This is a genomic window from Nocardiopsis sp. MT53, assembly GCF_019598965.1.
In the GTDB taxonomy this organism is placed as follows: domain Bacteria; phylum Actinomycetota; class Actinomycetes; order Streptosporangiales; family Streptosporangiaceae; genus Nocardiopsis; species Nocardiopsis changdeensis.
Genome location: NZ_CP080599.1, coordinates 1949990 through 2062071 on the forward strand (window position 1 = coordinate 1949990; position 112082 = coordinate 2062071).

At 73.6% G+C, this 112082-nt stretch carries 108 protein-coding genes, 3 tRNA genes, 1 other RNA gene and 1 pseudogene (2 of these 113 running past the window's edge); 63 read left to right on the top strand and 50 right to left on the bottom strand.

What is annotated here, in order from left to right; genetic code table 11:
• Nucleotides 1-576: the beginning of a glucose-6-phosphate dehydrogenase gene (gene zwf / locus K1J57_RS08380; protein WP_220563883.1), read on the bottom strand. Its footprint begins 900 nt before the window's first position; only the first 576 of its 1476 coding nucleotides appear in the window; its start codon is at nt 574-576; its stop codon lies off the left edge, out of view.
• Between the two features lie 205 nt (nt 577-781).
• On the opposite strand from zwf, the gene K1J57_RS08385 reads away from it, so the two are divergent.
• The 3 genes from K1J57_RS08385 to K1J57_RS08395 all read left to right on the top strand — a co-directional run bounded on the left by K1J57_RS08385 (nt 782) and on the right by K1J57_RS08395 (nt 5036).
• The gene (locus K1J57_RS08385; protein ID WP_220563884.1) at nt 782-1972 is read left to right on the top strand and encodes an ROK family transcriptional regulator; all 1191 of its coding nucleotides are present in this window, start codon (nt 782-784) and stop codon (nt 1970-1972) included.
• Between the two features lie 188 nt (nt 1973-2160).
• Nucleotides 2161-2835: a hypothetical protein gene (locus K1J57_RS08390; protein ID WP_220563885.1), complete on the top strand. Its 675-nt coding sequence runs from the start codon at nt 2161-2163 to the stop codon at nt 2833-2835.
• Nucleotides 2836-3269: 434 nt separating this feature from the next.
• On the top strand, nt 3270-5036 hold the full coding sequence (locus K1J57_RS08395; protein ID WP_220563886.1) for an LCP family protein: 1767 nt from the start codon (nt 3270-3272) through the stop codon (nt 5034-5036).
• 211 nt (nt 5037-5247) lie between these two features.
• Here K1J57_RS08395 and K1J57_RS08400 read toward each other — a convergent pair whose 3' ends face one another.
• Both K1J57_RS08400 and K1J57_RS08405 read right to left on the bottom strand, forming a co-directional pair.
• Nucleotides 5248-6312, bottom strand: a complete 1065-nt coding sequence (locus tag K1J57_RS08400; protein ID WP_220563887.1) for a hypothetical protein — start codon at nt 6310-6312, stop codon at nt 5248-5250.
• 268 nt (nt 6313-6580) lie between these two features.
• Nucleotides 6581-7384: a hypothetical protein gene (locus K1J57_RS08405; protein ID WP_220563888.1), complete on the bottom strand. Its 804-nt coding sequence runs from the start codon at nt 7382-7384 to the stop codon at nt 6581-6583.
• Between the two features lie 325 nt (nt 7385-7709).
• Here K1J57_RS08405 and K1J57_RS08410 point away from each other — a divergent pair, with 325 nt between their 5' ends.
• Nucleotides 7710-9458, top strand: a complete 1749-nt coding sequence (locus K1J57_RS08410) for a GAF domain-containing sensor histidine kinase (protein ID WP_220563889.1) — start codon at nt 7710-7712, stop codon at nt 9456-9458.
• A gap of 325 nt (nt 9459-9783) precedes the next feature.
• Here the strand turns inward: K1J57_RS08410 and K1J57_RS08415 are convergent, their stop codons facing one another.
• From K1J57_RS08415 to K1J57_RS08425, 3 genes are all read right to left on the bottom strand, one after another.
• The gene (locus K1J57_RS08415; protein ID WP_220565410.1) at nt 9784-10455 is read right to left on the bottom strand and encodes a response regulator transcription factor; all 672 of its coding nucleotides are present in this window, start codon (nt 10453-10455) and stop codon (nt 9784-9786) included.
• Between the two features lie 194 nt (nt 10456-10649).
• Nucleotides 10650-12116: an amidase gene (locus tag K1J57_RS08420; RefSeq protein ID WP_370634623.1), complete on the bottom strand. Its 1467-nt coding sequence runs from the start codon at nt 12114-12116 to the stop codon at nt 10650-10652.
• A gap of 20 nt (nt 12117-12136) precedes the next feature.
• Nucleotides 12137-13162 carry a D-2-hydroxyacid dehydrogenase gene (locus tag K1J57_RS08425; protein WP_220563890.1) on the bottom strand — a complete coding sequence of 342 codons (1026 nt, stop codon included), beginning with the start codon at nt 13160-13162 and terminating at the stop codon, nt 12137-12139.
• 302 nt (nt 13163-13464) lie between these two features.
• On the opposite strand from K1J57_RS08425, the gene K1J57_RS08430 reads away from it, so the two are divergent.
• The 4 genes from K1J57_RS08430 to K1J57_RS08445 are packed head-to-tail and all read left to right on the top strand — an operon-like array spanning nt 13465 to nt 16289.
• Nucleotides 13465-13947, top strand: coding sequence for a DUF3830 family protein (locus K1J57_RS08430; RefSeq protein ID WP_220563891.1), 483 nt, complete (start codon nt 13465-13467; stop codon nt 13945-13947).
• A 52-nt stretch (nt 13948-13999) separates the two neighbouring features.
• Nucleotides 14000-14770 (top strand): Asp/Glu racemase, encoded by a 771-nt coding sequence (locus K1J57_RS08435; protein ID WP_220563892.1) that lies wholly within the window; start codon nt 14000-14002, stop codon nt 14768-14770.
• A 34-nt stretch (nt 14771-14804) separates the two neighbouring features.
• Entirely contained in the window at nt 14805-15557 is a 753-nt protein-coding gene (locus K1J57_RS08440) for a maleate cis-trans isomerase (protein ID WP_220563893.1), read from the top strand.
• Between the two features lie 57 nt (nt 15558-15614).
• Entirely contained in the window at nt 15615-16289 is a 675-nt protein-coding gene (locus K1J57_RS08445; protein WP_220563894.1) for a GntR family transcriptional regulator, read from the top strand.
• On the opposite strand, the gene K1J57_RS08450 is transcribed toward K1J57_RS08445, so the two are convergent.
• Together K1J57_RS08450 and K1J57_RS08455 are read right to left on the bottom strand one after the other, a co-directional pair.
• On the bottom strand, nt 16286-16516 hold the full coding sequence (locus K1J57_RS08450; RefSeq protein WP_220563895.1) for a type II toxin-antitoxin system Phd/YefM family antitoxin: 231 nt from the start codon (nt 16514-16516) through the stop codon (nt 16286-16288). The two genes, K1J57_RS08445 and K1J57_RS08450, sit on opposite strands and share 4 nt — an antisense overlap.
• A 56-nt stretch (nt 16517-16572) precedes the next feature.
• Entirely contained in the window at nt 16573-18036 is a 1464-nt protein-coding gene (locus tag K1J57_RS08455; protein ID WP_220563896.1) for an NAD-dependent succinate-semialdehyde dehydrogenase, read from the bottom strand.
• Between the two features lie 177 nt (nt 18037-18213).
• Here K1J57_RS08455 and K1J57_RS08460 point away from each other — a divergent pair, with 177 nt between their 5' ends.
• Complete coding sequence (locus K1J57_RS08460; protein ID WP_220563897.1) at nt 18214-19464, top strand: aspartate aminotransferase family protein; 1251 nt, start codon at nt 18214-18216, stop codon at nt 19462-19464.
• Nucleotides 19465-19482: 18 nt separating this feature from the next.
• Here the strand turns inward: K1J57_RS08460 and K1J57_RS08465 are convergent, their stop codons facing one another.
• Nucleotides 19483-20142 carry a DUF6518 family protein gene (locus K1J57_RS08465; RefSeq protein WP_220563898.1) on the bottom strand — a complete coding sequence of 220 codons (660 nt, stop codon included), beginning with the start codon at nt 20140-20142 and terminating at the stop codon, nt 19483-19485.
• A 411-nt stretch (nt 20143-20553) separates the two neighbouring features.
• Here K1J57_RS08465 and K1J57_RS08470 point away from each other — a divergent pair, with 411 nt between their 5' ends.
• Nucleotides 20554-20754, top strand: coding sequence for a hypothetical protein (locus K1J57_RS08470; protein WP_220563899.1), 201 nt, complete (start codon nt 20554-20556; stop codon nt 20752-20754).
• Between the two features lie 193 nt (nt 20755-20947).
• Here K1J57_RS08470 and K1J57_RS08475 read toward each other — a convergent pair.
• Both K1J57_RS08475 and K1J57_RS08480 read right to left on the bottom strand, forming a co-directional pair.
• Nucleotides 20948-21023: transfer RNA gene (locus K1J57_RS08475), tRNA-Arg, on the bottom strand.
• A gap of 196 nt (nt 21024-21219) precedes the next feature.
• Nucleotides 21220-21846 (bottom strand): glyoxalase, encoded by a 627-nt coding sequence (locus tag K1J57_RS08480; RefSeq protein WP_220563900.1) that lies wholly within the window; start codon nt 21844-21846, stop codon nt 21220-21222.
• A gap of 191 nt (nt 21847-22037) precedes the next feature.
• Here K1J57_RS08480 and K1J57_RS08485 point away from each other — a divergent pair, with 191 nt between their 5' ends.
• A complete protein-coding gene (locus K1J57_RS08485; protein ID WP_220563901.1) occupies nt 22038-23276 on the top strand; it encodes an amidohydrolase family protein in 1239 nt (412 codons plus the stop codon).
• Here K1J57_RS08485 and K1J57_RS08490 read toward each other — a convergent pair.
• The 12 genes from K1J57_RS08490 to K1J57_RS08545 form a co-directional block, all read right to left on the bottom strand.
• A complete protein-coding gene (locus K1J57_RS08490) occupies nt 23263-23742 on the bottom strand; it encodes a pyridoxamine 5'-phosphate oxidase family protein (RefSeq protein ID WP_220563902.1) in 480 nt (159 codons plus the stop codon). The two genes, K1J57_RS08485 and K1J57_RS08490, sit on opposite strands and share 14 nt — an antisense overlap.
• Nucleotides 23743-23830: 88 nt before the next feature.
• Nucleotides 23831-24295 (bottom strand): helix-turn-helix transcriptional regulator, encoded by a 465-nt coding sequence (locus tag K1J57_RS08495; protein WP_220563903.1) that lies wholly within the window; start codon nt 24293-24295, stop codon nt 23831-23833.
• A 27-nt stretch (nt 24296-24322) separates the two neighbouring features.
• Nucleotides 24323-24733 (bottom strand): VOC family protein, encoded by a 411-nt coding sequence (locus tag K1J57_RS08500; protein WP_220563904.1) that lies wholly within the window; start codon nt 24731-24733, stop codon nt 24323-24325.
• Nucleotides 24734-24977: 244 nt separating this feature from the next.
• On the bottom strand, nt 24978-26633 hold the full coding sequence (locus K1J57_RS08505) for a choice-of-anchor I family protein (protein ID WP_220563905.1): 1656 nt from the start codon (nt 26631-26633) through the stop codon (nt 24978-24980).
• 95 nt (nt 26634-26728) lie between these two features.
• Nucleotides 26729-29512 (bottom strand): DEAD/DEAH box helicase family protein, encoded by a 2784-nt coding sequence (locus K1J57_RS08510; protein ID WP_255646914.1) that lies wholly within the window; start codon nt 29510-29512, stop codon nt 26729-26731.
• Between the two features lie 381 nt (nt 29513-29893).
• Nucleotides 29894-30313: a hypothetical protein gene (locus K1J57_RS08515; protein WP_220563906.1), complete on the bottom strand. Its 420-nt coding sequence runs from the start codon at nt 30311-30313 to the stop codon at nt 29894-29896.
• A 519-nt stretch (nt 30314-30832) separates the two neighbouring features.
• The gene (locus tag K1J57_RS33400) at nt 30833-31843 is read right to left on the bottom strand and encodes a hypothetical protein (RefSeq protein WP_255646915.1); all 1011 of its coding nucleotides are present in this window, start codon (nt 31841-31843) and stop codon (nt 30833-30835) included.
• Nucleotides 31844-32171: 328 nt separating this feature from the next.
• Nucleotides 32172-32888, bottom strand: coding sequence for a L,D-transpeptidase family protein (locus tag K1J57_RS08525; RefSeq protein ID WP_220563907.1), 717 nt, complete (start codon nt 32886-32888; stop codon nt 32172-32174).
• Nucleotides 32889-33001: 113 nt separating this feature from the next.
• Entirely contained in the window at nt 33002-34300 is a 1299-nt protein-coding gene (locus K1J57_RS08530; RefSeq protein WP_220563908.1) for a hypothetical protein, read from the bottom strand.
• 84 nt (nt 34301-34384) lie between these two features.
• Nucleotides 34385-35221, bottom strand: coding sequence for an ACT domain-containing protein (locus K1J57_RS08535; RefSeq protein WP_220563909.1), 837 nt, complete (start codon nt 35219-35221; stop codon nt 34385-34387).
• 125 nt (nt 35222-35346) lie between these two features.
• Entirely contained in the window at nt 35347-35901 is a 555-nt protein-coding gene (locus K1J57_RS08540; RefSeq protein WP_220563910.1) for a hypothetical protein, read from the bottom strand.
• Nucleotides 35892-36476: an RNA polymerase sigma factor gene (locus K1J57_RS08545; protein ID WP_220563911.1), complete on the bottom strand. Its 585-nt coding sequence runs from the start codon at nt 36474-36476 to the stop codon at nt 35892-35894. The genes K1J57_RS08540 and K1J57_RS08545 overlap by 10 nt, the downstream gene beginning before the upstream one ends.
• 447 nt (nt 36477-36923) lie before the next feature.
• On the opposite strand from K1J57_RS08545, the gene K1J57_RS08550 reads away from it, so the two are divergent.
• From K1J57_RS08550 to K1J57_RS08590, 9 genes are all read left to right on the top strand, one after another.
• Nucleotides 36924-37394: an Asp23/Gls24 family envelope stress response protein gene (locus K1J57_RS08550; RefSeq protein ID WP_220563912.1), complete on the top strand. Its 471-nt coding sequence runs from the start codon at nt 36924-36926 to the stop codon at nt 37392-37394.
• 55 nt (nt 37395-37449) lie between these two features.
• Nucleotides 37450-37635, top strand: coding sequence for a DUF2273 domain-containing protein (locus tag K1J57_RS08555; protein WP_220563913.1), 186 nt, complete (start codon nt 37450-37452; stop codon nt 37633-37635).
• Nucleotides 37632-37967 (top strand): Asp23/Gls24 family envelope stress response protein, encoded by a 336-nt coding sequence (locus K1J57_RS08560; RefSeq protein WP_220563914.1) that lies wholly within the window; start codon nt 37632-37634, stop codon nt 37965-37967. The genes K1J57_RS08555 and K1J57_RS08560 overlap by 4 nt, the downstream gene beginning before the upstream one ends.
• A gap of 15 nt (nt 37968-37982) precedes the next feature.
• The gene (locus tag K1J57_RS08565; protein WP_220563915.1) at nt 37983-38585 is read left to right on the top strand and encodes a DUF6286 domain-containing protein; all 603 of its coding nucleotides are present in this window, start codon (nt 37983-37985) and stop codon (nt 38583-38585) included.
• On the top strand, nt 38582-39247 hold the full coding sequence (locus tag K1J57_RS08570; protein ID WP_220563916.1) for a hypothetical protein: 666 nt from the start codon (nt 38582-38584) through the stop codon (nt 39245-39247). Before K1J57_RS08565 ends, K1J57_RS08570 begins: the two co-directional genes overlap by 4 nt.
• A gap of 196 nt (nt 39248-39443) precedes the next feature.
• Nucleotides 39444-39872, top strand: coding sequence for a hypothetical protein (locus K1J57_RS08575; protein WP_220563917.1), 429 nt, complete (start codon nt 39444-39446; stop codon nt 39870-39872).
• A gap of 242 nt (nt 39873-40114) precedes the next feature.
• Nucleotides 40115-40915 carry an ABC-2 family transporter protein gene (locus tag K1J57_RS08580; RefSeq protein ID WP_220563918.1) on the top strand — a complete coding sequence of 267 codons (801 nt, stop codon included), beginning with the start codon at nt 40115-40117 and terminating at the stop codon, nt 40913-40915.
• Nucleotides 40908-41756 (top strand): ABC transporter permease, encoded by an 849-nt coding sequence (locus K1J57_RS08585; protein WP_255646916.1) that lies wholly within the window; start codon nt 40908-40910, stop codon nt 41754-41756. The genes K1J57_RS08580 and K1J57_RS08585 overlap by 8 nt, the downstream gene beginning before the upstream one ends.
• 2 nt (nt 41757-41758) lie before the next feature.
• A complete protein-coding gene (locus K1J57_RS08590) occupies nt 41759-42736 on the top strand; it encodes an ATP-binding cassette domain-containing protein (protein ID WP_220563919.1) in 978 nt (325 codons plus the stop codon).
• 121 nt (nt 42737-42857) lie between these two features.
• Here K1J57_RS08590 and K1J57_RS08595 read toward each other — a convergent pair whose 3' ends face one another.
• Together K1J57_RS08595 and K1J57_RS08600 are read right to left on the bottom strand one after the other, a co-directional pair.
• Nucleotides 42858-44087: a cell wall metabolism sensor histidine kinase WalK gene (locus K1J57_RS08595; RefSeq protein ID WP_220563920.1), complete on the bottom strand. Its 1230-nt coding sequence runs from the start codon at nt 44085-44087 to the stop codon at nt 42858-42860.
• A complete protein-coding gene (locus K1J57_RS08600) occupies nt 44084-44758 on the bottom strand; it encodes a response regulator transcription factor (RefSeq protein ID WP_220563921.1) in 675 nt (224 codons plus the stop codon). Before K1J57_RS08600 ends, K1J57_RS08595 begins: the two co-directional genes overlap by 4 nt.
• Nucleotides 44759-44996: 238 nt before the next feature.
• Here K1J57_RS08600 and K1J57_RS08605 point away from each other — a divergent pair, with 238 nt between their 5' ends.
• The 4 genes from K1J57_RS08605 to K1J57_RS08620 all read left to right on the top strand — a co-directional run bounded on the left by K1J57_RS08605 (nt 44997) and on the right by K1J57_RS08620 (nt 48653).
• Nucleotides 44997-45485 (top strand): hypothetical protein, encoded by a 489-nt coding sequence (locus K1J57_RS08605; RefSeq protein ID WP_220563922.1) that lies wholly within the window; start codon nt 44997-44999, stop codon nt 45483-45485.
• Nucleotides 45482-46624, top strand: a complete 1143-nt coding sequence (locus K1J57_RS08610) for a peptidoglycan-binding protein (RefSeq protein WP_220563923.1) — start codon at nt 45482-45484, stop codon at nt 46622-46624. Before K1J57_RS08605 ends, K1J57_RS08610 begins: the two co-directional genes overlap by 4 nt.
• Nucleotides 46621-47337, top strand: coding sequence for an ABC transporter ATP-binding protein (locus K1J57_RS08615; protein ID WP_220563924.1), 717 nt, complete (start codon nt 46621-46623; stop codon nt 47335-47337). The genes K1J57_RS08610 and K1J57_RS08615 overlap by 4 nt, the downstream gene beginning before the upstream one ends.
• Nucleotides 47338-47477: 140 nt before the next feature.
• Nucleotides 47478-48653, top strand: coding sequence for an ABC transporter permease (locus K1J57_RS08620; RefSeq protein ID WP_220565414.1), 1176 nt, complete (start codon nt 47478-47480; stop codon nt 48651-48653).
• A 23-nt stretch (nt 48654-48676) separates the two neighbouring features.
• Here the strand turns inward: K1J57_RS08620 and K1J57_RS08625 are convergent, their stop codons facing one another.
• Entirely contained in the window at nt 48677-49702 is a 1026-nt protein-coding gene (locus K1J57_RS08625) for an Lrp/AsnC family transcriptional regulator (RefSeq protein WP_220563925.1), read from the bottom strand.
• Nucleotides 49703-49807: 105 nt separating this feature from the next.
• On the opposite strand from K1J57_RS08625, the gene K1J57_RS08630 reads away from it, so the two are divergent.
• The 7 genes from K1J57_RS08630 to K1J57_RS08660 all read left to right on the top strand — a co-directional run bounded on the left by K1J57_RS08630 (nt 49808) and on the right by K1J57_RS08660 (nt 56755).
• The gene (locus K1J57_RS08630; protein WP_220563926.1) at nt 49808-51007 is read left to right on the top strand and encodes a M20 family metallopeptidase; all 1200 of its coding nucleotides are present in this window, start codon (nt 49808-49810) and stop codon (nt 51005-51007) included.
• Nucleotides 51008-51074: 67 nt separating this feature from the next.
• The gene (locus K1J57_RS08635) at nt 51075-52514 is read left to right on the top strand and encodes an MFS transporter (RefSeq protein ID WP_220563927.1); all 1440 of its coding nucleotides are present in this window, start codon (nt 51075-51077) and stop codon (nt 52512-52514) included.
• A gap of 124 nt (nt 52515-52638) precedes the next feature.
• Nucleotides 52639-52983, top strand: coding sequence for a hypothetical protein (locus K1J57_RS08640; RefSeq protein ID WP_220563928.1), 345 nt, complete (start codon nt 52639-52641; stop codon nt 52981-52983).
• Entirely contained in the window at nt 52973-54580 is a 1608-nt protein-coding gene (locus K1J57_RS08645; protein WP_220563929.1) for a HAMP domain-containing sensor histidine kinase, read from the top strand. The genes K1J57_RS08640 and K1J57_RS08645 overlap by 11 nt, the downstream gene beginning before the upstream one ends.
• Nucleotides 54577-55236 (top strand): response regulator transcription factor, encoded by a 660-nt coding sequence (locus K1J57_RS08650; protein WP_220563930.1) that lies wholly within the window; start codon nt 54577-54579, stop codon nt 55234-55236. The genes K1J57_RS08645 and K1J57_RS08650 overlap by 4 nt, the downstream gene beginning before the upstream one ends.
• Before the next feature lie 167 nt (nt 55237-55403).
• Nucleotides 55404-55997 (top strand): DUF4956 domain-containing protein, encoded by a 594-nt coding sequence (locus tag K1J57_RS08655; RefSeq protein WP_220565415.1) that lies wholly within the window; start codon nt 55404-55406, stop codon nt 55995-55997.
• The gene (locus tag K1J57_RS08660; protein WP_220563931.1) at nt 55994-56755 is read left to right on the top strand and encodes a polyphosphate polymerase domain-containing protein; all 762 of its coding nucleotides are present in this window, start codon (nt 55994-55996) and stop codon (nt 56753-56755) included. Before K1J57_RS08655 ends, K1J57_RS08660 begins: the two co-directional genes overlap by 4 nt.
• A 115-nt stretch (nt 56756-56870) precedes the next feature.
• Here the strand turns inward: K1J57_RS08660 and K1J57_RS08665 are convergent, their stop codons facing one another.
• Nucleotides 56871-57479 carry a hypothetical protein gene (locus K1J57_RS08665; RefSeq protein WP_220563932.1) on the bottom strand — a complete coding sequence of 203 codons (609 nt, stop codon included), beginning with the start codon at nt 57477-57479 and terminating at the stop codon, nt 56871-56873.
• A 70-nt stretch (nt 57480-57549) separates the two neighbouring features.
• Between K1J57_RS08665 and K1J57_RS08670 the strand changes: the two genes are divergently transcribed.
• Nucleotides 57550-58161 (top strand): TetR/AcrR family transcriptional regulator, encoded by a 612-nt coding sequence (locus K1J57_RS08670; RefSeq protein ID WP_220563933.1) that lies wholly within the window; start codon nt 57550-57552, stop codon nt 58159-58161.
• Between the two features lies 1 nt (nt 58162).
• Nucleotides 58163-58519, top strand: a complete 357-nt coding sequence (locus K1J57_RS08675) for a hypothetical protein (protein WP_220563934.1) — start codon at nt 58163-58165, stop codon at nt 58517-58519.
• A gap of 154 nt (nt 58520-58673) precedes the next feature.
• Here K1J57_RS08675 and K1J57_RS08680 read toward each other — a convergent pair whose 3' ends face one another.
• Nucleotides 58674-60620, bottom strand: a complete 1947-nt coding sequence (locus tag K1J57_RS08680) for a heavy metal translocating P-type ATPase (protein ID WP_370634626.1) — start codon at nt 60618-60620, stop codon at nt 58674-58676.
• A 6-nt stretch (nt 60621-60626) separates the two neighbouring features.
• Here K1J57_RS08680 and K1J57_RS08685 point away from each other — a divergent pair, with 6 nt between their 5' ends.
• A complete protein-coding gene (locus K1J57_RS08685) occupies nt 60627-60998 on the top strand; it encodes a hypothetical protein (RefSeq protein ID WP_220565941.1) in 372 nt (123 codons plus the stop codon).
• A 356-nt stretch (nt 60999-61354) separates the two neighbouring features.
• Here K1J57_RS08685 and K1J57_RS08690 read toward each other — a convergent pair whose 3' ends face one another.
• Entirely contained in the window at nt 61355-62116 is a 762-nt protein-coding gene (locus K1J57_RS08690; protein ID WP_370634674.1) for a phosphatase PAP2 family protein, read from the bottom strand.
• A gap of 740 nt (nt 62117-62856) precedes the next feature.
• Here K1J57_RS08690 and K1J57_RS08695 point away from each other — a divergent pair.
• From K1J57_RS08695 to K1J57_RS08735, 9 genes are all read left to right on the top strand, one after another.
• Nucleotides 62857-63534, top strand: a complete 678-nt coding sequence (locus K1J57_RS08695) for a GntR family transcriptional regulator (protein WP_220563937.1) — start codon at nt 62857-62859, stop codon at nt 63532-63534.
• A gap of 520 nt (nt 63535-64054) precedes the next feature.
• Nucleotides 64055-65164, top strand: coding sequence for a pyruvate dehydrogenase (acetyl-transferring) E1 component subunit alpha (gene pdhA / locus K1J57_RS08700; RefSeq protein ID WP_220563938.1), 1110 nt, complete (start codon nt 64055-64057; stop codon nt 65162-65164).
• A 16-nt stretch (nt 65165-65180) separates the two neighbouring features.
• Entirely contained in the window at nt 65181-66194 is a 1014-nt protein-coding gene (locus K1J57_RS08705; RefSeq protein WP_220563939.1) for an alpha-ketoacid dehydrogenase subunit beta, read from the top strand.
• Between the two features lie 15 nt (nt 66195-66209).
• Nucleotides 66210-67517, top strand: coding sequence for a dihydrolipoamide acetyltransferase family protein (locus K1J57_RS08710; protein WP_220563940.1), 1308 nt, complete (start codon nt 66210-66212; stop codon nt 67515-67517).
• A gap of 66 nt (nt 67518-67583) precedes the next feature.
• Nucleotides 67584-68756: a sensor histidine kinase gene (locus tag K1J57_RS08715; RefSeq protein ID WP_220563941.1), complete on the top strand. Its 1173-nt coding sequence runs from the start codon at nt 67584-67586 to the stop codon at nt 68754-68756.
• Nucleotides 68753-69430, top strand: coding sequence for a response regulator transcription factor (locus K1J57_RS08720; protein WP_220563942.1), 678 nt, complete (start codon nt 68753-68755; stop codon nt 69428-69430). Before K1J57_RS08715 ends, K1J57_RS08720 begins: the two co-directional genes overlap by 4 nt.
• Before the next feature lie 128 nt (nt 69431-69558).
• A complete protein-coding gene (locus tag K1J57_RS08725) occupies nt 69559-70419 on the top strand; it encodes a CPBP family intramembrane glutamic endopeptidase (RefSeq protein WP_255646917.1) in 861 nt (286 codons plus the stop codon).
• Between the two features lie 57 nt (nt 70420-70476).
• Nucleotides 70477-70893 (top strand): DUF952 domain-containing protein, encoded by a 417-nt coding sequence (locus K1J57_RS08730; protein ID WP_220563943.1) that lies wholly within the window; start codon nt 70477-70479, stop codon nt 70891-70893.
• 149 nt (nt 70894-71042) lie between these two features.
• Entirely contained in the window at nt 71043-71603 is a 561-nt protein-coding gene (locus tag K1J57_RS08735) for an HXXEE domain-containing protein (protein WP_220563944.1), read from the top strand.
• 192 nt (nt 71604-71795) lie between these two features.
• Here the strand turns inward: K1J57_RS08735 and K1J57_RS33405 are convergent.
• A pseudogene (locus K1J57_RS33405) lies at nt 71796-72065 on the bottom strand (PLD nuclease N-terminal domain-containing protein); the annotation flags it as partial.
• A 328-nt stretch (nt 72066-72393) separates the two neighbouring features.
• Here K1J57_RS33405 and K1J57_RS08745 point away from each other — a divergent pair.
• Nucleotides 72394-73131, top strand: coding sequence for a GntR family transcriptional regulator (locus tag K1J57_RS08745; protein ID WP_220563945.1), 738 nt, complete (start codon nt 72394-72396; stop codon nt 73129-73131).
• A gap of 67 nt (nt 73132-73198) precedes the next feature.
• Here the strand turns inward: K1J57_RS08745 and K1J57_RS08750 are convergent, their stop codons facing one another.
• The 5 genes from K1J57_RS08750 to K1J57_RS08770 all read right to left on the bottom strand — a co-directional run bounded on the left by K1J57_RS08750 (nt 73199) and on the right by K1J57_RS08770 (nt 77369).
• Entirely contained in the window at nt 73199-74257 is a 1059-nt protein-coding gene (locus tag K1J57_RS08750) for an aspartate-semialdehyde dehydrogenase (protein ID WP_220563946.1), read from the bottom strand.
• Entirely contained in the window at nt 74254-75525 is a 1272-nt protein-coding gene (locus K1J57_RS08755) for an aspartate kinase (RefSeq protein ID WP_220563947.1), read from the bottom strand. Before K1J57_RS08755 ends, K1J57_RS08750 begins: the two co-directional genes overlap by 4 nt.
• A gap of 179 nt (nt 75526-75704) precedes the next feature.
• Nucleotides 75705-76304: a recombination mediator RecR gene (gene recR, locus K1J57_RS08760; protein WP_220563948.1), complete on the bottom strand. Its 600-nt coding sequence runs from the start codon at nt 76302-76304 to the stop codon at nt 75705-75707.
• Between the two features lie 259 nt (nt 76305-76563).
• Nucleotides 76564-76896 carry a YbaB/EbfC family nucleoid-associated protein gene (locus K1J57_RS08765; RefSeq protein WP_220565418.1) on the bottom strand — a complete coding sequence of 111 codons (333 nt, stop codon included), beginning with the start codon at nt 76894-76896 and terminating at the stop codon, nt 76564-76566.
• 11 nt (nt 76897-76907) lie between these two features.
• A complete protein-coding gene (locus K1J57_RS08770) occupies nt 76908-77369 on the bottom strand; it encodes a MerR family transcriptional regulator (protein WP_220563949.1) in 462 nt (153 codons plus the stop codon).
• A gap of 71 nt (nt 77370-77440) precedes the next feature.
• Here K1J57_RS08770 and K1J57_RS08775 point away from each other — a divergent pair, with 71 nt between their 5' ends.
• Nucleotides 77441-78604, top strand: a complete 1164-nt coding sequence (locus K1J57_RS08775; RefSeq protein WP_220563950.1) for an alkene reductase — start codon at nt 77441-77443, stop codon at nt 78602-78604.
• Between the two features lie 107 nt (nt 78605-78711).
• Complete coding sequence (locus K1J57_RS08780; protein ID WP_220563951.1) at nt 78712-79902, top strand: rRNA adenine N-6-methyltransferase family protein; 1191 nt, start codon at nt 78712-78714, stop codon at nt 79900-79902.
• Between the two features lie 147 nt (nt 79903-80049).
• Here the strand turns inward: K1J57_RS08780 and K1J57_RS08785 are convergent, their stop codons facing one another.
• On the bottom strand, nt 80050-80262 hold the full coding sequence (locus tag K1J57_RS08785) for a DUF6243 family protein (RefSeq protein ID WP_220563952.1): 213 nt from the start codon (nt 80260-80262) through the stop codon (nt 80050-80052).
• 111 nt (nt 80263-80373) lie between these two features.
• Here K1J57_RS08785 and K1J57_RS08790 point away from each other — a divergent pair, with 111 nt between their 5' ends.
• On the top strand, nt 80374-80997 hold the full coding sequence (locus tag K1J57_RS08790) for a TetR/AcrR family transcriptional regulator (protein WP_220563953.1): 624 nt from the start codon (nt 80374-80376) through the stop codon (nt 80995-80997).
• A 51-nt stretch (nt 80998-81048) separates the two neighbouring features.
• Here K1J57_RS08790 and K1J57_RS08795 read toward each other — a convergent pair whose 3' ends face one another.
• Together K1J57_RS08795 and ffs are read right to left on the bottom strand one after the other, a co-directional pair.
• Nucleotides 81049-83244: a DNA polymerase III subunit gamma and tau gene (locus K1J57_RS08795; protein WP_220563954.1), complete on the bottom strand. Its 2196-nt coding sequence runs from the start codon at nt 83242-83244 to the stop codon at nt 81049-81051.
• Nucleotides 83245-83352: 108 nt separating this feature from the next.
• Nucleotides 83353-83448: signal recognition particle sRNA small type (gene ffs, locus K1J57_RS08800), an RNA gene on the bottom strand.
• Between the two features lie 93 nt (nt 83449-83541).
• Here ffs and K1J57_RS08805 point away from each other — a divergent pair.
• Nucleotides 83542-84882 carry a DUF2252 domain-containing protein gene (locus K1J57_RS08805; protein ID WP_220563955.1) on the top strand — a complete coding sequence of 447 codons (1341 nt, stop codon included), beginning with the start codon at nt 83542-83544 and terminating at the stop codon, nt 84880-84882.
• A gap of 55 nt (nt 84883-84937) precedes the next feature.
• Nucleotides 84938-85025 (top strand) — tRNA-Ser (locus tag K1J57_RS08810).
• Nucleotides 85026-85385: 360 nt separating this feature from the next.
• On the opposite strand, the gene K1J57_RS08815 is transcribed toward K1J57_RS08810, so the two are convergent.
• On the bottom strand, nt 85386-87125 hold the full coding sequence (locus tag K1J57_RS08815) for a pyruvate dehydrogenase (RefSeq protein WP_220563956.1): 1740 nt from the start codon (nt 87123-87125) through the stop codon (nt 85386-85388).
• A 250-nt stretch (nt 87126-87375) separates the two neighbouring features.
• Here K1J57_RS08815 and K1J57_RS08820 point away from each other — a divergent pair, with 250 nt between their 5' ends.
• The 3 genes from K1J57_RS08820 (at nt 87376) to K1J57_RS08830 (ending at nt 90920) form a co-directional block, all read left to right on the top strand.
• Nucleotides 87376-88155 (top strand): SGNH/GDSL hydrolase family protein, encoded by a 780-nt coding sequence (locus K1J57_RS08820; protein WP_220563957.1) that lies wholly within the window; start codon nt 87376-87378, stop codon nt 88153-88155.
• A 117-nt stretch (nt 88156-88272) separates the two neighbouring features.
• A complete protein-coding gene (locus K1J57_RS08825) occupies nt 88273-90288 on the top strand; it encodes an NADPH-dependent 2,4-dienoyl-CoA reductase (protein ID WP_220563958.1) in 2016 nt (671 codons plus the stop codon).
• 56 nt (nt 90289-90344) lie between these two features.
• A complete protein-coding gene (locus K1J57_RS08830; RefSeq protein ID WP_220563959.1) occupies nt 90345-90920 on the top strand; it encodes a PadR family transcriptional regulator in 576 nt (191 codons plus the stop codon).
• On the opposite strand, the gene K1J57_RS08835 is transcribed toward K1J57_RS08830, so the two are convergent.
• Nucleotides 90897-92093 (bottom strand): ROK family transcriptional regulator, encoded by a 1197-nt coding sequence (locus tag K1J57_RS08835; protein WP_220563960.1) that lies wholly within the window; start codon nt 92091-92093, stop codon nt 90897-90899. The genes K1J57_RS08830 and K1J57_RS08835 overlap by 24 nt on opposite strands.
• 120 nt (nt 92094-92213) lie before the next feature.
• Between K1J57_RS08835 and K1J57_RS08840 the strand changes: the two genes are divergently transcribed.
• Both K1J57_RS08840 and K1J57_RS08845 read left to right on the top strand, forming a co-directional pair.
• Complete coding sequence (locus tag K1J57_RS08840) at nt 92214-94679, top strand: glycoside hydrolase family 2 protein (protein ID WP_220563961.1); 2466 nt, start codon at nt 92214-92216, stop codon at nt 94677-94679.
• Entirely contained in the window at nt 94676-95527 is an 852-nt protein-coding gene (locus tag K1J57_RS08845) for a LacI family DNA-binding transcriptional regulator (protein ID WP_220563962.1), read from the top strand. The genes K1J57_RS08840 and K1J57_RS08845 overlap by 4 nt, the downstream gene beginning before the upstream one ends.
• 262 nt (nt 95528-95789) lie before the next feature.
• Here the strand turns inward: K1J57_RS08845 and K1J57_RS08850 are convergent, their stop codons facing one another.
• From K1J57_RS08850 to K1J57_RS08870, 5 genes are all read right to left on the bottom strand, one after another.
• Nucleotides 95790-95996 (bottom strand): hypothetical protein, encoded by a 207-nt coding sequence (locus tag K1J57_RS08850; RefSeq protein WP_220563963.1) that lies wholly within the window; start codon nt 95994-95996, stop codon nt 95790-95792.
• Between the two features lie 249 nt (nt 95997-96245).
• Nucleotides 96246-96330, bottom strand: a tRNA-Ser gene (locus K1J57_RS08855).
• 41 nt (nt 96331-96371) lie between these two features.
• Nucleotides 96372-96845, bottom strand: a complete 474-nt coding sequence (locus K1J57_RS08860) for a nucleoside deaminase (RefSeq protein WP_255646920.1) — start codon at nt 96843-96845, stop codon at nt 96372-96374.
• Nucleotides 96842-97318: a tRNA adenosine deaminase-associated protein gene (locus tag K1J57_RS08865; RefSeq protein WP_220563964.1), complete on the bottom strand. Its 477-nt coding sequence runs from the start codon at nt 97316-97318 to the stop codon at nt 96842-96844. Before K1J57_RS08865 ends, K1J57_RS08860 begins: the two co-directional genes overlap by 4 nt.
• A 43-nt stretch (nt 97319-97361) precedes the next feature.
• Nucleotides 97362-97859, bottom strand: a complete 498-nt coding sequence (locus K1J57_RS08870) for a tRNA adenosine deaminase-associated protein (protein ID WP_220563965.1) — start codon at nt 97857-97859, stop codon at nt 97362-97364.
• Between the two features lie 280 nt (nt 97860-98139).
• Here K1J57_RS08870 and upp point away from each other — a divergent pair, with 280 nt between their 5' ends.
• The 8 genes from upp (at nt 98140) to K1J57_RS08910 (ending at nt 105643) form a co-directional block, all read left to right on the top strand.
• Complete coding sequence (gene upp, locus K1J57_RS08875) at nt 98140-98793, top strand: uracil phosphoribosyltransferase (RefSeq protein ID WP_220563966.1); 654 nt, start codon at nt 98140-98142, stop codon at nt 98791-98793.
• A 402-nt stretch (nt 98794-99195) separates the two neighbouring features.
• The gene (locus K1J57_RS08880; RefSeq protein ID WP_220563967.1) at nt 99196-99429 is read left to right on the top strand and encodes a hypothetical protein; all 234 of its coding nucleotides are present in this window, start codon (nt 99196-99198) and stop codon (nt 99427-99429) included.
• A gap of 331 nt (nt 99430-99760) precedes the next feature.
• On the top strand, nt 99761-99925 hold the full coding sequence (locus tag K1J57_RS08885) for a hypothetical protein (RefSeq protein ID WP_211715575.1): 165 nt from the start codon (nt 99761-99763) through the stop codon (nt 99923-99925).
• Between the two features lie 18 nt (nt 99926-99943).
• A complete protein-coding gene (locus K1J57_RS08890) occupies nt 99944-100453 on the top strand; it encodes a PH domain-containing protein (RefSeq protein ID WP_220563968.1) in 510 nt (169 codons plus the stop codon).
• Between the two features lie 323 nt (nt 100454-100776).
• Nucleotides 100777-101007, top strand: coding sequence for a hypothetical protein (locus K1J57_RS08895; RefSeq protein ID WP_220563969.1), 231 nt, complete (start codon nt 100777-100779; stop codon nt 101005-101007).
• A 733-nt stretch (nt 101008-101740) separates the two neighbouring features.
• The gene (abc-f, locus tag K1J57_RS08900) at nt 101741-103390 is read left to right on the top strand and encodes a ribosomal protection-like ABC-F family protein (protein WP_220563970.1); all 1650 of its coding nucleotides are present in this window, start codon (nt 101741-101743) and stop codon (nt 103388-103390) included.
• Between the two features lie 142 nt (nt 103391-103532).
• Complete coding sequence (locus K1J57_RS08905) at nt 103533-104591, top strand: AraC family transcriptional regulator (RefSeq protein WP_220563971.1); 1059 nt, start codon at nt 103533-103535, stop codon at nt 104589-104591.
• A 50-nt stretch (nt 104592-104641) separates the two neighbouring features.
• On the top strand, nt 104642-105643 hold the full coding sequence (locus tag K1J57_RS08910) for an NADP-dependent oxidoreductase (protein ID WP_220563972.1): 1002 nt from the start codon (nt 104642-104644) through the stop codon (nt 105641-105643).
• 28 nt (nt 105644-105671) lie between these two features.
• Here K1J57_RS08910 and K1J57_RS08915 read toward each other — a convergent pair whose 3' ends face one another.
• Nucleotides 105672-108302, bottom strand: coding sequence for a replicative DNA helicase (locus K1J57_RS08915; RefSeq protein WP_220563973.1), 2631 nt, complete (start codon nt 108300-108302; stop codon nt 105672-105674).
• Nucleotides 108303-108649: 347 nt separating this feature from the next.
• Here K1J57_RS08915 and K1J57_RS08920 point away from each other — a divergent pair, with 347 nt between their 5' ends.
• A complete protein-coding gene (locus tag K1J57_RS08920) occupies nt 108650-109999 on the top strand; it encodes an MATE family efflux transporter (RefSeq protein ID WP_220563974.1) in 1350 nt (449 codons plus the stop codon).
• 51 nt (nt 110000-110050) lie between these two features.
• On the opposite strand, the gene K1J57_RS08925 is transcribed toward K1J57_RS08920, so the two are convergent.
• The 4 genes from K1J57_RS08925 to K1J57_RS08940 form a co-directional block, all read right to left on the bottom strand.
• Nucleotides 110051-110866 carry a peptidoglycan recognition family protein gene (locus K1J57_RS08925; protein WP_220563975.1) on the bottom strand — a complete coding sequence of 272 codons (816 nt, stop codon included), beginning with the start codon at nt 110864-110866 and terminating at the stop codon, nt 110051-110053.
• Nucleotides 110867-111046: 180 nt separating this feature from the next.
• Nucleotides 111047-111493, bottom strand: coding sequence for a 50S ribosomal protein L9 (rplI, locus tag K1J57_RS08930; RefSeq protein WP_220563976.1), 447 nt, complete (start codon nt 111491-111493; stop codon nt 111047-111049).
• A gap of 28 nt (nt 111494-111521) precedes the next feature.
• The gene (gene rpsR, locus K1J57_RS08935; protein WP_073381321.1) at nt 111522-111758 is read right to left on the bottom strand and encodes a 30S ribosomal protein S18; all 237 of its coding nucleotides are present in this window, start codon (nt 111756-111758) and stop codon (nt 111522-111524) included.
• A gap of 134 nt (nt 111759-111892) precedes the next feature.
• On the bottom strand, nt 111893-112082 hold the final stretch of the coding sequence (locus K1J57_RS08940; protein WP_220563977.1) for a single-stranded DNA-binding protein. The gene runs 404 nt beyond the window's last position; the window shows 190 of its 594 coding nt (coding positions 405-594); its start codon lies off the right edge, out of view; it ends in the stop codon at nt 111893-111895.

Consider the following 112082-nt stretch of genomic DNA (forward strand, 5'->3'; position numbering starts at 1 on the left):
GCGCAGCACCAGGAGGTTCTGCACCGTCTCCTTCCCGAGGTAGTGGTCGATCCGGTAGGTCTGCTCCTCGGTGAAGATCTCCCCGACCTCGGCGTTGACGGCCCGCGCCGAGGCGAGGTCGCGGCCCAGGGGCTTCTCCATCACGACCCGGGAGTCCGGGGTGACCAGCCCGGCGTCGGCCAGTCCGCGGCAGATGGCGCCGGAGATCATCGGCGGGACGGCGAGGTAGAAGACGCGGTCGCGCCCGGGGTCCAGTGCTGCGGCCAGGTCCGCCCAGCCGGCGGGGTCGCCGCCGACGTCCACGGTGATGTGGGAGAGGCGGTCGAGGAAGCGGCGCAGCACACCGGGTTCGGGGACCCGGACGGCGTGGTGGCCCTGGACCGCGGCTTCGGCCTTGCCGCGCAGGTCGGCGTCGGTGAGGCCGTCGCGGGAGACGGCGATGACGCGGGTACGCGGGTCGAGGTGTCCGTCGCGGTCCAGCAGGTAGAGGGAGGGCAGGAGTTTGCGCATGGACAGGTCGCCGGTGCCCCCGAAGACCACCAGGTCGGTGGGGCGGGGCGCGGACTGCTGCGGCATGTCGGAGTGCTCCAGCGTGCGAGGAATGACGGAAGGGACTGAGGAAGGTGCGGGGTACGCCGGGTTCGGGGGTGTCCCATGAGGCGTGGTCCGTTCGTCCCTTTCGACCTTAAGGCCAGATATGGTAAAAAACCAAGCACACTTCAGAACACTTCTTTACATAAGATCCCATATTCGGAAACCTGACCGAGTGGTTGAATGAGATATGGCCAGAACCCCGGGACGCCTGTCCTCCGCTGCCACCACGAGCGGCCACATCCTGGAGCTCATCCGCACCGGTGCGGCGACCAACCGGTCCGAACTCTCCCGCGCGACCGGGCTCTCCCGCCCCTCCGTGGCCCTGCGCCTGACCGAGCTCATCGACAGCGGCCTGGTCGTCGAGGGCAGCGGCACCGCCTCCACCGGCGGACGCCCCCCGTCGCTGCTGGAGTTCAACGCCGACAGCGGGCTCCTGCTCACCGCCGCGCTGGGCATGGCGCGCAGCCAGGCCGCCGTCTGCGACCTGGCCGGTGAGATCCTCGTGCGCACCCCCGGCTCCCCCGACATCGCCTCCGGCCCCGAGACCACCGTCCCCTGGCTGCTCGAGACCTGGGCCGACCAGCTCACCTCCCTGGGCCGCGACCCCCGCGAGGTACGCGGCGCGGGCATCGGCCTGCCCGGCACCGTCGAGTTCCACGCCGGCCGCGCCGACGACCGCCCCCTGCTCGGGAAGTGGGCGGGCGTACCGCTGGCCCCGCTGATCTCCGAGCGCTTCCCCGTCCCCGTCATGGTCGACAACGACGTGAACGTGATGGCCCTGGGCGAGCACCTGGCGGGCGGGCACGGGCACCCCTCCGACATGGTGTTCGTCAAGGTGTCCACCGGCATCGGGGCCGGGCTGATCTCCGGCGGCAGGCTGCTGCGCGGGTCCCTCGGGGCGGCCGGGGAGATCGGCCACATCCCCGTGCGCGACGGGCAGGGGCTGCCCTGCCGGTGCGGCAACACCGACTGCCTGGAGGCCGTCGCGGGCGGGCCCCGGCTGCTCGAACTCGCCGCGGAGGAGGGCCGGGAGGTCTCCGGGCTCAAGGAGCTGGTGGCCCTGGCGGCCGCCGGGGACCCCGTCGCCGTCACCCTCGTCCGCGGGGCCGGGCGGCGGCTGGGCGAGGCCCTGGCCGGTGCCGTCAACCTGCTCAACCCCGAGGTCGTCGTGCTCGGCGGCGACCTGTCCGAGGCCTACGACCACCTGGTCGCGGGCGTGCGCGAGATGGTGTTCCAGCGGTGCACCGCGCTGGCCACCCGGCAGCTGCGGGTGGTGGCCAGCACCCTGTGGGACGAGGCGGGCGTGCGCGGCTGCGCCGCCATGGTCGCCGAGGAGATCCTGTCCCCCGAGGCCGTGAACAAGTACCTCGCCGGATAGATCTCCTACAAGGGGGAACAACCCTCCCGAACCACCTGCGACGACGCCGTCGCGGGCGCGTCGCGTGCCCTCGGCGCACTTGACAAGCACCCCCTTCGTACCGAATAGTCACCCACCACCTGACCCCCGCCCCGCACACCCCCCGGCTCCCACCGTGCGGACCCCCGCCCGGAAAGGTCATCCGAACCGTGCCAGACGCCCTAGAGAACCCGATCGTCCTGATCCTGATCGGCGCCGCGATCAGCCTGGCCGCCAGCGTCGCCGTGACCGGCCTCCAGGCCCGTCTGCTGCGCCGGAACGACGTCCGCGAGGCGTCCCGGGCCTCGGCCCGCAGGCTCACCAGCGTGTTCATCGGCGAGCGCGACTCCGCCGACTCCGCCGACGGCTTCCTGACGGAGGCCGAGATCACGGTCATGTCGATGACCGACCGCAAGACCCGCGAGCGGCTGGCCGCCGTGCTGCGGCTGCTGCGCGAGCGGGCGATGCCCGAGCTCGAGGAGCTGAGCGGGGTCAGGGCCGACCGCGCCCGCCGCCTGCTGTGCGAGCACGCCCTGGAGGTGCTCGGCGCCCACCTGCGTTCGGAGCGGCTGCCGGAGGTGCCCGGCGAGGTCAAGCAGATGCTCCGCGTGGAGGAGGAGGCGCTGAGCATCCGCTCCGGGGACAAGCCGCGCCCGCCGGCCGCCCCGGCCGAGCCCATCACCAAGAGCCAGGTCACCGCACGGCCCCGGCACACCGGGAGCAAGGCCTCCGGCGGGACCGCGGCGCGCAAGACCACCAAGGCGACGGGGCGGAGCACCGCCAAGGCCGGGGCCAAGACGGAGGAGGCGCCCGCCAAGGAGGACAGCGCCTTCTGGGACGACTGACCCCGACGGAAACCCTGGTGGCCCGTCGCCCCGGACCAAGGCTTGGTCAGGGCGGCGGGTCAGAAGTGTTTTTTACGGGCACCGGTGAGAAAGTCGGACATGCGCGCGCCGACCGGCGGCGCACACCGGCGAAGGAATTGTGCGGCGCAATTGTGGTCACCAGCCCCGTGCTCGGACATGTCGAGCGCGCACTCCGCGGGAACTTCACCTAGGATCTCCACCACACGCGGGATCCCCCGTCGTCCGTGCCCTCCGTGCCGCACACCCCCGTCCCCCCGGGACGCCGCACGCCACGACGCCCCGCCCCACGGCTTCCCGTATCCACACCGCGCGCGACCTCCGCCGTCCCACGAACACGGACCCGTGACCCGTTCCTCCGGGTCGGTGTCCGACCGTTGGCACGTCCCGCCGTCCGAACTCACCGAGATTGCACGATGACCGCTGACGAGAACGCCGCCACCGAAACCGGAGCGGACACCACACCGGAGCCGAGCCCCGAGACGGGTTCGGAGCACACGAACGGGCAGGACGCGGGCGCCGCCGGGCAGCGCGCCGAACCGGCCTGGCGCATCGGCCGTTCCGGCCGCCTGGAGCGCGTCGGCCGCGAGGAGCCGACCGCGCCGGAGGACGACGACGTGATGGCCCTGGTCAACGCCGTCGCACCGACCCGTTCCGCGCCCCTGATCATCAACACGGCGCCCGTACCGGCGACCGTGTCCGCCCCGCCCGCCCGGCAGGCGCGGACCGCCGTCGCGGTCGCGGCCGCCGGAGCCGCCGCGGGCGGCCCGGGCGGGGGCCCCGCCGTCGCCGAGGCGACGGCCGGCCCGGAGGGGTCCGGGACGGACGGGGGCGACGATCCGGCCGACGGCGACGACGCCGGCGGTACGGACGGTGCCTCCGCGACGAACGGGGACGATCCCCCGGGAGCGGACTCCGGAGCAGGCGGGGACGACTCCGCGGGAGCGGGCTCCGGAGCGGGCGGAGGCGGAACCGGCGGCGGAGCCGGAGGAGGGGCGGGCGCCGCCGGGGGCGGAGGGCGCCGGAGGCTGCGGCGGGTCGTCGTCTGGACGGCCGCCTGTCTGGCCGTCCTGCTGACCGCCGGGATCGCCACCGCCTACGGCTACTACCACTCGCTGCGTTCGGGGATGGTCCAGCACGACCTGGAGGCGGCCCTCGACGAGGGCGAGCGCCCCGAGAAGATCAGCGACGCGGTCAACATCCTCTTCATGGGCTCCGACGGCTACGAGGAGGGCAGCACCGCCTACACCACCGAGTTCGAGGGCGAGCGCTCGGACTCGATCATGCTGGCGCACATCTCGCCCGACAACCGGGTCTCGGTGATCAGCTTCCCCCGGGACTCCCTGGTGGACCTGCCCCAGTGCGACCCCTACGGGACCGCCGAGGGCACCCACGGCTACTTCGGCATGATCAACGCCGCCATGTACCACGGTGGACCGCCCTGTGTGGTGCGCACCATCGAGTCGCTCACCGACGTCCGCATCGACCACTTCGTGCACCTGAGCTTCATGAGCTTCCGCGACGTGGTGGACGCCATCGGCGGGGTGGACATCTGCATCCCCGAGCCGATGAAGGACGAGCGCTCCAAGCTCGACATCCCCGCCGGGCAGCAGACGCTCACCGGCGACCAGGCGCTGTCGTTCGTCCGCGCCCGCTACGAGATCGGCGACGGCGGCGACATCGGCCGCATCGACCGGCAGCAGATGTTCATGGCAGCCCTGGCCGACCAGGCCATGCGGGGCGAGGTGCTGTCCGACCCGCGGAAACTGCACGGCATGCTGACCGCGGTGACCACGCACAGCGCCACCGACAGCCGGCTGACGCTGGACCGGATGCTGTCGATCGCGGTGTCGCTGTCCGACGTGGACCTGAGCGACATCGAGTTCCACACCGTCCCCTGGTACCAGGCGCCCTTCGACCCCAACCGCATCCTCTGGCACGAGGACCGGGCCGAGGAGCTGTTCACCGCGGTGCGCGAGGACCGCCCGCTGCCGCCGCTGATGGCGGCCGACGAGGCGGCCGTCCCGGCGGAGCCGCCGGGCGCCTCGCCGAGCGCGGTCGACTCCCCCGGCGACTCGCCGTCACCCGAACCGCACGCGGCCCGCCCCGGCGAGGGGCGCGACGCCACCTCGAACCCGTGCGCGGACGGCCTGGGCTTCGGCACCGGCGAGGAGGCGTACTAGGGAAGCCGCGCACCGGTACGGAACAGAGAGCGGCCCCGGACACCCGTCGGTGTCCGGGGCCGCGGTGCGCCCGGGGCGGCGGAGGCCTCCGCGTGCCGCGTGCGCCGAGGAACCCCCACAGTCCTTCGGTGCCGCCGCGCGGACCGGCCCCGCCGCCGCCCCGGGTGCCGCGCGCCCGCCACGACCTGCGGGCGCGCTTCCCGGTGGGGCTTTAGGCGAGGGCGCCGATCGGGGCGCCGTCCACGGTGGGCTCGCCGACGGTGGGCAGGCCGTCGACGCCGACCAGGTCGCCGCCGACGGAGTCGGTGGCGGGCAGGGTCGAGGTCACGTCCTCGACCGAGGGCAGGGCCACGGGCAGTTCGGGCAGCTCGGGCAGGGAGTCGGTGGCCGCGGTCTGCGGCAGCACCTCGGCGGGCAGGTCCACCGGCAGTTCCGGCAGGGAGTCGACGGGGGCGCTCTGCCGGGCCACGTCGGCGGGCAGGGGCAGGGGGGCCAGGTCCTCGGCGGGCAGGGTCACCGGCGCTTCGGGCAGCTCGGGCAGGGAGTCCACCGGCGCGGTCTGCGGCAGGGTGGTGGCGGACTCACCCAGCACCAGGTCGGAGACGACGCCCGCGGCACCGCCGCTGATGTCGGTGTTCTGTCCGTTGACCGGCATCACCGGGCCGTTCATGGGGACGGCCTCGCCGAGGGAGGCCGCGTCCAGCTCGGTCAGCCCGGCGGCGGCCTCGTGGGCCCCCAGCTCGGTCACGGCGCCCTCGACCTGCGCGACCGTCTCCTCCAGGGGCAGCGGGCTCTGCGCGGAGTGGCTCAGCGGCAGGGTGCCGCCGGTGCCCAGGCCGACCGCGTCCAGCAGGCCCAGCCCGCCGACGGCTCCGGTGACCGGGTCGAGGGCGCCGTTCTGCGGGACGGTCGGGGCGTCCACCGGCAGGGCGCCGGTGAGCGTGTCCAGGCCCACGTCGGTGCTGTTGCCGTCCAGGTCCAGCGGGGCCTCGACGGGCAGGCCGTCGGTGAGCCCGCCGGTGGGGGCGGAGTTGTGCTGCACGTCGGGGGTCGCGGAGATCGTGCCGGGCTGCACGCTGGCCAGGTCGCCGACCGGGGAGCCGATGCCCTCGGTGAGGGTCGCGGGCACCTGACCGCCCAGGTCGTTCAGGGGGAGGCCGTCGGTCACACCGCCGAGGGTGTCGGCCCAGGAGAACCCGTAGCCGAAGGCGATGAATCCCGCCGCGCCGGCTGCCACGAGCAGGGTCTTGGCTGAAGTGCGGGCGGTGGTGTTCATGGGAGTCCTTCCGGGGTGGCCGCGTTGCGCGGCGCGTGGTCTGTCTCTCGATCGGTGAGCCACTCCCCTGGCCAGGAGGGAGGTGCTCGGTTTCTCAGCGGGCGACCTGGCGGGCCGTCGGCTGATGTGAACCGCGCGTTCGGGCGCGCGGCTCACATCAACTCCCAGAGGGTGCGGAAGCGATCACTCGCGAGTACGGGAACGGGGCGTTCCGCCGCTGGGAAGGGTGTGCCAGGAGAGCGGTCGGCGTGCGACCGGGAATGCCGCGCTAGTCGGGCGAGAAGGTGGGCTCGTCGGCGTCCTCGGCCGGAACCGAGCGCAGGACGTGCCGGGCGGCCTCGAACAGGCCGGGCGCCGGGGACGGGGCCCCGGGGGCGGACAGGTAGCCCGCGATGAGCGCGCCTCCCTGGGCGGCGGACCCCGAGGGGGCCGTCGGGGAGGCGGTGGTGCCCGAGGCCGTGGGCGCCGGGGCGACCGCGGTCTCGGTGTCGGCGGCGGACCCCGCTTCGGCGGCGGAACGCTCCGCCGCGGCCGGGGCGACCGCCGGAGTGCCCGTCACGGACACGGCGGGCTCCGCCGGAGCGGCCTCGGCGGCGTCCCGCTGGCGCGGGGCGTCCTCGCGGGGCCGCTCGGTGCCCCGGGCGGGCTCGGGCAGAACGGTCTCGGACGGCTCGGGCAGCGGTGCCGCCTCCACCACGGGGGCGGTGACGACCTGCCGCACGGTCTCGTCGAGGTGGCGGGCCACGTCCTCGGGGGCGGTGGGGGCCTGCTCGGCGGCGGGCTCCTCCAGCGCCTGGCGGGCCCGGTCGACGCCGGTGCCCACGGTCGCGACGGTGTCGGCCAGAGGCGCGCCCAGGTCGGTGACCGCGGCGTCGGGGTCGAGCGTCCCGGCGGGCACCGCGATGTCGGCGCCCGGCTTCTCCGCCGCCCCGGCCGGGGCGGCCCCGGCCAGCCACAGGGCGCACAGCGCGCCGGCCACGAGGGCGGCGAGCATCAGTGCGCGGCGGACCGGTGCGGAGCACACGGCGGTACGGGCGCCGTCGGCGCTCGCATTACCGTGGACTGTGGACACCGGGGTTCCTTCCGCCGTGGACCGGGGGGTTCGGCCGCGACCGGGGCGGGGCCGCCGGTGCGGGAGGCGCCGCGCAGGGCGGGGCCGATCAGGGGTGTGGCGCGGGGATCATCGCGATCGCCCCTGCGCCGAACGAGAGCGACGTTAGCATGCAACGGAGAGACCACGGAGCGTTTCCGCGAGAATTCCCGCCCAGGTGGGATCCCCTCTCCTCCCGCAGATGTAGCAAATCCGGAAAAAAACAACGACAATTCACCTATATAGGCCCGAGGAAAAGCGCGCATTGCGAGACCGCCCGACCGGCTCTGCGGAGGTTGACCGACACATGACCGAGCTCCCCCAGAGCCCCCGGCTGTTCCCCGACTCCCTCGAAGACCTCCTCACCGACGTGCCCGGCCTGCGCCACGGCATGTCCGACCAGGCCCGGACGCGTTCCCTGCTCCAGGCGGTGCTGACCATCGGGGGCGACCTCGACCTGGCGACCGTGCTGCGCAGGCTCACCGAGATGGCCGCCCAGCTGGTCGGCGCCCGGTACGCCGGCCTGGGGGTCGTCGACGAGGACGGCGGCTTCAGCGAGTTCATCCCCGTGGGGGTCACCCGCGAGCAGGCCGAACGCATCTCCCGGTTCCCGCACGGCAAGGGGGTCCTGTCGGCCCCGCTGTTCGGGCGCACCGCGCTGCGGCTGGCGGACCTGCGCGACCACCCCGACTTCGGCGGGTTCCCCGAGGGGCACCCGCAGATGACCACCTTCCTCGGGGTGCCGATCCAGGTGCGCGACGAGGTGTTCGGCAACCTCTACCTCACCGAGAAGTCCGACGGCGGCGAGTTCGACGAGGAGGACGAGGCGGTGGTGACCGCCCTGGCCACGGCCGCCGGGGTCGCCATCGAGAACGCGCGCCTGTACGAGGAGGCGCGGCTGCGCGAACGCTGGCTGGCCGCCTCCACCGAGATCACCACGCGGCTGCTGTCGGGTGCGACCGCCGACGACGTCCTGGCCTACCTGGCCGGGCAGGCCCGCGAGATCGGCGGCGCCGACACCGCGGTGGTGCTGCTCCCGGACCCGCGCGCCCGGGGACACCTGTTCGCCGAGATAGCGGACGGCCCCGTCGCGCAGGAGATCCTGGGCACCCCGGTGGAGATCCACGACTCGGTCTGCGGCCAGGTGTACGAGTCGGGCGAGCCGATGGGCATCCCCGACCTGGGCCAGGCCAACTGCCCGATGCTCACCCACCGCGGCTACGGCCCGGGGCTGCTGGTGCCGCTGGGCACCCCGGGCAACACCCGGGGCGTGCTGCTGCTGGGCAAGCTGTCGGAGCGGGCGCCGTTCCCCTCGGCGATCCGGCGGATGCTGCACTCGTTCTCCGTCCAGGCGGGCATAGCGCTGGAGCTGGCCGAGGCCCGGCACGACACCGAGCGCCTGGTGGTGCTGGAGGAGCGCGACCGGATCGCCAAGGACCTGCACGACGTGGTCATCCAGCGGCTGTTCGCGTCGGCGATGACGCTGATGAGCACGATGCGGCTGATCCCCTCCCAGGAGGCGGCCGAGCGGGTGCAGCGCACCATCGACGAGCTGGACTCCACCATCAGGGAGATCCGCTCGACGATCTTCGCGCTGCAGAACCCGCCCAGCCGCCAGGACACCTCGCTGCGCGGGCGCATCCTCAAGCTGGCCGAGAACACCGCCCACAGCCTGGGCTGCCACCCGGGGGTGAGCCTGGACGGCCCGATCGACGCCTCGGTCCCCGACGAGGTCGGCGAGCAGCTGCTGGCCGTGCTCGGCGAGGCGCTGAGCAACGTGGCCCGGCACGCCCGCGCCTCGGAGGTGCACGTGTCGGTGGCGGTGGAGGAGACGGCGACGACCGGTCGGCCCACCACCCTGACGCTGACCGTCACCGACAACGGCGTGGGCCTGCCCGAGGAGGGGCGGCGCAGCGGGCTGCGCAACATGGACGACCGGGCCCGGGCCCTGGGCGGCGGGTTCTCCGCGCGGCGTGCGCGGACCGGCGGCACGGTGCTCACCTGGAAGGTGCCGGTGCCCGACGACGGGACGCCGCCGTTCGACACCTTCCAGTGAGGCGCGCCGTCGGGCCGGGCCGCACTGCGTCGGCGGGACCAAGCCCTGTTCTTCGAACGCCCTCCTGTGCCGCCGGGGGCGCGTGAGGCGCCCGGCGGGGTTCCGGAGGCCCGGAGGAGGCGTCTTCGCGAGAAGCCCGTGGCCGCAGGCCGTCCGTTGAGGACCTTCCGCCGCTCGACGGGCGGGGATGTCGACGCGGGGCCGGGGGTTCCCGCCCTCGAAGGACACCGAGCAGGGCGGCCGGGCTGCGACCGCAGGCCGCCCTTTGAGGGCGGTGGCGGGCTACGGGCGGGCCGCGATGCCGCGGGGCCCACCGAAGCACGGCCTAGTAGCGGCGCCCGCGGAGCTCGGCGACCAGAACCGCCGCCTGGGTGCGGCGCTTGAGGTCGAGCTTGGACAGCAGGGCCGACACGTAGTTCTTGACGGTCTTCTCCGCCAGGTAGAGGCGCTCGCCGATCTGGCGGTTGGTCATGCCCTCGCCGATGAGGTCGAGGATCTGGCGCTCCTGCGGGGTCAGCTCGGCCAGCGGGTCGGGCTCGGCCTGGGCGCCGCGCAGGCGCTCCATCATGGCCCCGGTGCTGCCGGAGTCGAGCAGCGACCCGCCGGAGGCGACGGTGCGCACGGCCCCCACCAGGTCGGCTCCGTGGATCTGCTTGAGCACGTAGCCGGCGGCCCCGGCCATGACGGCGTCGTACAGGGCGTCCTCGTCGGCGAACGAGGTGAGCATGAGGCAGGCGATCTCGGGGTGGTCGGAGCGGATCTCCCGGCACACCTGGACTCCGGACCCGCCGGGCAGGCGCACGTCCAGGACCGCGACGTCGGGGACCACGACCGGGATGCGGGCCAGCGCCTGTTCGGCCGTGCCCGCCTCGCCGACGACGGTCATGTCGTCCTCGGTCTCCAGGAGCGCGGCGACCCCGCGCCGGACCACCTCGTGGTCGTCCACCAGGAACACCCTGATGGGCTTGTGAACGCCCCCGCCGCCACCGCCCGACATGCCGCTCATCCTCATCCCTGTGCCATCCCTGCGTCGCCGCGCCTCGGACACGTCTCCGGCATAGACGGTAGTACGTGCGAGGGGGCGCGCGGGGGCCATATGACACAGAACTCGCCCAACAAAGGTCCTGTATGCGGACATATCACCCAAGTTGCGGGCGAAAACTCTGAGATCGCCCGCCTCCGGGGCCGCGTTCAGCGGCGGTCCCCCGCCAGTTCCAGGGCCCGGCAGGCCGCCAGCACCCGGGCGTCGGCATGGCGGGGGCCCACCACCTGGAGCCCCACCGGCAGCCCCGCCGAGGTGAACCCGCACGGCACGCTCGCCGCCGGCTGCTGGGTCATGTTGAACGGGTGGCTGAACCCCGCCCACACCGTCCACCGCTCCCCCGCCAGACCCGGCGGGCACTCCCGCCCCGCCTCGAACGCCCCGAACGGCGCCGCCGGGGTGAGCAGCAGGTCGTACTCGGCGTGGAAGCGGCCCATCCGGGCGCCCATCTCCATCCGCAGCGCCATCGCCGTCAGGTAGTCCTGCGCCGAGTAGGCCAGCCCCTCCTCGATGATCTCCGCCAGGCCCGGGTCGAACAGGTCGCGGTCGGCACCGGTGACGTGTTCGGTGGCCTTGGCCGCGCCCGAGTACCACAGCACGTGGAACTCCGGCCGGGCGTCGGGCAGGCCGGGGTCGGCCTCCGTCACGTGCGCGCCCAGGTCGGCCAGGGTGTCGGCGGCGGCCGCGACGGCCGCCGACACCTCCGGGTCCACGGCGAGCCCGCCCAGGGTCGGGGAGAGCGCGACGCGCAGCCCGCGCACCAGGTCCTCGGGGTCGGTGCGCAGGCGCACGTCGGCCAGGCCCGGCTCCGGCGGGGCCAGCGCCGCCCAGTCGCGGGGGTCCGGGCGGGCCATGGTCTCCAGCATGAGCGCGGTGTCGCCGACGGTGCGGGTCATCGGCCCGGTGTGCGCCAGCGAGCCGAAGGGGCTGGCGGGGAAGTGCGGGACCAGCCCCCAGGTGGGCTTGATCCCGACGATCCCGCTGAACGCGGCGGGGATGCGGATGGAGCCGCCGCCGTCGGTGCCGGTGGCCATGGGGACCGCGCCCGCGGCCACCGCGGCGGCCGAGCCGCCGCTGGACCCGCCCGGTGTGGTCGCCGGGTCCCACGGGTTGCGGGTGACCCCGGTGAGCGGGGAGTCGGTGACGGCCTTCCAGGCCAGCTCGGGTGTGGTGGTCTTGCCGACGAAGACCGCGCCGGCCTCCCGCAGCCGGGCCACCGCCGGGGAGTCCTCGTCCCAGGCGCCGGAGCGCGGGGAGGTCAGGGAGCCCTTGAGGGTGGGGTGGCCGCGCAGCAGGTGGACGTCCTTGACGGCGACCGGCACCCCGTCGAGCGGCCCCAGGGGCTCCCCGCGCTCCCAGCGGGCCGCGGACTCCCGGGCGGCGGCGCGGGCCTCCTCCGCCAGGACCAGGCAGAAGGCGTTGAGGACGGGTTCGGTGCGGTCGATGCGGGCCAGGGCCGCCTCGACCGCCTCCACCGGGGAGGCGTCCCCGGCGGCGTAGGCGGCCAGGAGGTCCTCGGCGGACGCGGCGGACGGGTCGGCCACCGGACCGGTGTGCGCCCGGGCGCCGACGGGCGCCGATGCGGCCGCGGCGGTCGAGTCGGAACGGATCGTCACTTCGGCCTCCCGGTAGGGGCTCAGCCGGGTACGTAGCCCCGGCGCTTGTCGACGACGTTGCGCGGTTCGCGCCCGTCGAGGTAACGGGAGAGTTCGTCCAGGAACAGGTCGACCAGCGCCTCGCGCCAACCGATCACGTCCCCCGCCATGTGCGGGGAGACCACCGAGCCCGGCAGTCCCCACAACGGGTCGATGGCCTTGAGGGGCTCGCGCTCGAACACGTCCAGCGCGGCCCCCGCGATGACGCCGGAGTCCAGGGCGACGACCAGGTCCGACTGGTCGACGACGGGGCCGCGCGCCACGTTGATGAGCCGGGCGGTCGGCTTCATCAGGTGCAGGAAGGTGCGGTCGACCAGGCCGCGGGTCGCGTCGGTGAGCGGGGCGGCGACGATCACGTGGTCGGCCGCGGGGAGCTCGCCGAACAGGGTCGGCTCCCCCTGCGGTCCGCGCTCGGCGGTGCTGGAGAGCACCACGTCGCCGAAGTCGGGGTCCCCGGTGCGGGCGCGGCTGCCCGAGGCCCGCACCCGCACGCCCACGGCGGTGAGCAGGCGGGCGGTGGCGCGGGCGATGGGGCCGGTGCCGACGATGAGGGCGCGCGAGCCCGCCACCCGCTCGGTCTCGCGGTGCTCCCAGCGGCGTTCGCGCTGGTACTCCAGGGTCCGGGGGAGGTCCTTGGCGAAGGCGATGACCAGGCCCAGGACGTATTCGGCGATGGGCTGCTCGAAGACCCCGCGCGAGTTGGTGACCACCACGTCGGACTCGACCAGGCCGGGGAACATGAGGTTGTCGACCCCGGCGGTGGCCGCGTGGACCCGGGCCAGGGAGTCGGCCTTGGGCCAGGCGGCGGCCAGGGCCTCGGAGAACAGGTCCCAGACCAGCAGGAAGTGCGTGCCCGGCAGCTTGGCGGAGAAGTCGTCGGCGGTGGCGTACACGACCTCGCCCAGGCCCGGGTGCCCGTCGATCCGCTCCCGACCCGGCGGCAGGTCGTCGCCGTGCAGGATCAGCAGCCGGGGGCTGTCGGGTGGGGAAGGGGCGGCACTGTTCACGGGCCTCGCGCTCTCCGGTCGGCGTCAGGGAAACGCTGGCGGGGCCCACGGCGGTCCCCGCACGGGCCACGCTAGAAAGCGGACGTGGGATTGTCAACAATCGACAAACCGGTGCCCCTCCGACGATCCGGACGCCCCGATCCCGCCCCGACCTCCTTCTTGTATCGGGAGAGCCCTGGATCGTAAGATTGTCGACAATCAACAACCCGGAGGATCCCCGGGTGCCCGGACACCGTCCCGCCGGTCCCGACCCCGTCGCCCGGCCGCCACCGAAGGGACCCCGAACCCCAGTGCCCAGGTACATGAGCATCACCCTGCCCCTCCGCGGGGTGTCCTGTGTCGCGGAACTCCTCGAACAGGACGCGCCGCGCACCTGCGAGGCGGTGTGGGAGGCGCTGCCCCAGGGCGACGCCGTCCAGCACGCCAAGTACGCGCGCAACGAGGTCTACACGATGGTGCCGAGGTTCGCCGAGGTCGAACCCGGCCTGGAGAACCCCACGGTCACACCGATCCCCGGCGACGTCGTCTACTTCTCCTTCGACGGGGGCATGCTCGACCGCGCCTTCAAGGAGGACAAGGGGATCGGCCACCTGCCCGGGGTCATCGACCTCGCCCTCTTCTACGGCCGCAACAACCTGCTGCTCAACGGGGACGTCGGGTGGGTGCCAGGCAACGTGTTCGCCACCGTCGTGGAGAACCTCCCCGCCATGGCGAAGGCGTGCGACGACGTCTGGCGCTCCGGCAGCGTCGGCGAACGCCTCGTCTACGAACGACTGGACCGCTGACGGCACCCGCGCGGCGGGCCACGACAGGAAGAACCGAGGAGGTGAGCGACCGATGCTCGTCCAGGAGCCCTTCGACGGACCGGCGGCCGAACGCCCGACCCCGCTGCAGACCGGGGTGGGGATCGTGGCGCCCTACGATTTCGCGCTCGACCGCGAGCTGTGGCGGTGGACGCCCGACGACGTGTCCCTGCACATGACGCGCCTGCCCTACGTCCACGTCCCGGTGACCGTGGACCAGGCGGCGGCCCTGTGCCTGCCGGAGGGCGTCACGCCCGCCGTCCGCGCGCTGCTCACCCCCGAGCCCTCGGCGGTCGGCTACATGTGCGCCTCCGGGAGCTTCGTCCACGGCGCCGCGGGCGAGAGGGAGCTGCGCCGGACCATGGCCGAGGCCGGCGCGCCCGCCGCGGTCACCACCTCCGGCGCGCTGATCGAGGCGCTGGCCCTCCTGGGCGCCGAGCGCGTCGCCGTCGTCACGCCCTACGTCGACGAGGTGACCGACCGCCTCCTGGGCTACCTGGGGGAGCACGGCGTCGGTGTGACCTCCAGCGTGGGCCTGGGGCTGCTGGAGCACATCTGGCGGGTCGCGTACGACGTGATCGCCCGCGCGGTCCACGAGGCCGACCGGCCGGAGGCGCAGGCGGTCTTCGTGAGCTGCACCAACGTGCTCACCTACGACATCATCGCCCCCCTGGAGAGGGAGCTGGGCAAACCGGTGGTCACGGCCAACCAGGTGACCATGTGGGCGCTGCTGCGCGCCGTGGGGCGGCGCCCGGTGGCTCTCGGGCAGAGCCTGGCCGAGACCGCGGCGCCCAGCGCCGCATGAACCCGTGGCGGGAGGCCACAGTGAGGAGGACACCATGACCCGCGTCGGATTCCTCTACCCGGGGCACAGCGCGGAGAGCGACTACAAGGCCTACGAGGGCCTGCTCGGCGGCGGCGTCGAGCTGCCCGTGGTGCACACCCTGATGCGCGAGGACGCCCACCGCGTGGACGCGCTGCTCGACATCGGCGGCGAGGACGTACTGGCCGAGGGCGCCCGGGAGGCGGCGGCGCTGGGGGTGGACGCCACCGTCTGGGCCTGCACCAGCGGGAGCTTCGTGTACGGCCCGGAGGGGTCGCTCCGCCAGGTCGAGTGGGTCCGGCGGGCGGCGGGGACGCCGGCGTCGAGCACCTCGTGGGCCTTCGTGCACGCCCTCGTCGGGCTGCGGGTGTCCCGGGTGGCGGTCGCGGCCACGTACCCCGAGGACGTGGCCGGCCGGTTCGTCGGCTTCCTCGCCGCGGCGGGGGTCGAGGTGGTGTCCCTGGCCAGCCACGGCATCGCCACCGCCGCGGAGGTCGCCCACCTCGACCCGGACGAGGTCGTCGACTTCGTCATCTCCAACGACCACCCGCGCGCGGGGGCCGTGCTCGTCCCGGACACCGCCCTGCACAGCGCGCACCTGATCGAGCCGCTGGAGGCCCTGCTCGGCAAGACCGTGCTCACGGCCAACCAGGTGAGCGTCTGGGAGGGGCTGCGCCTGGCCGGCGACGCCCGGCCGCGGGCGAACGGTCCGGGGCGGCTCTTCCGTACCGGGGCCGCCGAGGTCGCGAGTATGCTGCCGCAGGTCTGATCCCCGGGCGATCCGCGTGCCCGGAGGTCGGCGAGAACATCGAAAAGGAGGCGGAACATGCCCGCCCACGGTCAACTCACCCCCGTTCCCCGCAGGTCCACCGCCGAACTCATCGCCGAGCAGCTGCGCTCGGCGATCATGTACGGCTCGCTCGCCCCGGGGGACCAGCTCGGCGAGGCCGACCTGGCCGGGAGGCTGGGGGTGAGCCGCGGCCCCCTGCGCGAGGCCATGCAGCGGCTCGTCCAGGAGGGCCTGCTGCGCAGCGAGCGCCACCGCGGGCTGTTCGTGCGCGAGCTGACCCCGGACGACGTGCGCGACATCTACGTGGCGCGGCTGGCCGTGGAGCGCACCGCCTGCGAGCTGATCATGCGCGGCAACCGGGGCGAGGCCGTCGCCCGGCTCACCCCGGCGGTGCAGCGCCTGGCCGAGGCCGCCGCCACCGGCGACCGGCGCGCCATGAGCGACGCCGACCAGGAGTTCCACCGGACCCTGGTGAGCTGTTCCGGCAACGGCCGCCTGGAGCGGATGGCGCAGACCCTGCTGGTGGAGACCCGGATGTGCCTCACCGTGATGCAGGAGGTCTACCCCGAGCCCGCCGAGCTGCTGGAGGAGCACCGGCGCCTCCTCGACGCCATCGCCGACGGCGCCGAGGAGCGGCTGCTGCACCTCATCGAGACCCACATGACCGACACCGTCGCCCGCATCAACAACGGCGCCCCGCCCGCCCCCTAGGAACGGTCGGCGCCGCCGGACGCCTCCGCGCGGCGCAGGCGGTCGGCGGCGTCGAGGGCCGTGAGGCGCTCGTACTCGGCCGGAGAGATGAGCACGCCCTGCGGTCTGCGGTAGGCGCCGACCACGATCGGCTCGTGCCCGGGGTCCGCGGACAGCTCGGCGAGGAGTTCCGGCAGGCGGGTGCGGGCCTCGGCGACTCCGAGGACGGTGGGGATCTTCGCGCTCATGAATGAATTGTACAAGAAGTTGTACAACTCTCCACGGGCGAAGATCCCCCGCGCGTTCAGAGGCCGCCGATCCCCACGTACTTGGTGTCGAGGAACTCGTCGATGCCGACGCGGCCGCCCTCGCGGCCCAGGCCGGAGTGCTTGACGCCGCCGAACGGGGCGGCCGGGTTGGAGACCACGCCCTGATTGAGGCCGACCATGCCGGTCTCCAGGGCCTCGCTCACCCGCAGCGCCCGGTTGAGGTCGCGGGTGTAGAGGTAGCTGACCAGGCCGAACTCGGTGTCGTTGGCGGCGTGCAGCGCCTCCTCCTCGGTCTCGAAGGTGAGCACCGGGGCGACCGGACCGAAGATCTCCGTGGTGGACAGCTCGCTGGCGAACGGCACGTTCGCCAGCACCGTCGGCCGGTAGAAGTGGCCCGGGCCGTCGCCCGGACCGCCGCCCACCAGGACGGTGGCGCCGCGTTCGACGGCGTCGTCCACCAGGTGCTGCACCTTCTGGCGGGCCTTGTCGTCGATGAGCGGGCCCACGTCCACCCCGTCGTCCAGGCCGCGCCCCAGGCGCAGGGCGCCCATGCGCTCGCTCAGCCTCCGGGAGAACTCCTCGGCGATCCCCGCCTGGGCGTAGATGCGGTTGGCCGCCGTGCACGCCTCGCCGATGTTGCGCATCTTGGCGAGCATCGCGCCGTCCACCGCCGCGTCCAGGTCGGCGTCGTCGAACACCAGGAAGGGCGCGTTGCCGCCCAGCTCCATGGAGGTGCGCAGCACCTGGCCCGCGCTCTGCTCCAGCAGGCGTCGGCCCACGGCGGTGGAGCCGGTGAACGACAGCTTGCGGATGCGGCCGTCGCTGAGCAGCGGCTCGGTGACCGCCCCCGGGTCGGTGGTGGGGATGACGCTCAGCACGCCCTCGGGCAGCCCCGCCTCGGCGAGGATCCCCGCCAGGGCCAGCGCGGACAGCGGCGTCTGGTGGGCGGGCTTGAGGACCATGGTGCAGCCCGCGGCGACGGCCGGGCCGATCTTGCGGGTGCCCATGGCCATCGGGAAGTTCCACGGGGTGATGAGCATGCACGGCCCGACCGCCTGGCGCATGATCAGGAACCGGGACTTGCCGTCGGGCGAGGTGGCGAACCCGCCCTCGACGCGCACCGCCTCCTCCGAGAACCAGCGCAGGAACTCGGCGGCGTAGGCGATCTCGCCGCGCGCCTCGGCCAGGGGCTTGCCCATCTCCAGGGTCATGAGGACGGCCAGGTCCTCCTGGCGCTCCATGAGCAGCTCGTAGGCGCGGCGCAGGATCTCCCCGCGTTCGCGCGGCGCCGTGCGCGCCCACGACGGCTGGGCCCGGTGCGCGGCCTCCAGCGCGGCCAGCGCGTCCTCCTTGCCCGCGTCCGCGACGGTGCAGAGCACCTCCCGGGTGGAGGGGTCCTCCACCTCGAAGGCCGCCCCGGACGCGGCGTCGCGCCAGCGCCCTCCGATGAACAGGCGCTTCTCCACCTGTGCGACGACCCGTGCTTCCCGATCCGACATGTTCACAGCTCCCGGTTCTCCATCGTGCGGGCCCCGCGGCCGTGCGCCGGCCCGGTGCCGTTGGGTCAGACCTGCCCGGCGTGCGCCCCCTGGACACCGCCGCGGCCGGATGTTTCCATAGCCGTGTCGATTGTCGACAATCCTACGGAACCGCGCGACAACGAAACGAGGCATCGCATGGCGGAGCTCTCCCCTGTCCTCAAGCAGGCCACTCCGGTGGTCGCGGCACGAGGCGAGGGCGCCCACATCTACGACGAGGACGGCCGCCGCTATCTCGACTTCACCGCCGGCATCGGCGTCACGAGCACCGGCCACTGCCACCCCCGGGTGGTGGCCGCCGCGCAGGAGCAGGTGGCCACACTCGTCCACGGCCAGTACACGACCCTGCTGCACCGCCCGCTGCTGAAGCTCACCGAGCGCCTGGGCGGGGTGCTGCCCGCCGGGATCGACCGGCTGTTCTACGTCAATTCCGGGAGCGAGGCCGTGGAGGCGGCGCTGCGGCTGGCCCGGCAGGCCACCGGGCGCCAGAACGCGGTCGTGTTCCAGGGGTCGTTCCACGGCCGGACCATGGGCGCGGCGTCGCTCACCACCTCCGGGACCAAGATCCGCGCGGGCATCGGGCCGCTGGTGCCCGGGGTGGTCGTCGCCCCCTTCCCCTACGCCTACCGGCTGGGGATGTCGGAGGCGGACGCCGTCGCGTACGCCCTGCGGGAGTTCGACGAGCTGCTCATCACGGTGACCTCGCCGCAGGACATCGCGGCGGTGTTCATCGAACCGGTCCTGGGCGAGGGCGGGTACGTCCCCGCCCCCGACGCCTTCCTCCAAGGGCTGCGCGAGCGCGCGGACGCGCACGGGTTCCTGCTGGTCGTCGACGAGGTGCAGACGGGGTTCGGGCGCACCGGGACGTTCTGGGGGCACGAGCCCTCCGGGATCGTCCCCGACATCGTCATCACCGCCAAGGGCCTGGCCAGCGGGTTCCCGCTGTCGGCGATCGCCGCGCCCGAGGCGGTCATGGCCAAGGCCTGGCCCGGCTCCCAGGGCGGGACCTACGGCGGCAACGCCGTCTCGTGCGCCGCCGCGCTGGCCACCCTCGACGTGATCGAGGAGGAGGGGCTGGTGGACAACGCCGCCCGCATGGGCGAGCGGCTGCGCCAGGGCCTGGAGAAGGTGGCGGCGGCCTCGCCGCTGATCGGCGACGTGCGCGGCCGGGGGCTGATGCTGGCCAGCGAGTTCACCACCGACGGCCGCCCCGACGGCGCCGCGGCGCTGCGTGCCCAGCAGGCCGCCGTCCGCAACGGGCTGCTGCTGCTGACCTGCGGTCCGGCGGGGAACGTGGTGCGGATGATCCCGCCGCTCATCGTCGACGGCGAGCAGGTCGACGCGGCGCTCGCCGTCTGGGAGGCGTCGGTGGCCGAGGCCTCGGCGTAGCCGGGGCGGGGGCGGGTGTCAGGCCATGAGCGCGAGGTCGACCAGCATGAAGAACCCGAGCCCGAGCGGGACCAGGACGGCGAACACCGCCAGCGCCCGCGCCCGGCCCGCCCACCCGCTCCCGCCCAGCAGCAGGGGGACGGCCAGACCCAGCAGTGCCTGGGACCAGGCCGTCCCGAGCATGTGCGTGAAGTGCTCCCAGTTCGCGAGCTTGAAGACGCCCTCGGCGGCCAGGACCGCGCCGAGCAGCCCCACCGCGGCCGCCCGCCACCAGCCGTCCCGGTTCCGCCACACGGCCCCGGCCAGCCCGAACACCGGCCCGGACAGCGCGCCGCAGGCCATCCACACCAGCGGCGCGTGAAGGTCCTGGGCGCCCAGCCACAGCAGCGAGGCGGATCCGTAGTAGCCGATCACCGCCCCCCACTGGGTGAGCAGCCCGGCCACGGCGCACGCCCACGGGCGGGCGGCGGCGCCGGCCGCCCCCGCGGCGAACGCGGCGGCCGACCAGACCGCGGCGGAGTTGCCGAGCCACGCCACGGCGTCGGGCAGCAGGCCCTGGGCGACCATGGTGGCGAGGCCGATGATGAGGCCGCCCATCCCGGACAGGAGGAGCAGGGCCCAAAGGGGGACCGCCCGCTCGGGGGCGGGGTCCTGCACGGGCGCGGTTTCGGTGCTCATACACGGCCTATCGCGTCCTCCCCGCCCACTGGTTCCCGGTCCCGAACCGTGTGCACCGGCTGCGCACCGCCCCTCCCCGGCCATGGCGCCGGTCCGGGAGATCTGGCACCATGGCGGCCATGACCACACCCCGAAAGGCCGATGCCGCGTAGACGGCCGGGAAAGCTGCGTGAACGGCAGCCGGAGATCCGCTTCTGGGAAGACCCTCCCCCGGTACGGATCCGCGGGCTCTCCGCCCGCACCAGCCTTCTGATCCATCGGGGCGAAGGGCTCTCGAAGGACCCCTACCTCTTTCTCGGCGCCACGAGCCGTGCCCTGCGCCGTTACAGGGCGTTCTCGTCGCCGCCGGGAAGGCGCCCCCGCTATCCGCAGAACGCCCTATGTTCGTGCCGCGGCTGCTCCTACGACGATGTGAGGCACGCCCGCGACGTCCTCGACGCGGTGATGCGGGAGCTGCCCCGCAGGGCCCGATCCGAACTCGGGCGCCGTGTGGCCGCCTTGGACGCCCTGTACCTCCGAAGGACTCTGCCGGACCCGTTCGCCCACGACCGCCAGTGGCGTGCCGATCTCTGGTGGCGGCGGCGCCTCTCCAGCGCCTGGGAGGGCGGGTGAGGTCCGCCCGTCGGCCGTTCGCGTCGCCGGGGCCGCCGAAGCCGTGGACGCCGCCCGGACGCGGATGCCCGCGGTCCGGCCCGTGGGCGGTGAACGTGCGATGCGGCCCTGACGGGGCCTTCGCGCGGGGCGGCACAAAAGAAGCCGCCCGCCCTGGTCTCCCAGGTCGGGCGGCTTCTCCACTGTCTCATGGTGGCGCACTCGGGAGGATTCGAACCCCCAACCTTCTGATCCGTAGTCAGATGCTCTATCCATTGAGCTACGAGTGCAGGTTGTTCAGTTGTCGTCGCCCTGGCGGACCGTGTCCTCCCTGGCGACGTCTCCGACTCTATCACGGTGCAGGAGTGGCTTCGCGCCATTTATGCGTGTGACCCCCGCCATCCGGGCCCGGCGCCGCGCTCGGGGCGAAGGGGGCCGGGGCCCGGTCGTCGACCGGGCCCTTCGGCGGGTGCGGCCGGGGGCCGGTCAGGAGGCGTCGGCCGTGGCCGGGGCCTGCCAGGCGAAGCCGTCCGGGTCGGCGCAGGAGCCGATGTCGCCGCCGATCAGCAGACCGTGCGGGCCGCTGCCCTGCGGGTCGACGCCGATGGTCTTGGCGAGGGCGCGGCACCGGTAGAGCGACAGCTTGACCGAGCCCGGGTCGGTGGCGAACTCCGCGTAGGAGCGGCCGAAGCTCTTGGACACGGTCAGGCCGCGGCCGGCGTAGAACTTCTTGGTGGCGGCCACGTCCTCCACCCCCAGCAGGAGCACGACCTCGTCCACCTTCCCGGTGGCCGGCCCGGTGTTCTTCTTGGCGGAGGTGGCCAGCTGCCAGATCGCCCCGTCCGGGGCCTGGACGATGCCGCCGTATCCCCACATCGACTTGGCGGCGGGCTTGAGGACCGTGGCGCCCGCGGCGAGCGCGGACTCGAAGAGGACGTCGACGTCGGCGGGCTGGGACGTGATCAGCGACAGGGTGAACCCGCGGAAGCCCGAGGCGGGCTCGGCGGCGGTGCGCGTGCGGACCAGACCGCCCAGGTCGAAGGCGGTGGCGTAGAAGCGGTCGGCGGCCTCGGTGTCGGCCGCGTCGAGGGTGATGGAAGCGATGTTCGTCATGGTCACAACGCTAGAAGCCGGCCCCCTCCCGGCGCTTCTCGATTCCTGACCGGTCGTCCGGCGGCTCCTTGGGCCACCCCTGGCCGCGCGCACGGCGGGGCGGTGCGAGAACGTGGGTCCACGCCGTTCGTGTGACCCCCGTCGCACACGGGCGCGCGACCCCCGGATGCGACGGGAACACAGGGAGAGACATGTCCACACCAGCCACCGTGATCATCTCCGGAGCCCGCGTGTTCGACGGAGAGGGCTTCCTGCCGCGGGCGGACGTCGCGTTCGCCGGGGACACCGTGCTCGAGGTCGGCCCGGACCTGGCCGCCCGGTACCCGGACGCGCGCACGGTCGACGCGACCGGCAGCACCGTCCTGCCCGGCATCATCGACCTCCACGTGCACATGACGACACAGCACGCGGGCTCGCTCAACGCGTTCGCCGAACCGTTCTCGCTCCAGTTCTACAACTCGGCCGCGTACCTGAAGCGCACGCTGGAGGCCGGGGTGACGACCGTGCGCGACGCGGGCGGCACCGACCTGGGGGCCAAGGTCGCCGTCGAGTCGGGTGTCATCCCCGGGCCGCGGCTGCGGATCGCGGTCACGATCATGAGCCAGACCGGCGGGCACGGCGACACGCGGCTGCCGTCGGGGGCCGACGGACCGATGCTGGCCCCGCACCCCGGGCGCCCCTCGGGGGTGGCCGACGGCGTCGAGGAGGTCCGCAAGACCGTGCGCACGATCCTGCGGGCGGGCGCCGACCAGATCAAGATCTGCTCCACGGGCGGGGTGCTCTCACCCGCGGACGACCCGCGGCACTCCCAGTTCACCGAGGACGAGATCCGCGTGATCGTGGAGGAGGCCGCGGCGCAGGGGACCTACGTCATGGCGCACGCGCAGGGCAGCGAGGGCATCAAGAGCGCCCTGCGGGCCGGGGTTCGCTCCATCGAGCACGGCATCTACCTCGACGAGGAGGCGATCGGGCTCTTCCTCGATCGGGACGCCTACCTCGTGCCGACGCTGGCCGCCCCGCTGGCGGTGATCGAGCGCGCGCAGCAGCCGGGTTCGGGGTTGTCCCAGGCCGTCATCGACAAGGCCCATCGGGTGGTGGACACGCACCGGGAGTCGGTGGCCAAGGCGATCGCGGCCGGGGTGAAGGTCGCCATGGGCACCGACTCGGGGGTGGGCCCGCACGGGGCCAACCTCCAGGAGCTCGCTCTGCTGGCCGACCTGGGCATGGGCCTGGTGGACGTGCTGCGGGCGAGCACGTCCGTGGCCGGGGAGCTCATCCGTGGGGCGGAGGTCGGCCGGCTGGCGCCGGGGTACGCCGCCGACGCGGTCGTGCTGGACGGGGAGCTCACCGAGGCCGACCAGCTGGCGCTGCTGCCGTCGCTGGTGCGGCAGGTGTGGAAGGACGGGGCGGAGGCGTTCACCCGGTCCTGACGGCGGGGGCCGGGGCGTCGTCGAGCCAGCGGCCGTCGCGCATGAGCGTGCGCCCCGGCATCTCGTTCACCTCGCGCCAGGCCTGGACGCGGTGCGGCCGGATCAGGAAGTACCCGTATCCGTCCAGTTCGCGCGGGTCGAACCCGGTCCGCTCCGCGAACGCGTCCCCCGTTCCCGGCGGGAGGCCGGCGAGGTCCGCCCGTGCGACGGTGCCGTCGATCATGACGACGTCGCGGGTGGGGCCGAGGCCGACCCGCACCCGGCCTCCGGCCGACAGGTTGCGGCCGGTGACCGAGGCGAGGGACGTGGAGACCAGCAGCGCGGAGCCGTCCCACAGGTAGGAGAGCGGGAGGAGGTGGGCGCCGTCCTCTCCCGCCGTCGCGAGCCAGAGGTCGATGTCGCCCTCCAGCCTCGCCCGGGTGTCCCGGATCCTGTCCCGGAGGCTGCGCGGCGGCGTGTTCGTCAAGGTTCTCTCCCCGGTTCCGGGTCGGGCCCCTCCCTTCGGGGAGGGGCCTGTCGTTCGTGTCGGTCGAAGGCGCGGCGCCGGCCGGGCCTCAGGTGGCCGGCGGCCCCGGGGGCGGCTCCGTCCGGCGCCTGACCGGCCGCGTGACCTGCTTGGCCACGCACTGCGGAAGCCCCTGCGCCGAGTCGGCGGCCGCGGTCCGGTAGGCGCTGGGCGACATGCCGAACAGCTCGGTGAAGCGGGTGCTGAAGGTTCCCAGCGACGAGCAGCCGACCACGAAGCAGACCTCGGTGACGCTGAGGTCGCCGCGGCGCAGCAGGGCCGCCGCGCGTTCGATGCGGCGCGTCATCAGGTACGAGTACGGGGACTCGCCGTAGGCCTGCCGGAAGCTGCGGCTGAGGTGGCCCGCGGACATGTGCGCGCCGCGGGCGAGCTCCTCGACGTTGAGCGGCTGCGCGTACTCCCGGTCGATCCGGTCCCGGACGCGGCGCATCAGGGCGAGGTCGGCCAGGCGCTGCGCCTCGGCCCGGGCGTCGCCCCAGGCGGGACGGCACATGGGGGCTCCTTTCCGCCGGTGTCCGGCTCAGCGGACCTCTTGGACGCGGACCAGGTTGCCCGCGGGGTCGCGGAAGGCGCAGTCGCGCACGCCGTACGGCTGCTCGGTCGGCTCCTGGACGACCTCCGCGTCCTGGGCCTGCACCTTGTCGAAGGTGCCGTCGAGGTCCCGGGTGGCCAGCAGGATCCAGCCGTAGGTGCCCTTGGCCATCATCTCCGCGATGGTACGGCGCTCGTCCTCGCTGATCCCGGGATCGGCGGCCGGGGGCGCCAGGAGGATCGACGTGTCGGGCTGGCCGGCGGGTCCCACGGTGATCCAGCGCATCCGGCCCTGGCCGACGTCGCTGCGCACCTCGAAGCCGAGGATGTCGCGGTAGAAGGCCAGGGACGCGTCCGGGTCCTCGTGCGGGAGGAAGCTGGTGTGAATCGTCAGGTCCATGGCGTCAGACTAGGCCCGCTGCTCCGGGCCGCGCTTCTCGATTCCTGACCGGCTCCGGCCGGAGCGCGGCGGCGGGGGCTCGAGCGATTCCCCGGCCGGGTGCGCCGGAGCGGTCCACCGCCGTCCCCGGGAGCGCCCCTCCCGGCGGGGACGCCCCTCCGGTGTTCGGCGTCGAGCGCGGTAAGGAGTTCCGTGCCGCGGGGTCTGACCGGGTGCGGGCCCGTCCGGGCCCGCACCCGGCGGGTCAGAGGTCGACCCGGAAGAGGGTGGTGGTGCCGGAGACCTCGTTGGCGACGGCCAGCAGCGGCGTCCCGGGGATCGGCGAGTCCTCGGCCGCGATGAACGTCAGGCCCTCGGGTCCCAGGTCCAGGGCCTCGGGGGTGCCCGGCTCCGCGGAGAAGTCGCGGTTGTTCACGTAGTCCACGAAGGAGGCGCCGGCCGGGTCTGTGACGTCGTAGATCATGATGCCGCCGACCCGCTCCAGGCCGATGAAGGCGTAGACGCGGCCGCCGGCCTCGCCGAGGGTGAGGCCCTCGGGCTCGGGGCCCTTGTCGTCGCTGCGGCCGTCGAACTGGTTCTCGGTGTGGTTCGAGTTGAAGAAGTCCGGGTTCTCCTCGGCGATGACGCGCTCGAACTCGGAGCCGGAGTCGAAGACCAGGTCGCCGCCGGTGGTGAAGATCGAGAAGGAGCGGCCGCCGAAGGAGTACAGCTCGTCGTGGCAGTCCGCCCCCTCGCGAAGGCCCTCGGCGGCCGAGACCGTCAGGCGGCCGAGGGCCTCGTCGCGCTGGAGGTCGGCGGTGGTGAGGCCGTTGGCGTCGAGGTAGGGCCGCAGGCGCGGGGAGTCCTCGCACAGTTCGAGGTCCTTGACGCGGGCCTCCTCCGAGTAGCCGTCCCAGTCGCGGACGTCGCCCTCGTTGGCGGTGACCAGGAGGCTGCGGCCCCGGTGGCGGTACATGTCGAAGCCGTCGGGCTGGTACATGCCGTACACCGGGACCCCGCGCAGGTCGATGCCGCCGTCGCGGTTGGAGGGGTCCAGCTCGTTGCCCGGCTCCAGGTGGTCCTTGACGCCGAACGGGACGATGTCCGTGACCTCGGCGGTGCGCAGGTCGACCACCGCGAACGCGTTGGCCTCCTGGAGCACCACGTGGGCGCTGTAGGCGGTGTCCGCGACGATGTACTCGGGCTCCAGGCTGCGGGCGACCCGGCCCGGGGTGCCCGGCTCGCCGGTCGACAGGTCCGGGCCGAACACCCGGACCCCCTCGGGGAGCTCGCGGTCGCCGTCCCAGGCGCGGAAGTCGGCGGTGCGCACGTCCCGCTGGGTGACCGCGGCCGGGCGGCGGTTCACCTTGACGATGCTGACGGAGCCCTCGGGGTCGACCGTGTAGTCGTCGTTCGGCTCGCCCTCGTTGGCGACCAGGAGGAGGCGCCCGTCCGGGGTGAAGGTCGCCATGTCGGGCAGGGCGCCCACGCGCACGGCGTTGAGGGCGTTGCCGCGGGTGTCGTAGAAGACCACCCAACCGGGGTCGGTCTTGTCCGCGGCCTCCACGGCGACGGCGACGGTGTCGCCGTGGACCGCGACGGAGTTGGCGACCGCGCCCTCCTCCACCACGGAGCCGTCGGCCGCCCGGACGCCCGGGGCGACCAGGTCGAAGAGCTTGACCGGTGCGGCGGGGTCGGAGATGTCGAGGACTTCGACGGTCGCGGCCAGGGCGTTGACCACGTACAGGCGCTGGGTGCGCGGGTCGTGGGCGACGATCTCGGCGGCCGCCTGGTCGAAGGCGCCGGTGGAGTAGGTGCCGAGCGGGGCGAGGGGGGTGCCGTCGGCGTGTTCGTCTGCGTGGGCCGCCGTGCCGGTGAGGGCGACGGACAGGGCCGCCGCCACCGCCGTGGTCTTGCGCATGGTGGTTCCTTCCGGGGGACGGGCGCGGACGCGCCCGGCGGAAGCCAACCAGGTACGTCCGAACGGCCGGTGTCGCCCCGGTGAAGCGCCGGGGGTCAGGACCAGGTGAGACGGCGGGCGGTGGAGGTGTCCTCCAGCGGTGAGGCGCCGTAGTGGGTGGCCAGCAGGGCCGCGCCCGGTTCGGTGGAGGTGCGGATCGCGCGGGTCGGGGCGATCCAGTGCCCCCAGGCGTCCTCGAACGCCCGGAGGTGGGCGCGGTTGCGGCCGAACAGCGCCGGGACGACGTGGTGGACGACCGGGTTGTCCGGCGGCGTTCCGTCGAGGAGGGCGCGGGCGTTCGCCTCTGTCGGGGCGGGCGGCAGCGGCCTGGGGATCAGGTACCCGGGCTCGCCGAAGACCGGGCCGAGCAGCTCCTCCAGGGCGGTGGCGAAGTCCTCGGCGGCGTCGGGGAGGGTGAACCGGTACACGCCGTCGGTGTCGATGTGGACCCGCACCCCCGAGGCACCGGTCGCGGAACGCCCCATCCCCCGGAGGGTGTCGGCGACCGCGCAGGCGTAGCGGACCGCGTCGTCGGGTCCGGCCGCCTCGGCGATCAGTTCGCGGGCCCGGCGCACGCGGGCGGCCCTCCGGACCCGGAACAGGACGGGTATCACGGCCGCGGTCGCCGCGGCCGCGAGCAGGAACCCGAGCGGTGCGATCCCCGAGAACACGACCAGCAGGACGATGAGGGCCGCCAGGGGCAGGACCGCGCCCGGGAACCCGGCCGGCAGCGCCCCGGACAGGCCGGCACCCGGCAGGAACACGCCCCGGTCCCCCGGCAGCACCCGGGGCGGGTCCGGCAGGGCGACGTCCACGCCGCGGACGGCGGGGGCGTGCCGCCTCCGCACGCGCAGGGTGGGGAGCAGGAAGTCCTCGTAGGGCTCGCCGAGGCGCCAGCGCTCGCGGGTGAGGTCGCGGCGCCCGATCCGGTCGAGCATGCGGCGGTTCAGCCCGCCGGGGTCGTCGGGCGGCGCGTACGGGGACAGGGAGGGGTCGATGTGGGCGACGCCGCTCATCACCTCGCCGTCGGCGTCCACGCCCAGGTAACCCTCGTGTTTGCGGACGAACCGGTCCCAGTCGGCGTCCCCGCGCGGGTGCTCGCCGGAGACGCACACGACCGTCCAGGTGTGCGCGGTCTTCTCCGGCCAGGACGGGTCCAGGCGCAGCGCGCGGCCGCGGCTCTGGACGACGGCGGTGGGCGTGGTCGCGGTGGTCAGGTCCACGACGGTGTTCACGCCGCGCGCGTCCCAGCCCTCGCCGAGCAGGGCGCGGGTGCCGACCAGGACGCGCGAGCCGCCGGACTCGAAGAACCGGGTGACGGCGCCCACCCTGACGCGGGGCGACCAGGAGCCCTCGATGTCGCACAGCCCGTCCGGGCGGTCGACGGCGGCGAGGTCGGCGCCGGGCAGTTCGGCGCGGGCGTACTCCAAAAAGACCATGGCCGTGCCCGGCGCCATGGCCACGGTGCGGCCGGTGAGCAGCACCGGGTCGAGGAGGTCGGTGCGGGGGTCCCCGGCCAGGGTGGTGAGCTGGAGCCGGGCCGATCCCGCGTCGGCGTCGAGGATGCCGCGCAGGGCGGCGGGCGGTCGAGACGAGGCGTGCTCGTGGTCGCACAGGACGAGCGCGCGCAGCCGCTCCCCCAGGGCCGCGTTCTCGGCGGCGAGGATCTCGACGGTGGCGTGGGCCTTGGAGTCGCTGCGGGCCAGCACCCGGTCCACCGGCGAGACGCCGCGCCGAACGCCGTTGCGGGTGAGGTGGTGGCCGATCGCGGGCAGGGCCGCACGCAGGCGCTCGCGGGCCTCGCGGTCGCGCTCGGAGGCGGTGTCCGGGGGCAGGCAGCGCTTGGCGTAGTCGTCGATGAGGGCGATCCAATCGGCCGCGGTCGGCGGGCGGCGGTGCGCCTCGAAGGGGCGGGCGCCCTCCGGGAGGTCGCACAGGCCGACGTGGTGCAGGCGCAGCACGGCGTCGGACAGGGCGGGCTCGGCCGCGGCGATCCGCGACCAGGGCACGCGCCCGCCCTCCGCGGCGTCCCGGTTCACGAACCGGGCGTCGATCCAGGGCAGCAGGTCGGTGGTGGCGAAGCCCGGCGTGAGCAGTTCGTCGCACATCCGGGAGAAGCGCTCGCCCTGGTCCTTGAGGTAGGCGAGCTCGGTGGGCGTGGGCGTGGTGAGGTAGGCCAGTTCCGCGAAGGGGGCGAGGTAGCCGGCGCGGACCAGGGCGGGGATGGAGGCCCCGGTGACGGGTTCGCCGAAGAGGCGGTCGACCAGGGCCCGCTCGGCGGCGGTGAGGTTCGTGGCCGGGGTCCCGGTCAGGCCGATGACGTGGGCGTCGGGGAGGTCGTCCAGGACCTCGGAGAGCAGGCGCCCCCACACCTGGAGCAGGTGGTGGCACTCGTCGAGCAGCACGGTGAGGGGGCCGGCGTCGTGCAGGGCCTCGACGAGCGCGCGGCCATTGGGGTGCAGCCGGTCGCGCACGGAGGCGCGGCCGCCGCCCTCCTCGTCGGTCTCGGCGTCGGGGTCGAACACCGCCAGGGACTGGTAGGTCAGGACGGTGACGTGGTGGGAGAGGTCGCGCTCGACCCCGGCGGTGCGGTCGTCGCCCTCGGGGCGCAGGGAGTCCCAGGTCCGGATCCACTGGCCCTGGATGGCGGTGTTGGGCACGAGGACGACGGTCCGGCGGTCGAGACGGCGGGCGGCCGCCAGGCCGACGAGGGTCTTGCCCGCGCCCGGCGGGAGAACGATCCACGTGCGCCGCTCCCCGGCCTCCCAGCGCGCGGCGACCGCCTCCAGCGCCTCGCGCTGGTAGGGCCGGAGGTCGGGGGGATCCGTGACTGGGGACACCCGTCCACGGTAGCGGCGGCACGCCCCACCCAGTGGGGCGAGGGGTGGCGGGGACCGCCGCGGGTCCGGAACGGCGGTACCGGAGACCGGCGTTCCCGTACACACGTCGCGGAGAACGATCCGAAGCGGTCGGCGCGGCCGGGGACAGTGGGCGGCGGCACCGGAGCACCACGACTCCGCGAATCCGAAGACCGACGCTCCCGTACACACGTCGCGGAGAACGATCCGAAGCGGTCGGCGCGGCCGGGGACAGCAGGTGGCGGCGCCGAAGCACCACGACTCCGCGAATCCGAAGACCGGCGTTCCCACGCACACCTCGGGGAGAGCGACCTCGGGGGCGCTCACGGACCCGGGGGCCCGGGATGGCCGGCGGGGCTGGGGTCAGCTGGCGGCGGCGTCGCGGACGCGGTGCCAGGCGGTGACCCAGCGGCGGCGTTCGGCCTCGTCCTCGCCGGCACAGGCGGTGACGAAGGCCATCAGGAACACGTAGCGGGGCAGCCGGTCCCCCTCCAGGACCTGGCAGAAGGTGGAGTGTTTGACGGCTCCGCCGCACAGGTACTCGAGCTCCCGGTAGGACCAGTCGCCGGCCCACACCACGTAGCGGCGCATGGTGAGGAGGAACTCGGCGGTGGTGCGGGCGTGCAGGGGGTTGGGGCGGTGCTCGTACCCGTCGATGTCGCGCAGGGGGCGCGAGCGCTCGACGGGGGCGGCCACGGGGGTGGAGAGGAGGCGGTCCAGCCATCCGGTGCCGCCGAGGGCGCGGTTCGGGCCGGTCGGTTCAAGGACGCCCGTGGGGGTCACTCCGCCTCCATTTCTTGTTCCGAGAAGGATCGTCAATCGCTGCTTCCGTGCAGGGGACACCTGGGGGTGCACAAGTGAACAGGGGGTTCAGAGAGAACACCGAAGCCGTGCGAGGACGTTGTGGAGTAACCCCGACTGTTCGGTTACCGGGAAATCTACCGGATGAACACGACAGGCGAAAGCGCCTGTGGCGTGGGCGTCCCGGCGTTCTCCGCCACACAGAGGTGTGACGCGCGGGGGTCTCTACGGAGACTCGGGAATTTTTCTCGACAAATCCATCGAATGTCATCTGAATCGCCGGGAGAAACGTCGTCGGCGACCAATGGGCGTGACGCACTTCCCACCTGGTGACACCACTCCCCTCCCCCAGTGGCCACTACGAGAGATATCCGAATACCCGGATTAAGGCCAACCGAAATGGCGATCGCGAGACCGCGACGGCGATCCGCCGCCGGAACGGCCGACGGGGCCGGGGCGCGGCCGAGGCTTCCCCCGCGCCCGCGGGCCGTCCGTGATCGCCTAGGGCGCAAGGCCCTCCGGTGTCCAGGACACGACGGTCGCGTCGTCGCGGACCTTGCCGCGGGGGTGGGCCCGCCCCTGCGGGTCGGCGTCCTCCAAGGCGCGCACCCGCTCGATCAGCGCCCCCGGCCCCTTGTCCGAAACCAGGGAGAAAGCCTGTCCCCAATCCAGGTCGCCGAAGACCTCCACCGCGCGGGTGGCGCCGTCGGTCATGAGCGCGAACCGGTCCAGGCGAGCCGTCCCGGTGAGCGCCTCGTCGGCGGCCCGCGGGTCGGAGCCCGCCGTCCAGAACCCGCCGGGGACACCGCGCAGCGCCCGGATCGCCCCCGCCGCCTCGCCGCGGCGGCGCAGCTCGGCCCGCAGGACGTCCAGCCGCGTGTCGGCCACCAGACCGACCCCGTTCACCTCCCGGACCACGCCGCTGCGCGCATCCGGCCCCGGGCCCCGTCCCGGTCCGGGCTCCGGCACGCCCCGATCGGGACGGGGATCCGGCGCCTCACCGGCGGGAGCGCGCGGCTCGGACCCCTCGCCCGGAAGGGGGCGGGGGTCGGCGATCAGGAGCACGGAGTCGGACAGCACCAGGTACTCCAGCCACCCTGGCCCGGCCATGCCCTCCGCCGGGGGCGCCCCGGTGCCGGGCCTGCCGTCCGGCACCGCCGCGCCGCTCGTGTCCGGGCCGGAGGGGTCGCCGCCGGGGTGGAGGCGGACGGCCACGACGGTGGCGGACGGGGTGTCCCGGTGGGCGAGGTCGCAGGTGTCGGCGTGCAGAGCGGCCGCCGCCCCGATCGCCTCGGCCAGCGCGGTGCGCGGCGGCAGCCCGGCGTCCATGCCCGCCAGCAGCAGGGCGCCCAGCCGCCGGACGTGCCGGGCCACCCCGTGGGAGCAGCCGTCGGCGCCGTCGGGCGGCCCGCTCACCCCGTCCAGCAGCACCGCGCAGCGCGCGGACACCGCGGCGAAGTCCTCGTTGGGGCGGTCGGCGCGGCCGGGCGCGGTGGCGATCAGGAAAGGCATCGCGGTTCCCTTCGCGGACCGGGCGGTCCCTCCGCCCGGCAGTCTGCACTCCTTCCCGCGGGCGTCGGCGGCCATCCCATCGGCGGATGAACGCCGCGGAACCGACCGCGGGCGGTCCGGCCACCGGTGCGATGGCCACCGGTAGGGCGGCCGCAGGGTGGACGGCCCCGGCTGGACTGCCACCGGCGACCCGCTCGGTCCGGGCAGGCGGCCCCGGGCGGGAGGGGCGTCGCCGGTAGTCCCCGGGACGGGGCGGGGCCCGCCCCGGGAGTGATCGGGGGCCGCGGGGCCGGGAGCGCGTCCCGGCCCCGCGGGCGTCCGCCGGCGGTCAGCGGACGACGACGGTGGTGCCCACCGCGATATGCCCCTCCTCCCGCAGCCAGTCCATGGCCGACAGGCTCACCCGCGCGCAGCCGTGCGAGGCCGGCTGCGCCGGCACGCTCGGGTACCCGTGGACGGCGATGCCGCCGTTGAAGTACATCGGCGCGTACAGCGCACCGTAGGGGCCCGGGTCCCAGCCGGACACCTGCCGGAACACCGTGTAGGTGCCGGTGGGGGTGACCGCGATCCGCTCGGAGCCGTCGGAGCCGAGGTAGGGCCTGCCGGATCCGGTGGAGGTGTTGAGCGTGTACTCCACCTCCCCGCCGGAGACCACCAGCAGCAGCTGGCGCTCCAGGTCGATCTCCAGCGCGTCACCGGAGGAGGTCGCCGATGGTCGGACCCCGTCGGCCAGGGCGGCCCGGGTGTCGGGGCCGACCACGCCGTCGCGGTCGATCCCGGCGGCCTTCTGGAGGGCGAGCACGGCCTGGGCGGTGTGGGGCCCGAACTCGCCGTCGGCGCCGTCGAGCCAGTAGCCGAGGTCGAGCAGCTGCTCCTGGAGCGCCGCGACGGCCCGCCCGGAGTCGCCGTTGCGCAGCTCGCGGACGGCGGCGTCGGCGGGCGGGGGAGCGAGCAGGAGGGCGCCCAGCAGCGCGGCGGTCAGCACCGCCAGGAGCCGGGCCGGTCGTCGGAGGAACGGGACGGAGGGTGTTCGGGGGGTTGCCATACGTCTCTTTTACCCGCCTGGGACGGATCATGGGGGATTTTCCACAGCCTGTGGAAAAAAGCGCGGGCCCGAAACCGGATCCCCGGCCGCGGGCCCGCGTTCCGCCGCGGGGGTCAGATGAAGTACGAGCTGCGCACCGGCCCCGGCGTGTCCGCGCGCCAGCGCCGGCCGGTCCGCGCCCACCCCCCGGCCACGGCCCCGACGAACCCGGCGAGCACGTCCACCGTGTCCGGCGGCCCCTCCTCACCGTTCTCCCCGGTCACTGCCTCGGCGGCGAGGACCTCCTCGGCCAGCTCGGCCTCCGGGCGCCCGTCCGCCGGGACCGTCTCCACACCGCGGGAGGGGTCCTGCACGTCCACCATCCGCATCCGCTCGCCCCACGGGCGGTGCGCGTTCTGGTGGAGCAGCGTCACCACGTCGGCCGCCGGACCCTCGGGGCGGACCCAGCTCGCGGCGTGCTCGAAGAGGATCTGCCCGTCGGGCCGCTCGAACAGCGCCCCGCGCAGCTCCGGGTCGGCGTCGTCGAGGTCGTAGGCCACCACCAGCGCGCCCGGCCGGGCCGGGTCCACCGGCAGCAGCGGCAGGCCGAGCAGCCGGGACGCGGCCAGTCCCAGGACCGTGCTGTCCCGGTCGGGCAGGGCCATGACGCCGTCCACCGCGCGCCCGGCGGTCTCCAGCACCAGCCGCAGCCGTTCCAGCCCGGTGCGGCAGTACGAGTAGTCGTCCGAGACGAACGCGTAGCGCCCCCGCATGGGCTCCTCGAACCCGTGCGGGGAAAGGTGCGCGACCACTCCCCCGTGCAGCACGAAGTGCCATCCGCGCAGGTCGGAGCCGTCCAACGGGCCGACGGCGGCGGCCGCCGCGGCCCGCTCGGCCATGGCCGCGACCCGGGCGCGGGCCGGGCCCCAGTCCGGGTCCTCGGGTTCGGGCAGGTCGGCCAGGGCCTCCCTGGCCCCGGCGAGGTCCCCGGCGGCCAGGGAGTTGTAGGCGATCAGGTACCGGCCGGGCCAGGCGGGCAGCTCGCCGTCCCACCCGCGCAGGGCGTCGGCGGCCTCCCGGTGCCGGTGGGAGTCCTCCAGCGCGGAGGCCAGCTCCCACAGGACCGGCAGGACGTCGGGGGCCAGGCCGCGGGCCCGGCGCAGCGCGGGGACGCCGACGAAGGGGATCCCGGACCCGGTCGCGGCGTATCCGAAGTCGTAGAGGGCCTTGGGGCCGTCGATGTCGGCGAGCAGGTCGGCGGCGGCCCCGGCCAGGTCGTCCGCGCCCAGGGCGCGGGAGGCGTCGCGCACCAGCGCGACCAGCTCGGGCAGCGGCAGGTCGTCGGCGTACGGGCGCAGGGAGAGGACGGCGCGCGAGGGCTCGCCCTTCGCCAGGCTCGCCCGGGCGGCGGCCAGCGGATCGTTGTCGGTCATGCTCCTCCAGGGGGGTGGGGCGGACCCGTGCGGCCCGCCCCCGGTGCGACGCGCTCGCGGACCCCCTGGTTCTCATCCGCCCCTTCAGGCGCCGCCGGTCCGGCTGCCCAGGGTGGCGGCGACCTGTGCGAGCGCCCGGCAGCGGGCGAACTCCACCGGCGTGAACGGTGTTCCGGAGCGCCGGACGACCAGCACCCGGCCGTCGGGGGCGGGCAGTGTCATCACGGTGCCGGACAGGTCCTCGCGCCCCAGGCCGACGGGCGGCGCGTCCGCCGTCTCGACCACCCGGGCGGCGGCCAGGGACAGCAGCGAGTCCTCCAGGGTCGTGTCCCCGGACGCGAGCGCCCCGACCAGGGCCAGGGTCCGGCTGGTGGTGTCGCTGAGCTCGTGCGGGTCGGCGGTGCGCACGATGGCGTCGCGGCCGCCCGCCTCCCGGACGGCGGCGTGCAGGGCGTGCGCCCCCACGCGGGCGGGCGCGCTGACGAAGAACTCGTCGACGGCCTCGGCCCCGGCGGGGTGGACGTGCATGAGGCGGATGTCCACGCCCAGGGCCGCGAACCCCGCGGTGAGGGCGGCGAGCCCGCCGGGGACGTCCGCGACGGTGACGCGCACGCTCCACAGGCGGTCGCCGAGCGGCTCGTGGACGGGTGCGGCTCCGTGCGGGCGGCGGGTCTCCGCCCGGTGCGCAGCCGGGGCCGCGGGCCGCCGGTGGCGGTACCAGCGGTGCAGGCCGGAGGCCAGGACCAGCAGTGTCCCGACCGCGAGCAGGGCGCGGGCCCCGTCGTCGCTGTGGCCCAGGGAGAGCACCACCAGGTGCGCCGCCCCGGCGGCGGTCAGCAGGACCCCGAAGTCGAGGGCCTCCCTGCCGAGGAAGCCGGTGCGCCGGTCGTCGGTTCCGTCGTGGGCATCGGTAGCGTCCATGGGTCCGACGGTGCCAAGCCGACGTTGCGCCCGTGCTCCGCCCGGTGACGGGGCGGTAACGGCGGGGCGTGAGTCCCGTCACGGCCCCGCCCGCACCGCCGGCCCCGCGTGAGCTCCCTCCCTGCTCAGTCGGACTCGATCAGCCCGACGACCTCGATGTCGATCCGGAGGACCGGGAGCCCCAGCCGGTGTTCCAGGATGTCGCGCACGGTGCGGCGCACGTCCTCGGCCGCCCCGGCGATGGGGGTGCCGTGGGCGACCCGGACCGTCAGGGAGACCGCGAGCCCGTCCGGCCCCCGCTCCACCCGGCAGCGGCCGACGAGCACCCCGGGGACCCCCCGGGACGCGTAGCGCGCCATGGCCGCGACGGCGGACTCCCGTATCCGGGTCGTTCCGGGACCGGGTCCGCCGAGCAGCAGCGAGCGTCGGTTCCCGCGTTCGGCGCGGATGGCGCGCATGACGTCCTCGACGAGCCCGGCGGGGGCCTTGACCGCCTCCGCCTCGGGCTCGCGCAGCGCGGACACCAGCGGGGCGAGGTCGCGCGCGGTGGCCCGGCAGTGGGGGCAGCGGGCCTCGTGTTCGGTGGTGCGGCCCTCCATCAGGTTCCGCACCAGCACGTCCTCCTCGTTCCCGCAGGGGAGGAGGCCGTCAGCGCCGTCGTCGGGCGGTTCTAGCGCCATGGTGCAAGAGCCTTCACGAGATGGGTGCGGGCGCGGTGGATCCGCCCACGCACGGCGGTCGGGGTCGCGTCGACGACTTCTGCTATCTCTTCATATCCCCATCCTTCCATTTCCCTCAGGACCCAGCAGGTGCGCTGTCCCGGGGGCAGTCCGGCCAGGGCCTGCATCAGCGCGCCCCGCAGGTCGCCGGCCAGCGCCTCGGCGTCCGGCCCGGCGTCGCGGGGGTCCGGCGCGGCCTGCTCGTCGATCGGTTCGGTCTCCGCCCGGGAGCGCAGGAGGTTCAGGGCGCGCCGCCCCGCGATGCGCTTCAGCCAGGGGCCGAACGCCGCGGGGTCCCGCAGTTCGGGGAGTTTGCGCCAGGCCGTGATGAGGGCCTCCTGGGCGGCGTCCCGGGCGTCGCCCGGGTCCCGCAGGATGCGCAGCGCGATGCGGTAGACCACGTCCTGGTGCCGCGTCAGCAGGATCTCGAACGCCGTGTCGTCGCCGTCCTGCGCACGCTCGACCAGGACGGCCTCGGGGACGGCGTCCTCCGGCCCGGCCGGTGCCGCGGACTCCTCCCGGAGCTCATCTGACACGGATCACCCACTCACGGTATTCGGACAGGTACATTCAGTATCCATTCCAGCACTAAAAAAACGTGATCCGCATCACGTGAAATCCACCGTGAGCCCGGCCCAGGCTCCCGTGTCTTCACGGACGACGGCACCGGAACGGGCGTGCCGCACACGAGGACACGGAGGACCGGCCATGGGAGAAGCCAGGACACCGACCCGGCGGGAGGCCCCGGCGAACGCGCCCGGGCGGGCCGGGGACGGCACGTCCCCCGCGCCCGGCGGCCCCCTCCCCCGTCCGGCGGACGCGGCGACCGGCGCGAGGCTGCGCCTCTCCCGCCTCCGGTCCGCGGCGCACCGCGTCGCGGCCCCCGGCGCCCCGCCGCGCTGATCCGGCGCCGTCGGCACGAGCACGGACCCGAAGCAGAGCCACCCGAAGCAGGAACAGAAGCAGAGACAGAGGAGACGGACATGGCAGCCAAGAACCCCCAGGACACCGGAACCGCCGGCACCGACCTGCGCCGCGTCACCACCGCCACGGGCGGCGACGCGCAGGGCCGCACCGTGATCGCCGACCACGTGGTCGCCAAGATCTCCGGCATGGCCGCCCGGCAGGTCCGCGGCGTCCACCGGATGGGCGGCAACGCCTCCCGCGCCTTCGACGCGGTCCGCGAGCGCATCCCCGGTTCGACCTCCTCGGCCGCCGCGGACCGGGGGGTCGCGGTCGAGGTCGGGGAGCGCCAGGCGGCGGTCGACATCAACCTGGTCGTCGAGTACGGCGCCGTCATCCCCGACCTGGCCGCCGAGGTCCGGCGCAACGTGGTCTCGGCCGTGGAGCGGATGACGGGGCTGGAGGTCACCGAGGTGAACGTGGCCGTCGACGACATCCACCTCCCCGGCGAGGGCGAGGACGCCTCCGGCAACGAGCCCCGTGTGCAGTGAGGGGACCGTCGTGACCACCCGTGAGACCGAGCACGAAGACCGGAGATGAGCAGTCATGTGGCCGATCGTCGGACTCGCCTTCGGCGTCGTCCTGGGACTCACCGCCGCGTTCGGCGGGTTCTGGGCGTTCCTTCTGGTCCTGCTGTTCGGGGCGCTGGGGTTCCTCCTCGGCAGGGCGTACGCGGGCGAGGTGGACCTCGCCGCCCTGTTCACACCGAGGGACCGGAGGGACGTGCGGTGAGCGCGCCCACCCCCGGCCGGACCGTCGTCGCCGACCGCGTGATCGAGCGCCTGGTACGCCACGAAGCGCTGCGCCACGAGGCGGTGCGCCCCCTGGAGGGGGCGCTGCGCGGTGCGATCGCGGGCTCCCCGGTGCGGGTCGAGGTGAGCCGCGGGGGCTCTCGCGTCGCCCTGCGCGTGGAGGTCGCGATGGCCTACCCCCGCCCTTTGGAGGCGGCCGCGGCGGACCTGCGCGTGCGGCTCGTCGCCGCGGTGGAACGGACCACGGGGCTGCGCGTCCACACGGCGGACGTCAGCGTCGTCCGCCTCGTCCTCCCACCGGTCGTTCGCTGACACGGAAGGCCTTCCATGTGTCCCGAGAAGAACTCGGAGAAGAACTCCGAGAAGAAGCGGTCCCGGTCCGCGCGGCGCACCGCGCTGCGCCTCCTGCGTCCGCGCCGGACCGGCACCGCGGTGCTGTGCGCCGTGTCCCTGGTCCTGGCCGGGGCGGGGGCGGGGGCGGTCGCCCCGGCCCGGGCCCTCGTTCCGGACCACCCGGCCGCCCGGACCGTCGGCGACCTGTCCGCCGCGGTGTCGGGCGTCGGCGCGACGGCCGTCCTGTCGGCCGCCGCGCTGGTCGTCGGCGCCGCCCTGGTCGTGTCCTCCCTCGCGCGCGGCGGCCGGGGGCCGCTGGCGCTGGTGACCGACGACCCGCTGTTCGTGTGCGGCCTCACCCGCGGCGCGGCCGCCCGGCTGTTCGCCGAGGAGGCGCGGGATGTGGACGGTGTGAGCGGTGCCCGCGTGCGGGTGGGGAGGCGGCGCGTGCGCGTCCTGGTCTCCACCCGGATGCGGGGGTCCTCCGGTGCCCTGCGCGGCCGGGTGGAGGAATCGGTGCGCCGCAGAGCCGGGGAGCTCGGGGTGCTGCCCCGTCCGGCGGTCCGGGCGCGCGTGCGTGAGGTGGGTCCGGCATGACGGCGATCCGTGAGAACCGTACGCGGGAAGAGGACCGCGTGCAGGAGGCGGTGAGCGCGGAGCGGGGGCCCGCGCGCCGCCCCTTCCGCGGGGCGATGCGCCGGTCGCGCCTGAACCGCGCACTCTCGTTCGCCCTGGGCGCCGCGCTGATCGCCGCGGGCGCCCTGGGGGCCGCCGGGGCCGCCGCCCGGGCCGGCGTCCGCGCGGCCGGGGGCCTGGACCTCCTGCCGCGGCTCGCACCATCGGTTCCACCGCAGCTGCTGCCCTACGCCGTCGCCGCCGTCGGTCTGGCCGCCGTCCTGCTGGGCGTGTGGTGGCTGCTGGCCCAGCGGGACACCGGGCGGCTGCGTCGGCTGGTGCGGGGCGCGGACTCGGCCGCGGGCCTGACCGTCCTGTCCGGGAACGCCCTGGGGGACGCGGTGGCCGAGGCCGTGGAAAGGGTGCCCGGGGCGGTGCGGGCGCGCGCCCGGCTCCACGGTCCGGAGAACGCCCCGTGGCTGCGGCTGGAGGCGGTCGTGTCCCCGGACACCGATCTCCGCGAGTTCCTGGACGGCTGCCGGGAGACGGCGGTCGAACCACTGCGGATGTCCCTGGGCGTCCCGGCGGTGCCGACGCTCGCCGTTGTGGCGGTGGGCGGGGAGTCCACCAGAAAGGTGCTGTGAACAGCGGTGATGCAACCCCCTCGCAACCCTTGGGCGACTATTGGTGAACGTAAAATCACCGTCCGAGGTAGATTTTTTTCCTCCGAGGGGGAAAGTGAACTAGATCACATAGATTAGGGCGTGAGTTGATCAAGCCCGATCTCGTCCTCACTCAGGACGAGCGGCAAGAACAGAGTGACGGAACACGGGAGATCACATGAGAATCCCTGCCGGGCTCACCTCGACGGGCATGACGACCAGCACCACGGCCTCCCCCATCCCGGAGGCCGAAGACATCGGAACGACCACGGGGCGGAGTGAGGACACCCCCGCCACCGTGCTGATGCGGGCGCCCCGCCTCACCGCCGCGACCGGCGTGTTCGCCGTCGTCGGCGTCGTGGCCGGGTTCACCGTGGTGGCGGTGCTCCTCCTGGCCCACCCGACCCCTCCCACCCTCCTCGGCGGCTTCGGACCGGAGGCGGTCTGGACGATGCCCGCCACCGCCGTCGCCTCCGCGCTGGGGCTGACCTTCCTGATCGTCGCCTTCCTCGCGGACCGGCGCGCGGAGGAGGACCTCCGCCACTCCTTCCAGGAGCGGGAACCCGGGTCCCCCGAGGGGGCGGACGGCGCACGCACCGCGCCCTGAGCCCGACCTCCACCGCGGCGACACCGGCCGCACCGGGTCCCGCCCCGACACCGGGGGCCGGGACGGGACCCGTCCGCACCTTCCCCGGCCGCCGCGCGGACGTGTTATGTTCACCCTTCGCGGCGACCCGGACCTGAGCCCCTCGCGCGTCAGGGACGTGCCGGACACACCGCGCCTTTCGGGCGCGAAGTTCCCATCCAGCACGCAGTGCACACAGAGCACGTCCCAGGGGGTCTTCCTTCGTGCGCGTCTATCCGGCCGTGTACATCAGAGGGCTGCGCAGGTACTCCACCTATCGCGCGGCCACGATCGCCGGCATCTTCACCAACTCCGTCTTCGGCTGCATCAACGCCGCCGTCCTCCTCGCCCTCTTCTCGGTGCGCCCCGAGATCAACGGGTACGACGCGGCCGACGCCGTCACCCAGGTGTTCGTCTGCCAGGCGCTGATCGCGACCGTCGCGATCATGGGTCCCCCGCTGGACCTGGGCGAGCGCATCCGCAGCGGGGCCGTCGGCACCGACCTGCTGCGCCCGGTCCCGCTGCTCGGCTGGTGGCTGGCCGAGGACCTGGGCCGGGCCACGTTCAGCATCGTCTTCCGGGGCGTCCCGACCTTCCTCGTCGGGGTGCTGCTGTTCGACCTGCTGCTGCCGGGGACACTCGGGCACTGGGCTCTGGTCCTCGCCTCCGTCGCCCTGGCCGCGGTCATCGGGTTCGCCCTGCGCTACCTGTACGAGGTGGCCGGGTTCTGGATCCTGGACACCCGGGGGATCTGGGCGGTCGTCGGCCTGGTCGGCCCGGTGGCCGCCGGGATGCTGCTGCCCCTCCCCCTCTTCCCGCCGGCCGTGGCCGACGTCCTGCGCGTCCTGCCGTGGGCGGCGACCGTCCAGATCCCCGCCGAGGTCATGCTGGGCAAGGAGAGCCTGCCGGGCGGGACCGCCGCGGGCGGGCTGGCCCTCCAGGCCGGGTGGGCGGCCGCCCTGCTGCTGCTCGGCGCGTGGCTCACCTCCCTCGCCACCCGCAAGGTGGTGGTCCAGGGTGGCTGACCTCCTCCCGCGCACCCCCGACCGGCCCGTCGAACGCCTGACCCGGCCGGTCCGCACCTACCTCCTGCTGGCCTGGACCTGGAGCCGGGCGCTCGCCCAGTACCCGGCCTCCCTGGCCCTGATGACCTTCGGGACCTCCCTGGGCGCGATCGCGGAGATCTCCGCCGTGTTCGTCGTGTTCGGGCACGCCGGGGCGCTGGACGGCTTCTCCCTGGCCGAGGGCCTGCTCATCGCGTCCCTGTCCAACCTGGTGTTCGCCACCGCCGACATGCTCATGGGCATGGTGGAGGGGCTGGGCCAGCACATCCGCAACGGCTCCCTGGACGTCATGATGGTGCGGCCGGTCTCCCCGCTCATCCAGATCGCCACCGACCGGTTCGCGCTGCGCCGCCTGGGCCGGGTGGTCCCGGCGACCGTGGTCATGGGGGTGGCGCTGTACCACTGCGACATCGACTGGACCCCGGGCAAGGTCCTGATGCTGCCGGTCCTGCTGGTGTCGGGGGTGGCGATCGCCGCCGCCGTCTGGACCGCGAGCGGGTGCCTGCAGTTCTTCGTCGCCGACGCCCGCGAGGCCGCCAACTCCCTCACCTACGGCGGGCAGGCGCTCACCGAGTACCCGCTGTCCATCTACGGCAAGGGGGTCGTGTACGCCGTCACCTTCGCGGTCCCGCTGGCGTTCGTCTGCTGGCAGCCGGTCCTGTACCTGCTGGACCGCCCGGACCCGACCGGGCTGCCCGGCCTCCTCCGCTACGCCCCGCCGTTCGTCGCCGCCCTGTCGTGCGCGGCCGCCGCCCTGCTGTGGCGGCTGGGCCTGCGCCACTACCGATCCACCGGGAGCTGAAGATGACCCGTGCACACTCCGACGAGACCGTCATCGAGGCGGTCGGCCTGGGCCGCGACTTCGTGCTGTCCGAGGGCCCGCTGTTCCGCCGCACCAGGCGCACCGTGTCCGCCGTGCGCGGCATCGACCTCACCGTCAGGGCCGGGGAGATCGTCGGCTACCTGGGCCCCAACGGCGCGGGCAAGAGCAGCACCATGAAGATGCTGACCGGCATCCTCTCCCCCACCGCCGGGCGCCTGCGGGTGCTGGGCGTGGAGCCGTCCCGGGAGCGGACCCGCCTGGCCGCCCGGATCGGGGTGGTGTTCGGCCAGCGCACCACCCTGTGGTGGGACCTGCCGCTCAAGGACAGCCTGGAGCTGACCCGGCACATGTACCGGGTGCCGGCCGCCGACCACGCCCGGAGGCTGGCCGAGCTCACCGAACTCCTGGAGCTGGGGCCCTTCCTCCGGACCCCGGTGCGCCAGCTCAGCCTGGGCCAGCGGATGCGCGGCGACCTCACCGCCGCCCTCCTGCACGGGCCCCGGCTGCTGGTCCTGGACGAGCCCACCATCGGCCTGGACGTGGTGAGCAAGTCGACCATCCGCGAGTTCCTGCTGCGGCTGAACGCCGAGGAGGGCACCACCATCCTGCTCACCACCCACGACCTGGGCGACGTGGAGCGCCTGTGCGAGCGGGTGGTGGTGATCGACCACGGCTCCCTGGCCTACGACGGCGACCTGGACGGACTGCGCGCGGCCGTGCCCACGCCCCGGGTGCTGGTGGTGGACCTGGCCGAGCCCGCCCCGCCGCTGGAGGTGGCGGGCGCGCGGTGCGTACGGACCGAGGGGCCCCGCCAGTGGCTGGAACTGGCGGACAACCCGTCGGCGGTCATCGGCCGGGTCGCGGCGGGGCACGACATCGCCGACCTGACCCTCCAGGAGCCCGACATCGAGGGCGTGGTGGCGGCCCTGTACCGGGGCGCCGAACCGCGGCCCGCCTGAGCCGGATCCCTCCGGGGCGCCGCCGACGCCTTTCGTTGGCGGCACCCCGGGCGTGTCGGCCGTCGCCCGCGGTGACGAAAACCCGCCCCGCGGGCGGCAGCGCTTTCGTTGCGTAGTTGCGTCACCGCCCGAATGCGTCACCCTCCACGGCCGGGAAGCCGACCGTGACGGTGAGGCCGCCCCCGGTCCGGGGCAGTGCCGACACGCTGCCGCCGTGCGCCTCGGCGATCGACCGGACGATCGACAGGCCCAGGCCGCTGCCGGACCGGTCGCGGTGCAGGCGGGCGGCGTCGCCGCGGTGGAAGGGCTCGAACAGGGCGTCGGCGTCGCGCACCCGCGGACCGGTGTTGGCGACCCGCAGCACGGCCCGGTCGGCGATCGTGCTCACCTCCACCCGCACCCAGCCGCCGTCCCCGCCGTCGACGTTGTAGCGCAGGGCGTTGTCCACCAGGTTCCGGGCCAGGTGGGCCAGCAGCACCCGGTCCCCCGCCACGTCGGCGGGCTCGACCTCCAGCTCCAGCGCCACGCCCCGGGCCCGGGCCGTCCCGGTGTGGAGGGCGACGGCGTCGCCCGCGACCTCGGCCAGGCCCACCGCCTCGGTACCGCTCAGGCCCCGGTCGGACCGGGCGAGCAGGAGCAGCCCGGCGATGAGCTCCTCGCTGCGCTCCACCGATTCCAGCACCCGCCCGAAGGCGGGCTTCAGGTCCTCGGGCACCCGGCCCTGGGACAGCGGCACCTCCAGTGCGGTGCGCTGGACGGCCAGCGGGGTGCGCAGCTCGTGCGAGGCGTTGGCGACGAACCGGCGCTGGCTGTCGAAGGCCCGCTCCAGGCGGGCGAGCATGCCGTCGAAGGTGTCGCCCAGCTCGCGGAACTCGTCGTCGGGCCCGGTCAGCTCCAGGCGGCTGTGCAGGTCGTCCTCGGACAGGGTGCGGGCGGCCTCGGTGACCCGGTGCAACCGCCGCATCGGGCGGCCCGCGATCAGCCACCCGGCCAGGGCTGCCAGCGCCGTCACCCCGCCCAGCACCAGCACGGAGGTGACCACCATGTCCGTGAGCACGGCGGAGCGGTAGGCGTCCAGCAGCTCCTCGACCGCCGCCTGAGCCTCCCCGTAGTCCTCGGCCTCCCAATACGTCCCGGTCGGCACGGTCGGTGCCGCCGGGATGGAGACCGTGTCCGCCTCGTCCAGCGCCTGGACGGCGACCCCCTCGACGGTCGTCGCCAGGCTCACGCCGCGGTTCTCCAGGCTGGCGGAGACGATCCCGTAGTTCACGCCCAGCAGCACCGCCCCGCCGAGCACGAACACCGCCGTGTAGACCAGCGCCAGCCGGGTGCGCAGGGTCAGCCGGTTCACTCCGGCGCTCCGGCCCGGATCCGGTACCCCTGCCCGGGGACGGTCTCGATCACCGGCGGATCGCCGAGCCTGCGCCGCAGTCCGTGCACCACCACCTTGAGCACCCCGCTGAACGGGTCGAGGTGGGCGTCCCACACCTTCTCGATGAGGCGGACCGCGGACAGCGGGGCGCCGTCGGCGCGCAGCAACTCCTCCAGGACCCCCAGCTCCTTGGGCGACAGCGCCAGCTCTCGCCCGTCGCGGAACGCGGTCCGGCGCACGGTGTCGACCTCCAGTCCGGCCGCGGACAGCAGCGGCGGGGCGGCCGGCCGGGCCCGCCGCCCCAATGCCCGGACCCGGGCCACCAGTTCCGTGTACGCGAAGGGCTTGGCCAGGTAGTCGTCGGCGCCCAGGTCCAGTCCGGCGACCCGGTCCTCCACCTCACCGGCCGCGGTGAGCATGAGCACCCGGGCGTGCACGCCGGGGTCGGCCGCCAGGCGGCTGCACACGCGGTCGCCGTGCAGGACGGGCAGGTCCCGGTCCAGGACGATCACGTCGTAGTCGTGCACGGTGGCGGTCTCCCAGCCGGTGCCGCCGTCGTGGCACACGTCCACGGCCATGCCCTCGCCGCGCAGCCCCTCGGCCACGCTCCGGGCCAGCGACGGCTCGTCCTCCACCACCAGAACCCGCACGGCACGCCCCTCTCACCACCGACACCCACTGACCGGCGAGTATGCACCCGCGGGGTTAGAACACGGTTATGCCGGGGCGGGACCCGTGCCCCGACCAGGAGGGACGCGGCCGCAGGCCGTCCGTTGAGGGCGGTGGAGGGCGACGGGCGGGCTAACCGACGGCTAACCGCGGTCCCGATGGCATGTGCTCCGAAGCGGTGCCGGACCGGCCGGCACCGGGAACCGAGGAGTGAACGACATGCGCGCATCGGCCTACGCCCTGGGGGCGGCCGCGGCGGGACTGCTGCTCACCGGATGCGGAGCCCTGGGCGGGGACGCCGACGGGGAGGCCGGCGGAACACGGGAGCCCACCATGGAGGAGGCGATGGTGGACTTCGCCGCCTGTATGCGCGAGAACGGCTACGACATGCCCGACCCGGAGGGCGAGGGCATGATCGCCCTGCCCGCGGTCGACCCCGACGACGAGGAGCTGATGGCCGCCCTGGAGGCCTGTGAGGACATCATCCCAGTGGACGAGAACGCGCCGTCCGAGGAGGAGCTGTTCCAGGAGGGCCTGCTGATGGCCGAGTGCATGCGCGAGGAGGGCTTCGACATGCCCGACCCCGAACGCGGTCAGGGCATCACCATCCCCGTGGAGCCCGGCGACGACGAGGGCATGGAGGCGCTCACCCGCTGTTCGGAGCAGGCGCAGGAGGAGGTCCGGGGCAGTGGGGACGGTGACTCGTGAGCACCGCCACGCTCCCCGGGGGGCCGGAGGCGGAGACCGGGGCCGCCGGGCGCCCGCGACGGCGGCGCGGCCTGCCCTGGCTGATCGCCGCCCTGGCGGCGCTCACCGCGCTGGGCGCGCTGGCCGCCTACACGGTGTGGGGTCCGCCGCCGGCCTCCGACGGTGACGCGGCCCCGCGCCCCGAGGCCACCGCTCATGTGGAGCGCACCACGCTGGAGCGCCGCGAGACCCTGGACGGCACCCTCGGGCATCCCGGTGCGGGGGCCTTCTTCGCCCGCTCCGACGGGGTGCTGACCCGGCTGCCCGAGGTGGGCGCCGAGCTGTCGGCGGGCGACCGCGCCTGGGAGGTCGACGGCCGCCCCACGATCCTGCTGCGCGGGGACGCTCCCGCGCACCGGACCCTGGAACCGGGGGTGAGGGGTGAGGACGTTCGCCGGTTCGAGCAGGCGCTGTCCGAGCTCGGATACGGCGGGTTCACCGTGGACGACGAGTACACGGCGCTCACCGCCGCGGCCGTCGAGACCTGGCAGCGGAACACTCAGGGGATGGAGGTCACCGGCACGGTCGACCCTGCCCGGATCTGGTACACGCCCGGGCCGGTGCGGGTGACCTCCCACGAGGTCGCGGTGGGGTCGAACGTCGCCCCCGGCACGGCCCTGCTCGACACCGCCGCCACCGAGCGCGTGGTGCGGATCGACCTGGACGTGGACGACCGGGACCTGGTGGCCGGGGGCGACGAGGTGACCGTGGAGATGCCCGGCGGCGGCACGGTGACCGGCGAGGTGTCGTCGGTGGGCACCGTGGCCGAGACCGCCGACGACGCCCCGGAGGGGACGCCCGGCGGCGAGGAGGAGAAGGCCACCGTGGAGGTGCTGGTGCGCCTGCCCGACGACGCCGAGGGGTTCCTCGACCGGGCCCCCGTCACCGTGGAGGTTCGGGGCCAGAGCCGGGAGGACGTCCTGGCCGTGCCCGTGGGCGCGCTGATCGCCCTCTCCGGCGGCGGGTACGGGGTGTCGGTGGTGGGAGCGGACGGCACCGTGAGCGACGTCCCGGTGGAGACCGGCTGGTTCTCCGACGGCCTGGTCGAGGTCACCGGCGACGGCGTCGACGAGGGCACGGAAGTGGTGGTCCCGGGATGAGCGTCCGCGAGAACGGCCGGGGCGCGCCCGCCGTGGAGTTCACCGGCGTGACCCGCTCCTACCCCGGCGGGGTGCGCGCCCTGGACGGGGTGGACCTGCGGGTGGAGCGCGGGGAGATGGTGGCGATCGTCGGCCCCTCGGGGTCGGGCAAGTCGACCGTGCTCAACATGATCGGCACGCTGGACGCGCCGACCGAGGGAACGGTGCGCGTGTTCGGCCACGACGTGGGGTCGCTGGACGACGGGTCACTGTCGGCGCTGCGCGCCCGCGTCCTGGGGTTCGTGTTCCAGAGGTTCCACCTGGCGCCCAACGTGCGGGCGCTGGACAACGTCGCCGACGGGCTGCTCTACACGGGTGTCCCGTTGCGGGTACGCAGGAAGCGGGCGCTGGCGGCGCTGGAGCGGGTGGGGCTGGCCGACCGGGTCGGCCACCGGCCGCACGAGCTGTCCGGCGGGCAGCGCCAGCGGGTGGCGATCGCCCGCGCCGTGGTCGGCTCGCCCGACCTGCTGCTGGCCGACGAGCCGACCGGCGCGCTGGACACGGCCTCGGGCACGGAGGTGATGGGCCTGCTGCACGGGCTGCACGAGGACGGCGTCACCGTCGTCGTCATCACCCACGACCGCGAGCTGGCCGCGCGGGCGCCGCGGCGGCTGGAGGTGCGGGACGGGCGGGTGGTCGCCGACTCGGCCGCGCTCCCGGAGGGGGTCTCGTGAGCCGCCTGTGGGAGGGGCCGACGGAACACCGCCGGCCGGGGAAGGAGACGGAGGGTCCCGGTGGCCGGCGCGGGGAGGGTGATCCGGAGTCCCGGCCCGGGACCCGCGGGGCCCGGCCGGCCCGCCCCCGACCCGCGCGGCTGTCCCCGCTCGACCACCTGCGCACCGGGGCGAGCGGGCTGCGCGCCCGCCCCGCCCGGGTGGTGCTGTCCGCCCTGGGGATCGCCATCGGCATCGCCGCGATGGTCGCGGTGGTGGGCATCTCGGCCTCCGGCCGGGCCGACCTGGAGGCGACGCTCGCCCGGCTGGGCACCGACCTCGTCACCGTGGCGCCCGGGACCACGTTCTTCGGCGGGGACGCGACCCTGCCCGAGGAGGCGCGCGGCCGGATCGACCGCATGCCCGAGGTGGAGCGCACCTCGCAGGTGGAGCAGGTGAGCGGGGCGAAGGTCTACCGGAGCGACCTCGTCCCGGCCGGGGAGTCCGGCGGGATCGGCGTGCACGGCGTCGGCGTGGACCTGAAGGACACCCTGCGCGCACGGATGGCGCTGGGCGAGTGGTTCAACGGCGCGACCACGGACCACCCGGCGACGGTGCTGGGCGCCTCCGCGGCCGAACGCCTGGGCGTCACCCGGATCACCCCGGACACGCTGGTGCTCATCGGCGGCGAGTACTTCTCGGTGGTGGGCGTGCTGGCCCCGGTGGAGCTGGCGCCCGAACTGGACAACGCGGCGCTGGTCGGCCAGGAGGCCGCCGAGGAGCTGCTGGGGGGCACCGGCGACCCGTCCACGATCTACGTGCGCACCGACCCGGAGCGGACCGCCCAGGTCCGGGACCTCGTCGGCCGCAACGCCAACCCGGAGAACCCGAACGAGGTCGAGGTGTCGCGCCCCTCGGACGCGCTGGCCGCCGGGCAGGCCGCCGACCGGACCCTCCAGGGCCTGCTCCTGGGGCTGGGCGGGGTCGCCCTGCTGGTCGGCGGGGTCGGGGTGGCCAACACCATGGTCATCTCGGTGCTGGAACGGCGCGGCGAGATCGGCCTGCGCCGGGCCCTGGGGGCGACCCGCGGGGCGATCCGGGTGCAGTTCCTGGTGGAGGCGATGGCGCTGTCGCTGCTGGGCGGGGTGTTCGGCGTGGCGCTGGGAGCCCTGGTGACGGCGGTGTTCGCGCTGCTGCGCGGGTGGCCGTTCGCCCTGCCCTGGTGGGCGGGGGCGGGCGCGGTGGCCGCGACGGTGGCGATCGGAGCGGTGGCCGGGCTGCTGCCCGCGCTGCGCGCGGCGGCCCAGCACCCTGTGGAGGCGCTGAGCGCGGACTGAACGCCCCGGGCCGTCCCCGCGGTTCAGGCCCCGGGGACGGCCCAGGGATCCACCGGGACCCCGCCGGTGCGGTAGCCCCGCTGGTCCAGGCGCTGCCCCAGGAGCTTGGCCTGCCACAGGCCGATCGCCCGGTCGCCCACGACCAGTTCGGGCACCACCCGCATCAGGTCGGCCTCGAACCTCTGGGAGTCCTCCACCGACCGGCTCCACGCGGCGATCAGCAGGTTGTGCCGCCCCGTCACGCCGGCGCACAGCCGCACCTCGCGCATGGCCGTGATGCGCTGGGCCGCCTCGGTGATGGCGTCGGCCGGGACGCCCGCCCACAGCAGGACGACGGACGGCCAGTCCGACAGCGGCCGGGCCACCTCGCAGCGGGCCTGCACCATGCGGGCGGCGAACAGGTGGCGGACCCGGCGCCTCACCGTGTCGGGGCTGCTGTCGCAGCGTTCGGCCAGGGCGGTGTACGGCATGCGCCCGTCCATGGACAGCTCCACCATGATCCGGCGGTCCAGCTCGTCGGGCAGGTCCGCGGCCTCCACCGGGAACGCCTCGGCGGACAGCCGCTCCACCTGGGCGGGGGTGAGCGCGCGCAGCCTCCAGCGGCTGCCCTCCGTGAAGACCGCGCCCGCCAGGTGGGTGCGGCTGGCGCGGACCCCCTCCATGGTGTCCAGGGAGCCCACCACCCAGCGGGACAGCGCCCCCACGTCCTCGGTCATCACCGTGAGCAGCAGGTCCCGGTCGCCGGTGACGTGCTCGACGGTGGACACGTGCGGCAGCTCCGTGAAGGCGCGGGCCACCGGCAGCAGGTGGCCGCCGACGCAGTCCACCTCGATGAACGCCAGGCAGCCGCCCGCCCCCGCCAGCGCGGCCCCCGGGTAGCAGGTGATCCACGCCGCCCCGGAGTCCCGCAGCCGCTGCCAGCGCCGGGCGACCGTGGCCGCGTCGACCCCCAGGACCCGGCCCAGCACGGTCCAGGAGGCGCGCGGGGAGATCTGGAGGGCGTGGACCAGCTGCTGGTCCACGTCGTCCAGGATGCGGTTTTCCGGCATGGATATCCCCCGACCTGCGATTTTCCGATGAAATCGGCGCCCCTACAGGTATACCGCCCCATCCTGGCCCGGTCGGAGAACGTGAACGACGGGGGGGACCCGAGCATGCGGATGGTGGAACGGGCGGAGAAGCACCGCGAGGACCTGGTGGAGCTCCGCCGAGCCCTGCACCGCGAACCGGAGATCGGCCTGGCGCTGCCGCTGACCAAGGCCAAGGTCCTGGCCGCCCTGGAGGGCCTGCCCCTGGAGATCACCGAGGGCCGGACGCTCGGCTCGGTCACCGCCGTCCTGCGCGGCGGCCGCCCCGGGGGCGCCGTCCTGCTGCGCGGTGACATGGACGCCCTGCCGGTCCGGGAGGACACCGGCCTGGAGTACTCCTCCCGGTTCGACGGCGTCATGCACGGCTGCGGACACGACCTGCACGTCGCCGGCCTGGTGGGCGCGGCCCGGCTGCTGTGCGAGGTGCGGGACGAGCTGCCCGGCGACGTGGTGTTCATGTTCCAGCCCGGCGAGGAGGGCCACGACGGCGCCCGGATGATGATCGAGGAGGGGGTGCTCGACGCGGCGGGCAGGCCCCTCGACGCCGCCTACGCCGTGCACGTGGCCGCCAACATGCTGCCCGCCGGGTTCTGGGCGACCAAGCCGGACGTGGTCATGAGCGCTTCCGACGTGCTCAGGGTGACCGTGCGCGGCGAGGGCGGCCACGGCTCGTCCCCGCACCGGGGCAAGGACCCGGTGCCCGCCGCCTGCGAGATGGTGCTGGCGCTGCAGAGCCACGTGACCCGCACCTACGACATCTTCGACCCGGTGGTCGTCACCGTGGGCCGCCTGGCCGCCGGGACCCAGCAGAACGTGCTGGCGCACGAGGCCGAGTTCGAGGCGACCGTGCGCAGCTACTCCCCCGCCAACCAGGAGCGACTCAGGGAGGCCCTGCCCGCCCTGGTCCGCGGGATCGCCGCGGCCCACGGGCTGGAGGCCGACGTGGAGTACCGGGTGCTGTACCCGGTGACCGTCAACGACGCCGCCGAGGCGGCCTTCGCCATGGACACGGTGCACGACCTGTTCGGCGGGAACGCCGGGTTCGTGTCCCCGGTGCCCGCCTCGGGTTCGGAGGACTTCTCCCTCGTGCTGCGCGAGGTGCCCGGGGCGATGCTGATGCTCGGCGCCACCCCGGCCGACGCCGACCCCGGCTCCGCGCCCGCCAACCACTCCCCGCAGGCCCGCTACGACGACGCGGTGCTGCCCGCCCAGGCCGCTCTGCTGGCCGAGCTGGCGGTGCGCCGCCTGTCGCGCGGCGACGCCTGACCCCGGCCGCCGGCCCGCGGCCGTGCGCCGCCCCGCCCATCCCCTCTCCCCGTACGGAAGGCCTGCCATGAGCGTTCCCCCCTCGTCGCCCGACAGCACGGCGGCGCCCGGTGCCACCACCGGTGTGGTGGCCGTCGTGGGCCTGCTGGTGTTCTTCGAGCTCACCAGCGGCCTGCTCCAGGGCTCCATCACCCCGCTGCTGCCGCCTCTGCGCGAGGAGCTGGACATCTCCGGTGCCGACCTGCACTGGATCCACGCCGTGCAGTACCTGTCGGCCGCGGTGAGCGTCCCCGTGTTCGGCCGCCTGGGCGACCTGTACGGGTACCGCCGCATGCTCCGGGTATCGCTGGCCTGCATCGCCGTGGGCAGCGTGGTCGTCGCGCTGGCGCCCACCCTGGGCGTGCTGCTGGTGGGCCGGGCCCTGCTGGGCCCGCTGGCCGCCCTGCTGCCGCTGGAGATCGGGCTGGTCCGGGACCGCCTCTCCCCCGAGCAGGGGCGCAGGGCCATCGGCATGCTGGTCGGCTCGCTGACCCTGGGCTCGCTGCTGGGGGTCCTGCTGGTGGGCGTGCTCCAGACCGCCCTCGGCGACGTGCGCGTCACCCTGGGGATCCTGGCCGTGCTGGCCGCGGGCTGCCTCGTGCTGTCGTACTTCAAGGTGCCCGAGTCGCGGAACCGGGCCTCGGGGCGGATGGACCGGGCGGGCGGCATCCTGCTGGGCCTGGCGCTGGTCAGCCTGCTGGGCGGCGTTTCCCAGGGCAACGAGCTGGGGTGGACGTCGCCGGTGGTGCTCGGCGGCGCGGTGCTGGCGGTCGTGCTGCTGGTCCTGTGGGTGCGGGTGGAGCTGCGCAGCGAGAACCCGCTGGTGGACGTGCGGGCCGTGGCGCACCCGCGGATCGCGCCCCAGTACCTGGGCGGGTTCACGCTGGGCGTGATCATGCTCGGCGGGCAGAGCATCGCGGTGACCTACCTGTCCAGCGACCCCGAGCGGACCGGCTACGGGTTCGGGCTGGACGTGATGAGCATCGGCCTGGTCATCGCGGTGCCGACGGTGCTGGCGTTCATCGGGGCGAGCGGCATCGCGCCGATCGCGACCCGGCTGGGGTACCGGCGGACGGTGGGCCTGTCGTTCGTCCTCATGGCGGCGGGAACGGTGGGGCTGGCCACGGCGTGGGCGTCGCTGCCCGCCTTCGTCTCCTGCTTCGCCGTGGCCGGGCTCGGGTTCGGCCTGGCGCTGGGCGCCCTGCCCACGGTGATCGTGGAGGACAGCGCCGAGGACCGCTCGGGCAGCGCGACCGCGTTCTACAACAACCTCAAGACGCTGGGCGGCAGCGTCGGCGGGGCGCTGACCGCTTCGCTGCTGGGGATGCTCCTGATCCAGGGCACCGACCTGCCCTCCCTGGACGCCTACCGGGCGGTGTGGGGGATCAGCGCCGCCCTGGCGGTGGTCACCGCCGTCCTGGCCGGGCGGAGCGGGCGGGCCGGGCGGCGGGTCGGGGCCGACGCCTGACCGGCGGCCCGACGGGCCCCGGGACCCCGCTCGGGGTCCCGGGGCCCGTCCCGTGTGCGCGGATGAAGAAAACCTCATGTGCGTTTCATCGCGTCTTCGCCCCCTCCGGGCAGGCTCGGGGAGTATGAGATCACCATGGGTGTTGCCGGCGGCGGTGGCCGCCGTCGCGGCGGTCCTGCTCGGGGGGGCGGGGCTCGCCTGGAACCTGTCGTCGGGCGACGCCGACCCGGTGCCCCCGGGCGAGGTCGTCGTGGGCGAGTCCCCCGGCGCCGTGCCCGAGGCCGAGGTATCGGCGGGAGGGGATAACGTCGTTCCGCCCCCACCGCCTGTGACCGACCGGGAGGAGCCGTCCGAGACGTCCGCGCCGCCGAGCGAGGAGCCGTCCCCGACCCCCTCCCCCACAGCCTGCGTCGGCGACGACGATGACGGCTGCGACGATGACGACGACGGGGACGACGATGACGACTGACGGGCCCGACTCCCCCACACAGGACCTGGGCACCGACGCCCACCGGGTCCGCCGGGCGTCCTCCGGCAACACCGCGGTGTTCCCCACCATGGTGCTCCGGGACATGGCGGCCGAGGAGCACCACGGGCACAGGAGGATCCTGCCGGCCCGGCTCATCATCATGGCGTGGGTGATCCTGCTCATGGCCCTGACCCTCGCCCTGGTCGTGCTCGTCACCTGGAGCGCGCTGAGCGGCGGGGTGGGCGACCGGGCCGACCGGGCCCTGGAGCAGGAGCTCGGCGAGTTCAACGAGTTCGCCAGGGTCGGCAAGGACCCCGACACCGGGGCCGCCTTCACCGAGGTCTCCGAACTCATGGAGGTCCACCTGGCCCGGCAGTTCCCGTACCCGTCGGAGATCCTGTTCGGCTGGGTCGAGGGCTCCTCCGGTCCCGCGGGCGCGGCCCCGGGCGGGGGCGCCGCCGGGGGTGCGGCCTCCCAGGAGGCCGGGCGCATCCGCCAGGCCCAGGAGCCGCTCTTCGACGTGTCCGCGGACCCCGAGCTGGTCGCCGAGATCCTCGACGACCCGAACGGCCGCGGCTCCCTCCAGACCCCGGCGGGACCCATGGAGTGGGTCAAGGTCCGGGTGCGCTCACCCGACGCCGCCGGGGCGGACGGCTGGTTCGTCACCGGCTACTTCACCGACCCCGACCAGGAGTCCGTCGCCGAGACCGTGCGGACGATCGCCCTGGTCAGCCTGGTCGGCCTGGTCGCCGCCGGCGGCGCCGCCTGGTGGGTGGCCGGACGCATACTCGCCCCCGTCAGGCTGGTGCGCCAGACCGCCGCGGAGATCACCGAGGAGGACCTGACCCGGCGCATCGAGGTGTCCGGGCGCGACGACATCGCCGCCCTGGCCCAGCAGTTCAACAGCATGCTGGACCGGTTGGAGGGGGCGTTCACCGAGCAGCGGCGGTTCGTCGACGACGCCGGGCACGAGCTGCGCACCCCCATCACCATCGTGCGCGGGCACCTGGAGCTCATGGGCGACGACCCGCAGGAGCGGCGCGAGGTGATCCGGCTGGTCACCGACGAGCTGGACCGCATGGGCCGCATCGTCGAGGACCTGCTGCTGCTCGCCAAGTCCCAGCAGCCCGACTTCGTGCGTGCCGAGCCCGTGTCGCTGGCCGAGCTGACCAGCGACATCGACGCCCACGTGCGGCGGCTGGGCGACCGCGACTGGCGGCTGGACGCCATGGCCGAAGGGGACTGGCGGCTCGACCCGCAGCGCGTCACCCAGGCGATGGTGCAGCTGGCGGCCAACGCGGTCCGGTACAGCGAACCCGGGTCCACCATCAGGATCGGGTCCATGGTCGACGGCCCCGACGTGCTGTTCTGGGTCACCGACCAGGGCCCCGGCATCGCCCCCGAGGAACAGGGGCGCATCTTCGGCCGGTTCTCCCGCGGCGGGGCGGCCCGCGCGGGCGGGGGCGGCGCCGGGCTGGGCCTGGCGATCGTCCGGGCCATCGCCGAGGCGCACCGGGGCAGGGTGGACCTGCGTTCGGCGCTCGGCCAGGGGTCCACGTTCACCCTCGTCATCCCCCAGGGAAGGGAGCAGCTGTGAGCCGCATCCTCATCGTCGAGGACGAGGAGAGGATCGCCTCGTTCATCCGCAAGGGGCTGACCGCGGGCGGGTTCACCACGACCGTGGTGGGCACCGGCGCGGAGGCCGTGGACTACGCCGTGACCGGCGGGTTCGACCTCATGCTGCTCGACCTGGGGCTGCCCGACACCGACGGGTTCGACGTGCTGCGGCGGGTGCGCTCGATGGGGGTGGACACCCCGGTCGTGATCCTGACCGCCCGCGACGGGGTGCGGGACACGGTGACCGGACTGGAGATCGGGGCGGACGACTACGTCACCAAACCGTTCCGGTTCGAGGAGCTGCTGGCACGGGTGCGGCTACGGATGCGCCGCGAGCGGAACGGCGAGCTGACCGTGCTCCAGGCCGGGGGGCTGGCCCTGGACCTGAGGACCCGGAGGGTCGCGGTGGACGGCGACACCGTGGATCTGACCGCGCGGGAGTTCGCGCTGCTGGAGCTGCTGATGCGGCACCCCGGACAGGTGCTGAGCAGGCAGCAGATGCTGTCCCACGTGTGGGGTTACGACTACGACCCCGGGTCGAACGTGGTCGACGTGTTCGTGCGGGCGCTGCGCCGCAAGGTGGGCGCGGACCGGATCGTGACGGTGCGCGGCATGGGGTACCGGCTGATGGACTGAGGCCGCCGGAGGCGGGGCCGGGAACGGGGCCGGGGACGGGCGCGTCCCCGGCCCTTCGCGCGTCCGGGGCGGGGTGGACGGCGGGTGGCGGACCCGTGTCCCCCGCATGAGGATTCCCTCATGCGGCGCTCATGACCGCCTCACCCGTGCGGCACACGATGGTCACCATGTTCTGGTTCGCGTTGGCGATCGACATGATCGCGATCACCCTGCTGTCGTACGTCCTCTACTTCCGCCGCCACGGTCGGCGGGACCTCCTGTTGGCCTACGTGGCGCTCAACACCGGCATCTTCGCGGTGGTGTCGATGATGACCGGCCAGGAAGTGGCACTGGCGGTCGGGTTCGGGCTGTTCGGTGTGCTGTCGATCCTGCGCCTGCGCTCCGACCTCATCAGCCAGGGCGAGATCGGGTACTACTTCACGGCCATCGCGCTGGGGCTGATCAACGCGGTGGCGATGTCGGCGCCGTGGGTGCTGCTGGGGCTCAACGCCCTGCTGCTGACCGTGATGTACGTGGGCGACCACCCCAGACTGCTGTCCCGGCACGAACGGCGGATGCTCACCCTGGACGCGGTGCACGAGGACCCGGTGGCGCTGCGCCAGGACCTGGCCGCGCGGCTGCGCGCGCAGGTGACCCGGGTGGACGTGGTCGAGGTGGACTACGTGCGGGACCTGATGGTCGTGGACGTGCGGTTCCGGGTCCCGGCGCCGGGCGCGGCGCCCGCCCGCAGCGGCTCGGCCTCCCGGTGGGAGGGCCGATGAGCGCTCCGGCGGGGCTGCCCGCGCTCTCCCTGGAGGAGATCAACGAGCGTGCCGCGCTGGTGACGCGGACCTGCCGCAAGTACCTGGTGCCGGAGGAGGTGGTCGACGACCTGTTCTCCCCCGCCCGGTTCGGGGTGCTGACCATCGGCGGACGGACGTCGTTCCGGTACTCCTCCACCTACCTGGACACCCCGGACCTGCGGTGCTTCCGGGACCACCGGCAGGGCCGGCGGCTCCGGTACAAGGTGCGGGTGCGGACCTACGAGGACACCGGGACGCGGATGTTCGAGGTCAAGCTCAAGGGCGCGCGCGGGATCACCGACAAGGTGCGGGTGGAGCACGACGGCTCCCCCGAACGGCTCACCCCGGCCACCCGGCGCTTCCTGGACGACTCCCTCACCGCGTACGGGATCGAGCCGCCGGACGTGCTGGTGCCGAGCGCGGTGACGGACTACCGCCGGGCGACCGCGGTGGCCCTGTCGGGCGAGGAGCGGGTCACCGTGGACACCGAGCTGGTCGGGCGGCGCGGGGGATGGTCGGTCGCCATGCGGCCGGGGCGGGCGCTGCTGGAGGTCAAGACGCGCGGCGGGCTCACGGAGACCGAGCGGCGGCTGCACGCTCTCGGGTTCCGAGAGGTGGCGTTCACCAAGTACGCGTCGACCCTGGCGGCGCTGGAGCCGGGGTTCCGCGGCAACAAGTGGCACCGTGCGATGGCCGCCTGCCTGGACCACCCGACACTGGAGCGCGCCGCGGCATGACGGCGGCCCGTTGTTTCACGTGAAACAACGGGCCTGACCAGGGAACATGTCGACACCTCGACCGGGCCCCGCTCCCGGGCCCGGCCGGGACGGGCGGGCCCGGAGCGCCGGCGTCCTACCGCGCGGAGCGTTCGCCGCGTCCGGCGCGCTCGTCCTGCTCCTCGTCGCCGCGCGCGAGGATGTTCCCGCTCTCCCAGAGCGGACCGAACACGAACCACAGGCCCACCACGAGCCACACCCGGCCGATCCACCACAGCAGCGCCTCCCGCCCCTCCGGGGCGGCGAACAGGACCACGAGGACGAGCAGGGTGACCGAGGTGATCACGGCGGCGTTCACCACGCGGTACCACTCGCGCATCAGGTGGGCGCGCCGTCCCGGTCCCCGCTTCGGCGGCCTGACCGGGGCGGGCCCGCCCGCGAACCGGTGCGCGAACCGCACGTCGGCCCACCGCACGATCGCGGGCCCGAAGGCGACGCTGAACCCCAGGTACACGGCGGCCAGCCCGTGGATCATCCCCACCTCCGCGCCACCGCGCAGGTCCAGTGCGGTGGCCACCACCAGCACCACGTCCAGCAGCGGGATGGACCACAGCACCAGCGTGCTCAGGGCGCGCCACCGGAGCAGGTAGCGCAGCGCCAGCCCCGCCCCCAGCAGCACCCACAGTCCGAACTCGCACATCACGATCACCGCGGCGATCGGGTTCTCCGAGACCAACTCGAACACGGGACTCCCCTCCGGTTTTTAGTAGCACGACCGTACCAGGACAGTAGCACAGTCGTGCTAGCATGTCTCCATGCCCAAGTTGATCGACCACGAGCAGCGCAAGGAGGAGATCGCCGAGGCGGTCTGGCGTGTGATCCTCCGCGACGGCGTCGCGGCCGTCTCCGTGCGCACCGTCGCCGCGGAGGCGGGACTGGCCGTCGGGTCCGTGCGGCACGTCTTCCCCAGCAAGGCCGAACTGCTGGAGTTCTCCATGGCCCTGGTCTACGAACGCGCCAGGTCCCGGGTCGTGCGGCACGTCGGGCTGCACGACCCCCGCGAGATGGCCGAGCGCATGCTCCACGAGTTCCTCCCGCTGGACGACACCCGCCGCGCGGAGATGGAGCTCGACGTGGCGATCATCGCCGAGATGCCCGCCCACCGGGGACTGCGCGCCATCCGCGACAAGGCCCACCAGGGCCTGCGCGAGGCCTGCCGTCTGGTGCTCGAGCACCTGCGCGAGACAGGGCAGGTCCGCCCCGACGCCGACCCCGACCTGGAAACGACCCGCCTGCACGCCCTCGTGGACGGCCTCGCCCTGCACGGCCTGGTCGGCGCCACGGACCGGCGGGCCGCCGCGGAGCGGGCCGTCCGCGTGCTGGCCGGACACCTGGACTCACTGCGACCGCCCGAACAGGGGAGCTGACATGGGCAAGGCGGAGAAGAGGCTCGAACACTTCATCAGGGCCAGGATCGGCGAGGCGCCGCCCGGCGACCCCGTCGCCCGGTCCCACCGCGCACTGGTCGCCGCGCTGGACGCCCTGCGCCGGGAGGCCTCGGCCGACGAGGACTGGGCCTGGGTCGAAGCCGTCTCCGGGTGGTTCGGCGACTGGTTCGACGACGGGGGCTCCCCGTCCTGGTCGTCGGACTCCGGCCTGTGGGAGGAGAGCGCCGAGAAGACCGCGGCCGCCGTCGCCGCCCGCGTGCTCGCCTGCATGGCGCTGGTGTACGCCGACCACCCGGACTACGACCCGGCCTGGGAGAAGGCCGCCGCGGTGCGGTGAGGAGCGGGCCGCCGCCCCGTATCCGAAGCGGGGCGGTGGCCCTCGCCGGCCGCCCCTTCCCGCTACGTCAGGGAGGACCGGCCCTCCGATCCTCCCCTCCGCACCGCTTTCGCGCCACCCCTCCCCGGTGCCGTGGTCCGGTTTACGGTCGCCCCTAATCGGCCGGGGACAGGTCCACCCCGCGCAGCAACTGGGCGTTGAGCGCCACGATGACCGTCGACAGGCTCATCAGCACCGCGCCCACCGCCGGGGCAAGCACGATCCCGACCGGTGCCAGCACACCCGCCGCCAGCGGCACCGCGAGCACGTTGTACCCCGCCGCCCAGACCAGGTTCTGGATCATCTTGCGGTAGCTCGCCTGCGACAGCCTGCGCACCGCCACCACACCCCGGGGGTCGTCGGAGGCCAGGACCACACCCGCCGACTCGATGGCCACGTCGGTGCCCGCGCCGATCGCGATGCCGACGTCGGCCCGGGCCAGCGCGGGGGCGTCGTTGACGCCGTCGCCGACCATCGCGACCGTGCGGCCGCGCTCCTGGAGGTCGCGCACCACCGCGTCCTTCTGGTCCGGCAGGACCTGGGCGAACACCTCGTCCAGCCCCAGGTCGGCGGCGACCGCGTCGGCCACGTTGCGGGCGTCGCCGGTGACCATCGCCACCGAGATCCCCTGATCCCTGAGCCGCCGGACGGCCTCACGCGATTCCGGCCGCACCTCGTCGGCCAGGGCCAGCGCCCCGGCGACCTCCTCCCCCGCGATCACGTGCAGCACCGTCGCGCCCCGCTCGCGCCAGGGCCGGGTGCGCTCCTCCAGCTCCCGCGGCTCGGCCAGCCCCAGGGACTCCAGCAGCGCGGGACCGCCCACGTGCACGGTCCGGCCGTCCACCTCGGCCCGCACCCCGCGCCCGGTCAGCGACCGGAAGCCGGTGGCGGCCGGCACCCCGCCGGCGTCCTCGGCGGCCCGCACGACGGCCCTGGCCAGCGGGTGCTCGGAGTCGGCCTCGACCGCCCCCGCCAGGGCCAGCACCCGGGCGGCGTCCCCGCCGGGGACCGCGGCGTGGTCGACGACGGCCGGGGCGCCCTTGGTCAGGGTGCCGGTCTTGTCGAACAGGACGGTGTCCACCAGGCGGGTGCGCTCCAGGGCCAGCCGGTCCTTGACGAGGATGCCGTTGCGCGCCGACAGCGCCGTGGAGATCGCGATGACCAGCGGGATCGCCAGCCCCAGCGCGTGGGGGCAGGCGATGACCAGCACCGTCACGGTCCGCTCGACGGCCTCGGTGGCCTCGCCCAGCGCCGACCAGACGACGGCGGTGACGATCGCGGCGCCCAGCGCGAACCAGAACAGCAGCCCCGCTGCGCGGTCGGCCAGCACCTGGGAGCGGGAGGTGGAGGACTGCGCCTCGGCGACCAGCCGCTGGATGCCCGCCAGGGCGGTGTCCTCGCCGACGGCGTCCACCCGGACGCGGACCGCGGAGTCGGTGGCCACGGTCCCGGCGACCACCCGGTCGCCCTCGCCGCGGGTGACGGTGCGGGACTCGCCGGTGATCATGGACTCGTCCACGGCCGCCGCGCCCTGTACGACGGTGCCGTCCGCGGGCACCCGGCCGCCGGAGCGGACCAGCACGGTGTCGCCGGTGCGCAGGTCGGCGATGGCGACCTCCTCGACCGCGCCGTCGGCGCCGACGCGCTCGGCGCGGTCCGGCAGCAGCGCGGCCAGTGCCTCCAGGGCGCCGGACGCCTGGCCCAGCGCGCGCATCTCCAGCCAGTGGCCGAGCAGCATCACCACGACCAGCAGGACCAGCTCCCACCAGAAGTCGAGCGCCATGCCCACCACGCCGAAGGTGGCCAGCAGGCTGGAGCCGAAGGCGACGGTGATGGCCATCGCGACCAGGGTCATCATCCCCGGCCTGCGCGCTTTGAGCTCGTCCGCGACCCCGGACAGGAACGGCCAGCCGCCGTAGAGGTAGACGACGGTGCCCAGCACCGGCGGGATCCAGGTCAGGGGCTCGGCCACGTGGTAGCCCAGCCACCCGGAGACCATGTGGCTGGTGAACACCACGGGGAGGCTGAGCAGCAGGCTCCACCAGAACCGCGTCCGGAACACCGCCGCGTGGTCCCCGTGCCCCCCGCCGTGCCCCATGTGCCCGGAGTGGCCGCCGGGACCCGCATGTCCCGCGTGCTCGCCCCCGCCGGTGTTCCCCTCACCATGGCCGGAACGGCCCGCGTGGTCGGCGTCGTGCCCACCGTGGTCACCGTGACCCGCGTGCCCATCGGAACTCGCGTGTCCGGCGTGCCCACCGTGGTCGACGTGGTTCGAGGGCCCCACGTGACCGGCGTGCTCGCCCTCGCCGACGTGCGCCGCACCAGGGCCGGAACGACCCGCGTGCCCATCGGGACTCACGCGCCCACTGTGGTCGGAGTGGTCCGAACCGCCGGCGGGTCCCGTGTGGCGGGCGTGTCCGCGGTGTTCGGTGGGGCCTGAGGGCTCTGAGTGCTCGGGGTGGTCCGAGCCGGCGTCGGATTCGGCGTGACCGGTGTGGTCGGTGGCGCCGTGGTCCGGGCGGGGCGCGGGGACACCGGGCGGGGCGGGGGCGTCGTGGCGCCCGCCGGAGCGGTGGCCGTCGTGGTCGTGTGCGCTCATGTCACTCTCCTCTCCCCCGGAACATACCCAGGAGGGGTATCCTCCGAACGGATCGCCGCGCCGTATGGCCTTCACCCCCCGCAAGCGATATACCCCCTGCCGGTATTCCCGTCGGAGGTGGCGCGGACCGGGCCGCCGGTGCCAGGGCCGAAAAAAGGGGGCGCGGGCCGTTCCGGTCCGCGCCCCCCGCCGGGGCCTCAGGAGGCGGTCGCCGCCTCCTCGCCCTCGTGCCCGTACCAGGGCCACCACTCGGCGGTGCGCCCGTGCGGGAACATCCGGTCCAGCCGGATCGTCAGCCGCAGCACGAACCCGCCGGCGATCATTCCGGCCACCAGGTCCGAGAACCAGTGGAAGTGCAGATAGATCGACACCGCCGACTGCAGCAGCGCGATCGCGACGATGGTGTACCCCAGCCGCCGGATGACGTGCGGCCGGGCCGCGCCGAAGCTGATGATCATGTACAGGACCAGCCCGTAGATGAGGATCGCGTTGGACCCGTGCCCCGAGGGGAACGCCACGTTCCCCGCCCCCGCGAAGAAGTCCGGGTCGTAGTGCTTGGCGTGGCCGCGGTTGATGGCCAGCTTCATGATCGAGACCATCGACATGACGCCGACCACGCCCACGGCGCTCAGCACGATCGGCCGCCAGCTGCGGTGCCAGTAGGCCAGCTGGAGCGCCACCACCCCCAGCACCGGCAGGGCCACGTAACGGGAGGCCACGTTGTCGGGCCAGTGGATCAGGGGCTCGCGCAGCACCTCGAAGTAGGGCCGGTGGAACTCGTTGAGGAAGTTGTCCAGCGGGTGCAGCGGCCCCGCGGCGAGCATCGTCACCACGATGAGCGCGACCGCGAGGATGATCGCGATGCGGTCCGAGGCCAGACCCCATGCGATCTCGCTCACGCTGGGCCACTTGACCGCGCGGACGACCGGGAGCCCGGGCTTGGGCGGGACCTCGCGCACGACGGGGATGGAGCCGCTGTAGGGCCCCGCCACCGGAGTGGTCCTCTTTTCCCTGTCGTGCGTCGTGGTCACGTGTCTCGCCCTCGGATGCCGGGTCCTTGAAGAGTGCGTCATGTGCTCAGTGCTGTCTCACGTGTCGTGGGCTCGCCTGTGGCACTTGGCCGGGGGAAGGGCTGGCCGCGGATTGCCGGAAACGGGGTTCCCCGGATCCTCGGGTCGATCGTTCGGCGGGGGACCTTCCCCCACCCTCCGTTCGACGGCCGAACCTTCGGGCCGGTTCACGGAGGTTCCGTGAACACCGCCCCTGGGCAGGTCCGGCGCGCGAGGACCGCAGAGGGCTCGTCTGCGATTCTGCGATTCGTCGTCTACTCCAGCGGTGCCCCCGCACCGCTTCATGTCCCGAGCGCGGTTCACGGCGCTCTCGGTCGGTCCTTCGCCGTCGCTCGTGTCATGCCCGCGCGACTTGGTGTGAACATTGCCGACAGACGAGCCTACCTGGACACTTCCCCCCGTTGGTGGTGCGGACGGTCAAGTGTGATCCTTCTACCTCGGACTTTGCCTCACGCCCGGATACTGGACGCGGGCGGTTCACCGCCATGCGACGTGTTCGTGAGCTTTCTGTTAGCAGTTCGAGTCCGCTCGGCGAGGCGGCTCCCGCGCGTGTGGCAATCTTCAAGGAGTTTCCAGACGACGAGTGGAGCGGCCGCGGCGCACGCGGCCGCGGACGGGAAGGGCCCTGGATGGTCGACCTGCCGAGGTTGCCGGATGATCCCTCGAAGCTGGCGCGCGAGCCGCTGCGGGAGCAGATCCGGCAGGTCCTGGTCGAGGGCCTGTTGTCCGGCCGCTGGCAGCCGGGCGAGCGCATCGTCGAGCGCCGGATCGCCACGGAGCTGCGGGTCAGCCAGGCCCCGGTGCGCGAGGCGCTGCGCGAGCTGGAGACGCTGCGGCTGATCGAGACGGTGCCCAACAAGGGCGCCCGGGTGCGCGACTTCGGCGTCCGGGACATGGCCGAGATCTATCCGGTGCGCGCCGGGCTGGAGCTGGTGGCCGCCGAGCTGGCGGCCCCGCGCCTGCGGGCGGACCCCTCCCCCCTGGAGCGCGAGGTGGGCCTGCTCAAGCGGGCGACCGCCGAGGGCGACGTGTCCGGGCAGATCAAGCACAGTGTGGAGTTCCACCGGGAGGTCGTGCGCGCGGCTGACAACAGCGTGCTGCTGCACACCTGGGAGTCGCTGGGCGTGGAGGTGTGGACGGCGCTGTCGGTGCGCTGGCTGAACATGGAGCTGCACGCCAAGGCCGCCGACCACGACCAGATCACCAAGGCGTTCCGTGAAGGGGACTCCCAGGTGGGCCGGATGCTGAGCGACCACGTGCTGAACTACGTCGAGGCCGCCCTGAGGTCGAACGAGGGCGCGCACTGACCCCGGGCGCCCGCGCCCCGGCCCCCGGGCCGTCCGGGGGGACCCCGCCCGACATGGGTCTTTACCGTCGATGACCGCCCCTCTCGGGTCAAGGTTCCGGTATCTGGCGTAAAGTCTTATTGATCGATCATCGATCAGACCGTAGAGTGTGGCGCGACGCACGTCACAGTGAACACCGACCCTTACGGGCGTCCGGAATCGTTCATCCGGCCGGTGAACGAACCCGGGACTCCCGACGCCGCACCCCTTCCCCACCTCATGCTTAGCGCGCAGGAGACCGGGAAGCATGCGATGAGGGGTCCGGTGACAACCGCATACGAGACCCCGCGAGCCTTCGCGTCCGGGGGAGGACGAGCCACGCTCCTCAGGACGCACCCCGACAGCCACAGGAGCGCCGCCGCCGTTGAGCCCGGCGGTGGCGCACGCCCGGAGCCGCGCCCGACAGCGCGGCCCCGGCGGGCCCTCGCACCGCGGCCCACAGGCCGTGGTGCCGGGCCTCTCGTACGTAGAAAGGCACACCATGGCTGACACCACGGCCAAGCCGAAGGGCGCCGCCGCCAGGTCCTCCGGGACCCGGCGCCGAGGCCGCAAGAACACCTCCCCCGGCCTCGGCGACGAGAAGCCCGAGGAGCTCCTGGACTACTACCGCCGGATGCTCTTCATCCGCCGCTTCGAGGAGCGCACCGCCCAGGCCTACACGCAGGCGCGGATCGGCGGCTACTGCCACCTCAACCTGGGCGAGGAGGCGACCGTCGTCGGCCTGCTCGACGCGCTCCGCCCGGACGACTACCTCTTCACGAACTACCGCGACCACGGGTACGCGATCGAGAAGGGCATGGACCCCAAGAAGGTCATGGCCGAGCTCTACGGGCGCGCCGACGGCGTCTCCAAGGGCTGGGGCGGGTCCATGCACATGTACGACACCGCCACCCGGATGCTCGGCGGCTACGGCATCGTCGGCGGGCAGCTGCCGCTGGCCACCGGTGCCGCGCTGGCCATCTCCTACCGCGGCGGCGACGAGGTCGTCGTGTGCCAGATGGGCGACGGCACCACCAACATCGGCGCCTGGCACGAGTCGCTCAACATCGCCAAGCTGTGGAACCTGCCGATCGTGTTCGTGGTGATCAACAACTTCACCGGCATGGGCACCACCGTCGAGATGTCCTCCGCCGAGCCCGAGCTGTACAAGCGCGGCTCCGCCTTCCGCATCGAGGGCGTGCGCGTGGACGGCCGCGACGTGCTCGCGGTCCGCGACACCACCGCGGAGCTGGTCGAGCGGGCCCGCAAGGAGCAGACCCCGTTCCTGCTGGAGGCGTGGAGCTACCGGCAGAAGGGCCACTCGGTCGTGGACCCCGCCAAGTACCGCACCGAGGAGCAGTGGGAGCAGGCCCGGGCCGACGAGAACGACCCGATCACCCTCTTCGAGGCGAAGCTGGCCGAGGCCGGCGTGCTCACCGACGAGCTGCGGGAGGAGATCGCCGCCTCGGTGAAGGCCGAGGTCGCCGAGGCCGCGGACTTCGCCGAGAACAGCCCGCACCCGGACGTGTCGACCCTCTTCGACTACACGTACGCCACCCCGGTCCCGAACGAGTCGCGGCGCATGCCGGCCGACCCGGTGTTCGCAGAGTAGAGAAGGACGACGACACATGTCTGTGATCACCTACCGTCAGGCCCTGCGCGACACGCTGCGCGCCGAGATGGTCCGTGACGAGAACGTCCTCGTCATGGGCGAGGAGATCGGCGTCTTCGAGGGGTCGTACAAGATCACCGAGGGCCTGCTCAAGGAGTTCGGCCCCCGCCGGGTCAAGGACACCCCCATCGCCGAGGAGGGGTTCGTCGGCGCCGCCATCGGTGCGGCGATGCTGGGCCTGCGCCCGGTCGTCGAGCTGATGACCATCAACTTCTCGCTGATCGCGATCGACCAGATCATCAACCACGCCGCCAAGATCTACGGCATGTTCGGCGGGCAGACCAGCGTTCCCATGGTCATCCGCACGCCGGGCGGCGGCGGCCAGCAGCTCGGCGCGACCCACTCGCAGAACATCGAGCTGTTCTACTCCTTCATCCCGGGCCTGAAGGTGCTCGCCCCGAGCACCCCCGCCGAGGCCTCGTCGATGCTGCGCGCGGCCATCCGCGACGACGACCCGGTGCTGTTCCTGGAGAACCTGGGCCTGTACAACACCAAGGGCGAGGTCCCCGAGGACTACGCCCAGCCGGAGAACGACGACGTCGCGACCATCGGCCGCGCCGCCGTCACCCGCGAGGGCTCCGACATCACCCTCATCGGCTACTCCCGGATGGCCATGGTCGCCACCCAGGTCGCCGAGAAGCTCGCCCAGGAGGACATCAGCGTCGAGGTCGTCGACCTGCGCAGCCTCCGCCCCCTCGACCGCCAGACCTTCGTGGACTCGGTCAAGAAGACCGGCGCCGCCGTCATCTGCGAGGACGACTGGCTCACCTACGGGATCGGCGCGGAGATCGCCGCGTCCATCCAGGAGGGCGCCTTCGACTACCTGGACGCCCCCGTGCGACGGGTGGCCATGGCGGAGGTCCCGATGCCCTACGCCAAGCCGCTCGAGACCGCGGCCCTGCCGTCCGTCGAGTCGATCAGCACCGCCATCAAGGAGACCCTGAGCGCCGTCGGCAAGCGGGTCGGGTAGAGGGAGTTCCAGTCCATGAGCGAGATCTACATGCCGCGCCTCTCCGACACCATGGAGGAAGGCGTCATCAGCACCTGGGTCAAGAAGGTGGGCGACAAGGTCGCCTCCGGTGACGTCCTGGTCGAGATCGAGACCGACAAGGCCGTCATGGAGTACGAGGCCTACGAGGACGGCTTCCTGGTCAAGCAGGCGGTGTCCGAGGGCGAGACGGTACCGATCGGCGCCGTCATCGGTGTGATCGCCGACTCCCCGGACGCCGTGCCCGACGACTCCGGGGCCCCCGCGGCCGAGGAGGGGTCCGGCGGGCAGGCCGAGGAGAAGCCCGCCGAGCCCGCGGCCGCCGCCCCGGCGGAGCCCGCCGCGGAGGAGGCCCCGGCCCCCGCCGGGACCCCGTCCGGTGACGGTGAGCGTCCGCGCACCTCCCCGCTGGCCCGCCGGCTGGCCAAGGAGTACGGCCTGGACATCACCAGGATCAAGGGCTCCGGCCCGCGCGGCCGCATCGTGCGCGCCGACATCGAGGCCGCCGCCAAGGAGGGCGCCGGCGCCGAGGCGGCGGCCCCCGCCGCCCAGGCCGCCCCCGCACCCGCGGCTCCGGCCGCCCCGGCGGCGCAGGCCCCGTCCTTCGACGACGGCCGCGCCTCCGAGGAGGTGCCGGTCGGCAACGTGCGCAAGGTGATCGCGCGCCGCCTGACCGAGAGCAAGCAGCAGGTCCCGCACTTCTACCTGCGCCGGACCATCGACGCCGAGGCGCTGAAGACCTTCCGCGGGCAGATCAACGAGCAGTTGGCGAGCACCGGGGCGAAGATCAGCTTCAACGACCTCATCGTCAAGGCGAGCGCCACGGCGCTGAAGCTGCACCCGGCGGTCAACTCCTCGTGGGTCGACGGCAGGCTGCTCAAGCACGGGCGGATCAACGTCGGCGTCGCCGTCGCGGTCGACGCCGGGCTGGTGGTGCCGGTCCTGCACGACACCGACAAGGCCACCCTGTCGGAGATCTCGTCCCGCACCCGCGAGCTGGCGGGCAAGGCCCGGGACGGCAAGCTCAAGCCGCAGGAGATGAGCGGCGGCACGTTCAGCGTGTCCAACCTGGGCATGTTCGGCGTGGACAGCTTCTCCGCCGTGATCAACCCGCCGGAGGCGGCGATCCTGGCGGTCGGCGCGATGCGCCAGGAGGCCGTGGTCGTGGACGGCGAGATCGCCGTCCGCAACCGGATCTCCCTGGAGCTGTCGGTGGACCACCGCGCGGTGGACGGCGCCGTCGGCGCCGCGTTCCTCAAGGACCTCGCAGAGATCCTCGAGGAGCCGATGCGGATCATCCTCTAGCAGGGCAGAGCACGGACGCCCCGGCCGGGTCCTCCCGGCCGGGGCGTCTGCGGATAGTCTGCTCGGGTGTTCGAGACAACGGCGTGGAGGGAGCGCGCGCCCCGCCTCGTACGAAGCGCGAGGGCCGTCGACGCCCTGCTCCCCGCGGCACTCGTGGCCCTGTCCTTCGTCCCCGGGATCGCCCACCAGGGGGTCGACCTGGCGGAACTGCCGGACGACCGGACCCTGGACCCCCTGGGCCTGGTCCTCATCGCCGCCCAGGCCGCACCCCTCGTCCTCCGGCGCCGGTTCCCCGTCGCCTGCCTGGCCGCGGTCGCCGCCGCGTTCACCGCCTTCCAGCTGCTGCGCTACCCCGACGCCTTCGCCTCCCTTGGGCTGCTCGTGGCCCTGTACACCGTCGGCACGCGCCCGCCGCGCCGCCCCGCTCCGGTGGCCGCGGGAGCGCTCGCCGCCTACGCGCTCGTCTGCTGCTGCCTGTACCTCGCGGGCTCGCCCACCACCGCGGCCGACTACCTCGCCTTCGGCCTCGTCCTGCTCGCGTGCTGCGCCCTCGGCCGGTGGGTGCGCGCCCGCGCCCTGGACGCCGAGGAGCGCCGCCGCCGCGCGGAGGCGGACGCCGCCGCCGCCGAACGGGCCCGTATCGCCCGCGACCTGCACGACGTCGTCACCCACCACGTCACCTCGATGGTGGTCCAGGCCGACACCGCGGGCTATCTGCTCGGCCGCTCCGACGGGGTGGGGAGCACCCTGGCCGGCATCGGGGAGACGGGGCGGCGCGCCCTGGACGACCTCCGGCACCTGCTCGGCGTCCTGGACCCGCGCGAGGACCCGGCCGGCCCCTCGCTCGGCGGGCTCGCCGGCCTCGTCGAGCGCTCCCGCGGCGCGGGGCAGAGCGTGGACCTGGTCGAGGACGGCGAGCCCCGGCCGATGCTCCCCCGGCAGGAGGAGGCCCTGTACCGCGTCGTCCAGGAGTCCGTCACGAACGCGCTCAAGCACGCGCCCGGCGGGCACGTCCTCGTCCGCATCGAGCACGGGGACGAGGCGGTCGGCGCCCGGATCACCACCGGGGGCGGCGCGCCCCCGGCCGAGGGGGCCGGTCCGCCCCGCCCCCGCTCCGGCGGCCGCGGTCTGACGGGCCTGCGGGAGAGGGTCGGCGCCGTCGGCGGGGAACTGCGCGCGGGCCCCTCCGACGACGGGGGCTTCACAGTGCACGCCATCGTCCCCCGGGGGGAAACGTGAACGGTTCGCCCATCCGCGTCGTGGTCTGCGAGGACGACGAGGCGGTGCGCACCGGGTACGCCGCGGTGCTCGACGCCCAGCCGGACATGACCGTGGTGGGGCAGGCCGGTGACGGCGCCGAAGCGGTGAGCGTCATCCGGGACCTGCGCCCCGACGTCGCGGTGATGGACGTCCACATGCCCCGCCTGAGCGGCATCGAGGCGACCGCCCTCCTGGCGGGCCCGCCGGACCCCCACCCGGTGCGGATCCTGGTGGTGACGACCTTCAACCTGGACGAGTACGTCTACGAGGCGCTGCGGGCGGGCGCCAGCGGATTCCTGCTGAAGGACGCCCCGCTGCACGAGCTGATCGCGGGCGTGCGCACGGTCGCCCGGGGGGAGGCGCTGCTGTCACCGGCGGTGACCCGGCGGCTCATCGGCGAGTACGCCCTGCGCGTCCGCCCCGCCGACCCGGCCCCGCCCGCGGTGCTCCCCGAGCCGCTGACCGAGCGCGAGCACGAGGTGCTGCTCCTCATGGCGGAGGGGCTGTCCAACGGGGAGATCGCCGAACGGATGACGGTCGCGCACGAGACCGTCAAGACCCACGTGTCGCGGATCCTCACCAAGCTCCGGCTGCGCGACCGGGTCCAGGCCGTCGTGTTCGCCTACCGCTCGGGGCTGGTGCGCCAGGGCTGAGGGTCCGATCCCCCTCGAGAGCCACCGGATCGCGCTCGCGCGGGTGATGTGGCCGCCGGGTCCCCCTTCCTAGCCTGGAAGCCGGTCGGAGCGCCCCCGCGCCCCGCGTTCCAGGAAGTGGTCCCGACATGTCCCCTGACGCCGTACCCGCGTCCACCCCCCGCCGATTCCGGCCGACGGTCCTGCGCTCGGTGCTCCTCCTGCTCCTGGTCGGAGCCCTGGCCGCGCTCCTCTCGGGCGTGACGGACGCGGTGGGCGCGTCGGTGTGGGCCCTGCCCCTCGGAGTCGCGGCGGCGGCCCTCGGCCTGTGGGCCTACCGGCTCGCGATCCGCCGGATCGAGGGGAGGGAGCCGCTGGAACTCTCCCGGAAGGGGGCGGTCCGCGGCCTCGGATGGGGGACGGCGGCCGGGTTCGGCGTGTTCGCCGCGACCATCGCGGCCATCGCCGTCCTCGGGGGCTACCGGGTCACCGGCTGGGGGTCGTTCGAGGCGTTCCTCGCCGTGTGCGGGCTGATGTGCGCGGTCGCGGTGACGGAGGAGCTGCTGTTCCGCGGGGTCGTCTTCCGCCTCGTGGAGGAGGCCGCCGGAACCTGGGGCGCGCTCGCCGTGAGCTCCGTGCTCTTCGGCGGAATCCACCTGGTGAACCCGAACGCGACCCTGTGGGGAGCGCTGGCCATCACCCTGCAGGCCGGCCTCATGCTGGGCGCCGCCTACGCCGCCACGCGTTCCCTGTGGCTGCCGATCGGCCTGCACTTCGGCTGGAACACGACGCAGGCGAGGGTCTTCGGCACCGCCGTCTCCGGTAGCGAGGACGCGTTCGCCGGGCTGTTGACCGGGGAGGCGGGCGGGCCCGCCGCGATCAGCGGGGGCGCCTTCGGTCCCGAGGGCAGTGTCTTCGCCGTGTTGTTCTGTGGCGCGGTCACGGTGTACCTCCTGCGCGTGGCCCAGCGCAGGGGCCACATCGTGCCCCGGCGCTCCCGCCGGGCCTGAAGCGCGGTGCCGCCGACCGGTCGCGTCCGGCGGCCCCCGGCCGGGTAGGGTCCGCGCATGGCCCACATCCTGCACATGACCGAGCTGGAACGCTGGAAGGCCGGCGGCGACGTCGAGGCCGACTCCCTGGCGGAGGAGGGCTTCGTGCACGCCTCGCCCGACGAGAAGACCCTGCTGGCGGTCGCCGACGCCTTCTACTCCGCGGCGACCGGTCCCCTGGTCGCGCTGGTCGTGGACACCGGCGTGCTGGACTCGCTGGGGGTGGAGACCCGTTGGGAGGCCGCCGCCCCGGCGCCGCCGCCCGGGGCGGACGACGGCGTCCTGTTCCCCCACGTGTACGGCGCGATCCCCCGGGAGGCGGTGGTGGCGGTCCGCCACCTGCGGCGCGCCCCCGACGGCCGGTTCACCGTTGTCCGGGAGCACCCGGCGGCCGCGGAGGCGCCGGGCCCGCTCCCCCGCTCCGAGGGCGGGTGACACCGGCGGTCCCGGACCGTGTCGGGGGTCCACCCCGACGGGCGGCCCGGCCCCGGTGGCCGGAACCGTGGGGTGCCCGACCGTTGCGACCGCGGATCCCCGGCTACCGTGGGTCCTCCGACGGACGGCGCGGGATCGACGGGGGGACGATGGCGGGGACTGCGGATCAGGTGTCCGAGTCGGCGGGGGCGGTACCGGCCGCAGCGACCTGGGGGCTGCTCGCCGCCTGGGCCGTCCACGACCTGGAGGAGCTGGTCGCGATCCCCGGCTGGTCCCGCCGCGCCCGTCCGCGCCTGCGGCGCGAGCTGCCGTGGGTCCCGGAGCGGGTCTGGGACCGGCTGGACGTCTCCCCCGCGCACAACGCCGCCGCCATCGGCCTGATGGGCGTGGTGGTGGCCGCCGCCGCGGCCGACGGGGCGCGCACCGGCGGGCGGAGCGGTTTCTACCAGACGGTGCTCCTGGGCTTCGGCGCGCACGCCGTGGTCCACGTGGCGCAGTCCGCCGCCACACGCGGGTACACACCCGGAGCGGTGACGGCGCCGCTGGTGGTCGTGCCCTTCTCGCTGTGGGCGTGGTCGCGGCTGCGCGCGGCCGGGGTGCCCGCCGCACGGGGCGGTGGGCCCGCCGCGATGGCCGCGCTCCCGGCGGCGCTGGGCGCGGTGCACGGGCTGGCCGCGCTGCTCACGCGCGGCCGCCGCGGGAAGGAGTAGGGAACAGGGGGGTACGGCGCCGTCCGGTCAGATGCGGCCGGACTGCTGCGGCCCCGCCGACTGGTGGGACCCCATCGACTGCTGCGGTCCCATCGGCTGCTGGGATCCCATCGGCTGCTGCGGTCCCGTCGGGTACCGCCCCTGGCCGGGGTCGTGCTCCACGCCCGGACGCGGGATCGGACCGGTGTCGCGCAGGTCGCTGTGGTTGCCGACGCTGGGCGGGCTGGTGTGCCGGACCTTGCCCTTGTCGATGCCCAGGATCCGGTTCAGGTAGCCCTTCTTGCCGACCACGAACCAGGCGATCGCCCCGAAGAACGGGAACCAGAGGATGAAGATCACCCACAGGAGCTTGCCCCCCGCGGTGGTGTTGTCGTCGACGACCGCCGAGATGACGGCGGCGACCAGCAGGACCAGGAGCGCCAGGGCCACGGCGGCGATCACGATGCCCGTGACGCCGGCCATCCAGCCGAAGGCCGTGTCGACCGGGTCCGTCACCGTGTTCGCCAGGGCCATGCGTTCCATGAGGTGCTCGACCATGTCTCCCCCAAGCATGTCGTGAGCATGTCAATACGTAGAGTAATCACCATGGGTGCATACTCACCCTCATTTCACGGTTTTCGGGCGTTTCCCTGGAGCGGGATCGGCGGGCTACTCATCGGTACCACCCCCCACCAGCGCTTTCCGCTGCTTTACTGAGAGGCATGGGCTCTCCTCCCCTCGCAGCGCTCCCGATCCGTCATCCCCTCCCGGCGGTCGCACAAGGTCCGCGGGGCTCCGGGATCGCACGGTCGTGACCAGGAAACCCCGCTACGTCTGGCTGGCCGACCAACTCCGCGCCCCCATCCTGCGCGGCGACATGCCCCCCGGGACCAGGCTTCCCTCGCGCACCCGCCTGGCCCGGAGCTACCGGGTGAGCGAGCAGATCTCCCGCACCGCGCTGCGGCTGCTGGTCACCGAGGGCCTGGTGGAGGCCCGCCCCGGTTCCGGCTACTACGTGCGCGACGTCCCCGACGTCTTCCGGATCTGCCGCACCGACTCCACCTCCGGATCCGGCCTGGGCCGCCTGGCCCGCGAACCCCTGGGCACCGAGCAGGAGCCCGGCACGACGCCGATCGTCGAGCGGCTCGGCCTGCGCGAGGGCGAACCGGTGTACATCACCACGTCGCGCGGGCTGTCCGCGGACCGGCCCATCACCCTGCACCGCTCCTGGGAGCCCGCCTCGCTCACCGTCGGAACACTGCGCACCCCCTACGACGCCTCCCCCGACGCGGGCCTGCTCGAACGCCTCGGGTCGGCCGGACACCCCGTCGACCGGGTCGTGGAGGAGGTCGGGGTGCGGGTGCTGCGCGACTCCGAGGCCGCCCTGCTCGGCTCCGCCCCGGGCATCCCCGTCCTGGTCGTGGAGCGCACCCACTACAGCGGCAACCGCCCGGTGGAGACCTCCGACCTCATCGGCACCGCCGACCAGTGTCGACTCCTCTACAAACTGACACTGGCCCGGCCCCGCCCGCCGCGCGGGCGCTCCTGACCCCCGGCCCCGGACACGCGAAAGGGGCGGCCGCCGCGGCGACCGCCCCCGAAGAACCGTCAGCGGCTCAGGAGGTGAACTCCTGCGCGACGACCTCCGCGATCTGCGCGGTGTTGAGCGCGGCGCCCTTGCGCAGGTTGTCCCCGCACAGGAACAGGTCCAGCGACGTCGGGTCGTCCAGCGACTGCCGGATGCGGCCCACCCAGGTCGGGTCGGTGCCCACCACGTCGGCCGGCGTCGGGAACTCGCCCTTGGCCGGGTCGTCCAGGACGGCCACGCCCTCGGCCTTGCCCAGCAGCTCGCGGGCGGCGTCGGCGGTGACCTCCTGGGAGAAGGTGGCGTGCACGGTCAGCGAGTGGGTGGTGATGACCGGGACGCGGACACAGGTGGCGGTGACCCGCAGGTCGGGCAGGCCCAGGATCTTGCGGGACTCGTTGCGGACCTTCAGCTCCTCGGAGGACCAGCCGTCGTCCTTGAGCGAGCCCGCCCACGGCACGACGTTGTAGGCCAGCGGCGCGGGGAACGGACCCAGCTCCGCCACGGCGCCGCGGACGTCGCCGGCCTTCTCGCCCAGGGTGCGGTCCGCGGCGACCGCGGCCATCTGGTCGCGCAGGACGTCGATGCCCTCCTGGCCGGCGCCGGACGCCGCCTGGTAGGAGGAGACCACCAGGTCGGTGACGCCGTAGGTGCGGTGCAGCGCGCCGATGGCGACGATCATCGACAGGGTGGTGCAGTTGGGGTTGCTGATGATGCCGCGCGGCCGGTTGCGGACCTGCTCGGCGTTGACCTCGGGCACCACGAGCGGGACGTCGGGGTCCATGCGGAAGGCGCCGGAGTTGTCGACGGCGACCGCGCCGCGGGCGGCGGCGATCGGCGCCCACTCCTTGGAGACCTCGTCGGGCACGTCGAACATGGCGACGTCGACGCCGTCGAAGACCTCCGGGGCCAGGGCCTGGACCACGACCTCCTCACCGCGCACCCGCAGCACCTTGCCGGCGCTGCGCGCGGAGGCGATGAGGCGGATCTCGCCCCAGACGTTCTCGCGCTGGGTGAGGATGTCGAGCATGACGGTGCCGACGGCGCCGGTCGCGCCGACGACGGCCAGGGTGGGAAGACGGTTGCTCATCGGCCGGTACCTCCGTAGACGACGGCCTCGACCTGGTCTGCGTCGAGCTGGAACTCGGTGTGGGCGGCCTGGACGGCCGAGTCGATCTGGTCCTCCGTGACGATGACGGAGATGCGGATCTCCGAGGTGGAGATCATCTCGATGTTGGTGCCCGAACCCGCGATGGCGTCGAAGAAGCGGGCGGTGACCCCGGGGTAGGAGCGCATGCCGGCGCCGACCAGGGAGACCTTGCCGATCTTGTCGTCGTAGCGCAGCGCCTCGAAGCCGACCTTGTCCTGGACCTTCTTCAGGGCGGCCAGGGCCTGCTTGCCGAAGTCCTTGGGAACCGTGAAGGAGATGTCGGTGCGGGAGGTCGAGACCGCCGACACGTTCTGCACGATCATGTCGATGTTGATCTCGGCGTCGGCGAGGGCCTTGAAGATCGTCGCGGCCTCACCGACCTTGTCCGGGACCCCGACGACGGTGACCTTGGCTTCGCTCCGGTCGTGGGAGACCCCGGAGATGATCGGCTGTTCCATGCCTTCGCTTTCCTCGACTTCCGAAACGATCCAGGTCCCGGGCTTCTGGCTGAACGACGAGCGGACGTGCAGGGGGATGTTGTACCGCCGCGCGTACTCCACGCAGCGCAGGTGCAGGATCTTGGTCCCGCTGGCGGCCATCTCCAGCATCTCCTCGTAGGAGACCTGGGGGATGCGCCGGGCGCTGGGGACGATGCGCGGGTCGGCGGTGAACACGCCGTCCACGTCCGAGTAGATCTCGCAGGCGTCCGCCTCCAGGGCGGCGGCCAGGGCCACGGCGGTGGTGTCCGAGCCCCCGCGCCCCAGGGTGGTGATGTCCTTGCTGTCCTGGGAGACGCCCTGGAACCCGGCGACGATGCAGATCGCGCCCTCGTCCACGGCCTCCTTGATACGGCCGGGCGTGACGTCGATGATCTTGGCGTTGCCGTGCAGGGACGTGGTGATCACGCCCGCCTGCGAGCCCGTGAACGACCGCGCCTCGAAGCCCAGGTTGGCGATGGCCATGGCGACCAGGGACATGGACATGCGCTCACCCGCGGTGAGGAGCATGTCGAGCTCGCGCGCCGGCGGCATCGGGGACACCTGCTCGGCGAGGTCGATCAGCTCGTCGGTGGTGTCGCCCATGGCCGAGACCACGACGACGACGTCATATCCCGCTTTTTTCTGAGCGACGATCCGCTGGGCTACTCGCTTGATGGCTTCCGCGTCGGCCACGGAAGACCCACCGTACTTCTGCACGATCAAGGCCACGGTCGATGCTCCTGAGGAGTTGGGTTCACAGAGGATTGCAATGGAGTGTAACCGGCGGCGCCCTCGTCACCCCGTCCCACCTGGGACGTAGCGGTTCGGGCGTACCGGCGCACCGGGCACGGGTTACCCGATGATCCGGAGAGTACTCATATTTCAGCTCGGTTACGGCGAAATGTGAGCTAGAACTCCAGGCTGCGGCGCCCCTCGAAGGCGCGTCCCAGAGTGACCTCGTCGGCGTATTCGAGATCGCCGCCGACGGGAAGGCCGCTGGCCAACCGGGTCACTGTGAGACCCATGGGTTTGACCAGGCGGGCGAGGTAGGTGGCGGTCGCCTCCCCCTCGAGGTTGGGGTCTGTCGCCAGGATCAGCTCGGTGACCTCGCCGTCGGCGAGGCGTTTCATGAGCTCCTTGATGCGCAGGTCGTCCGGGCCGACGCCCTCGATCGGGCTGATGGCCCCGCCCAGGACGTGGTAGCGGCCGCGGAACTCGCGGGTGCGCTCGATGGCGACGACGTCCTTGGACTCCTCGACCACGCAGATGACGGCGGGGTCGCGGCGGGGGTCACGGCAGATCCGGCACTGCTCCTCTTCTGCGACGTTGCCGCAGACGGAGCAGAAGCGCACCTTCTCCTTGACCTCGACCAGCGCGCCGACCAGGCGCTTGACGTCCGCGTGCTCGGCGGAGAGCAGGTGGAAGGCGATGCGCTGCGCGCTTTTCGGACCGACGCCGGGCAGCCGCCCGAGCTCGTCGATCAGATTCTGCACCGCGCCTTCGTACATCGCCCGCTCACTTCGGTCGGACCGTGTTCGACGGGGCGGTCCGTCACCCCTCTACCACCACCGTATAGGGAACGACGACCTTCCGCGTACGCGTCGGGTCGCCGTCGTGCGAGGCCGGGTCCGTTCCGGCCCGTCCGCCCGAACCCGGTCGCCCGTCCCCGGCGGGCGTCCCGGGGCCGCGGGCCGCCGGCCGGGGGCGGCGGGCCGGCGTCGGACAGGGTCCGGGCGGGCCGGAGCGGGGAGTGCTGCGGGTCGCGGCCTAGAAGCCGGGCAGGCCGGGCATGCCGCCGCCCAGGCCCTGGGTGAGCGGGCCCATCTTCTCCTGCTGGAGCCGCTCGACCTGCGCCTCGGCGTCGCGGATGGCCGCCAGGACCAGGTCCGCGATGGTCTCGACGGTCTCCGAGGCGTCGTCGGCGTCCACGGCGTCGGGGGAGATGGTGATGTCCTCGACCTGTCCGCGCCCGCTCAGCTTGACCTTGACCAGGCCGCCTCCGGAGGTGCCCTCCACCTCGGCGTCCTCCAGGGCCTGCTGGGCCTCCACGAGCTGCTGCTGCATCTGCTGGGCCTGCTGGAGCAGGGCCTGCATGTCCATTCCGCCAGGGTTCACGGCCGTCTCCTCGTCGCACCCGCGGTACCGGGTCTCGGTGTCATGTCCGTATGTCCGTTGCCTGTGAGGGTAACCGGTTCCGGGGCGGTGGGCGGGCGCGTGGCGGCCCGGGCCGCGACGGCCTCGCCGATGACCGCGTCCAGGGAGGCGCGGGTCTTCTCCAGGGAGCGGATGGCCGCCTCGATGCGCTCGCGCTCCGCCCAGAACATGTCGATCAGGTCGGGGGCGGGCTCACCGACCTCGTTGGCGTACATGCAGGGCAGGATGCCGCGGACGGTTTCGCTGTTGAGCCCGGCCGCGTACAGGCAGCGGATGCGCTCGACGCGTTCGACGCTCTCCTCGGCGTACTCCCGGTGCCCGCCCGGGGAGCGGGTGGAGGCCAGCAGGCCCTGGTCCTCGTAGTAGCGCAGGGAGCGGGGGCTGGCCCCGGTCCGCCGGGCGAGTTCACCGATCCTCATCGCGCCCCCTCTTGTGAGTCGTGACACAAAGACTTGAATCTGACATCCGTGTCAGATTTTACGCTCACGGCATGACGACGACAACGACTCGGATCGAAGCGGCCGCCCTCCCGACCGGCCACCCGCTGCTCGCCTCCTACGACCTGTCCGGCCTGGCCCTGCCCAACCGGGTGCTCATGGCCCCCATGACCCGGCTGCGCGCCGACGCGCACGGGGTCCCCACCCCGCTCATGGCCGAGTACTACGGCCAGCGCGCCGGGGCCGGGCTCATCGTCTCGGAGGGGATCGCCCCGGTGGCCGGCGGCCGCATCCACCCCCTCCAGCCCGGTCTGGACACCGCCGGGCAGATCGACGGGTGGCGAACGGTGACCGGGGCCGTGCACGCGGCCGGCGGACGGATCTTCGCGCAGCTCATGCACGGCGGACGCAACTCCCACCCCGCGAACCTCCCCGGCGGGGGGACCCCGGTCGCCCCCTCGGCGGTCGCCGCCGCCGACCGGGTGCACACCCTGGACGGCAAGGCGGACCCGGTGGTCCCGCGGGCCCTGACCGAGGAGGAGGTGCGCGGCCTGGCGGAGGCCCACGCGGAGGCGGCCCGCCGTGCGGTGAGCGCCGGGTTCGACGGGGTCGAGATCCACGGGGCGAACAGCTACCTCGTCCACCAGTTCCTGGCCGACGGCACCAACCTGCGCACCGACCGGTACGGCGGGTCCGTCGCGGGGCGCATCCGGTTCGCGGTGGAGGCGGTCGAGGCGGCCGCCGGGGCGATCGGCGCCCACCGGGTGGGGTTGCGCATCTCCCCCGGCAACACGGAGGGTGGAATGGTGGAGCGGGACCCCGCGCCGGTGTACCACGCGCTGCTGGCGGCCCTGGCCCCGCTGGGACTGGCCTACCTGCACGTCACCGACGATCCGCGGTACCCGGCGCTGGACGACCTGCGGCCCCGGTGGGCGGGGACCCTGGTGGGCAACACCGGGGAGCACGCCGAGACCACGCAGGAGAGCGCGACCGCGCTCGTCGCCTCGGGCCGGGCGGACCTGGTGTCGGTGGGGCGGCCCTACATCTTCAACCCCGACGTGGTGGAACGCATCGCCGCCGGGGTGGCATGGACGCCGATTCTGGGAAAGGACTACCACTACGGCAGCGGTCCGCACGGATACGTGGACCTGCCCCGGCACGATGCGGTTGCGACTCTCCGATCGCCCGTTTCCACCAGGGGTAATATCGAAGAGTAGCGATAATATCACTGCCGGTTGAAATCGTGCCTCCCGGGGCACAACCGTCCCGGCGGTGCGCACGAGCACCGCCGGTCACCGCAACAGGCACGGGGGTCGAGGACGTGTTGACCGCACGAGAGCGCCATTCGGCGCTGATCGAGGCGATGATCGCGGACGGCACCCTGGTCGACGCCTCGCTGATCGAGGCGTTCCGATCGGTGCCCCGACACCGGTTCATCCCCGAGACCGGGGCCCTGACCGCGCACGGCACCGCGCTCAACGCGGCCAGCGACCCCGACCTGTGGCTGTCCGCCGTCTACGCCGACAACGCGATCGTCACCAGGGTCGACGAACCCGGCGTCCTCGCCCCCCGCGACGAGAAGCAGGACCGCGAGGAACGGCGCGACCGGGGGGCCGGGGTGCCCGAGCAGCGGAGGTCGGCCTCCCGGGCCACCTCCTCCAGCGCGGCGCCCACCGTCCTGGCCCGGATGCTGGAGCTGGCCGAGCTGGCCCGCGGTCAGAAGGTGCTGGAGGTCGGCACCGGCACCGGGTGGAACACGGCGCTGCTGGCGCACCGCCTGGGCGACTCCTCGGTGGTGTCCGTGGAGATCGACGAACGCCTGGCCCGGACCGCGCGCGAGACCCTGCGCACCGAGGACCGGGCCCCGGCGGTGGTCGACGGCGACGGGTACGGGGGCTGGCCGGCGGAGTCCCCCTACGACCGGATCGTCTCCTCCTGCGGGGTGCGGCGCGTCCCGCCCGCCTGGATCGACCAGCTCGTCCCCGGCGGGCTGGCCGTGTGCCCCTGGGGCCTGCTGGAGGGCACCGGCGTGCTCGCCCGCCTGGTGTGCCCCGGCGACGGGACGGCGCGGGCGACCTTCCACGGAGGTGTGGGGTTCGTGCCGCTGCGCACGCCCGGCCCCCGGCTCCCGCCGGTGCGCGACGCCGGCCAGCAGCCCGACGAGTACCGGCTCACCCAGACCGACCCGGTGGCGCCGCTGATGGCGTTCCCGTCGGCGTTCGCGCTGTCGGTGATGGTCCCCGACTGGCGGCTGCGCCGCCGCTGGATCGGGACCGGGTCCGGGGTGTGGGTGTGCGACGGCGGGGAGTCCTGGGTCCGCGTGTACCCCTACGGCACCTCGTGGATGATCGAACAGGGCGGGCCGCGCAGCATCTGGGACGAGTTCGAGGACGCCCTGGCGGAGTGGGAGCGGCTGGGGACGCCCGACCCCGACCGGTTCGGGCTGTCGGTGGACAAGGACGGGGCGCACCGGGTGTGGCTGGACTCCCCGGACCACCCCGGCTGGCCGGTCTGAGCCCGGAGCCCGCGCGGAGCGGACCGTCCGGGGACGGGATCCGCCCCAGGGCTCGGTGAGCACGGGCGCCCCCGGACCGTGGCCGGTCCGGGGGCGCTCCTCTGTGTCCGGGGCGTCCGGGGCGCTCGCGCTCCCGCGCGTCCCCGGCTACTCCTTGTTCTCGCCCGAGTCCTCGGACCCGTCGGAGCCGTCGGAGCCGTCCGCCTGGCTGCGCTCCTTGATCTTGCGCAGCAGGTCCTCCTTGCGGCGCTGGGCGTCGGCGCTGGGGCCGCTGGGGCCGCCCCTGCCGCCCTTGGCGGTGGAGCGGGAGACGCCCCGCCCGCCGCCCAGGCCGAGGAGATTGTCGTTGTTGCGGGCCATGGGACCTCCCCCTGGGCGAGTCCGGGCTCGCCCTGTACTGTTCCGGTCTCCAGCAGATTACCTCCAGCAAGACGATACGTCTCGTCATTTTCTGGGGCTACCGTGGGAGGTATGGCACAGACCAGCACCCCGGAGGAACCGGCCCGGCCCGCACCCGATCCCCGGCGTCGCAGCGAGCGGGCGCGCAAGGCCATCCTCGCAGCCGCGGGAGAGCTGCTGGGCGAGGTCGGGTACGCCCGGCTGACCATGGAGGCGATCGCGGCCCGGGCACGGGTCGGGAAGCAGACCATCTACCGCTGGTGGCCGACCAAGGCCGCGGTGGTGTTCGACGTGTTCACGGAGCTGACCGGCGGGACCGCGGGCGAGCCGCTGCCGGACACCGGCGATCTCGACGCCGACCTGCGCACGGTACTCCACGCCATCGTCGACGAGTACGCCGACCCTCTCATGGACCGCGTCAACAGGGCGTTCATCGCCGAGATGCAGACCGACCCGGAACTGGCCCGAAGCGTGGCGGACCGGCTGCTGCTCCCCAACGTGCGGGCGTTCCAGGACCGGCTGCTGGCGGCGCGCGAGGCCGGGCAGCTGGACGCCGGAACGGACCCCGCCCTGGCGGTGGACCTGCTGCTGGCGCCGGTGCAGCAGCGCTGGCTCATGCGGTCCGGGGAGCTGACGCACCCGTACGTGGACGCCCTGGTCGACACCGTGCTGCGGGCACTGGGACCCCGGGGCTGACCCGCCCGGCCGGGCCGCCGGGGCGGGTCCGGCCGGGCCGGTCCGGCCGGGTCACAGGGAGGCGTCCGGGGCCTCGTGCTCGATCTCCTCGATGACCCTGCCGCCCAGGTGCGTCTCGATGAGGGCGGCGCCCACTCCCGGGGGGAGCCCGGCGTCGGCGGCGGGTGCCCGCTCGGGCGCCGGGGCCGCGGGCGCCTCGGCGCCCCGGGCAGGCTCCGGCTTCGGCGCCGGTGCGGCCGGGCGCGCGGCGGGGGCGGCCGGCTCGGGCCCGAAGTCCTCCGGAGGCGGGGCCGCCGCGGCGTCCTCGTAGGGGTCGGGCGGCGGCTCCTGGAGGCCGGTGACGATCCTGTCCGGCGGCGGTCCCTCCGGGGCCTGCGGCGCCGGCCGCTCCTGGGGCGCGGGCTGCGGCTGCGCGGGCTGCTCCCGGACCTCCTGGGGGCGGGCCGGGCGCTCCGGGGCCGGAGCCGGGGCCGCCGGGGCGGGGGCGTCCCACCCCGCGGGCTCGGCCGGCCGGGCGGGAGCGGGCGCGGGGGCAGGGGCGCCGCCCCCGGAGACGGCGGTCACCCGCACCTCCATGCCCAGCACCTGCTGGACGGCCGAGGCCACCACCTGGTCGCTGCCGCTGTTGCCGAAGCCCCGGGCCTCGTTGGGCCGGGAGAAGCCGAGGACGACGGCGTTGCCCTCCACTCCGACCGGACGCACGTCGCTGCCGGTCAGCACCATCCAGGTGAAGCGGCGCAGGCGCTTGACCGCGTCCAGGATCTGCGGCCAGGAGGCCTGGATCCGGCCCAGGTCCACCGCCCTGCCCTGGGGCGCGGGAGCGGACGCGGCGGGCGCGGGCGCCGCCGGGGCGGGTTCGCGCCGGGCCGGTGCGGCGTCCCAGCCGTCGGGCTCGGCGGCCCTGGGCTGCGGCTGCTGCGGCTGCTGTGCCTGCGGCGGCCGGCTCTGCTCCTGCGGCGCGGGCTGCGGCTGCGGCTGCCGGGACTGTGCCGGGGCCGGGGGCGCGGCGGGGGCCGGGGCGGGCTGCGGTGCCTGGACGGGCGCCGCCGACGCGGCGGGGGCGGCCGGGGCGGGTGCCACCGGACCCGCGGCGATCCGCCGCTCCATCTGCTCCAGCCGGGCCAGCAGCGCGCCCTGGTCGCCGTCGGCCGACGGCAGCAGGATGCGCGAGCACATCAGCTCCAGCACCAGCCGGGGCGCCGTCGCACCGCGCATCTCCGTCAGGCCCTGGTTGAGGATGTCCGCGCCGCGGGTCAGCTCGGCCGGGCCCAGCCGGGTCGCCTGGGCCTTCATCTGGTCGGCGGCCTCGGCGGCCACGTTCACCAGGCCCTTGTCCAGGGCGTCCGGGACCGCGGCCAGCACCACCAGGTCGCGGAACCGCTCCAGCAGGTCCGTGGCGAACCGCCGGGGGTCGTGGCCGCCCTCCACCATCCGGTCGATCAGGGAGAACACCGCGGCGCCGTCGCGCGCGCCCAGCGCGTCCACCATCTCGCCCAGCAGGCTGGAGTCGGTGTACCCCAGCAGGGACACCGCGCCCTCACGGGTGATGCCCTGGTCGTCCGAGCCCGCGATGAGCTGGTCCAGCACCGACAGGGTGTCGCGGGCCGAACCCGCGCCCGCCCGCACCACCAGCGGCAGCGCCGCCGGGTCGTAGGCCACCTTCTCCTGCTCCAGCAGGTCCTCCATGAGCTCCCGGAGGGTGCTCGGCGGGATCAGCCGGAACGGGTAGTGGTGGGTGCGCGACCGGATGGTGCCGATGACCTTCTCCGGCTCGGTGGTCGCGAACACGAACTTCAGGTGCGGCGGGGGCTCCTCCACCAGTTTCAGCAGCGCGTTGAAGCCCTCGCGGGTCACCATGTGCGCCTCGTCGATGATGTACACCTTGTAGCGCGAGCTGACCGGCGCGAAGAACGCGCGTTCGCGCAGGTCGCGGGCGTCGTCCACACCGCCGTGGGAGGCCGCGTCGATCTCGATGACGTCGATGCTGCCGCCGCCGTCGGGGGCCAGCGCCACACAGGAGTCGCACTCTCCGCACGGGTCGGGGGTGGGGCCCTGGGCGCAGTTGAGGGAGCGGGCCAGGATGCGCGCGCTGGTGGTCTTGCCGCAGCCCCGGGGGCCGCTGAACAGGTACGCGTGGTTGATCCGGCCGCTGCGCAGCGCCTGGCGCAGCGGTTCGGTCACGTGCTCCTGTCCGCGCACCTCGGCGAACGTCGCGGGACGGTACTTGCGGTACAGCGCGATGCTCACGGCGTGATCACTCCCCTGGTCCCTGCCACGGGTCCATTCAACCCGCGAGCACCGACAGCTCGCGCCGGTTCCGGGGAGAAACCTGGGGTGGACCGGGCCGGAGAAAACAGAAAGGACCCCCCGCGCACCCGCCAGAGCCCACTTATCCTTGCTGCCTTCCGGCCCTGGGGAGGTTCATGGGATGACGCCGCACGAGGGGTCTGCCCCGAAGTCTATCCGAACACCGGGGTGCTCGGGCAACCGGCCGGGACCGGCCACCGCGTGGCCCCGCGGCGCGCGCCGCGGGATGATGGTCGCATGTTCGACCCCCACTCCCCGGTCGACCGGTCCCCCGGGCGCCGCGACCTCATCGTCTCCGTGCTGGAGGACGCCTTCGCCGACCTGATGTCGGCGGCGCCCGCGGCGTTCCGGTTCAAGTTCCGCAGGATGGCGGCCGACCCGTTCGCCTTCTACCGGGGCAGCGCCGCCCTGTTCTACGCCGACGTCGGCGGCGCCGAGGACCCCTGGGCCGACGCGCGCACCTCCCGGGTGTGGATCCAGGGCGACCTGCACAGCGAGAACTTCGGCACCTACATGGACGCGACCGGGCGTTTCGTGTTCGACGTCAACGACTTCGACGAGGCCTACCCGGGCCACTTCACCTGGGACGTGCTGCGGCTGTCGGCGAGCATCGCCCTGACCGCCTGGCGCAAGGCCCTGTCCGACGACGACATCGACGCGCTCGTGCGCCGCTGCGTCGGCTCCTACGTCTCCCAGGTGGCGGCGTTCGCCCAGGACGGCGGCGACCGCGACTTCTCCCTCAAGCTCGGCACCACCGACGGCACCGTCCACGACGTCCTGCAGCGGGCCCGGTCCAACAGCCGCTCCGCCATGCTCCTGTCGATGACCCGGCGCCAGGGGTACACCCGGCTGTTCCGCGAGGGGCCCAAGGTGCGCCGGCTCGACGACCCGGAGCGCGAGCGGGTCCTGGCCGCCTACCGCGCCTACCTGGACACCATCCCGTCCGACCGGCGGCACGGCTCCCTCAGCTACGAGGTCAAGGACGTGGTGGGCAGCGGCGGGTTCGGCATCGGCTCGGCGGGGCTGCCCGCGTACACGTTCCTGGTGGAGGGCCCCTCCGAGGCCTGGGAGAACGACCTGGTGCTGTCGATGAAGCAGGGCAACGTCGCCGCCCCCTCCCGGGTGGTGCGCGACCCCGAGATCATGGACGCGTTCGAGCACCACGGGCACCGCACCGCCGTGTCCCAGCGGGCGCTCCAGGCCCACACCGACCCGCTGCTCGGCCACACCGAGATGGACGGGCGCGGGTTCGTGGTGAGCGAGGTGTCGCCCTACACCACCGACCTGGACTGGGACGGGCTCACCGAGCCCGCCGACATCGCGCCGGTGCTCGAATACCTGGGCCGGGCCGCCGCCAAGGCGCACTGCGTGTCCGACTCCCACGCCGACGACTCCCTCGTGGACTGGCAGGTGGAGGAGGCGCTGATGAACGTGCTGGCCGGGCGCGAGGCGGAGTTCGTGGACTGGTGCGCCGCGTTCGCGCACGCCTACGCCGCCCAGGTGCGCGCGGACCACGCGCTGTTCGTCGACGCGTTCCGCAACAACGCCATCTCCGGGGTCCGCTCCAGCCACGGCTGACGGGCCCGGAGAAACCCGTTCGAAGCACACTCCGACAACCTGTAGAGTTGTTCGCGGAGGATTCGCCTAGTGGCCTAGGGCGCACGCTTGGAAAGCGTGTTGGGTGCAAGCCCTCAGGGGTTCGAATCCCCTATCCTCCGCCACCGCCCGCCAGGGCGAGCGCAAGGCCCCGACCGGACACCGGTCGGGGCCTTCGTCGTTCGTGGTCTCATTCGGCCGCTTCCAGGGCGTCTTCCTCCCCCTGGGAAGCCTCCCAGATCAACCCGCCGACACGGTCGGCCACGTCCGCCCGAACATCGTCCACCACGTGCTGGTAGCTCTTGGCCATGGAGGGCGACGACCACCCCCATGATCCCCATGACCGCCCGTTCCGGGACTCCCAGGATGAGCAGCACGATCGCGGCCGTGTGCCGGGCGTCGTGCGGCCCGAACCCCGGGACCGGCCTCCCCCGGCAGGTCCTCCCGCTCCCGGTGACCGGCGCCGGTCCGCCGCCGGCACCCGCTCAGGGGCGGGGGATGTTGCGCAGGTTGGAGCGGGCCAGGTCGATCATGGAGCCCACCCCGCCCCGGAGCACCGTCCGGCCCGCGGACAGGGCGAACCCGACGACCTGGTCGGCGCTGATCCGCGACGGGATGGACAGCGCGTTGGGGTCGGTGACCACGTCCACCAGGACGGGCTCCGCGGCCTCGACCGCCTCGCGCAGGGCGTCGCGCACCTCGTCGGGGCGGGTGACCCGCAGGGAGCGCATCCCGATCGCCCCGGCGATCGCCGCGTAGTCCACCGGCGGGTGGTCGGTCTGGAACGCGGGCAGGCCGTCGACCATCATCTCCAGCCGCACCATGCCCAGCGACGAGTTGTTGAAGACCACGGTGGCCACCGGCAGCCGGTGCTGGTGGACGGTGATCAGCTCGCCCAGCAGCATGCTCAGCCCGCCGTCCCCGGACAGGGACACCACCTTGCGGCCCGGGGCGGCGTAGGCGGCGCCGATCGCGTGCGGCAGGGCGTTGGCCATGGTCCCGTGCGAGAAGGAGCCGATGACCCGGCGCCGCCCGTTGGGGGTGAGGTAGCGGGCGGCCCACACGTTGTTCATGCCGGTGTCGACGGTGAACACCGCGTCGTCGGGGGCCACCTCGTCCAGGACGCGCGCCACGTACTCCGGGTGGATCGGGGTGCGGTCGGCGATGTCGCCGGTGTAGGCCTCCACCACCTTGGTCAGGGCCCGCTCGTGGCGGCGCAGCATGTCGTGCAGGAAGCGGGTGTCGGACTTGTCTCCGACCAGCGGCAGCACCGAACGCAGGGTGGCGGCAACGTCGCCGTGCACGCCCAGCGCGAGCGGTACCCGGCGGCCCAGGCGGCGGGGGTCGCGGTCGACCTGGACGACGTTCTCCTCGGGCAAGAAGTCGTCGTAGGGGAAGTCGCAGCCCAGCATCAGCACCAGGTCGGCGTCGTGCAGCGCCTCGTAGCAGGCGCCGTAGCCGAGCAGGCCGATCATGCCGACGTCGTAGGGGTTGTCGTACTGGATCCACTCCTTGCCGCGCAGGGTGTGCCCGACGGGGGCCTTGACCCGCCCGGCCAGGGCCATGACCTCGCCGTGGGCGCCGCGCACCCCGGCGCCGCAGAAGAGCGCGACCTTCCCGGCGGTGTTGAGCCGCGCGGCGAGTTCCCGGACGTCGTCCTCGGCGGGCCAGGCGGTGGCGCGCACGGGGACGGACGGGGTGGTGTCGGCTCCGCCGACGGCCTTGCGGCCGGCCACGTCGCCGGGCAGGACCAGTACGGCGACGCCGGGGGTGCCCAGGGCGTGCTGGATCGCGATGCGGGCCAGCCGGGGCATCTGGTCGGGGTGGGAGACGAGTTCGCGGAACTCGGTGACGTCGCCGAACAGCCGCTCGGGGTGGGTCTCCTGGAAGAAGCCGGTGCCGATCTGCCGGGAGGGGATGTGGGAGGCCAGCGCCAGCACGGGCACCCCGCTGCGCTGGGCGTCGTAGAGGCCCTGGACCAGGTGCGTGTTGCCGGGTCCGCAGGAGCCCGCGCACACGGCCAGGCCTCCCTCGATCTGCGCCTGGGCGGCCGCGGCGAAGGCGGCCGCCTCCTCGTTGCGCACGTGGACCCAGTCGATGCCGTCGGTCCCGTGCACGGCGTCGACCACGGGGTTGAGGCTGTCGCCGACCACGCCGTAGATCCGGGTCACCCCGGCCGCGACCAGTGTCCGGACGAGCTGTTCGGCGACGGTGTTCCTGGCCATTGCGGTTCCCCCCGGAGCGCGGCGACGGTGTGCGGGGCACCGGCGGCGGCGCCCCGCGTCCCACGCTAGGAGCGCGCCCCGCCCTCCCCCCGCACCGCCACGCCCGTCCCGGCCGAGAGCGGGACCGGGGACGGTACGCGGGCGACCGCCCGGTCCGGCCTTGCGGCACCCGCCCGAGCGACTGGTACATAAGTCGACTAATCACTTTGTGGAATAGGATGCCCCCAGGCCACGAGACGAGGAGTCCGGAATGGGTCCTGGGGACGGGGTGCGCTACGTCGCGCTCGGGGACAGCCACACCGAGGGCGTCGGGGACGGGGACGACGTCACCGGCGTGCGCGGCTGGGCGGACAGGCTGGCCGAGAAGATGGCGGCGACCGGGGCGCGGGTGGAGTACGCGAACCTCGCGATCCGCGGCCGGCTGTCCGCACAGGTGCGGGCCGAGCAGCTGGAGCCCGCGCTGGCCCTGGAGCCGACCGTGGCCACGGTGTTCGCCGGCGTCAACGACGTGATCCGCTCCGGGTACGACGCCGACGCGGTCGTCGGCGACCTGGAGGCGATGTTCGCCGCCCTGACCGGGGCGGGCGCCCGGGTGGCCACGCTGACCTTCCCCGACATCGCCAAGGTGGCCCCGCTGGTGCGCCCCCTGGTGCCGCGGGTGCTGGACTTCAACGAGCGGATCCGCGCGGCGGCCGCGCGCCACGGCGTGGTGGTGGCCGATGTCGCGCGGTACGAGATCTCCACCGACCGCCGACTGTGGGCGACCGACCGGCTGCACTGCACCCCGCTGGGGCACGCCAGGATCGCCGGGGCGCTGGCCTCGGCGCTGGAGCTGCCCGGGGCGGACGGTTCGTGGGCGGAGCCGCTGCCCGCGATGCCCCGGCCGGGCGCGCTGCTGACGGTGGCCGACGAGGTCCGCTGGCTGGGCACCTTCCTCGGCCCGTGGGTGATGCGGCGGCTGCGCGGGCGCTCCTCCGGTGACGGCCGCACCGCCAAGCGCCCGGTGCCGACCCTCGTCGAGGCCGCCTGAACCGGGGCGCCCCCGCCTCCGGGGGCGGCCCGCGACCCATTTTGCAACTTGTTGCATAATGAGGGTGCGGGCCGCCCGGACAACGGTCCGCGAGGCACCCCGCGCGGAGGAGACACGATGACCGAGTACCCCCACCTGCTGGCCCCCCTGGACCTGGGCTTCACCACCCTGCCCAACCGGGTCATCATGGGCTCGATGCACCTGGGGCTGGAGGAGCACCCCGGCGGCTTCGAGCGGATGGCCGCCTTCTACGCCGAGCGCGCCCGCGGCGGGGTCGGTCTCATCATCACCGGCGGCATCGGCCCCAACGACCGCGGAGCCACCTTCAAGGGCGCCGCCAAGCTCACCAACGGCGACGAGGTCGAGCAGCACCGGATCATCACCGGGGCCGTGCACCGCGAGGGCGGCCGCATCGCCATGCAGATCCTGCACACCGGGCGCTACTCGTTCAACGAGGACCTCGTCGCCCCCAGCGCGATCCAGGCCCCCATCAACCCCTTCACCCCGCACGAGCTCACCGCCGACGAGGTCGAGCAGACCATCGAGGACTTCGCGAACGCCGCCGCCCTGGCCCGCGAGGCCGGGTACGACGGCGTCGAGATCATGGGCTCCGAGGGCTACCTCATCAACCAGTTCATCGTCGCGGCCACCAACAGGCGCGACGACGAGTGGGGCGGCTCCTACGAGAACCGCATGCGCTTCCCCGTCGAGATCGTGCGCCGGGTCCGCGAGCGGGTCGGCACCGACTTCATCATCGTCTACCGCCTGTCCATGCTGGACCTGGTGCCCGACGGCTCCACGTTCGACGAGGTCGTCCGGCTCGCCAAGGCCGTCGAGGCGGCCGGGGCCACCATCATCAACACCGGCATCGGCTGGCACGAGGCGCGCATCCCCACCATCGCCACCTCCGTGCCGCGCGGCGCCTACGGCTGGGTCACCGAGAAGCTCATGGGCGAGGTGTCCGTCCCCCTGGTGGCGGTCAACCGCATCAACACTCCCGAGGTGGCCGAGGAGATCATCGCGAGCGGCCGGGCCGACATGGTCGCCATGGCCCGCCCCTTCCTCGCCGACCCCGAGTTCGTGGCCAAGGCCGCCGCCGGGCGCTCCGAGGAGATCAACACCTGCATCGGCTGCAACCAGGCCTGCCTGGACCACACCTTCAGCCTCAAGATCACCTCCTGCCTGGTCAACCCGCGCGCCTGCAACGAGACCGAGCTGGTGCTCTCCCCCACCCGCCTGCGCAAGCGGGTCGCCGTCGTCGGCGCGGGCCCCGCCGGGCTGGCGTTCTCGGTGTCGGCCGCCGAACGCGGCCACGAGGTCACCCTGTTCGACGCCGCCGACGAGATCGGCGGGCAGCTGAACATGGCCCGCCGGGTGCCCGGCAAGGAGGAGTTCGACGAGACCCTGCGCTACTTCCGGGTGCAGCTCGACAAGCACGGTGTGGACGTGCGCCTCAAGACCGAGGTGGGCGCCGACGACCTGGCCGGGTACGACGAGGTCGTGCTGGCGACCGGCGTCAGCCCGCGCACCCCGGAGATCCCCGGGATCGACCACCCCAAGGTGGTCGGCTACGTCGACGTGCTGCGCGAGAACGCCCCGGTGGGCGAGCGCGCCGCCGTCATCGGCGCGGGCGGCATCGGGTTCGACGTCGCCGAGTTCCTCACCGACGGCGGCGGGCGTGCCTCCCTGGACCCGGACGAGTTCTTCCGCCAGTGGGGCGTGGACACCGGCCACACCACCCCCGGCGGCCTGCGCGCCCCCGAGCGCCCCGCCCCGCCGCGCCGCGTCCACCTGCTCCAGCGCAAGGCCAGCAAGGTCGGCGCGGGGCTCGGCAAGACCACCGGGTGGATCCACCGCCTGGAGATGCGCCACCGGGGCGTGGAGATGCTCGCCGGGGTCGAGTACACCCGGATCGACGACGAGGGCCTGCACATCGTGGTCGGCGGCGAGCCCCGGCTGCTGGAGGTGGACACCGTCGTGGTGTGCGCCGGCCAGGACCCGCGCCGCGACCTGGCCGACGCGCTGGCCGGGCGCGGGGTGACCCCGCACCTCATCGGCGGCGCCGACGTGGCCGCCGAGCTCGACGCCAAGCGCGCCATCGACCAGGGCACACGCCTGGCCGCGGCACTCTGACCGCCCCGTACGGCGGGCGCGGAGGCGCGCCCGCCGGCCGAACCTAGAATGCGCACATGTCCCTGCCCCACGCCATCCTGACCGCCCTGCTGGAGAAGCCCTCCTCCGGGTCCGAGCTGACCCGGCGGTTCGACAGGTCGATCGGGTACTTCTGGTCGGCGACCCACCAGCAGATCTACCGGGAGCTGGGCAAACTCGAACAGGCCGGGCTGATCCGCGCGCTGCCCTCGCCGGTCCCCACGCGGGGGCAGAAGAAGGAGTACGAGGTCCTGCCCGAGGGCCGCGAGGAACTGCGCGCCTGGGTGGACCGCCGGGAGGACCCCAAGGTGTCCCGGGACCCGCTGCCGCTGCGCCTGCGCGCCGCCGGGGTGGTGGGCGTGGGCGACCTGCTCCCCGAACTGGTCCGCCACCGCGACCTGCACCGCGCCCGGCTGGAGGAGTACCGGCGGTTCGAGCGCCGGGACTACCCGAACGGCCCGCGCACCGAGCAGGAGCGCATCCAGCTGCTGGTGCTGCGCGGCGGTATCGACATGGAGACCGGCTGGGTCTCCTGGCTCGGCCGCGCCGTGGAGGAGCTCTCCGCGGCCGCACCCGCGACCCCCGCGGCCTCAGCCGACCGGGACGGGGCCTGACTCCGACAGGTCCTCGGGCAGCCTCAGCCCGGGCGTGCGCAGCGGGGTCAGCGCCGAGCCGAGCACCATCGCCGCCGCGCCGATCGCCGGGGCGGTGTCGGCGAACTCCGACAGCCGCACCCGCACCGGGTCCCCCGGTCGGCCCGCGAACGCGCCCTCCAGCTCCCGCCGCACCGCCGGGAGGTAGGTCGCGCCCGCGACCGCCTGCCCCGTTCCGGTGAGCACCACCAGGTCCGGGTCCAGCACGCCGACGAGGGTGCGCACCGCCACCGCCGTGTACCGGGCGGACCGCTCCAGCAGGGCCCGCGCCGCTGCGTCCCCTCCCCGCGAGGCCCGGACCACCGCCGCGAACCCCGCGGTCACCGAGGCCGTAGCGCCGTCCGTTCCGGGCACCCCGGAGACCCCCGCGTCGCGTGCGGCCGCGACCACGGCGGCGGGGCCCGCCACCGCCTCCAGGCAGCCCCGGGCCCCGCAGGCGCAGGGCGGCCCCTCGATGTCCACGCACACGTGGCCCAGCCCGCCCGCGCGGCCGTGCGCGCCGCGGTAGGGGACGCCGTCGACCAGCACCCCCGCCCCCAGGGACGCGCCGGTGTGCACCGCCACCAGGACCGAGGAGCGCCCGGCCGAGCCCGACCAGTACTCCCCCAGGGCGGCCGCGGTCGCGTCGTCGCCGGTGACCACCGGCAGGCCGGAGGCCCGCTCCAGCTCCCGGCCCCCGTCCGCGCCGCCGGAGGCGGACACCAGGCCGATGCCCAGCAGCCGCGCGCGGTCCACCCCGGCCCCCTCGACCAGGGCGTCCACCCGGCGGGCCGTGCTCTCGGGCTCTCCCCCGGGGTCGGCGTCCCGGGGCCCGGGGTGGGACATCCGGGAGACGACGGCGCCGGTCAGGTCGGTGAGCGCGTAGGTGGTGCCGCCCGCGTCCAGGTGCACGCCGACGGCGAACCGGGAGGCGGGGGCCAGGCGCAGCAGCACCCGGGGCTTGCCGCCGGTGGACTCGGCCCGGCCGACCTCGGTCACCAGGCCGTCGGCGAGCAGCCCGCGCACGACGGTGGAGACCGTGGCCGGGGTCAGCCCGGTGGCGCCCGCCAGCCCGGACCGGCTGATGGTCCCGGCCGCCCGGATGACGTCGAGGACCGTGGCCCGGCTCGACGTGTGGGGAATGGCCCGTCCCAAGGGAACCTCCGGCTGTGCCGCGTGTTCGGTGCGCCCCAGGGTAGCCGCCACTCCTCTCTTGACTTACTTAGTTCATTGAAGAAAGAATCCTCGCACCACAGCCCGCATCCGAGGAGCACGATGCCCAGCCACACCCTCCACGACGGATGGCGCCTGACCGCCACCGCCGGCCCCGTCCCCGAGAACATCGCCGGCCGGGAGATCCCCGCGGCGGTGCCCGGCAGCACCCACCTCGACCTGCTGGCCGCCGGCCTCATCCCCGACCCCTACCTGGACGCGGCCGAGGCGGAGCTCGCCTGGGCGCACCGCACCGACTGGCGCTACACCCTCACCTTCGACGCCGACGCCCCCGCCGACGGTGAGCGCGTCGACCTCGTCTTCGACGGCCTGGACACCATCGCCACCGTCACCCTCAACGGGCACGTGCTCGGCACCTCCGCCAACATGCACCGCTCCCACCGCTTCGACGCCCGCGCCGCCCTGCGCGCCGGGTCCAACGAGCTGACCGTCGACCTGCGCTCCGCGCTGGCCTACGCCGAGGAGCAGCGCGAACGCCTGGGCGCCCGCCCCCACGTCAACGCGCACCCCTACAACATGGTCCGCAAGATGGCCTGCTCCTTCGGCTGGGACTGGGGGCCCGACCTCCAGACCGCGGGCATCTGGAAGCCGGTCCGCCTGGAGCGCTGGACCACCGCCCGCCTGGCCGGCGTCCGCCCCCTGGTGACCGTCGACCCCGACGGCACCGGCCGGGTCGAGGTCCACGCCGACATCGAACGCGCCGGGGAGGACCCCCCCCTCGTCCTCACCGCCACGGTCGCGGGGCGCACCGCCACCGCCGCCCTGGCCGCCGACGCGACATCGGGGACCGTCACCGTCGAGGTGCCGGACGCCGACCTGTGGTGGCCCGTCGGCTACGGCGACCAGCCGCTGTACGACCTCGACGTCACGCTGGGCCGGGACGGGGCGGAGCCGGACACCGCGCACCGCCGCATCGGCTTCCGCACCGTCACCGTGGACACCGAGCCCGACGCCCACGGCACCCCCTTCACCGTGACCGTCAACGGCCGCCCGATCTTCGCCAAGGGCGCCAACTGGATCCCCGACGACCACTTCCTCACCCGGATCACCCGCGAGCGGCTCGAACAGCGCGTCGGCCAGGCCGTCGACGCGCACATGAACATGCTGCGCGTCTGGGGCGGCGGCATCTACGAGACCGAGGACTTCTACGACGTCTGCGACGAGCGCGGCGTCCTCGTCTGGCAGGACTTCCTGCTGGCCTGCGCGGCCTACCCCGAAGAGGAACCGCTGTGGGGCGAGTTCGAGGCCGAGGCCCGGGAGAACGTCGCCCGCCTGTCCTCCCACCCCTCCCTCGCCCTGTGGAACGGCGGCAACGAGAACCTGTGGGGCCACGAGGACTGGGGCTGGAAGGAGCAACTGGGCGACCTCACCTGGGGCCACCGGTACTACACCGAGCTGTTCCCCCGCATCGTCGCCGAGCTCGACCCCACCCGGTTCTACTCCGACGGCAGCCCCTACTCCCCCGGCCTCACCCCCGAGGAGTCCCACCCCAACGCCGAGGCGCACGGCACCCGCCACGAGTGGGACGTGTGGAACCGCACCGACCACCGCGCCTACCGGGACATCGTGCCCCGGTTCTGCTCCGAGTTCGGGTTCCAGGGGCCGCCCACCTGGTCCACCCTCACCGAGTGGATCCACGACGAGCCGCTCACACCCGAGTCCCCCGTCTTCCTCCTCCACCAGAAGGCCGAGGACGGCAACGGCAAGCTCGCCCGCGGCCTGACCCTGCACCTGCCCACGCCCACCACCTTCGCCGACTGGCACTGGGCCACCCAGCTCAACCAGGCCCGCGCCGTGGCGCTCGGGGTGGAGCACTACCGGTCCTGGTGGCCGCGGACCGCCGGGTCCCTGGTCTGGCAGCTCAACGACTGCTGGCCGGTCACCTCGTGGGCGGCCGTGGACGGGCAGGGGCGGCGCAAGCCCCTCTGGTACGCGCTGCGCGCCGCCCACGCCCCGCGCCTGCTCACCCTCCAGCCCCGTGACGGGCGGCTCGTCCTCATCGCCGTCAACGACACCGACGAGCCGTGGGAGGCTCCGCTGCGGGTGGAGCGCCGGCACTTCGGGGGCGGGATACTGGACGGCACCGAGACCGCGCTGGCCGTACCGCCGCGGTCCACGGCCGAGTACGAACCGCCCCGGTCGCTGCTGGCGACCGCCGACGACACCCGGGAGGTGCTGGTGGCCACCGCCGGCGACACCCGCCTGGTGCACCCCTTCCGCGAGGACGTCCACCTGGCCTACGACCCCGACGCCCTCACCGCCGAGGCCGAGCCCGCCCCCGGCGGGTACCGGGTCCGGGTGAGCGCCGCGTCGCTGGCCCGCGGCGTGTCCGTGCTCGCCGACCGGGTCGCCCCCGACGCCGAGGTGGACGACATGCTCGTCGACCTGCTTCCGGGAGAGTCGCACACCTTCCTGGTGCGCACCGCGGCCGAGGTCGACCCGGCGGAGTTCACCCGGGAGCCGGTGCTGCGCAGCGCGGCCTCCCTGCACCCCCGCGGGAAGCGATGAGCGCGCCGGAGCGCGCAGGCGCGGTCGGGCTGGTCCTGGCCCGGCCGCGCCGTCTGCTGAGCGCCGAGCCGTTCTTCATGGAGTTCATCGGCGGCATCGAGGAGCGGCTGGCCGCCCACGACATGTGGGTGATGCTGCACCTGGTGTCCACCCCCGAGGAGGAGGCCGCCGCCCACCGCCGCTGGGCCGAGCGGGGGGTGGTGGACGCCGTCGCGGTGGTCAACCCCACGGTCGACGACCCGCGCCCGGAGCTGCTGCGCGAGCTGGGGCTGCCGTTCGTGGTGGCCGGCGCGCCCGAGGGCGCGGGCCTGCCCGGGGTCCTCTCCGACCACGCCTCCCCCGTACGGGAGGCGGTGGAGCGGCTGCACGGGCTCGGGCACCGCCGCATCGCCCGGGTCGGCGGCCCGGCACGGCTGCTGCACACCCGCGCCCGCACGGACGCCCTCACCGCGGTCTGCGCCGAAGCGGGCCTGCCCGCGCCGGTGACCGCCGAGGGCGACTACTCGCACGAGGCGGGCGCGCGGCTCACCGCGGAGCTGCTGTCGGCCGAGCGGCCGCCCACGGCGATCCTGTACGACAACGACGTGATGGCGGTCGGCGGCCTGGAGGCGGCCCGCTCGCTGGGCGTGGACGTCCCCTCCCGGCTGAGCCTGGTCGCCTGGGACGACTCCACCCGCTGCCGCCTGGTCTCCCCCGAGCTGAGCGCGATGACCGTCGACGTGCACCGGTACGGGACCCTGGTCGCCGAGGCCGCCCTGGAGGCGGCCCGGGGCCTGCCCGTCCCCGAACGCTGGTCGCCCGCCGCCCGCTTCACCGCCCGCGGCAGCACGGGTCCCGCCCCGGAGTAGGGGTGTCGACGTGTCGACGAGCGGTCCTGTCGACGGATCCCCCCGCGGACCCGTCGACACGTCGACATCCCGACATGCCCCTTCACCGCCCTACCGCCCTGTCGACCCCGGCGGTGCCCCCGGCTCCCACACCGCGCACGCGGTCCGGCCGGTCGGCAGGGCCGGGGCGCTGTCGCGTTTCAGCCGCACCGCTTCGCTCCCGGTGCGGGCGACGACACGCTCTGCACTGTCGGTGAACAACCCGAACCTGCCGGGGCCCGGCTCACTCGAGAGAGGGCTCCCGTGTCCGCGAGGAGGTGACCGGGTGGCACTTCGAGCGGCGGTTCCACCGGCCGAGGCCGATCACGAGGGCGAGGAAGGCGGTCTGCCCCAGTGCCATGGGCAGGCTGGTGAAGAACCACATCATGAAGAACACGTAGGCCAAGGCCGCGGACCAAGCGGCGACCACGTTCCAGCGAGGTCTCGTCACGACACGATCCTAGAGGCGCTCGGACATCCCCGCACTGGTGGGAGTGAGGCCGGCCCGAACGGTTCGCCACCGGTCACAGAGGAGGGTGCCCGGAAAAGTCGTGCGGAGGCCGCGGACGCCGCACCGGGCCCCGGACACGCGAAAGGCCGGCCTCTCCGACCGTGTGCACGTACGTGCACCGGCCCGGATCAACCGGCCCTCGCTACCTCTACCGGCCTGACGCTCACCTGCGTGAACACCGGCTCTGAGCGGTGGAGGAGGGATTTGAACCCTCGAAGGGTTGCCCCTTACCCGCTTTCGAGGCGGGCGCCATCGGCCACTAGGCGACTCCACCGCGGGTAACTCTACCGGATCGGAGAGGGTGCGGAAAACCGGTTACCCCCGGCGCCGCGCGAAGAACCGGGTGAGCAGGTCGGAGCAGGCGGCGGCGACGTCCTCGCCCACCAGGTCGGACGGGATCACCTCGGGCCGGTGGTTCAGGCGCGGGTCGCGGACCAGGTCCCACAGCGATCCCGCGGCGCCCGCCTTGGGGTCGCGGGCGCCGTACACCAGCCGGTCCACCCGGGACAGCACCGTGGCGCCCGCGCACATGACGCAGGGTTCCAGGGTGACCGCCAGCGTGCAGCCGGACAGGCGCCACTCGCCGCGGTGTCGGGCGGCGGCGCGCAGGGCCAGGATCTCGGCGTGCCCGGTCGGGTCCCCGGTGGCCTCGCGCTCGTTGTGCCCGCGGCCGATCACCTCGCCGCCGGGGTCGAGCACCACCGCGCCCACCGGGACGTCCCCCGTGGCCAGGGCCAGTTCGGCCTCGGCCAGGGCCGCGCGCAGCGCGGCGTCCAGGGCCGTGTTCACAGGCGCATGCCGTCCAGGAGTTCGCCGAACCCGGCACGGTCGGCCACGACCGCCAGGACGTCGCTGGGCAGGACGCCGCTGCCGACGGACAGCGAGCGCAGCTCGTCGGCCGGGACCCCGAAGTCCTCCAGCAGCCCGGCGTCGCCCCCCGGGGCCGCGCCCCGGGAGGTGTCGGGGGCGCCCGCGCCCACCAGCGTGCCGGCCTCGGCCAGCACCTCGGCCAGCGGGTACTCCTCCACGGCACGGGCGTCGGACAGGTACACCCGGGGCTCCCCGTCCTCGTAGGCGCGCACGATGGCGAACCACTCGTCGTCGACCTCCACGAGGAGGACGGCGGACGGGGCACCCGTGTCCGTGGCGAAGTCGAGCGTCAGTTCGGTGACGTCGTCGACGACGTCCACCTCGCCGAGTTCGAGCTCGGTTCCCCGCCACGTCCCGCCGTCGGGTGCGAAGACGGCTGCGAAGGTCGACACCGCGTGCTCTCCTAGCTCTCCGGGCTGTACTTCGTGGGGTCCCTTACCCCATCGCGTCGAGGACACGCTGGAAGGCCTGCGCGAATCCGAGGCGTTCGGAGATGCTGGCCAGCACCTCGTCCGGGTACAGGTCGAGATCGCCGGCCAGCGCGCCCAGCTCCATCTCGTCCAGACCCAGGTCCGCGACGATCGACAGGTCCCCCGCGGGCAGGACCTGGTCGAGATCATCGTCGTCGGGCTGGTCGATGTCCAGGTGGTCGAGGACGTCCCGCGCCACCTGCCAGTCGACGGACGCGGTCACGTCGGACAGGAACAGGGACACCTCCCCGCCGTACACGCGCACGAGGATGAAGAAGTCGTCGCCCACCGAGACCAGACCGATGGTCCCGCTGATACTGGGTTGCTGGCGCAGGGCGTGGATCAGTCCCTTGAGGTCGTGCACCAGGGCGACCGGCAGGAGGTCGACCTCCCAGTACTCCTCTTCCCGGAACGCCACGGCCGCGAAGTCGCCCGAGTCGTCATCATGATCGAGCACTGTCATCGTCACCCCAACCCGGCCGGTGCCATCAGTCCGGACGAAGGAACCCCGGATCGCCCGTGCGAGTGACATGGTAACGATCACTCCGCGCCCGCTGTGGCCCTTGTCCGCTTCAGTCCGACAACGCTCTCACGACTTCGGGGGGCGCGGTCCCACCGGGGGCTTCCGCGGGGGTCCGGCGGGCCTGTTCGCGCACCCTTCCGGGTGGGTGCGCACGGTTAGACTCTGCCTGGCTCAGCTCCCCGGCCACCGTCCCGTCATCCCAGCTCACCCGGAGACCACCTTGGAAACCCTGGTCGTCGACCACCCCTTGGTCGCGCACAAACTGACCACCCTGCGCGACGTGCGGACCGACTCCCCGACCTTCCGGCGCCTGACCGACGAGCTGGTGACCCTGCTCGCCTACGAGGCGACCCGGGACGTCCGCGTGACGGAGGTCACCATCGAGACGCCTCTGGTGGAGACCACGGGGGCGCAGCTGAGCCGGCCCACCCCCCTGGTGGTGCCGATCCTGCGCGCCGGGCTGGGCATGCTCGACGGGATGACGCGCCTGCTTCCCACCGCCGAGGTCGGCTTCCTGGGGATGGCCCGCGACGAGGAGACCCTGCAGCCCGCGACGTACGCCGACCGGCTGCCGCAGGACCTGTCGGGCCGCCAGTGCTATGTGCTCGACCCGATGCTGGCCACCGGCGGCACCCTGGCCGCCGCGCTCAAGCTGCTGGTGGACCGGGGCGCCGACCACATCACGGCGATCTGCCTGCTGGCCGCCCCCGAGGGCCTGGTCGCGGTGGAGCAGAAGCTGACCGAAACCCTGGCGGCGGACCACGGCGCGACGCTGCGCGTGGTGACGGCGGCGGTGGACGAGCGGCTCAACGAGAACGGCTTCATCCTTCCGGGGCTGGGCGACGCGGGCGACCGGCTGTACGGCTGCGCCTGACTCCTCCGTCCCGAGCGCCCGACCGGTCCTCCGGTCGGGCGCTTTTTCGGCTGTTTTCAGATCCGGATGAATGAATGGCCGAAAACGGGGCACAGTGCTGCTACGACCCGCCATCGCCCCAGGCCGTGAGGCCGCAGGGCGGGCCGCACCCAAGGGCGACACACCGAACCGCATTATCCGAATTCATTTTGAGACGGGAACGTAACCGACAGCAGTGATCATGGTTCTTGGTCGCCCGTAACCAGGAACCCCCACGGCCCGAAACCACCCCAGGACGTAGTCCACCCGAAACCGAACGCCTCGCCCCCTCGGGCGCGGCCCTCAGGTGACCCCCGGGCGACTACGCAACGCCCCCGTGCGCGCACGCTGAGCCATCCGTCTCCCGAGCCCTCAAGGAGAGAGATGCCCGAGACCACCTCCGCCCCCACGACCACCGACCAGCGCTTCGCCTCCGTGGTGGACCTCCTCTCGTCGGAGTTCTCCGGCGTGCACCACGAGTCCACCGTGACCCGGTGCGTGGACGCGGCCCGGCACGGGGCCGAAGAGGTCACCGGCAGCGCCACTCCGGACCTCGTCGAGCGGATCGCCCGGCAGCACCTCCAGGTGCTCGCCCTGGCGTTCGCGGAACAGCGCTGACACCCCTCTCCGCCTTCGGGGGAAATCCGCGCTGCACGGAGACCGGTTTTCGGGCCGGCCGACACTCACGAGGGGTTTCGGACCTGGCCATCCCGTCCGGCTTTGCCAGAAATGCCAACCTAAACCTCCTGACCTGCACCGGTAGGCGGCCGATTTTCGGCCCCCGTGTCACCTGGTGCACAACCGCACCGGAACCGGACACAGCCCGCAAGCAAGGAAGGTCCGACATACCGCCACGCCGAGGGTGCGCCCCAGGCTTTACGGGCAGGACCCCCAATGCGACAATCGCTGCTGGGTCGGTGGGTCAGGTGGATTCCAAGGGGAGTCGGTCGTGGCGAAGTTGAAGAAATGGGGCGGCTACGCTCTCATCTTTTTCGTGGCGTTTTATCTGCTCACGCAGCCCGAAAGCGCGGCGGGCGTGATCCAGAGCGCACTCGGGGGACTGATGGGCGGCGCCGAGTCGATGTCGCGCTTCGTCAACGCACTGCTGCCGTAGTGGGGATGGTCGGGTGCCATGCGCCTCGTAGCGTCGAGTAACAGCGCCCCGGCGTCGGTCAACCGCTACCTGCTCCCGCACGAGCAGGACGTGGTCACCATCCGGAGGCATCCCGCGGTCCTGATCGGACCGGTGGGCGCGGTCCTGGGTGCCCTGATCGTGGCCGGGATCCTCAGCAATACGCAGATCGCGGACACCCCGGCCGCCCTGGCCATCATCTGGTGGCTGTGGCTGCTGGTGTTGGTGTGGTTCGTGTGGCAGGTCGCGGAGTGGTCGGTCGACTACTTCGTCATCACCTCCGCGCGCCTGCTGCTGACGACGGGGCTGATCACCCGGCAGGTCAACATGATGCCGCTGGGCAAGGTCACCGACATGAGGTTCGAGCGCAGCCTGCTGGGCCGGTTCCTCGGATACGGGACCTTCGTGATGGAGTCCGCCGGTCAGGACCAGGCCCTGAGCAGGATCGACTTCATCCCGTACCCGGAGCAGCTGTACCTGGAGGTCGTGGGGCTCATCTTCAAGGAGTAGCCCGGCGCGCAGTCCGACAGGGCACCCGTCCACAGGACGGGTGCTTCTTGTTTTCCCCCGCGTTCCCGGCCGCTCCGGCCCCGCCCCGCGAACCCCCGCAGGGTTGCCCGGTTCCCCTCTCGTTCACCTCTCGTTCACCTTGGCGCGGAGCCCTCCCGCGCCCTCCCGGGAGCCCTCGCAAAGAACGCCTGCCACCAGCGCGTTTCGATACACGATGACGGCGGGAGGATCCCTTGTGACGGAGCCCCCACGGAAAATGAATTGACCCAAAGGTGAACATAGGGTTAACTAGGGTCATCTGATACGGAAACGAGGAGGGCACCATGGCGCGCAGGACAGACCGTGCACCGCACCCGACTCGCTCCGTCGACGCCCGTCGACGCACGCGTTCCGCCGAAGAGACCCTCCGCATGTCCGGCCTCGCGCCGGACGCCGTGAGCGTTCCCCGGCCGCGCGAGGACGCCGACGCCATCAGCTCCGGGCACCCGATCATGCACTGGGTGCTGGTCGCCGACGAGACCGGCCGCACCCGTCCCGAGGCCCGCTGGCTGTAGCAGGGCATCAACGACGCCCGCCCCCTTCCGGCAGCGCCGGACAGGGGGCGACCGGTGTTCGCACCGGACGCGAGAGAGCGAGTCCGAAGGGCCGTCCCGCACAGCGGGGCGGCCCTTCGCCGTTCCCGGGGCCGGGCCGGCCCCGGCGATCCCTCGCCTTGTCGACTTATCGGCTTGAAGCAATATCGCTGTTTCAGCCATCCCCAAAGGCGCCCACCGAGAGTGATCCGCGTCTCACAAGATTCCCCCTTGACTCTCAAAGAAACGAGACGTACCGTCTTGCACATGAGGCTGTAATCCTTCCTGTGATCCCGCGTCCGACGCCCGTGTCAGAGCACGACGCGCACCCGCCGCACCCCGGCGGGCCCGCGCGGCTCCACCGGCGCCGCCGTCCCGCGGTCGATCCGGTACGGCCTCTTCGTCGTTCCCGCACCCCGAGCCCGCGCTCCCCGCGCGTCCGCTCTCCGGGTGCCCGCACGGCGGAACGCCCTCCGACGGCCCGCGGCCCGCTCCACCGGCCCCACCGCAGCAGAGAGGCACACCCCTGCGCACCCCACGAGTCCGACCCGCAGCCCCCGCCGCCGAGACCGCACGAGGAGGCGCGCGCATGCGTACCGCACCGTCCCGACCCGCACTCCCCGACACCGAGACCACCCGAGGAGGCGCATCCTTGCGCACCGCCCCGCCACGCCCCGCCCTGTCCGCCGCCGAGACCAGCCGAGGAGGAACGCACATGCGCGCCGCGACACGCATCCGCTCCCAGATCACCCTCACCGGGGTCGCCAAGCACTACGGCGACCACACCGTCCTGGACGGAGTGGATCTGACCATCGCCCCCGGCGAACGGGTCGGCGTCATCGGTGACAACGGATCCGGCAAGAGCACCCTGCTCCGGCTGCTGGCCGGGGAGGAGGGGCCCGACAACGGCGAGGTCCTCGTCGCCGCCCCCGGAGGCGTCGGATACCTGCCCCAGACCCTGGAGCGGGTCGGCGTCATGACCGGCACCGTCGGCGACGCGGTCGACCACGCCCTGGCCGACCTGCGGGAGATGGAGGCCCGCCTGCACCGGTCCGAGGCGTCGCTCGGCACCGCCGGGCCCGAGGAGCTGGCCGCCTATGGCGACCTGCTGTCCGAGTTCGAGGCGCGGGGCGGCTACGAGGCCGACGTCCGGGTCGACGCCGGGCTGCACGGCCTGGGCCTGCCTGGCCTGGACCGCGACCGCCCGCTGCGCACGCTCTCCGGCGGGGAGCGCTCGCGGCTGGCCCTGGCCGCGGTGCTGGCCGCCGACCCCGAGCTGCTGCTGCTCGACGAGCCCACCAACGACCTCGACGACAGCGCGGCCGCCTGGCTGGAGCAGCGGCTGCGCACCCACCGGGGCACCGTCGTCGCCGTCACCCACGACCGGGCCTTCCTGGCCCGGATCACCGACACCGTCCTGGAGGTGGACCACGAGCTGCACCGGGTCCACCGGTACGGCAACGGGTACGACGGGTTCCTGCGGGCCCGGGCCGCGGCCCGGGTCCGGTGGATCCGCGAGTACGAGGAGTGGAAGGAGGAGCTGGCCCGGCAGCGCCGGCTGGCCGAGAACAACGTCGCCGCGCTCCAGGCCATCCCGCGCATGGTGGACAAGGCGGCCTTCGGTCACGGGAACTTCCGGATGCGCTCGCGCGCCCACGGCGCGATGAGCCGGATCCGGCAGGCCAAGGAGCGGGCGGAGCGGCTGGTCGGGAACCCTGTCGCGCCGCCGCCGGTCCCCCTGGAGATGACCGCGTCGTTCACCGCCGCCGACGGCGGCCCCGTGCCGCCGGTGGAGCTGGCGGGGGTGCGCGTGGGGCACCGGCTCGACGTTCCGGCGCTGACCGTCGCCCCGGGCGAGCGGATCATGGTCACCGGCCCCAACGGGGCGGGCAAGAGCACGCTGCTGCGGGTCATCGCCGGGGAGCTGGCGCCCGACGCCGGCGAGGTGCTGCGGCACGGGCGGATCGGCCACCTCCGCCAGGAGGACGGGGCGGTCGTCCCGGGCCGGACCGTGCTCCAGGCCTACGCGGCCGGGCGGCCGGGCCCGGCCGAGGAGTACCGGGACGAGCTGGCCTCGCTGGGGCTGTTCCGGGCGCGGGAGATGGACCAGCCCGTGGAGTCACTTTCGGTCGGCCAGCGCCGCCGGATCGAAGTGGCCGGATTGACCTCGGGGGTCTACGACCTGCTGCTCCTGGACGAGCCGACCAACCACCTCTCCCCCGGTCTCGTGGAGGAACTGGAGGCGGCGCTGGAGCGCTACACCGGAGCCCTGGTGATCGTCACCCACGACCGCACCATGCGCGCGAGGTTCCGGGGGCGGAGACTGGAGATGCGGGAGGGGATGATCACCGCTGACACCCCGTGATCGGTGAAGTCGCTTTGTCGACAAATTGGCTTGACCATAAATGGCTAAATCCACTGACCGAAACAGGGGGGTGTGTCGGACACCGGCACACCCCCGACACGGTGTCCGAAAAGCCCGACCACCCTAAGCATAAGCTGGCCCCATGCTCGACGGGACCGTTTCCATCCCCCTCCTCCTGCTGCTCGGCGAGGCCGCGCGCACCGCGGGCGTTCCCGAGCACCTCGTCCGCGCCGAGACCGGGTCCGCCGCCACCGCCGACGAGGCCGCCCGCGCCCCCCTGCCCTCCCTGATCCGCCTGTGGGAGCACCTCTCCCACGCCCTCCCGCCCGGCCGGGCCGGAACCCACGTCGCCGACACCGCGGCCCTGGGCTCCCTCCCCGCCTGGGACTACCTGATCGTCAACGGCACCACCCTCACCGACGCCCTCACCCACAGCGCCCCCTACCACCAGGTCGTCACCGCCTCCGAGAAGGAGCTCGCCGTGCACACCCGGGGCGACGACCTCGCGGTGCGCTACCACTCCAGCGCGGGGGACCCCCGCACCACCGCCGCCGTCCACGAGTACGTCCTCGCCTACTACCTGCGCCGGGCCCGCGAGGCCACCCGCACCGACCTCACCCCCCTGCGGGTGGCCTTCTCCCACCCGGCCCCCGCCGACCGCTCCGCCCTCGCCCGCGCCTTCGGCACCGCCGCCCTGGAGTTCGACGCCGGGGTGAACGAGCTCGTGTTCCGGGCCGAGGACGCCCACGCGCCCCTGCCCTCCGGCGACCCGCGCCTGGCCGAGCTCCTGCGCGGCCACGCCGGGATGCTGCTGTCCGCCGCCCACCCCCTCCCGGGCTGGCTGGACCTCTTCCGCACCGCCCTGGACGCCGAACTCGACCACGCGGCGCCCTCCCTGGGCGCCGTCGCCGCCCGGCTGGCGTCGAGCCCGCGCACCCTCCAGCGCCGGCTCGGCGAACACGGGACCACCTGGCGCGCGGAGGTCGACCGCGCCCGCCACGCGCGGGCCCGGCGGCTGCTGTCCTCGGGACTGACCGCCGAGGCCGTCGCCGCCCGCCTGGGCTTCTCCGACGACCGCGCCCTGCGCAAGGCGTTCCACCGCTGGTCGGGGCACACCCCGGCACAGGAGCGCCGCGCGCTGGCGCGCCAGGACCGGTACGCGGCGCGTGCGGACCTGGGGACCGGGGCCGCCCGTCCCTAGGTTCGGAGGTGTCGCCGGGACAGGCCCGGCCCACCGGAACGAGGCACCCCATGACCGTCCGCACCCGCGAGATCCACCTGGCCGCCCGCCCCACCGCCGAGCCGGGCCCCGAGCACTTCGCCCTGGTGGAGACCGACCTCCCCGAGCCCGCCCCGGGCCAGGTCCTGGTCCGCAACACCTGGATGTCCGTCGACCCCTACATGCGCGGCCGGATGAACGACGCGCCCTCCTACATCCCGCCCTTCGAGATCGGCCGCCCCCTGGAGGGGAGCGCGGTCGGCGAGGTCGTCGCCTCCCGGGCCGAGGGGATCCCGGTGGGCTCGACCGTCTCCCACTTCCTGGGCTGGCGGGAGCACTCGCTGGTCGACGCCGCCGGGGTCACGGTCCTGGACGCCACCCGGATCCCGGCCTCCGCCTACCTCGGCCCCCTGGGGACCACCGGCCTCACCGCCCACCTCGCGCTCACCGACACCGCCCCGGTCCGCCCCGGGGACACCGTGTACGTCTCGGCGGCCGCGGGGGCCGTGGGGAGCGTGGCCGCGCGGGTCGCCCGCGACCTGGGCGCGTCCCGGGTCGTCGGCTCCGCGGGCGGCCCGGACAAGACCCGGCTGCTGCTGGAGGAGTTCGGCTACGACGCCGCCTTCGACCGCCGGGACGGCGACCTGGCCGCACGCCTGGCCGAGGCCGCCCCCGACGGGGTCGACGTCTACCTGGACTCGGTCGGCGGCGACCACCTGGAGGCCGCCCTGTCGGTGATGAACCAGGGGGGCCGGGTGGCGCTGATCGGCGCGGTCGGCGACTACAACGACGCCGAACCCGCCCCGGGGCCGAACCTGTACCGGGCCGCCACCCGGGAGGTCACCCTGCGCGGCATGCTGGTGAGCAACCACCTGCACCGGTTCCCCGAGTTCCACGCCAAGGCGGTGCCGTGGCTGCTCGACGGCACCCTGCGCACCCGCGAGACCGTCCTGGACGGCCTGGAGAAGGCCCCGGAGGCCCTGCGCGGGGTCCTGGTGGGCGCCAACACCGGCAAGATGCTGGTCCGCCTGTGAACCCGGCCCCGCCGCGGGCGCCCCGGGCCTATCCGGGCGCCATGTCGACGAAGCGGCTGTAGTGGCCCTGGAAGGCCACGGTGACGTCCGCGGTGGGGCCGTTGCGGTGCTTGGCGACGATGATGTCCGCCTCGCCCGCCCGAGGCGACTCCTTGTCGTGCACGTCCTCGCGGTACAGCAGGATCACCATGTCCGCGTCCTGCTCGATGGAGTTGTGGACACTGATCCCGTTGGCCATGAAGTTGTGCGTGCCCGCGACCGTGGCGTCGAAGACCTCTTCCTCACCCAGCGGATCGACCGCGACGACCTCGTCCCAGAAGACGTCGTTGGTGGCGAGCAGGTCGAGGTCGGCGTCGTCGAGCACCGCGGCGATCCGGGAGAGTCTGCCCCGGCTCGGTGCGGGGCGCCACATCGAACTCCCGTTGAACTGCACGCCCAACTCCGAGGAGAAACGGCGGTGGCTCATCTCCCTGGCGGCGATCGTGGTGCGCACCCGGTCCCAAACCTGCCTCGGGACCGTGTCCACGTTGGTGTTGGCCGACCGGCCGACCATGTTCTCGACACAGGCGGCCAGGGTCAGGGCGCGGGCACCGTGGCAGCCCACCTTCTCCGCGAACAGCCTCTGCTGGTCCACCCCGCTGACGTCGAGAACGTACGAGGGCCGGTATCCCTTCTTGGCACTGCGCTTGATCCTCGTCATGATGCCCAGCCGGGCCAGCAGCAGGGCCACTCCGTCGACGAGCCGCCGGCTCGTGGAGGAGTAGTAGATGCGGGTGCCGTTGGTCGCCTTGCTCCAGTGGACACTCCCGTCCGTGGCCCACAGGTGGCGCAGGAACAGGGCGATCTGGTCCGTCGGCAGTTTGAAGACCGCGTCGGGCACGAACTTCTCATGGCTGCGGAGCCCGAACAGCCCCAGCCCGTCGAGCCAAACGGCGATGGGGTTCCGCTTGCCGTGGGTGAGCCGGAACGGCGCGGGGAGCCGCAACGTGGTGACCCTCGCGGAGCCGTACTCGTCCCGGACGGCGGTGATCCCGAAGTGCCGGGCCGCCTCGGCGACCACCGACAGGTTCTCCTCGTCGACGCTGGCATAGCGGATCGGCTGGCGGCGGACGAACGATCCGTCGCCGATCAGGTGGGCGAGCAGGACCACCTCGTCCTCGGGCCACGCGGTCGGGCCCTCCGGCGCGGGCACATGCCGCGGGACGGCGATCCGGTCACCGACCCTCAGGTCCTCCAGGTGGCGCCACCCCTCAAAGGCGAGGAACGGGTGATTGGCGGATGCCTTGACCTCACGTCCCGAGGCCAGCCGCAATCGGAAGGTCTTCTTGACCCCGCTGGAGAAGACATGGCTCATCGTGCGCGGGACCAGGCGCAGTTTCTCGTCCAGGGACCAGACCGGGATGTCGCGCTCTCCTGTCGCATACAGCTCGCCGAGCGTGGCCTCGGCCCCCGTGTCGGCCCGCAGGATCCTGGTGTCGGCGGTGAGGCAGCCCGATTCGCGAAGGTCCGACACCTGGGGGCGTTTGTCGGTGCGCTGTTCGGGGCCTCGGTTGAGCTGGGAGAGCGCCACCACGGGCACCTCCAGCTCCTTGGCCAGCAGCTTGAGCGACCGGGACATCTCCGAGACCTCCTGCTGGCGGCTCTCCACCCGGCCGGGCGAGCTCATCAGCTGGAGGTAGTCGACGATGACCAGCTTGAGGTCGTGCTGCTGCTTGAGCCGCCGGCACTTGGCCCGGATCTCCATCATCGACATGTTGGGCGAGTCGTCGATGAACAGGGGCGCGTTGGCCACCTCGCCCATCCGCCGGGCCAGGCGCGCCCAGTCGTCGTCGGTCATCAGGCCCGACCGCATGGTGTGCAGAGGCACCCGTGCCTCCGCCGAGAGCAGGCGCATGACGATCTCGTTGCGCCCCATCTCCAGGCTGAAGAAGACCGCGGTCATGTCGTGCTTGATCGACGCCGCCCGCGCGAAATCCAGAGCCAGGGTGCTCTTCCCGACGGCGGGGCGGGCGGCGATGATGATCATCTGGCCGGGGTGGAGGCCGTTGGTGAGGGCGTCGAAGTCGGCGAACCCGGTGGGAACGCCGGTGAGGGTGCCGTCGTGGGAGGAGATGGCCTCGATCTCGTCCAGGGCGCCGGGCATGATGTCGGCGAGGGGGACGTAGTCCTCGCCGGTGCGCTTCTCGGCGACCTTGTAGATCTCCGCCTGGGCGTGGTCGACGAGGTCGTCGACCTCGCCGTCGCCCGCGTAGCCGATCTGCGCGATGCGGGTGCCGACCTCGACCAGGCGGCGCAGCACGGCGCGGTCGGAGACGATCTTGGCGTAGTAGCCGGCGTTCGCCGCGGTGGGGATGGCGTTGGTGAGGGTGGTCAGGTAGAGCGCGCCGCCGACGCGGGCGGACTCACCGCGCTTGGTCAGCTCGGCGTTGACGGAGACGATGTCGACCGGCTCGCCGCGGGAGAAGAGGTCGACGATGGCGTCGTAGATGATCTGGTGCGCCGGGCGGTAGAAGTCGGCGGAGCGGATGATCTCCACGACCTGGGTGATGGCGTCCTTGGAGATGAGCATGCCGCCCAGGACGCCCTGCTCGGCCTGGATGTCGTGGGGTGGCGTGCGCTCGTATCCGCCTTCTTCGGGTGGCTGCTCAGCGACGCTCACGAACAATCTCCCCTGGGCCGTGCTCCACCGGCCCCGGGTCGGGACCGACCCTTCCAGGATGCCTCATCGAACGCGCCGGGGAGGCCGCGGGCGGAGCCGTCCACAGGCTCGATAGCACCCGTTCGCCCGAGTCCGCAGGGGTTTCACCGACCCGTTGTGCACATAACCTGTGGATAACTTTGCGCACGACCCCTGTCACCAGTGTTGACCTGCGAAAACACGCTTCGATACGGGGTGTGCAAGATGTCTCACAGAGCCGATTTCCACAAGTTATCCACAGGTATCCGGAGGCCTGTGGACAACTTCACCCTCCCAGGGGAACGCCTGTCCGATAGCGTGGACCGGTCATGCCCAGACCGCTCTCCGCCGCCCCGTTCCGGCACCGCCACGACCGCGAGATCTTCGCCCTGGCGATCCCCACGTTCTTCGCCCTCGTCAGCGAACCCCTGTTCCTGCTGACCGACTCCGCGATCGTCGGCACCCTGGGCACCTCGGCCCTGGCCGGGCTGGGCATCGCCGGCCAGGTGCTGCTGACCCTGGTGGCCGTCTGCATCTTCCTCGCCTACGGCACCACCGCGGCCGTCGCCCGCAAGTTCGGCGCGGGGGACGTCCCCGGGGGCATCCGGGACGGGATCGACGGCCTGTGGCTCGCCGTGCTGCTCGGCGCCGCGGCGATCGCGATCGGCTGGCCGCTCGGGCCCGCCATGGTGGACCTGCTGGGGGCCTCTCCCGAGGTCGCCCCCTACGCCCTGGTCTACCTGCGCGTCAGCCTGCTGAGCACGCCGTTCCTGCTCATCGTCATGGCGGGCACCGGTGTGCTGCGCGGCCTCCAGGACGCCCGCACCCCGCTGGCCGTCGCGGTCGCGTCCTTCCTGGGCAACGCGCTGCTGTGCGCGGTGTTCGTGCTGGTCCTGGACTGGGGCATCGCCGGTTCGGCGTGGGCGACGGTGATCGCCCAGGGCGGCGGAGCGTTCTGGTACGTGGCGGTGATGGTGCGCCGCGCCCGGAGCGAGGGGGTGTCGCTCGCGCCGTCGGCGGCGGGCCTGCGCGCCTCGGCCTCGGCCGGGTTCGCGCTGTTCCTGCGCAGCGTCTCGATGCGTGTGGTGGCGCTGGTGACCGTGGCGGTGGCGGCCCGGCTCGGCGACGCGCCGGTGGCCGCCCACCAGGTCTCGCACAACATCTGGGCGCTGCTGGTGTTCGCCATGGACGCGATCGCGATCGCCGGGCAGGCGATCGTCGGCCGCTACCTGGGGGCGGGCGACGTCCGCGGGACCCGGGACGCCACCCGCCGCATGGTCGAGTGGGGCGTGATGCTGGGCACGGCCTTCACCGTGCTGGTGCTGCTGGTCCTGCCGTGGGCGTGGATCCCGTTCACCTCGGACCCGCAGGTGCGCGTGCTCATCACCGCGTCCCTGGTCGTGGTGGCCCTGTTGCAGCCGCTGAGCGGGGTGACCATGGTGCTCGACGGGGTGCTGATGGGCGCCGGCGACCAGCGCTACCTGGCCTGGGCCTCCCTGTGGACGATGCTGGCCTTCCTGCCGTTCGCCCTGGTGGTGCCGCCGCTCGGGCTGTCCGCCACCGGGGGGATCGTGGCCCTGTGGATCGCCTACGGGATCTGGATCCTGGCCCGTGCGGTCGCCCTGGGGCACCGGGCCCGGGGCACGGCCTGGCTGGTCACCGGCGCGTCCAGGCCCTGACCCGGCCCTGCCCGGGAGTTCCGGCGGGGCGGAAGTCCCGGGGCGCCGGGGTCAGAGGGAGACGTCGAGCTCGCCGACCGCCGGACCGTGGTAGAAGGTGGCCACCCGCTCCGAGGACGGGGTGTCCGGGAAGGTCGGCAGCTGTTCCAGGGAGATCTCGACCCCGGTGACCCGGCCCAGGTGGGAGAGCTGTTCCCGGAGCCGGGAGGCGACGTCCCTGCGCAGGTCCGGGAGCATCGAGTAGAGCTTGTCCCCCGGGCAGTTGGTGGAGTTGTAGTCGCGGTGGCCGACGATGGCCTCCTGCGGGTCCAGCCGGTAGACCAGGCACAGCCAGGCGCAGGTGTCCACCAGGGAGCGCATGAGCGCGGCCGGCGGGGTCGCCGTGCTGTAGGTGCCCTCGTTCTCGATGCCGATGGTGTGCGAGTTGTGGTCGGCCGTGTGGGCGCCGATCACGTGGTGGCCGTCGCCGATGGCCTGGAGGGTGCGGTCGCGGCCCTCCATGATGTGCCCGCCGCGGCTGATGGTGAGCTGCTGCCCGGTGTCGCTCCACCCGTTGTGGTCCATGTGGTATCGCTGGATGGAGCGGGACAGCGAGGCCGCGTGGGCGGTGGAGGTGTCGGAGACGTTCCCGGTGGCCGTGTGGTGCACGACGATGTGGGTCGGCCCCTTCCCCAGGACCTCGATGCGGTTCTTGGGGGCCCTGGCCTTCCAGTCCGTGCGGGTGTACACCTTGGGCCTGGCCGCGGCCAGCGCGCCCGTGGCGGGGGTGAGCCCGGCCAGCCCGCCGAGCAGTACGCCTCCGGCGGCCAGTGCGGTGCCCCTCAGGACCGTCCTGCGGTCGGGTAGGTGCTCCGGTCGTCCGTTCATCGGCCCGTCGTCCTCTCTGTCCTGGGCGTCACGCGACACCGACACAGAGAACACGATAGATTACAAAGAGTAGCCAAAGGGTGGCTTTCGGTGACCCCCGGCGTGTTGCCACCGAACGGGACCGGCCCCGCGCCTCGAAGGAGGTGCGGGGCCGGTTCACACGAGCGCGAACGCCTCGGCTCAGACGCCGACGACGTCCAGCTTGATCGTGGCGACGACCTCGGGGTGCAGGCGGACCTGGACCTTGTGGGCGCCGACCGACTTGATCGGGGTCTTGACCTCGATGCGGCGCTTGTCCAGCTGCGGGCCGCCGGAGGCCTGGACGGCCTCGGCGATGTCCGCGGGGGTGACCGAGCCGAAGAGGCGGCCACCCTCGCCGGCGCGCTGCTTGAGGCGCACGGTGAGCGCGTTGACCTGGCCGGCGACCTGCTTGGCCTCGTCCAGGGTCCGGATGTCGCGCGCGGCGCGGGCGCGCTGGATCAGGTCGATCTGCTTCTGGCCGCCGCGCGTCCACCGGATGGCGAACCCGCGGGGAAGCAGGTAGTTGCGGCCGTAGCCGTTCTTCACCTCGACGACATCGCCGGGGGCTCCGAGACCGTTGACCTCGTGGGTCAGGATCAGCTTCACGACAAAAACCTCCCTCGGAGAATCCCCGCTAGCGAGCGGTGCTGGTGTAGGGCAGCAGGGCGACCTCGCGCGCGTTCTTGATCGCGGTGGCGACGTCGCGCTGGTGCTGGGTGCAGTTACCCGTCACGCGGCGGGCGCGGATCTTGCCGCGCTCGGAGATGAACTTGCGGAGAAGCGTGGTGTCCTTGTAGTCGATGTAGGACTGCTTCTCCTGGCAGAAAAAGCAAACCTTCTTCTTGGGCTTGCGCGCTGCCGGCTTCGCCATCGTGGTGCTCCTTCGCAAGAGCCCCGGGTTCCTCCCGGGGATGGTCTGAGGACATGTGAACAGTGACTCGGCGCCCTGGGGCGCCGGGTCGGGGTGTCGCGCCTACGGCACGGGGCCGCGGCGCGGACGCTCGGCTAGAACGGCGGGTCGTCGGAGAAGCCGCCGCCGAAGCCGCCGCCTCCGCCACCGCCGCCGTTGTTGGCCCACGGGTCGTCGTTGGCGGGGCCGCCGCCGCGGTTGCCCTGCTGGCCGCCGCCGAAGCCGCCGCCCTGGTTCCCGTAGCCGCCGCCACCCTGCTGGGGCTGGCCGCCACCGAAACCACCG

Bases quoted from the DNA above. Each gene is read 5' to 3' on its own strand.
- K1J57_RS08450 (WP_220563895.1), bottom strand. From the start codon at position 16,516: ATGAGCGCGAAGATCCCCACCGTCCTCGGAGTCGCCGAGGCCCGCACC.
- K1J57_RS08445 (WP_220563894.1), top strand. From the start codon at position 15,615: ATGCCCGCCCACGGTCAACTCACCCCCGTTCCCCGCAGGTCCACCGCC.
- K1J57_RS08440 (WP_220563893.1), top strand. From the start codon at position 14,805: ATGACCCGCGTCGGATTCCTCTACCCGGGGCACAGCGCGGAGAGCGAC.
- K1J57_RS08430 (WP_220563891.1), top strand. From the start codon at position 13,465: ATGAGCATCACCCTGCCCCTCCGCGGGGTGTCCTGTGTCGCGGAACTC.
- K1J57_RS08775 (WP_220563950.1), top strand. From the start codon at position 77,441: ATGACGACGACAACGACTCGGATCGAAGCGGCCGCCCTCCCGACCGGC.
- K1J57_RS08505 (WP_220563905.1), bottom strand. From the start codon at position 26,633: ATGCGCAAGACCACGGCGGTGGCGGCGGCCCTGTCCGTCGCCCTCACC.
- K1J57_RS08895 (WP_220563969.1), top strand. From the start codon at position 100,777: ATGGCGCGCAGGACAGACCGTGCACCGCACCCGACTCGCTCCGTCGAC.
- K1J57_RS08790 (WP_220563953.1), top strand. From the start codon at position 80,374: ATGGCACAGACCAGCACCCCGGAGGAACCGGCCCGGCCCGCACCCGAT.
- K1J57_RS08845 (WP_220563962.1), top strand. From the start codon at position 94,676: ATGAGCGCGCCGGAGCGCGCAGGCGCGGTCGGGCTGGTCCTGGCCCGG.
- K1J57_RS08540 (WP_220563910.1), bottom strand. From the start codon at position 35,901: ATGGCGCTAGAACCGCCCGACGACGGCGCTGACGGCCTCCTCCCCTGC.
- K1J57_RS08825 (WP_220563958.1), top strand. From the start codon at position 88,273: ATGACCGAGTACCCCCACCTGCTGGCCCCCCTGGACCTGGGCTTCACC.
- K1J57_RS08705 (WP_220563939.1), top strand. From the start codon at position 65,181: ATGTCTGTGATCACCTACCGTCAGGCCCTGCGCGACACGCTGCGCGCC.
- K1J57_RS08645 (WP_220563929.1), top strand. From the start codon at position 52,973: ATGACGACTGACGGGCCCGACTCCCCCACACAGGACCTGGGCACCGAC.
- K1J57_RS08675 (WP_220563934.1), top strand. From the start codon at position 58,163: ATGGGCAAGGCGGAGAAGAGGCTCGAACACTTCATCAGGGCCAGGATC.
- K1J57_RS08770 (WP_220563949.1), bottom strand. From the start codon at position 77,369: ATGAGGATCGGTGAACTCGCCCGGCGGACCGGGGCCAGCCCCCGCTCC.
- K1J57_RS08410 (WP_220563889.1), top strand. From the start codon at position 7,710: ATGACCGAGCTCCCCCAGAGCCCCCGGCTGTTCCCCGACTCCCTCGAA.
- K1J57_RS08735 (WP_220563944.1), top strand. From the start codon at position 71,043: ATGGCGGGGACTGCGGATCAGGTGTCCGAGTCGGCGGGGGCGGTACCG.
- K1J57_RS08670 (WP_220563933.1), top strand. From the start codon at position 57,550: ATGCCCAAGTTGATCGACCACGAGCAGCGCAAGGAGGAGATCGCCGAG.
- K1J57_RS08415 (WP_220565410.1), bottom strand. From the start codon at position 10,455: ATGTCGGGCGGTGGCGGCGGGGGCGTTCACAAGCCCATCAGGGTGTTC.
- K1J57_RS08605 (WP_220563922.1), top strand. From the start codon at position 44,997: ATGCGCGCATCGGCCTACGCCCTGGGGGCGGCCGCGGCGGGACTGCTG.
- K1J57_RS08655 (WP_220565415.1), top strand. From the start codon at position 55,404: ATGTTCTGGTTCGCGTTGGCGATCGACATGATCGCGATCACCCTGCTG.
- K1J57_RS08730 (WP_220563943.1), top strand. From the start codon at position 70,477: ATGGCCCACATCCTGCACATGACCGAGCTGGAACGCTGGAAGGCCGGC.
- K1J57_RS08555 (WP_220563913.1), top strand. From the start codon at position 37,450: ATGTGGCCGATCGTCGGACTCGCCTTCGGCGTCGTCCTGGGACTCACC.
- K1J57_RS08710 (WP_220563940.1), top strand. From the start codon at position 66,210: ATGAGCGAGATCTACATGCCGCGCCTCTCCGACACCATGGAGGAAGGC.
- K1J57_RS08815 (WP_220563956.1), bottom strand. From the start codon at position 87,125: ATGGCCAGGAACACCGTCGCCGAACAGCTCGTCCGGACACTGGTCGCG.
- K1J57_RS08385 (WP_220563884.1), top strand. From the start codon at position 782: ATGGCCAGAACCCCGGGACGCCTGTCCTCCGCTGCCACCACGAGCGGC.
- K1J57_RS08695 (WP_220563937.1), top strand. From the start codon at position 62,857: ATGGTCGACCTGCCGAGGTTGCCGGATGATCCCTCGAAGCTGGCGCGC.
- K1J57_RS08660 (WP_220563931.1), top strand. From the start codon at position 55,994: ATGAGCGCTCCGGCGGGGCTGCCCGCGCTCTCCCTGGAGGAGATCAAC.
- K1J57_RS08750 (WP_220563946.1), bottom strand. From the start codon at position 74,257: ATGAGCAACCGTCTTCCCACCCTGGCCGTCGTCGGCGCGACCGGCGCC.
- K1J57_RS08920 (WP_220563974.1), top strand. From the start codon at position 108,650: ATGCCCAGACCGCTCTCCGCCGCCCCGTTCCGGCACCGCCACGACCGC.
- K1J57_RS08880 (WP_220563967.1), top strand. From the start codon at position 99,196: ATGCCCGAGACCACCTCCGCCCCCACGACCACCGACCAGCGCTTCGCC.
- K1J57_RS08570 (WP_220563916.1), top strand. From the start codon at position 38,582: ATGACGGCGATCCGTGAGAACCGTACGCGGGAAGAGGACCGCGTGCAG.
- K1J57_RS08630 (WP_220563926.1), top strand. From the start codon at position 49,808: ATGCGGATGGTGGAACGGGCGGAGAAGCACCGCGAGGACCTGGTGGAG.
- K1J57_RS08785 (WP_220563952.1), bottom strand. From the start codon at position 80,262: ATGGCCCGCAACAACGACAATCTCCTCGGCCTGGGCGGCGGGCGGGGC.
- K1J57_RS08435 (WP_220563892.1), top strand. From the start codon at position 14,000: ATGCTCGTCCAGGAGCCCTTCGACGGACCGGCGGCCGAACGCCCGACC.
- K1J57_RS08840 (WP_220563961.1), top strand. From the start codon at position 92,214: ATGCCCAGCCACACCCTCCACGACGGATGGCGCCTGACCGCCACCGCC.
- K1J57_RS08395 (WP_220563886.1), top strand. From the start codon at position 3,270: ATGACCGCTGACGAGAACGCCGCCACCGAAACCGGAGCGGACACCACA.
- K1J57_RS08870 (WP_220563965.1), bottom strand. From the start codon at position 97,859: ATGACAGTGCTCGATCATGATGACGACTCGGGCGACTTCGCGGCCGTG.
- K1J57_RS08485 (WP_220563901.1), top strand. From the start codon at position 22,038: ATGTCCACACCAGCCACCGTGATCATCTCCGGAGCCCGCGTGTTCGAC.
- K1J57_RS08565 (WP_220563915.1), top strand. From the start codon at position 37,983: ATGTGTCCCGAGAAGAACTCGGAGAAGAACTCCGAGAAGAAGCGGTCC.
- rpsR (WP_073381321.1), bottom strand. From the start codon at position 111,758: ATGGCGAAGCCGGCAGCGCGCAAGCCCAAGAAGAAGGTTTGCTTTTTC.
- K1J57_RS08890 (WP_220563968.1), top strand. From the start codon at position 99,944: ATGCGCCTCGTAGCGTCGAGTAACAGCGCCCCGGCGTCGGTCAACCGC.
- K1J57_RS08765 (WP_220565418.1), bottom strand. From the start codon at position 76,896: ATGGACATGCAGGCCCTGCTCCAGCAGGCCCAGCAGATGCAGCAGCAG.
- K1J57_RS08805 (WP_220563955.1), top strand. From the start codon at position 83,542: ATGTTCGACCCCCACTCCCCGGTCGACCGGTCCCCCGGGCGCCGCGAC.
- K1J57_RS08550 (WP_220563912.1), top strand. From the start codon at position 36,924: ATGGCAGCCAAGAACCCCCAGGACACCGGAACCGCCGGCACCGACCTG.
- K1J57_RS08530 (WP_220563908.1), bottom strand. From the start codon at position 34,300: ATGACCGACAACGATCCGCTGGCCGCCGCCCGGGCGAGCCTGGCGAAG.
- K1J57_RS08725 (WP_255646917.1), top strand. From the start codon at position 69,559: ATGTCCCCTGACGCCGTACCCGCGTCCACCCCCCGCCGATTCCGGCCG.
- K1J57_RS08615 (WP_220563924.1), top strand. From the start codon at position 46,621: ATGAGCGTCCGCGAGAACGGCCGGGGCGCGCCCGCCGTGGAGTTCACC.
- K1J57_RS08590 (WP_220563919.1), top strand. From the start codon at position 41,759: ATGACCCGTGCACACTCCGACGAGACCGTCATCGAGGCGGTCGGCCTG.
- recR (WP_220563948.1), bottom strand. From the start codon at position 76,304: ATGTACGAAGGCGCGGTGCAGAATCTGATCGACGAGCTCGGGCGGCTG.
- K1J57_RS08910 (WP_220563972.1), top strand. From the start codon at position 104,642: ATGACCGTCCGCACCCGCGAGATCCACCTGGCCGCCCGCCCCACCGCC.
- K1J57_RS33400 (WP_255646915.1), bottom strand. From the start codon at position 31,843: ATGCCTTTCCTGATCGCCACCGCGCCCGGCCGCGCCGACCGCCCCAAC.
- K1J57_RS08820 (WP_220563957.1), top strand. From the start codon at position 87,376: ATGGGTCCTGGGGACGGGGTGCGCTACGTCGCGCTCGGGGACAGCCAC.
- K1J57_RS08830 (WP_220563959.1), top strand. From the start codon at position 90,345: ATGTCCCTGCCCCACGCCATCCTGACCGCCCTGCTGGAGAAGCCCTCC.
- K1J57_RS08525 (WP_220563907.1), bottom strand. From the start codon at position 32,888: ATGGCAACCCCCCGAACACCCTCCGTCCCGTTCCTCCGACGACCGGCC.
- K1J57_RS08495 (WP_220563903.1), bottom strand. From the start codon at position 24,295: ATGTGCCGTCCCGCCTGGGGCGACGCCCGGGCCGAGGCGCAGCGCCTG.
- K1J57_RS08635 (WP_220563927.1), top strand. From the start codon at position 51,075: ATGAGCGTTCCCCCCTCGTCGCCCGACAGCACGGCGGCGCCCGGTGCC.
- K1J57_RS08465 (WP_220563898.1), bottom strand. From the start codon at position 20,142: ATGAGCACCGAAACCGCGCCCGTGCAGGACCCCGCCCCCGAGCGGGCG.
- K1J57_RS08400 (WP_220563887.1), bottom strand. From the start codon at position 6,312: ATGAACACCACCGCCCGCACTTCAGCCAAGACCCTGCTCGTGGCAGCC.
- K1J57_RS08455 (WP_220563896.1), bottom strand. From the start codon at position 18,036: ATGTCGGATCGGGAAGCACGGGTCGTCGCACAGGTGGAGAAGCGCCTG.
- K1J57_RS08500 (WP_220563904.1), bottom strand. From the start codon at position 24,733: ATGGACCTGACGATTCACACCAGCTTCCTCCCGCACGAGGACCCGGAC.
- K1J57_RS08575 (WP_220563917.1), top strand. From the start codon at position 39,444: ATGAGAATCCCTGCCGGGCTCACCTCGACGGGCATGACGACCAGCACC.
- K1J57_RS08460 (WP_220563897.1), top strand. From the start codon at position 18,214: ATGGCGGAGCTCTCCCCTGTCCTCAAGCAGGCCACTCCGGTGGTCGCG.
- pdhA (WP_220563938.1), top strand. From the start codon at position 64,055: ATGGCTGACACCACGGCCAAGCCGAAGGGCGCCGCCGCCAGGTCCTCC.
- K1J57_RS08640 (WP_220563928.1), top strand. From the start codon at position 52,639: ATGAGATCACCATGGGTGTTGCCGGCGGCGGTGGCCGCCGTCGCGGCG.
- K1J57_RS08480 (WP_220563900.1), bottom strand. From the start codon at position 21,846: ATGACGAACATCGCTTCCATCACCCTCGACGCGGCCGACACCGAGGCC.
- K1J57_RS08625 (WP_220563925.1), bottom strand. From the start codon at position 49,702: ATGCCGGAAAACCGCATCCTGGACGACGTGGACCAGCAGCTGGTCCAC.
- K1J57_RS08925 (WP_220563975.1), bottom strand. From the start codon at position 110,866: ATGAACGGACGACCGGAGCACCTACCCGACCGCAGGACGGTCCTGAGG.
- K1J57_RS08905 (WP_220563971.1), top strand. From the start codon at position 103,533: ATGCTCGACGGGACCGTTTCCATCCCCCTCCTCCTGCTGCTCGGCGAG.
- K1J57_RS08535 (WP_220563909.1), bottom strand. From the start codon at position 35,221: ATGGACGCTACCGATGCCCACGACGGAACCGACGACCGGCGCACCGGC.
- abc-f (WP_220563970.1), top strand. From the start codon at position 101,741: ATGCGCGCCGCGACACGCATCCGCTCCCAGATCACCCTCACCGGGGTC.